Source organism: Synechocystis sp. FACHB-908, assembly GCF_014698595.1.
Taxonomy (GTDB): Bacteria; Cyanobacteriota; Cyanobacteriia; order Cyanobacteriales; family Microcystaceae; genus Synechocystis.
Genome location: NZ_JACJTH010000035.1, coordinates 115,343 through 230,685 on the forward strand (window position 1 = coordinate 115,343; position 115,343 = coordinate 230,685).

The window sequence follows — 115,343 nt, forward strand, 5'->3', positions numbered from 1 at the left end:
GATCTGCTCTGGCGCTCGGGCTGGCAACCCCTCCAGGCCATGGAAAGGGATGAGGAAGATCAGATAGCGCTAAAATAACCTCCGAGTCATTAATCCTCCCCCCATAACCATGTCCCTCCCCGTTCCCTCCACCATTGATGAGGCCATCTCCGAGGCGATCGCCGCCACCCAAAGGGCCTTAGATGATGGCTACCGTCGTATCCAGGTGGAATTGGCGGTGCCAGAAATTGCCCTCCAAGCCCAAGCTATTGCCTTAGAATTTAGCCAATTATTTGCTGATCAAGGATTGGGACTACGGATAATTTTTCCCGATACTGGAGCGGCGGCCCTGGCAAAAAGAGACTGGGGCGAAGTTCCTTTTCAAATTGGAGATTTAGGTAGTCGCTACACCCCCATTGGCCGCAAAATTGCTGAATCTGACCAAGTATTTTTGGTGGTCTCCCCTTCTGCGGTGGAAGTGCAAAGTGTGGAAAAACTCTGTGAATTGGCCGGCGATCGCCCGGTGGTTTTGCTCATTCCCCAACTAGAAGATGTGTCCATTGTGGGCATTGGCTATGCGGCCCGGCAACTGCGACAACGGTTTTTGAGCACCCTGTTTAGCGCTTACTATTTCCGTCCCCTAGATGGGGCAGTAGTGTTACGCTCCCACCCTTCCAGGTGGCAAGTATTGCTAGAAAAGGGGGAAGAATACGAACTTTTAACGGAATTGCCTGAAAAGCCAGCGGGGGAAGCCCTGGAAAGACTATTGATAGAAGGCACTAATGCCAATCCCCAGGCGGCCAGCTCGGAAGGTGCCAGCTCTAGTCCTAAACGAGGAGGCATCATGGCCAATTTAAACCGTTTTCTCAAAGCTCTCAGCCAATAGTTCGGCTAGAAGTTCACCCCAACGATTTAAACTATATGGGGTTGACCATTAATGATTAAAAAAATCCAAAATTTTAAGTAGAGTTGGTTCGTGTTAGACCTCAAGCAAATTCGTGAAAATCCCACCGCTATTCAAAATCGCCTCAATCAAAGAGGGGGCGGGGCAAGTTATGATCTCGAACCCATTTTGGCGATCGCCGCTGAGCAAAAAGCCAAGGAAAGCGAACGAACTGTACTGCAAAGTCGTAGCAATGAAATCGGCAAATTAATTGGCCAAAAAATTGGTCAGGGAGCCGATCCTAAAGGGGAAGAAATTCAAACTTTACGGGAAGAAGGTAATAGTTTAAAAATCCAGTTAGCAGATTTAGAACCCCAGGAAAAAGATCTTAAAGAGCAGTTGCAAAAGCTGTTACTAGAACTGCCCAATTTGCCTTGTGAAACCACTCCCATAGGAGCGAGTGAAGCTGATAACATCGAAGTAAAACGTTGGGGAGATCAATACTTAAAAGCAGAAACAGTAGGAATTTTACCCCATTGGGAAATCGGTGAAAAATTAGGCATTATTGACAGTGAGCGGGGAGTTAAAGTAGCCCAGAGTCGTTTTATTTCCCTCATGAAAGCTGGAGCTGCCTTGGAAAGGGCTCTGATTAACTTTATGCTGGAACGTCACATTGGCGTGGGCTACCAGGAGATTATGCCTCCCATTTTAGTTAACAGCGATTCCCTGCTGGGCACAGGGCAATTACCCAAATTTGCTGAGGAAAGTTTTCAATGTCGGGGGGATGACCTCTGGCTTATTCCCACCGCCGAAGTGCCAGTGACTAACCTTTATCGAGACGAAGTTTTAGACTTAGAACAACTCCCCATTAAACATTGTGCTTACACTCCCTGTTTTCGGCGGGAAGCTGGTAGTTACGGCCGGGATACCAAAGGGTTGATTCGTTTACATCAGTTCAATAAAGTCGAATTAGTTAAATTAGTTAAACCAGAGGAATCCGCCGCTGAACACCAAGCCCTAGTTGCGGATGCAGAAGCTATTCTCCAAGCCCTAGAATTACCCTATCGAGTGGTGGAATTATGTACCGGTGATTTAGGTTTTGGAGCGGCTAAATGCTACGACTTGGAAGTTTGGTTACCATCGGCTAACACCTACCGGGAAATTTCCAGTTGTTCTAACTTCCACGATTTCCAAGCCCGTCGGGCCAACATTCGCTACAAGGAAAAGGGCAAAAAAGGCACCCAATTTGTTCACACTCTCAACGGTTCCGGTTTGGCGATCGGGCGCACCATGGCGGCAATTTTAGAAAATTATTACGAACCCAGCAGCGGTCAGGTTAAAGTTCCCGTCGTCCTGCAGGATTTCCTCAAACGGGATTATCTTTAAACCCATCACTGCATCAAATCGTTACTTTGCCCAAACAAAAACGGTGGTTTATCAACGGATAACCCACCGCCAACAAACTTTCACTAATAATGAACTAAATGGACTGACTCGATGGCTATTCTAGTTTGGAGTTCAATCAAAAAAAGAGATTAGTCATTGTTATGGTTAGTTAATGCTTTTGAGTAAGTAAGGTATTTTACACTCAGCTCAAATAGTAATTAACAAAATAGCCTAGTTTTGTTCGTTGCTGTCAGCTTGATAGGGACGAATGTTAACAATAGTTCCCCCCAGACGGGAAATGCGGCGCATCTCATCATTCATACGGGCATAGGGAACTTTGATAAACACACTACCGCTGCGACGAATATCGTGGGCACTGTTTTCATTGGCATCGGTCTGGCGGAGTCCACTGACTTCATAGACAAAGACACGGTTAGCCGCCTGGGTATTGGAATAGCCCACCAAAGAAGATTGACCTAACATGGCGATTCTAAAAACTCCTGAACACTAAAGTTTTAATTTGCTAATTAGCAAAATCATCTACAAAGACAAAAAGAGAAGCGACCCCAAGTTATTCCCCAAAGGGAAAATAAAGTCAAGCCACTTCTCCTCCTGAACTAAACAGAAATCTAGCTCAAGCTAGCCGGGGTAATACTAGCAACCTTACCCCCCAAACGATTGATTTGTTGTAAGGTCTGGTTGAGTTGTTCAAAGGGAACAATTACCGCCTTATTGCTCCGACGCACTTTGGGATAACCGGGCGCAGAAATGGCTGTAATTTCCACCCGGAACAGCTTACTTGCTTGACCAAAGGGAACCGTACCACCCAACGCTTTTGCTGGGGTATTGCCGGCCCGAGAAGGACGATAGGCCCAACCAGCATTACTGCCACTGGGGCCCACGATCGCCGAAACAGTATTTTGTCCCAACTCCGTTGCCAGACGACTAGAACTGCGCTCTAACTGGGAACGGTCACTGTTAGCATAACCACGGTAAAGACGGAACATGCGGGTAAATCCCACAGTGCGATCGCCTACCTGATTATTAAAACGATAATAGGGAACAATATTTTCCCCAAAGTTCTCTTGGTATTCGACCGAATCAATGTAAGAATCGATATCCGCATCAAAACCCTGATTTTCATAGAGATCGAGATGGAAAATCACCTCATCTTCACTGAAAGGAGCACGACCCAACAGATGTTTGTAGTTGAGTTCAATGACCCGGGTTTGGAAGTTGTTATAAAGGAATTTCTTCTTATAAAGTTCCGACTTGGCCACGGTACGGACAAATTCCCGCACACTAATAGAACCATTGGTCAAAAGAGACTCGGCACCCTTGAGGCGCTCAGAATCCATAATGTAATCGTTGCCTAAAACCTGACGATATACAGCCCGAATCACCATTTTGGCATCATCAAGGCTAAAGTCAGGGCGTAACTCCACAGGACGGGACTCATTATAGGGAGCCACCCCCAATCTGGAGGCTGCGGTTGTAATTGCCACTAAATAATCTCCTTTTACTAACTAGGTTGACAAAAAATCCTGATTCTAGGCAAGGGAAATCATTGTGACCGTATCTCCTTGGCGATTGATTTGTTGCAACTTGGCAGACAAATTATCGTAGGAAACTAGATACTCCGCTTTACCACGGCGCACTCGGGTGCCACGACCGGGGGCCGCCCCTTGAATCACTTGCAAACGATACATTTGGTTACGACTACCCGCCGAAGTTCCCCGCAAACTCTCGGCCGTAGAACCGGCATACACCGGAGAAGCTGTATTGCGAGCCAACTCCCGCGTCAATCGAGAACGGGAACCATTTCCCTGGGAACGATCACTGGTAGCGTAGCCCCGATACACCTGGAAAGAACGGCTGAAACCAACGGTTTTTTGATTCCGCTGGGTAGCAAAGCCGCGGAAATAAGGTACAACCCAATCTCCAAAGTTTTCCGTGTATTCTACGGAGTCAATATAGGAATTGATCTCCGCTTCATAGCCCCCCTGGTGATAAAGATCGGTGTGGAAAGCAATTTCCGACTGATCGTAGGGAGCCCGTCCCAGTAAATGCTTATAATTAAGCTCGATAAAACGATTTTGTGGGTTGGAATGGAAAAACTTCTGCCGGTACACTTCCGACAGAGCCACAGCCCGAACAAAATCCCTTACCGAAATCTCCCTGCCCCGGAGCAAAGATTCTGCACTGGTCAGTCGTTCCTGGGACATGAGATGATCGTTGCCCAAAACTTGACGGTAAACCGCCAGGATAACGGCATCCACCTCTTCCTCTGTACTCCGGGAACGAAGCTCGAGGGGAATAGCCTCATCCACGGCCACAATGCCCAGACGCTGGGCCGAAACTAAACTAGTCATTTTGTTCTCCTAGATAAGTGTCAATAAATACGACAAGACCTGGAAAAGCGGAATATTGTCAACCAGTTGTTAACACTTTCCCACCCTTCCAGGCCAGCTAGAATTAAAAACTGACTAGCTCAGAGCATTGATGGCGTAATCGAGGTAGGAATTAGCTTCGTCACGGGCATCGCCACTCAAGCCGTGGTTAGCTTTGATGTATTTCAGAGCTTCAACATACCAGCTGGGGGAGAGGTCAAAGGTGCGGTTGATTTCATCAATACCGGCGATCAAGTACTCATCCAAAGGACCGGTACCACCAGCAACTAAGCAGTAGGTAACGATGCGGAGGTAGTAGCCGATGTCCCGGGCACACTTGTCTTTACCCCGTTGATCCGCAGCAAAGTTGTTGCCTTGGGTTTGGGTGGTGTAGGGGAATTTGTTATAAACGGCTTGGGCAGCACCATTTACCAAGCTCTGGGCATTGTCGGTCAGAGCTTTAGCGGCTTGCAAACCAGCATTAGCTTGACGTAGACGACCGAAAGCAATTTGCAATTCGGTGCTGCTCAGAAAGCGACCTTGAGAGTCAGCGGTGGAAACGGCTTCAGTTAAAGGGGTTTTCATTGTTCTGGTATCTCCCGTTAGAATGTGAAAATTTTCCTAGATATGTCAGCTTTAAGCTGGATTTTCTCGGGTATGGAACCTGAGTAAAGTTGGTTTTTAAAATAACCAGACTAGGCTACGGCAGCAGCGGCGCGGTCGAAGTAACCAGCGATTTCAGCAACGATAGCACTGCAATCACCACGGGTGATGCCATTGGGATCGTTAACGATGTCCAGGGCAGCTTCTTTCATTTTTTGAACGCCAGCAGCTACGGAAGCACCGGGAACACCCAGGGCAACGTAGGTTTCACGGAGACCGTTCAAGCAACGATCTTCTAGAACGGAAGCGTCGCCGGTGAAGGTTGCGTAGGTAACATAGCGGAGGATGATTTCCATGTCACGCAAACAAGCAGCCATACGACGGCTGGTGTAGGCGTTTCCACCGGGTTGGATTAATTGGGGCTGTTCGGCGAACAAAGCACGAGCAGCGTTGGAAACGATAGCGGAAGCATTACCGGTGATGCGGTTAACAGAATCAATCCGTTTGTTGCCTTCAGCAACGGTAGCGCTCAAAGCATCTAACTGAGAACCAGAGAGGTACTCGCCGCGAGCATCAGCTTGGGAAACAACCCGAGTGAATACGTCGAACATTGAATTAATCTCCTACTTGACTTTATGAGTTGGGATTTTCTTAAACACAATTCCCCCGGATAAACTGAGGGAGTCCAAAGTAATGACCCTAGAGTTATTGTTACTGATCTCCATTAACTTTCGTTAACTACCCGGGGATTTATGAGAGATATTACCTAAATAAATCCAGGGAGAAACACGGAGGCAGCGACAAGGGCCACCGGGATGCTCAAACAGCTCAGCGCCTAGGCTTGAATGCTTTTGCAATCCCACAGTTAACTTTATACAACGGTGATGGGACTTATGTCTGTTACATCTTGTTAATTTTATTCCTGCTTTTTTGTTAAGTAATGTTGCAGGGGATTCTCAGATTGTCCTGGATTGGGAAGGGAAGACAACCAGTTTCGTTCAGCTTATGTTTTAGGGCTAAAATTATGCAATTGATGTTCGGTGCGAACTTTTCTCGTTTTTTTAGTTTCCAGTGGGGTAGGGAAGACTGTTGCCTAGGGAACCACAGCCTACTTTCCTTTTTGAGCTTTTTATCCCACCATTTTGATATTCAGGGACTCTTCTCTACAGGTGGGTATAGATTTGTTAAGTTTATTTTATAACGAAGTCGGGATCGTCTTTGATTTGCCTTGCTAATGGGCTAAATAACTTCATCAGGAGCCATAAACCTTCTCTTCATGGGATTTAGCCCAAGCAACGTCCCTGTGGTTTGTCTGTGATCTAAATCACCTGGTTAATGTGATAGTTTCTCTGGTGGAAAGACTGGCCATGGCAAAGACTGGATGTAGTTAGTGACATTCAAGTCTTTTTTTAGTCATGTTTGATTGTACTGTTGATTGTTTTAGTCTACCCGATGATCTGGCCCTCAAGCGGAAAATTACCGACCTGGAAAAATTATTAAATTGTGCATCCAATAAGCCGGTGGTTGACCACGAAACTAGGGCTGAAATTGTTCACTCCGTGGCCAGCCGCATGGGAAGAGTGGCCTATGTCCGTCGCCTATCGATGGGACGGGTCAGGCAAAAGCGTGGTTGAGGCGTTTACTTGGACGGAGAACTCCCTTTTTTTCCACTTGACTGGTCAATATTTGGCTAAACACTTCCATGTTAGCGGGGACTGACATTCCTTTTCCCTTTCCCTAACCTGGATGTAGTGGGGCAAGATTTTCCCACAACCAATATCCGCAATCAGGTGAGGAAATTAGGATGTTTAATAGTTTTTCGTTCCCTAAGCTGCATTGGCAAGCCCGCCGCTCCACAGCTTTATTGACTACCGTTCTCTTGATGGGAGGGTTGGTTGGTAGTTTTACTAATCCGGTGGAAGCTCGTCCCCGTCCCAACCGTGGCAATGCCGCCCAAAATTCTAACCGATGGAATAACAATAATGCCTATCCCGGCGCTCCTCGGTCTAGCTATAACATAGGTCAACTCTACAATGTGGAAGTGCCGGCCCAAACGATGATTCCTGTGGCGGTTGACCAAGGACAAATCACATTGAGAAGGGGAGAAACCAGGGCGGCCAGTCTCCGCACCACTACGGCCCTCCGTCAATCCGATGGTGTTACGATTATTCCTGCTGGCAGTGAAATTATTGGTCAGTTTCGCCCGATCGCCAATGGTAATGCGATGCAATTTGTGGCCCAACAATTGGTGCTCAATAATGGCGAATATTTACCGATTAATGCCCGTTCCCGTGAGCTTGTCGGTTTTCAAACGGTCAATAAGGGGGCGAGTGCTTCCGATGTGATTATGGGGACTTTGGCTGGGGCCGGCACGGCAACAATCATTTCCGGTACCACCGGCGATCGCCGTATTACACCTCTGGAAGTGCTTGGGGGAGCCGCGGCGGGGGCCTTGGCCGGTTGGGGTCTGCCCACCGCAGGGATTGTTGGCGGTGGCTCGGAAGAATTGTTAACCGTTTCCAGCCGAGATTTGACCCTAATGTTGCAATCTCCCCTCCGCATCGGTAATGGCCAAGGACAAACGGTGCCCACTAATAACAATAGTAACTGGCGTAATGCTAGTTGGTAGATAGTGGATAGCGCCAAACCAGATAACCTCGTATGGATTGTCACTTTTGAAATATAAAGTGACTTTTTTGTCAATGAAATTTAAAATTTCTTAAAATTAATTGGGTAAACAGTAACATTTGTGACGGTCTACTCCGGTTAAATCCCCTAACGTAGCTTCTAATTCATTCACTAGGAATAAATACTCATGAGTGTTTTCCCCGCAGAAACCTGTCCCGTGTGTGGCGTCACCATTGAAAATGGCTCCAAGGTGGTTTTTTCCTCTGGGCCGGCGGGAACGAGGGCCCGGCTCTGGGCCAGGGTCTGCAATTTTGCCCGTAACACCAGTTGCATCAATCAAGATGAAGCGGCGATCGGTAATGTTTCCAGCCGGGATTATTACGACTAGTATTTTTATGTCTAGACTGTTTTTGCTCGACTAAATTAAGTCAAATTTTGCCCAGTTTTCCCATGTTTATGTCTGGCTTTGGCCAAAGGGGAGCTGGGCTCTCGCTTGAATATTAATCTTGCTTATTGTTGGGGCTGTGGTAAATCCGACTAGGCATGGGCTTCAGTTATCCACTAGGGCAGAAGGATTTAATGGAAGCGGTGTGAGTGTGGGCAATTTAAATTTTGGCGATCGCCTCACAATCCTGAAACCTCCTTGTTAAAGGATGGTTTAACCTGGGACAATTTCGCCTCAATTTTAGGTTTAAGCCGGTCTAACTCCTGCTTAAGTAACCGTTTAGTCACCTGGGGTTTACCACCGGGCATGGATTGACTAGTTTGGGCCCACTCCTTGAGCAACTTACACTGATTGGGGGCAACGGTAGCGGTCAACATATGCTGACAGCGAGTGGGATTTTCCAACGCAAAAAACAGCAACCAATAGGTACCGGATTCCCCCAACATCTGGGCAAAACTCTGACCCGACCTAGTCTTTAAATCCAAATAACAGGGCAACCAGCGGGGACCATATTCCCGATGGTAGAGCACCGTAATCCACAGCACCATGGGATGGGGAGAAGTCATCAGTAAAAATTGGTTGTAGCGGATGCTGGACATCCGGGTGAGGATATCCTCTTGATTCAACATCACCCACAAACTAGCCAATTTTCCTTCAGCGGCGTTGAGCACATAGGGAAAAACAATTTTCTGTTTTGGTTTATCGGAGGGCCACTCTAACTGCTTACAGAGTTCACTCACCAGCGGCAACCGCGTTTCTGGGACGATTCCCGGGCCCCGCTGGGCCACCACCGTTGCTTCCATATCCGTGTTGAGTAAATGGGGAGCAATCTGGGTTTTCTCGGTGTCGGAAATGGGGGGAGCTTTGATTTCCGCTTCAATGGCATCGATCGCCCGGATAATCACATCCACCGATTGGGGACGACCTTTGGGGCTTTTGGCCAGGCAGTTCATCACCAAGGCTTCGAGGGAAGCGGGGATTTTATAACGGGCGGAAAAGGGATGGGGCTTAGTGTGATGATGGGCTTCATACCAACCCCCAAAGGAAGAATTGTCTGGGAACAGGGGCATTTCCCCCGTTAGCATTTCGTACATCATCACCCCCAGACTGTAAATGTCCGAACGGCTATCTAACTCTTTGCCCTCCATTTGCTCTGGGGAACAATAGGCAAGGGTACCCATAAAAGCTTGGGTTTTCGACTCCTCTGCTGCTTGTACTAATTTGGCGATACCAAAATCGAGAATTTTAACCAGTTCCCCCAGGGCGGGGTCTTCCACCAACAGTACGTTGCTGGGCTTGATATCCCGGTGGACAACGGGGCAGGCTTCCCCTTGGTAAATAATTCCTTTATGGGCACAATCCAAGCCAAAGCAAATTTGCCTAGCTATTTTTAAAAAGCGCTCTACTTTGAGGGGACGGTATTTAATCACGTCACTAATGTTTTCCCCTTGGAGGTATTCCATCACGTAGAAGGGAATTTCCTTTTCGTCCAGGCCGTAATCCCGCACCCGCACAATGTGGATACTTTTTTCCCCCAGTAGGGCCGAAATAGTGGCTTCCCGTTCAAACCGTTCCTTCATGCGGGGATTGAGCAAGGCTTGGGAAAGGAATTTGACTGCGACGGTGACTCCCCCAAGGAGCTTATCTTCCGCTCGGTAGACTTGACCCATAGCTCCACTACCCACCAACTCAACCAGTTGATAGCGATTGGCCAATAGACGGCGGTGACGGGAGTCAGGGGTCATAGCGCAAATATCTCAGCGACGAGCGGTGACGTTAATTTTTTGAGCAACAAGCAATCAATATCGATCCCTAGCCTCAACCCTGTCTTTCCAGGGTGGCTTCCATTGTACTGGTCAAGGAGTGGCCGGTGAGCATCCCACTAGCTAAATAATAACGACGATCATTGAAGCGGTAAAAGGTTTCAAAGCCACTCTGCCGTTGGCGATCGCCTAGGACCCAATAGCGCTGAACAATGGCATGGTTAGAGAGCCAGCCTTCCCCTTCTACTCTCCCTAGTTGACTGTGTTGCAAAACGTAGGTGTATTGGGACTCTCCGCCATTGAGACGCCCCCGATACTGACAGGATATATCTTGGTGACTACTACCAGGAAAACTAAACTTGGTCACCATGGTAAACCAATCTTCCTGATTCCAAGCTATCAGGGCACCTCCCTTGATTTCCAGGGGAGATTGATTGCGCTCCTGCCAAAAGCCCTCTAGATGCCATCGGCCTGGCTCCAATAGGAAAGTGTGGGCCAAAGTGTTTTTCTCCGGTTCCGTGCAATTCCATTGTCCCTAATTCTGGCAGTGAGCTCAGGAAATATCACAAAAAATCCACACCACAATTGCCACTATTTAGTTTAGTGATGGGGAGTCTAGTCAAAAAACAGTAAAAACAATGACATTGTTGTTCTAGAACAGTAGTCAAAGTTACAATATAAGGACATTTTATTGGATTCTAAGTTTTTATAGGACTACGTGGGGAATGGTAAATTCAGCAGTTCGCTCCCTGGCCATTGTGGGGGGAGTGCATGGTAATGAAAGGACGGGGGTGGAGGTGGTGCGTCGCTGGCAACAGAAAGATTTTGCTCGATATTTTCCGGCATTGAAGTGTCACTATTTCTTGGCTAATCCCCGGGCGATCGCCGCCAATCGTAGATATATTAACCAGGACTTAAACCGTTGTTTTCGGCCCCAGGACCGCAAAAACCCCTATCTAATGGGCTATGAGCAGTTGCGGGCTCGGCAGTTGGCCCATCAAATTTCCCTGGCGGGGATTGATTTCATTGTGGATTTGCACACCACCACTGCGGCCATGGGCACAACTTTGATTTTAAACTGCCCCCATCCCCTGCTCCTCAACCTAGCGGCTTATCTCAGCGCCCAGGATGAGGAAATTCGAGTGTTGCAGTATTCTCCCCAAAAGGATTTACCCTACATTCGTGGCCTGTGTGAATTAGGCTTAACCATCGAACTAGGCCCCGTCCCCCAGGGGGTCTATGACCCAACGGCGATCGCCAAAACCCAACGGACCTTGGCCCGAATTCTAGCCTATCTCCAGGCCTCGACCTCCGGTAATGTTCCAGCGGCGGATAACTGCACTGTTTATCAGCAGATAGACACTATTGATTATCCCAGGGATGAACAAGGACAGATTGTGGCGGAAATTGCGCCCCACATCCGGGATTACCAGGCGATTAAACCAGGCACACCATTGTTTTACCATCGCCGGGGTAATGTTACGCCTTACCAGGGAGCTGCGACGGTTTACCCCGTATTTATTGGTGAAGCGGCCTATGTGGAAAAGGGCATTGCCATGGCGTTAACCCAGCGCAAAACCATTGCCATTTGACGGACTGATGATCATTGATCATGCAATCACCGGGTTGATAAGGTCGACAAAATAGAAAGAAATCTTCCGGGCGATCGATAAAGTGGGGAATTTGAGCTAACCTTTGATGGCACTATGTGGAGGTCAATCACTGGATAGCCATGGCGGATTGTTTTTTTGTCACTGGGGGCACGGGCTTTGTCGGGGCTAATTTGGTCCGCCATCTGTTGGAGCAGGGTTATCAGGTGCGGGCGTTGGTGCGGGCTTCCAGCCGTCCCGATAATTTGCAAAATTTACCCATAGATTGGGTCGTGGGAGATTTGAATGATGGGGATCTTCACCAACAAATGCAAGGCTGTCAGGGTCTCTTCCATGTGGCGGCCCACTATTCCCTTTGGCAAAAAGACCGGGAAGCTCTTTACCGCAGTAATGTTTTAGGCACGAGAAATATCCTGGCCTGTGCCCAAAAAGCAGGCATTGAACGCACTGTCTACACCAGTTCCGTGGCGGCGATCGGCGTTAAAGGGGACGGTCAAAGGGCGGACGAAAGTTATCAAAGTCCAGTGGAAAAGTTAATTGGAGCCTATAAACAGTCCAAATATTGGGCGGAACAGGAGGCATTGACAGCGGCCCAGCAAGGCCAAGACATTGTCATTGTTAATCCCAGCACTCCCATTGGCCCCTGGGATATTAAACCTACTCCCACGGGAGAAATAATTCTGCGCTTTCTGCGGCGACAAATGCCAGCCTACGTTAACACTGGCTTGAATTTAATCGATGTGCGGGATGTGGCGGCGGGGCATCTCCTGGCTTGGCAACGGGGAAAAACTGCTCTGACCAGAGGCGATCGCTATATTTTGGGCCATGAAAATATCAGTCTTCAAGGGATTTTGGCCCATCTATCTACCATTACGGGGTTACCCGCCCCGAAAAATACGGTTCCCCTTTGGTTACCCTTGACCTTTGCCTGGGTGGAAGAAAAAGTTCTGGCTCCCCTGGGGCGATCGCCTTCGGTGCCCATGGATGGGGTTAAAATGTCCGCCCAGGAGATGTATTACGATGCTAGTAAAGCGGTGCAGGAATTGGGGCTACCCCAGTCCTCTATCAAACAGGCTTTGGCAGATGCGGTGCATTGGTTCCAAAACCATGGCTACGTTAAGACCCAATAATTCTAAGAACGTGTTTGGAAAGTTTTATTCTGCCCCCCAAATCCCCCAATACTGGGGGACTTTCACTCAGTTTCCCCCCAAATTTTGGGGGCCAGGGGGGCTTTTAAAACAGGCTCTAAGTCCCTTGTCGTTGCACTGGAACGGAGAAGATTTTCCTGTAGTTCCAGATGATGCGTCGCTATCATCCCATCTGAATTCAACCCATACTTGATTCCAATTTTTATCATTTTCCATGACTATTCAACTAACTGTACCCACCATTGCCTGTGAAGCCTGTGCCGAAGCTGTGACCAAAGCCGTGCAAAATGAGGATGCCCAAGCAACGGTGCAAGTGGATTTAACCAGCAAAAAAGTCACCATCACCAGTGCTCTGGGGGAAGAACAACTACGAACGGCGATCGCCTCGGCGGGCCATGAAGTTGAGTGAAGTGTAACAGAGGTCGAGACAGTGACGATTTTTCGTTCCGGCTGTTCTGGTTTGCATTTATAGCCTAACCCTCTACAATCGAGGGAGTATTTTGCAACCCGTATGTGTGTGTGAGGCTCTGAACAATGCAGTCCCAATCGAGGATAAAAGACCTGAAACGTAAGCCTGGTCAAGGTGCCAATCTCTACAATCTGTCTTTGGGCGGGCTGATCATTATCGGTGGTTTGGTTTGGTCTTTACCCGGTAGCACCACTGGCAATTTGGAAATTGAACAATCTGCCCCCGCTCCCGTCACCCCAGCCGCTCCCCCAGCTCCGGTGAAAGCTACGGCCCCCGTGCCAGTCCAATCGACTCCGGACTCCAAGCCAGCAGCGCCTAGATTACCTGCTCCCACTATTGCACCCATTTCTAGCCAGCCAGCCCAAATACGCCAGGGTTTGCAAAAAAATAGTTACATTGATGCGGCTCCCCAGGGTACAGCGGCGGCCCCCAATCTGCCCACCCGGACAGAAGTGGAGTTCGTTCCCCGTTCTGGGCAACAGGCTCCCCTCAATACCCGTTATCCCGCCGCCAATCGCAGTGCTAACCGTGCCCCCGTGGCCCGTCAGCAATCTAGTCCGGTTAATCCCCCCAAGGCGATCACCCCCCGTCGGCAGAGCATCAATGCCCGTAATGCGGCTCCCGGTAACAATTCTGTTTCTCCCCTCAATCCTCTAAATATTCAGCCTAAAATCAGTTCCCTGGCGATCGGGCAACCAGTGGGGTCCAATCAGGTTTTCAGCCTTGATCCTATGGCCAATCGGGGTATTCAAATCGCCCTAGCTCCTTTACCGGAATACAGTAGGGCCACGGGTTTGTACTCTACCCAAGGTCAGCCCAACCAAGGGACTGATCTGATGTTCCCCGTTGCCGGCGTTAACCCCATTACCTCCGCCTTTGGTTGGCGAATTCACCCCATCAGTGGCCAAGGGCGTATGCACAATGGCACCGACATCGGCGCTCCCATGGGCACTCCTGTACTGGCCGCCTATGACGGAATAGTAGCAGCGGCCCAATGGTCCGGCGGCTATGGCTTAATGGTTACCCTACGCCACTTAGATGGAACCCAGGAATCTCGTTATGCTCACCTATCAGAAGCTTTTGTAGAAAGTGGACAACAGGTGACTCAGGGTGAAGTGATCGGTCGAGTTGGTAGCACAGGCTTCTCCACTGGGCCTCATTTGCACTTTGAATGGCGACACCTAACCAATGATGGTTGGGTTGCAGTGGATGCAGGCCCCCATTTGGAAGCCGCTTTGGCTAATTTGATGGCGGCCCAAAAATATGCCCAATCCCAAGCTGACTCCCAGCCCCAAAGTTAAACGACGGATATCTATAATTAAACAACCGATGGATTTCCCATTGTTTCAATTCCCTGAGTGCATCCAACTCGGGGATTTTTTATTTGACTATGGCAACAGCCTAGACAATTCCAACAAAATGTAATCAATGTCAATTTCCCCTACCTAAGTCGACAGAAAAAACTCCGTCGGTCATCTCGTCTTAGTTTACATTGGGGTAATTGTTCAATCACGACTAGCCAACACTCTGGCTTTGGGGTAACAGTGGTTCCAACCGGGCTCGGAAACCCAATTCCTGGAGGGATGCCACCGCAGTACCGTAATCATTCACCCAGTAGTTTTCTCCAAAACGAATGAAGTGTTTGGTTGGTCCTTCATTAATGCAAGCCACCACCGGTATTTTCATCTGTTCTTTTTGGGGGGCATGGCTTTGCAAAATTTGTTTTAGTCGGGCCTGAGTGCTGGTGTTGGCAATCTCCTGGGGAGTGAGGTCCAGCATAACCATTTTCACTTCTTCCACTGGTTCTAAATCTTCCACAATTAACTGGTATTGATCATCCCGACGGTCAACTTTGCCCCAAATCATTTGTTGACTACCTTCTATTAACACATCCTGCAAACGCTCATAGTTGGAAGGAAACACCACCGCTTCCGATTGGCCCGACATATCTTCCAAGGTTAAAAACGCCATGGGTTGACCATTTTTTTTGGTGATAATCTTTTTCACTGCTACTAAAATTGCCACTGCACTAACTTTCTGGCGGACTTTGTACTGGTCTAAATCCACCAGGTTAATGGGAGATAATAGGCGGGCAGAACGTTGTACTGATTTGAGGGGATGTTCCGAGACGTAAAAGCCCAAATGTTCCTTTTCCAGTTGTAGTTTTTCTTGCAGGGAAAATTCCGCCACTGGGGGTGCCGAAGGTTCCTGTTCAAAACCGTTATTAGCGGCTTCTTTAGCTTTAATGGATTCCCCTGCAGTTAGACTGTCAAAGATATTTAATTGCCCGGTTTCTTTCTCCTTAGCCCGCTTTTGGGCCCAGGCAATGACCAATTCTAAATCATGTAAAAGTTGGTTGCGATTAGACTGCACTCCATCGAAGGCCCCAGCCATGATTAATGTTTCGATCGCCCGACGGTTAACGACTCGTAGATCCACTTGGGTGCAGAAATCTGCTAGGGATTTAAAGCGTTTTTCTTCAGAATTATCTCGGGCGGTAATAATTTGCTCGATCGCCCCTTCGCCCAAATTTCTTACAGCGGAAAGTCCGAATAGGATAGCTTCCCCCAGAGGGGTAAAATGGCGCTGGGAACGATTGATATCGGGTGGTTCAACGGTTATGCCCATTTTTTGGCAGTTTTCCCGATATTTTTCTACCTTTTCCTGGCTGTCACTACTGGCGGTGAGTAGGGCCGCCATATATTCCACTGGATAGTTAGCCTTCAGATAAGCCGTTTGGTAGGTAACGTAAGCGTAGGCAGTGGAATGGGATTTGTTAAAACAATTGGCGGCGATCGCCCCATTGGCTAGCAGAAAATTATGGTCTTGGGGAAGACCAATATCAAATATTCTTTGCACTCCGAGGGAACGACGACCGATAACTTTAACCATAACAACAGGGATTATTGTGAAGCCTTGAGGGATTTTTTGATGCTGATTAATTAAATTAGAAACTATCCATGGTAGGCAAATCTAAAGATAAGTTTAAACCTTCTTTTCGAGTACGAAGATCATAATAAACTAATGCTTTGATCGCTTGCCAAAAAGGCACAATTAAAACACTGACAATTATTCCCAACGGAATATCAATTACAGAGCCCCAGGTCGGTTCAATATCAAGAATAATGGTGGTAAGGGAACCAATATTAGTGAACATAGAAAGGGGCAGAGTAATTAAAAAGGCTAGGAAGAAAATTAACTGTAAACTCAACACGTAACCCTTGGTTAAAGACCAACTACGACTGATGGCATTGAGGGGACTCAGGGTCGGTTCTAACGCTAAACACACATCCACCAAAGCTAAACGGGCGAAAATCCAAATGTAAACGTAAAGGGAAACCAAAGTCCAAACAATGGTTAGTAATCCTGACAATAAAATGGTCACTACGTCGGGGTTGTCCCCCATGAAAATAAAGGTGAAAAGACCAATAATAATGCCGTAACCTAGGAGAATTGGAATAAAAAAGAGGAAAAACACTAGGGATGCGAGTAGACTAACCCAGAGAAAGCGCCAAAATCTGGGCATCAACTGGATTTTGGCCGCCGCCACCGTTTCCGGTTGTTCCCCCACTTCAAAGAACACTAGCCGGGCCAATACCCCCTGGGTCGCCAATAATTTCCCCAGACAATAACCCCAGGGCACTAATAAAACGGCGATCGCCAAAACTATTATGCCTCCCACGGCGATCGGCTCCATTACCGCCGCTAGCCCAGCTATGGCTAACATCACTAACCCGGTTATGGCAAAGGGAATTAAAAGCCAAAGGTAGGATTGCCCTGCCAGCCAGAGATAGGATTTGAAATGGTCGCGGTAAACCCTGAGGCCGCCGGAAACTACATCACCGACGCTGAGCTTAATTAGGCCACCGGGGGAAGGTTGGTTAGACATAGGGGAAGGCAAAATACAGGGAGTTCTTGCTTGGATTCTACCCCGATCGCCTAAAAAGTCTGAAAAATCCGGCCAAAAATGCTGTCAATTTAGTCCAAATTTAAATATCCCCCTCTAAACAATAGGATTCGTAGAGATTGAGATACTCCATGGCGTTTTGCACTGCTTGGGGGCGTAAATTACGCTTTTCCGGAGGAAAATTGGCCAACACATTGGCCGGTTCTAGATAAAGGGCACACCAAGAAATACCAAACCAGGCTTGCCCCGTCACCAGGGAGCGGACAAATTGCACTGTGAAATTCTCCGGCAGGGCGTAGGCCGCCTTAGACATTAGTTGCACTGGGGTTGATCGCCAAAGGTCATTGCCACCCTGGGTACTGAGGGGGCCAAGAGTTTGATAATCGTCCAGGGCCAGGAGGTAACCGACAATGAATAATTCTTCCGGGGTCAAATCCCCCAAATCCATATGGGTAGGGGGTTTGTCATTTTTTCTGGCCAGGGCCACGAGGAACTGTTCGGCGTTGTTGCTGCCGTCAATATTCCAGCCCAAGGCATTAATCACTGCGGCCTTTTCCCCCAAGGGGCGATCGCCAAGGAGAAAATCTACAATGAGGGGAGACATAATCCGATACTGCTGGGCCCATTCCACGGCGGCAATGTCGGAGTAAGCTCCAGCTAAATCCGTGGAAGTCAGGGGACTATCGGCCCGGCTGGCCAGGGGGTCTAAAGCTAGAATGGAGAGCCCCGCCAGACCCAAGCTGGTAATCCAGGAGGCAACCTTTTTTGGCAATAAATGCGTCTGCATAGAAATACCTGATTCTGATTTCACCACTGTATCGGTCTAAAATTGGACTGCTTTTGCCCTAATTTGCCATGGCTACCCGTTCCCGCAAAGCCCCTTCTGCCCCTAAAAAAAGTCAAACTAACCTTTCCCAGGGTGGCAACAGCCAAAAGGTAGCCCTCAAAAAAGGCTCCAGGGTGGCCAAAATTCGTCTGCAGGAATCGGGCAAAAATTCCCAATCCCGGCGGGTATTTCCCCTCCTTGGCGATCGTTATTTTCTCGGCCGCAGTTCCAGTTGTGATATTCAACTGCAAAATCCCCTCGTGAGTCAGACCCATTGTTCCCTGCGGCGGGACCCTGACCATCCTAACCAGTTTTTTATTCGAGATGAAGGCTCTAGCAACGGCATTTATCTGCAACGTCGCCGCCTAAAAAGCTATCGTCTGCAGCATGGTGATGAAATTACCCTGGGGCCACCGGAATTGGTGGATGTGCCCAAACTTGTTTATTTCAACCCGCCGCCATTGTGGTTAAAGGGAATGCGCACTTTTTTTTCCACTGGTATTCTGTTTTTTCTCATCATCACCGGGGCGATCGCCTGGCAATGGAGCAAAATTCCCGTTAAACCCATGCCCAGTGGCGTGACGGGGCCAGTTAAGGTTTATGCCGGGGACGGGGTGACGGAAATCAATCCGGTTAAGCAAGAAATTCACCGGGAATTTGATAATTTAAGTGATTTTTCGCCCTATTTACCCCAAGCGGTCATTGCTTCGGAAGATACTCGCTTTTACTGGCATTTTGGCGTTGATCCCTACGGTTTGGGCCGAGCGATTTACATTAACCTCCAGGACAGGGATGTGAAACAGGGAGCCAGCACCCTTACTCAACAGTTGGCCCGCAGTTTGTTCAGTGAAGTAGGGCGGGAAAATACGGCGGGGCGTAAAATTCGGGAAATGTTTGTCGCCCTCAAGTTGGAAGCGGTGTATAGCAAAGACGACATTTTAAAAGCCTATTTGAATCGAGTTTACCTAGGGGCTGGTAATTACGGCTTTGAAGATGCGGCCCAGTTTTATTTCGACAAATCTGCCCAGGATTTGGATGTGGGGGAAGCGGCCACCCTAGTGGCAATGTTGCCAGCTCCCAATCTTTACAACCCCGTGCAGGATTATCAAACCTCCGTACAATTGCGGAATCGGGTTATTGAGCGCATGGCCATGTTGGGCATGATTGACGAACAGGAAGCCAACCGGGCTAGGCGATCGCGCATTCAGGTCAGTCCCAAGGCTACCCAAACCCTTTCCCAACGGCAGGCTCCCTACTTTTACGGTTACATTTTTGGCGAATTAAACCATTTACTAGGCGAAGATGTGGCCAAAGAAGGCAATTTTGTCGTGGAAACTAGCCTTAACTTAAAAATGCAGGCCCTAGCGGAAAAAAGCTTACAAAAATTCCTCACCACGGAGGGAAAAAAGTATGCGGTTTCCCAGGGGGCAGTGGTTACCCTGGACAGTCGTACCGGGGCAGTTTTGGCCATGGTGGGGGGCAAAAGTTACCGGGAAAGTCAATTTAATCGGGCGAGCCAAGCCCAACGGCAACCAGGCTCAACGTTCAAGCTTTTTGCCTACACAGCGGCGATCGCCAAGGGAGTGAGCACTAATCAGGCTTTTGAGTGTGGCCCTTTCACCTGGCAGGGTCAAAACTACAAGCCCTGTGAACGGAGCGGGGCAGCCCCGGCCATTACCTTTGCGGAAGGTTTTGCCCAATCGGAAAATGTGGTGGCCCTACGGGTGGCCCAAACGGTGGGCTTAGACGAAATTATTGCCCTGGCTAAGGATTTTGGCGTTAACTCTTCCCTGGTGAAAGAACCAGGTTTGGTGCTGGGGCAGAGTGAAGCTAGGGTGCTGGAGATGACCGGAGCCTACGGGGCGATCGCCAATGGAGGTGTTTGGAACCGGCCCCACGGCATTGTTAACATCCGGGATGGGGGGGATTGTCCCGATCCAGAGCAACTAAAAAGCTGTCGGGAAGTTTATCAGGTCAGCCAGGATGGCCGGGGACAAAAACAGGTGGTTTCTCCGGCGATCGCCGCCACCATGACCCAACTTTTACAAGCCGCTGTGACCAATGGCACAGGCAAAGCTGCGGACATTGGCTACGGAACCGCGGGCAAAACCGGCACCACGGATAAAGCAGTGGATTTATGGTTTATTGGCTTTCTGCCCCAAAAAAATCTGGTCACCGGCATTTGGTTAGGCAATGACGACAGTAGTCCCACCCAAGGCAGTAGTGGTCTGGCCGCTACCCTTTGGGGTCAATATATGCGACAAATTGCTTCCTTGTAGTTAACTGGGTTGATCAAAAAGCTTGTTTAAAAAGTCATGGTCCGCCCCCTAAATCGACCCACTAAAGCTCCGGCTCTGGCAAGTTTGGGGGAATTTGAACACTGTTCCCCCCAGAGTTGGGGGGCTAGGGGGGCTTTTAAAACACGTTCTAAACCTTGGCCAGGATGAAAACATTGCCTTCATTACCACGGCTGATGCGTAAATCTTCGTCTAAATAGGTGATTTCTAGCCAAGCGGCATTGTCCCGACCGGGCAAATTAAAATCCGCTGGCAGAAAGCGTTTGCCCGTGGAAATTTGTTGGATGAATTTTAAAGGAGATTGATAATTGAGGATTTTTTGTAGGCCGAGAATGGAACGCTCAAATTTGACTTCAATGCGTTTGTCGGAAACAGGGATAAAGGAAGCCACCACGGACACTAAACTTTCCAAGAAAGGGATGCCTTCAATTTCCGCCAAATTTACCACCCTTGACCCCGCCACGTCTATGTACTGATAAATTTGCCCTAATTGCAAAAGGGGAAGGCGATTCAAGCCCAAAATACTTTGGCTGCTGGTGTAGAGGAGTCGCCAATTACCATCCAGCAAATTTTTCTCCTGGAGTGGTTTGGGATGGGGATTATAGTCTTCCAATTTTTCCACCGCAGAAAGGATGGCCACCCGGTCCCGATCTGATGCCAATAGCCCCCGGTTTTTGCCGGCGATCGCCTCTAGGAGATTGGTTTTAAAATCCATATTGGCATCCATACTATTGGGCACGCTAAATCCGTTAAAAATTTTATTGGGTAGTTACACCAATTATCCCATGTTGGCCGGGACTGGCGATCGGGATTCCCAGAGCATAAAGAACCTAGGCTGATTGCAACCAATTGAGGGTTTCAGGAAAACGGGGAATGGACTGAATTAATTTTTTGGTGTAAGCGCTCTGGGGATTTTCGATAATTTCCTGGGCCGTATTGATGGGTTCCGCCAGTTGCCCCCGGTTCATCACCATAATGCGATCGCCCATGAAACGAACAACGCTCAAATCATGGGAAATAAAAATATAGGTCAGTTGTAAATCCCGTTGTAATTCCTTCAGCAGATTTAATACCTGGGCTTGCACCGACACATCCAGGGCAGAAACGGACTCGTCACAAATGATAAAACGGGGATTGAGCGCCAAGGCCCGAGCAATGCAAATCCGTTGCCGTTGGCCCCCAGACAATTCGTGGGGATAGCGGTTAAACCATTGGGGACTAATACCCACCCGTTCCAACAGTTCCGCCACCCGTTGCCGTTGCTGCTTAGTGGATTGTTTAGGCTCGTGAATAATCAGTGGCTCTTGGATGGCCCGACCAATGGTCATGCGGGGATTAAGGGAATTGTAGGGATTTTGGAAAATAATTTGCATTTCCCGCCGTAAACGTCGCCATTGTTGGGATTTTTCCGGTAAAGCAGCCACATTTTGTCCATCAAAGATAATTCGACCCGTTTGAATGGGAGTTAAGCGCAATAAAGCCCGAGCTAAGGTGGATTTACCGCAACCGGATTCCCCCACTAACCCCAGGGTTTCCCCCGGATAAACCTGGAAGGAAACATCATTAACTGCTTTGAAAACGGATTTTTTCCCAAATAGTCCCCCCTGCCCGTAACTAACGGTTAGGTTTTGCACTTCCAGCAGAGGGGGTTTGGCTTGCAATTGAGCCAGGCGATCGCTTTCCTGGGCCGGAGTAATAACTTGATAACTGGGAGGCGGACCATCAGCATTGAGAAAATCCCCCACCGTGGGCAAATGGTCTAACTGTATTTCCAAGCGAGGACGACAGGCCAATAAACCTTTGGTGTAGGGATGTTGAGGACTATGCAAAATCTGTTCCTTTAGCCCCTGCTCAACAATTTCCCCCCGGTACATCACCGCCACCCGGTCCGCAATTTCGTTAATCACCCCCAAATCATGGGAAATAAAAATTAGGGACATTTCCTGATGTTGTTTGCACAAATCCCGCAGGAGCCGCAAAATTTCCGCCTGCACTGTCACATCCAAAGCAGTGGTTGGTTCATCGGCAATGAGTAGTCGGGGATTGGCGGAAATGGCCATGGCAATCATCACCCGTTGCAGTTGGCCGCCGGATAGTTCATGGGGATAACGTTTGAGAAAACTTTGTTTCCGCTGTTGGATATAACTAGCTAAATTTTGGGTTACTTTGCCCCTAGGCTGGGCCTGTTCTTGGGCTAAAAATTCTTCTTCCAGCACTTCATCTTTGGGCAATACCCTCACTTCCTGCAAAAGGGCGATCGCCTGGTTTTGAGCTTCTTCCTGGGTAACGTTTTGGTGGAGGCGAATTGCTTCAATAATTTGAAAGCCAATGGTATAAACCGGATTAAGGGAACTCATTGGCTCCTGGAAAATCATGGCAATTTTGCCGCCCCGGTACTGACGCTTGTCCCCCTCTGGCAGAGCAACTAGGTTGACAGGGGAACTCTGGGCCTGGGCAAAAAAATCAATTTCACTGCTAGGTTCCACCCAGCCTGGCTTGGGCACCAACCCCATAATGCCCAGGGAAGTGACGGATTTACCGGAACCAGATTCCCCCACAATGCCGAGGATTTCCCCCCGCTCTAACTCAAAATCAACCCCTTTGACGGCCAACAATTTTTCCCTGGTATCAGCATCGGGGAAAGCAATTTCCAGTTGACGCACAGCCAAAATCAGGTCATTCATAGATGTTTGGAGACGGGGAAAGTCGCTAACGGCAGGTGGTGACAGTTCTTTTGCAGGGACATCATCAAAACAGACAAAATGTGTCCTAAGATTCGCCACTCAAACTCTAGCAAACAGAGCCGCAAAAACCACGGTAGCGTCAATTTCCCCTTACCTCCATCGACATACCTTAACCTTTAATCGGACTCCACCGGGACAAAATCCAAATGGTTAAATAGGGTGGTGACAAAGCTAAACAGTAAAAATGGCAACGAAAGCACCAAGACCAGACCCACTGTGGCTAGGGCATAGACCGGCCGGGTACTACTGGCCAGGGCCAAGGCGGATGCGAGGGAAAGGAAAATTACAATTAGCCAGACAATGATTTGGCCATAAATATCCCCAAAGGATAGGGTACAGACCATGCGATATTTGGGTAAGTCTCTTTCCATCATTGAAAAATCCTCTGTTGTGTATGGGGAAACGTCAACCCCTGCCAGGGCTAATAACATTGACCAATGGTCAAAGCGGCAATTGGCCAAAATTCTAAAGGATATTTCCGTTAATGATGTTAAGTTTTGAGACAGGGTTAATTGGGGATTAAATTTTGTCCCTGCCCCAAAGCCCAAAACCATTGTTGTTATTATGCTGGGAGTCCATGCGGCGATCGCCAAAGGTTTGTCCTAGAGTTCTTGAATCTTAAAAATTTCTCCATTCTCCATTTCCATGAAACGACGAAAATTTATTCGTACCGCTGGAGCCGGGTTGCTGGCCGTTGCTGGAGTCCAAATTGGCGATCGACTCAGACCAGCCACCGCCCAAGCTAGCTCTGGTTTACAGGTGGAGTGGTTGGGCCATAGCGCTTTCCTCTTTTCGGCTAACGGTTTCCGGATCTTGGCTAATCCTTTCCGGGCCATCGGTTGCACTAAGGGATTTCGTTTGCCCAAGGTGCAGGCAGATTTAGTCCTCATTAGCTCCCAACTGTGGGATGAAGGGGCAGCGGAGAATTTACCGGGAAACCCGAGAATTTTGTTTGAACCGGGCAGTTACGACATTGGCGGCATCCAATTCCAGGGCATCAGTGCGCCCCACGATCGCCTGGGAGGAAGAAGATTTGGCCAAAATGTGGTCTGGCGTTGGAGTCAGGGAGGAATTCGGATAGTACATATGGGGGGAGCCGCTTCTCCCATCACCGAAGAACAAAAAATCCTTTTGGGCAGCCCCGACCTAGCCCTAATTCCCGTGGGGGGCGGGCCCAAAAATTACGACGCCGCCGAAGCCAAGGCCGCCATGGCCATACTCAATCCCCGCATGGTAGTGCCCACCCAATACGCCACCCCCGCCGCTGACCGGGGCAACTGTGACCTCCAGACCCTGCAACCGTTTTTGGATTTGGTGGAAGGCATGAATGTCCAACGCATCAATGGCAATAGCCTTTCCCTCCGGGCCAATAATCTCCCGGCGGAAGGGACCCTAATCCGCATCTTCAGTGAACAAGGATTGTTGGTTTAGGGAGCTTTGGTAAACCTTCAAAGAAGGAGCTCGGACTTTTTAGCAGACTTTCTAAGAGCCTGTTTTAAAAGCCCCCCTGACCCCCCAAATTTTGGGGGAAACTGAGTGAAAGTCCCCCATATTGCCGGAGCTTTAGTGGGTCGATTTAGGGGGCGGAATAAAACTTTCCAAACACGTTCTAAAGGGAACTTTGGGCCGCTTTTCGTTGCTCCGCTAGATAAGTAAATACGGACTTATCGCCAATATCTGGGTCAAGGGGTTGCATTACCTTTCTGGCCACAAAGATGAGAAATAGAACGCTGGCTGAGACCAGTCCCCCTTTGGCCACGGTCAACGGCAATATTCCGGCCAAATGTCCCAACAGTAACAACGGAATAATGGCGGTTAGAAATTTAGTTTCCAAACGATTAAAACAAAATGCTTCCTTGAAGAAAATTCCCGTCAGGGCGGCAAAAGTAAAGCCGATCCCAAGAATGGTCCAGGGTTGATCATAGACTGTAGTCACTAGAATCCCTGGGTAGGCAAAACTGAAATAGAGGGCCGCCGTGGTACCGATCGCCCAAAAAATTTGCAAAGTGCGGTGGAGCACCGCTAGGTAAATGTGAATGGTCCAGAGACTCAACCCCAAACCCCCGGTCATCAGCCAAAAACAAGCCGTGGCTAGGTGAAAGTTAACTGCCAAAGGCTGAAAAGGTTGGGCTAAAGCTAGGGCCACCCCCAAACTAAATCCCCCGGCCGCCAAAGCTAGCCCCGTGCGGTAGAGAATTACTTCCCGGCGATCGTGGTCATTGACGGTGAAGGGGCCAAATTGCCCTTGGTAGGTGGGGTTAACAGAGGTACTTTCTCGCATAATCGTTGCTCCAGAATCAGCACAGTTCAGACCATTTTCAGCCATGGATAACCATTAATCCTAATTATCCCAGGCCTCCCCCTCCATCAGGGGATTTTATGGCGATCGCCATTGCTATTGGTACCAAAACAAGGATAGAATCTATGCAATCTAAAACTTAAATTACATAACTAAAGGTAAATGATTGCCAAACTATTATTCGGGCCTGATTGGTCTGGGTTTGTGCTGGTCTAAACGAATAAATAAGGAGGAGCGGGCCATGGTCGCCCTAGAGGCTTGTATTTTTGTGACTGTGATCATCGGCTTTTTAGGTCTGATTTATAAATCTAATGTGTTTATGAAAATCATTGCCATGGACGTGATGGGCACTGGAGTCATTGCCTACTATTGCCTGATCGCTTCCCGCACTGGCTTTCTTACTCCTATTGTCACTAGCCAGGAATCCACCATTCCCTATGCCGATCCCGTTCCCCAAGCAGTTATCCTCACAGCCATTGTGATTGGTCTATCGATTCAGGCGTTGATGTTGGTGGCCACCATGAAACTGGCCCGGGAAAATCCCACCCTAGAAGTAAAGGCGATTGAAAAACAGTACTGGCCATGACCCTATTTGCAGTTTCAGCGGAATTTAATGCGGCGCCCTGGGCCACGGTGGTCATTTGCTTGGCTTTGATGGCGGGCTTCACTGGCTATTTATTGCCTGCCACCATTCGTTTTTTGACTTTGGCCGTCTGTTTTGGCACTGGATTTTTAGCCTATTTGGGATTTTCTTTGCCGGAAGCCCAGTCTTGGTATTTGTTAGACAGTTTTGGCGTTGTTTTTCAACTGGATGCCCTATCGGGTTATTTCCTCTTGACCAATGCCCTGGTGACTTTGGCGGTGTTGGTCTATTGCTGGAATACCGGCCGCTCAGCCTTTTTTTATGCCCAACTGATCATTCTCCACGCTAGCCTTAATTCCGCTTTTCTTTGTGCGGATTTTATGAGTCTTTATGTGGCCCTGGAAGTGGTGGCGATCGCCGCTTTTTGCCTGATGACCTATCCTAGGGAACCCCGAATTATTTGGCTGGGACTGCGCTATCTACTGCTGAGCAACACTGCCATGTTGTTTTATTTAATCGGGGTAGCACTGGTTTATAAAACTAATCAATCCTTTGCTTTTAGCGGTTTAACCCAAGCTCCCCCAGAGGCGATCGCCCTGATATTTTTGGGATTGTTGACCAAAGGGGGCATTTTTTTGGCGGGACTGTGGTTGCCCCAAACCCATGGGGAAGCGGCCACACCAGTTTCGGCCATGCTATCAGGGGCAGTGGTTAAAGCAGGAGCTTTGCCCCTATTGCGCTGTGCTTTATTGTCCGATCAACTACTATTATTAGTACAAATTTTGGGGGTAGCCACGGCGTTATTTGGAGTGGTCTATGCCATGCTGGCCAAGGACAGTAAGCGAATGTTAGCATTTCACACCGTTTCCCAAATGGGCTTTGTGTTGGCGGCCCCCATTGCTGGCGGTTTTTATGCTCTCAGCCACGGTTTAGTGAAATCTAGCCTCTTCCTGTTGGCGGGGAATTTGCCCAGTCGGGACTTCAAAGTTCTGAAGAAAACTCCCATTGCCGCTGGTTTTTGGGTTCCCCTGCTTCTGGCCAGTTCTTCCATTGCCGGTTTTCCCCTACTGGCGGGCTTTGAAGCGAAAACCCTGACCCTCAAAGGATTGCCCCCCTGGTTGGCGATCGCCTTAAACATTGCCGCGGTGGGTACAGCCATTTCCTTTTCCAAATTCGTTTTCCTGAAACCAACCTTTGTCGGTAAAACCTATCCCCTGGGCTTAGGCCTAGCGTTGGTGGTGTTACTCGGCGGTTTGGCCGTGGGTAATGTGGTTTACTGGCAAGCCTTTACCCCCAGTAATTTAATCAAAGCTACCCTGACCTGCGTGGTGGGGGCAGGACTATATTGGGTCGTGGTCAAAAGGCTAACCCTAAAACTGCCCGATGAAGGAGAACAGGTTGACCATCTGCTCGGCATGATGAGCATCAGTTTAACCATTCTCTTTGCCTGGATTTTAGTATGACTACTTTTGCCACTACTACAACTCAGACTCTGGGGTTTAGCCATCCCATTGGGCAAAGAACGATGGCATTTGATAACCTGGGGAGATTAATCAAACTGAGGGAGGTGGGTAATGTTAGGGCCAGAAGCCTGTATTTTCGCAGCCGTAATGATTGGTTTTTTAGGCTTAATTTATAAGCGTAATTTACTGATGAAAATAGTGGCTATGGATGTAATTAGCACCGGAGTAATTGCCTATTATTGTCTCGTTGCTGCCCGCACCGGAATCACTACCCCCATTGTGGGAGCGGAAGTTTCCTCTGACCCCATACAATACGCCGATCCCTTGCCCCAGGCAGTCATTCTCACAGCCATTGTTATTGGCTTCTCTACCCAAATTTTAATGTTGGTCATTGCCATGAAGTTAGCCAAGGAAAACCCCACTTTAGAAATTGCCGCCATCGAAAGGGAATATTGGTCTTAATCGAAGTTAATTTATTGTTTAACATCAGGCTTTTAAACCCATTTTTTCCATGAATTTTCCCACGGCGATCGCCCCTAACAATTTATTAATTGCCATCGTCGCCCTCCTGGTCTTGGCACTGATGGGAGCCTTTGGGGGCTATCTGTTTCGTCCCCTGGTGCGGCCCTCGGCCCTACTGATGACCCTGGGCACCATTCTCTTGGCAGCGGTGGGTTTTGCCCTCCCCAATGCCCAGCAATGGCAGTTAATGGATAGGTTTGGCATTCTCTTGCAGTTGGACAATTTAGGGAGTTACTTTCTGCTTACCAATGGTTTAGTTACCCTAGCGGTGTTACTTTACTGTTGGGCTTCCCCAAGGACAACCTTTTTTTATGTCCAATTAATGGTACTCCACGTTAGTCTCAATGCTGCTTTTTTATCTACGGATTTAATCAGTTTATACGTCTGTTTAGAGGTGGTGGGTTTATCTTCCTTTTTATTAATTATTTACCCCCGCCAGGCCGCCAGCAGTTGGATTGGGTTGCGTTATTTGTTTGTTACCAACACGGCCTTGTTGTTTTATTTAATCGGGGTGATGTTGGTTTATCAGGCCACTAACTCCCTGGATTTCCAAGGTTTAGCCACTGCCCCCTACGAGGCGATCGCCCTTATTTTTTTAGGACTGTTAATTAAGGGGGAAATTTTTCTTTCTGGGTTATGGTCACCCCAAACCAGTAGCATTGCCAGTGCTCCTGTGGCGGCCCTGTTGTCGGGCATTGTGGTTAAAGCGGGAATTTTACCCCTGTTGCGCTTTGCTTCCCTGTCGGAAAGATTGGCCATGATGGTGTGGGGTCTGGCCATTGCCACCGCTCTGTTGGGCATGGGCTTGGGCATGTTTGCCAGGGATAGTCGGCGCATTTTGGCCTACAGCACCATTTCCCAAATGGGTTTTATTTTGGTAGCCCCGGCGGTGGGGGGATTGTATGCGTTGACCCATGGCTTAGCTAAGGCTTGCCTATTTTTGTTGGTGGGCAGTCTGCCGGAACGAGATTTGGATAAACTCCAGGCCCAACCTATTTCCTACAAATTATGGTTGCCCATGGTATTGGCCAGTTCCTCTATCATTGGCTTACCCATCCTGGCGGGCTTTGAAGCTAAAACCCTGACCCTGGAGACCCTCAGCCTCAATGAACTGCCCTGGACGGGAATTTTAATGAACTTGGCGGGGGTGGGCACAGCAATTATTTTGGCCAAATTTATTTTCCTCATCCCTAGCTTTGACAAGAATGTTGACCTGGACAAATCCCCCTGGGGCCTGTTTTTAGCGGTGCTTCTTCTGCTGGGGGCTTTAACCTTGGGCAATGTCATTTATCCCGAAGCTTTTTCCATGGAGAACGGCATCAAAGCCACCGCTAGTTTTCTGCTGGGTTCAGCCATTTACTGGTGGGGTTTGCGGAAAATTCCTTGGCAACCACCTGATTGGGGGGAACGCTTGGATCATCTGATCGGCACCATGGCCATAATGTTGATGTTACTTTTCAGCTCGGTATTAATATGACTGGACTCCTTGATATTGGTTTACGGCTGGGCATTTGGTTTTTGTTAACGGGCAATCTCCGTCCGGGCAATATTCTCATCGGCCTGATCGTGGCCCTGTTAATTCCCCGTCGACCCATACCTCCCTATGTTTTGCGGGATGGGCTGAGGGTATTTAAGGAAATTCTGCTGGCCATTCCCCAGGCTTACATCGAAGCTTGGCAAATGATTCTCCAGCCCCACACCAGAACGTGGGTTGAACGGCAGGAATTTTCCCCCCAACGAACTAGGGGGCTAATTTTTCTGGATATTTTCCTAATTACCTTTACCCCCAAAACCCTGGTGCTGAAATACCACGAAGAGGGATGGTACGAAATTCATTATCTTGGCCCCAAGAAGGAAGAAAAATGACTGTTCTACTCTGGACTATGTTACTGGCGGTGTTTATTCCGCTCTTGGCCACCCTGCAACGGGGCAATATTTGGGTGAAAATGCTCTCCTTTGCCAGTGTTGCCACTAAAACATCAATCATCATTTTGGTGGTGTCGGTGTTGCGGGACGATTGGATGATTGGCATGGTGGGGGTTTTAATTCTCAGTGCCGGTAATGCGGCTTTGATGCTTTTGGCCCAATTAATTCGCCGGATGGAGGCCCTATGATCACCACCATCATTAACTGGCTGACTAACGGTTTTCTGGCCATGGGCATTCTTTTTTGGCTCTTTGGTACTTTTCCCCTACTTCAAAGTCGGCGATCGGTCATTACTAAACTCCATCTGCTAACGGTGTCGGACACCCTCGGCTCCATGGCGATCGTGGTGGGGCTATTTCTGAAACTGCCCCGGGAATGGCCCCTCCTGCTCTTAGCTATCATTTGTCTTTGTCTATGGAATACCATTCTGGGTTACGTGTTGGCCTACTGTGCCACCGGGGAGAAGCGCACTAATGTTTAATTTGGCAGACCAAACGGAAATTTTAGCTTTTACCCCCCTATTGCCTTTTTGCGCTTTGTTGGTGGTAATTCAAGGCAATCCCTACCAGGCCTTGGTAATGCGGGGGATTTTGGGGGCGGTGGCGGCCCTGATTTATACACTGTTGGGAGCAGCGGATGTGGCCTTGACAGAGGCGTTGGTGGGAACCATGTTATCCGTTACCCTGTTTGCAGTGGCGGTGCGGTCTTCCCTGGTGCTGCGTTTAGGGGTCATTGCTCCCCCCGATGGTGATGACGGCAAAAAATTGATTGCCCCAGAAGATGAACAGGCTATTACCCAGGCGATCGCCCCTTACCATTTGCGGTTAGAAATTATTGCCTATGAAGATTTAGCCAGTTTGACGGAAGCTTGGCAAACCCGGGCTATCCATTGTTGGTATGAAGCCGATGTGGCCATTTTAAATACCCCCGTGGTGCGGTTGCAGGAAATTCTCGCTCCGGCCCTAGTGTCCCAGGCGATCGCCGTTAAATTTGTGCCTGCTAGTACCAGTCCTGTTCCCCCTCTATACTCCCCGGAGGTTGCCCAATGAAAATTGTTTACCTAATTGCGGCCCTATTGTTCTACGCCAAAATGTTGTTCATCACGGGCAATGCTGTAGAACCATTAGAAGAAGTGGCGGTGGTGGAGAATTTGCTAGAGCAAACGGGAGCGCCCAATGTGGTGTCGGGGATTATTTTCCGCAATCGTTTGTACGACACCATGCTGGAGGTGGTGGTGTTTACCATTGCCATTATGGGGGTGCGCTTTTTGATGGCGGAGGAAAAGCCGGCCGCTATGGTCTATCAAGTGAGCGATGCTCCGTCGGTGGTGCTGGCCCGATTGGGGGCCATGATTGCCCTGCTGATTGGCATAGAATTGGCCATCCGGGGTCACCTTAGTCCGGGGGGAGGCTTTGCGGCCGGGGTAGCGGGGGGAACCGCCATTGGTCTAGTGGCCATTATTTCTTCGCCGGAATGGTTGCATCAACTGTACGAAAAATGGCAAGCCGCCAAGGTAGAAAAGTTATCGGTGTTGATTTTCCTCGTTCTGGCCGCCCTGAGTTTGCTGGGCATTAATTTTCCCTTGGATAATGCGGGCTGGATTCCTCTGTTGAACATGGTGGTGGCCCTAAAAGTGGCGATCGGTTCCTGGGGAGCGATTTTGGTCTTTATCCGCTATCGGGGGTTATTGTGAGTTGAGATGCGTTGGTCTGGGGTTAGCTAACCGCAAATTTCCCCACTGGAAAGTGTTTGAAAAGTGCAAGGCTAGGTATTTCTCTAAATCTCCTCACTAAGGCTCCGGTTTAAAAAGGGAGACTTTGGTAACATTTCCTCCCTTCCCAAGGGGGGCTAGGGGGGATTAAACGGCCAAAACTCGACTTTTGAAACACGCTCTAACAATGGTGTTGTAATCAAATTTTTTCCCCGTTTTCGGTAAGGCCATGGTTCCCACTCTCCGCTTTTATATTTGTCTAATGCTCATTGGCGGTGGAGCTATGGTGGTAGCTCAAGTTGATACGGTTCCTAGGGCAGTGGGGGCCTTGGTTTTAGCAGATTTACTACTGTTGCTGCTGACTGCCATTGACTATGTTCGAGGCAAAAAGCAAAAAATAACAGTGCAACGGCAACCTCTGGGACCCCTTTCCATTGGTCGGGAAAACCCTGTCACCATCACACTGGAAAATTCTGGCCCCACGGCGATCGCTAAAATCAAGGATGATTATCCCGCCCCATTTCTGGCCATGGACGAGTTAAAGACAGCCCAAATTTTACCCCAGGGAAGCACCCAGTTAAGTTACCAAGTGCAACCCCGTCAGCGGGGGGAATACGTTTGGGGCAAGGTGAATGTGCGGCAACTATGTCCCTGGCAACTGACTTGGCAACAATGGACGGTAGGGGAGGGAGAAACGGTGACGGTCCACCCAGATTTAATCGGCCTAAAATCCTTGACCATCCGCCTGGCCCAAGCTACCACGGGCAACCTAAGACAAATGCGGAAGCTCGGTTTAGGTACGGAATTTCGGGAACTACGGGATTATCAGGCGGGGGACGATTTACGGTACTTAGATTGGAAAGCTAGTGCTCGCCGGGGCATTCCCCTCATGCGGGTGTTGGAACCAGAACGGGAACAGACGGTGATTATTTTGCTGGATCGAGGCCGGCTGATGACCGCTTGGGTGCAAGGATTACAGCGATTTGATTGGGGGTTGAATACCAGTTTAGCCTTGGCGGTGGCGGCCCTCCATCGTGGCGATCGCCTAGGGATAGGGGTCTTTGACCGGGAAGTGGTCAGTTGGTTACCCCCGGAGCGGGGTTTGCAGTATTTACCCAAATTATTAAAAACCCTGAGTCCCCTCCAACCCGTGTTGCGGGAACCGGATTATAGCGCGGCGATCGGTAAACTGGTGCAACAACAAACCCGACGGGCCCTAGTGGTATGCATCACCGATTTAATCGATCCCACTGCTTCGCAGGAATTGCTCACTGCCCTCACCCAGCTAGCGCCCCGTTATCTACCCTTTTGTGTCACTTTGCGGGATCCCCAGGTGGATCAATTAGCCCATGCTCCGGCCACTACTGTTAGTGGTGCCTATCAACAAGCAGTGGCCATTAACCTTTTGCAACAGCGGCAATTGGCCCTGGTAAAGCTGAAGCAAAAAGGAGTTTTAGTGTTGGATGCTCCGGCGGACAAAGTCAGTGAACAATTGGTGGATCGTTACCTACAACTCAAAGCCCGCACTCTGCTCTAGACCTTCAAAGTATGTTTACCAGATTCGGAATCAAGGAAGGTTAGGGGAGATTAACCAGTCGTACAAGGGCAACTGCTGAGGTTTGGCCTCGGCAACTTGACCGCTCCAGCGGACTTTTCGACCCATGGGGAATTAACCAAAATCAGATCGAAGTGGGATTGCCACTAACTAGTTGCTGCAGCAAGTCCAAGTTGAGAATTTCAATGGTGGCCCCCTGGCGCAAAATCAGGCCTTTTTTTTCCAATTTACCCAATGTTCGGGTGACAGTTTCCCTCGTAACTCCACTGAGCATAGCTGTTTCCCGATGGGGCAAATTCGGTATTAATACCCTATGCTTTTTGGTGCTTATTGTTTTTTTCCCATGTCCCACTAGTTCCAGCAAAATATGGGCTACTTTTGTCACGCTATCTGATTCCCTGAGGCGGAAATATTGGTTGAGTCTTCTAAGACGTTTAGATGCAAAAATCGCTACCTGAATACCGGCTTGGGGATCTTCCCTGAGCAAGTTTAGAAAATCTTGGGTGGGAATACTCCAGATCTTGGCTGGAGTCAGAGTGACCGCCTCCTTAGGATTCCAGTCTTCTTCCACTGCGGCGATCGCCCCTACAATCTCATCCGGGCCATAAATAGTATAGATACTATTTTTTGAAGATTCACCAATAGCACATACTTTGATCCAACCTTCAGCGATAAAGTAAATCGACCCGCCGTAATAGTTATCAAATAAAATTGATTGACTGCAGGGATAATTACGAAAACTCAAATAATTTATGTTTGCGATCAACAAATCTTTCGATATAGACCGAAAAAAAGAAATCTCACTGGCCAACTGTTTAAGTTGTTTTGTTGACGGCTTTTGTGGTGCCATGACAATATATCCAAACAATAACTAAATTCTCCCCTAGACCCTCTCAAACCCCAGTTTCAGGGAAAATTATAGAAACAAGTAAACTGTTTTGGTGTTTATTGTCACAGGTTTTGGTGAGCTGGCTAACAATCATTTGTTGTAAATTAACTTATCATCTAGGTGATGTTAGTTGTCACCCATCCTATGACAATATGTGTTTAATTTGACTAGCAATAGTCCAGAGATGTTCTCTAAAACTTCGTTTTTAGGCCCATACTTCACCTTCCTACAATCCCCCTCCCCCCCATCTATTCCCTGTGACTTGAACCCCTTTGTTTGCCTTTAAGAGAAATTTAAAATCCCTTTATTTGAGCTTTAAGCACTTAGCTATTAACCTGAAATTTGACCCAGAAAAACCAATAAAAGACTTCCCCACGGTCTTTGCTGACTTCCCAAAAACCCCAATCGACCATGTACAAGTCTCCATTTTTCAAGCTCCGCTCAATTCTGCTTTTGGCTAGGAACGACCAAAGGACTGCCCCTGTTTCTGGATACACCCTCATGGAGTTGGTAGTAGTCGTGGTGGTGATTGGCATTCTGTCTGGGATTGTGGTCAACGCTAAGCCATGGTACGAAAATCCGCTCAAGAATAGCCAAGACCGCCTGCAGAGCGTCATCAAGACCGCTAGAACTAGGGCAGTAAATAGTACGTCCACCTATCGCATCACTGCTAATCCCAACAATCCTAGTCAAGCAATCCAGGTGCAAAGGATCCGAAGCGGTAGTTGCCAGGCCAATGCCACTCTGCGGGAAGCCTCCCTAGCGACCGATACCACCATTGCCTTGAATGATGTGAGTGGATTTGCCATTGGCGATCGCCTCAAGGTGGGGGGGACAGAAGCGGATGCGCTCTCGGTTAATTTTGGCAATAGCACCATAACCCTTGGGGCTCCGGTGGGGGAGAAAGCAGTGGGGACAAAGGTGGAAACTGTGAAAAATTGGAAGAATGACAGTGCCTTTCTGGACGAAGATCTCAATGTCAACAAGAAAGTCTCCCAAAACAACGCAGATATCCGCATGGTGGGGAAATTTGACAATGCGGCGGAGGAAAATTGGTCTATTTGCATTAACAGCCGTGGTCTAGTCAGCCTGTTTGATGCCGACGGTATGATGACCAGCAATCTTGATTTGGTTTTAACCAATCCCCGCACCAATGAAGAAGCCAAGGTGGTAATTTTCCCCGGTGGGGCGATGAATGCGACGGCGATCGCCATGGGCTCCGGCTCCGGTGGCGGCGGTGCAGGTTCTGAAAGTCCCACCAGTAGTGAAAGTCCCACAGGGGGAGGCGGTACTGGTGGTGAAGGCTCTGAAATTAGCGGCGGCGAAACTGAAACTAGCGGAGGTGAAACTGGCACTAGTGAAAAATGCAATAACGGCGTAGGTAATGGCCCCGAAGGTTGTTCTCCCAACGACAAGGATAACGATGAATGTCCTACCGGAGCTCCAGGTGCTCCTTGCCGAGCCGAGAAAGAAGCAAAAGAGAAAGCCGAGAAAGAAGCAAAAGAAAAAGAAGAGAAGGAGAAAGACAGCAAAGAAAATGAGGGTAAAAAATAGTTTCCTACATTCTCAACCAAACATTTTTTAGTTACAGGATCTCAGTTCATGTCAGCAAAACAACTATGGAAAATTTTCAATCCTAGACCGATGAAGGGTGGATTTACCCTGACGGAAAATCTGGTTTCTCTTATTGTCCTGAGCATTACCTTAACGGCAATGTTGCCTGCTTTTATGAACTTTGGCCTACAGAACGCAAAAAACCGCCAACTCACCGGTGCCACATCCGTAGCGAATAGCGTGATGAATGACCTCCGTAGTCAAAGCATGACTGAGTTGGACGCCCAGTTAGGCAAAACAGTATTAACCAATCTGCCTGAACAAAACGGGAATAAATACCAAGCTGACCAATATATTTGCACGAGAAGCAGTATTTTGAATCCTGATAATCCCAACGGGACTTGTTCCACAACGGTGGGAGAAAACGATTTTGCCCGCCAAATTTTAATTGAAGTTAAAGCCCCCCATAATCCCAATGAAACCATCTATCGTGTACAAACTGTTTTTTCTCGTCTCCGCTCCTAAATTCAAGCAAAAAAATAACCGTGGTGTGAGCCTGATTGAACTAATTGTTGGGGTAATTATCGGCGGCATTTTAATTCAGCTAGCTTATTTTGCCTTCTCCGTAAATCGTGAAATGTATTTAAAAGACGCGGCTAAAAATGACACCAATCAAAATCTAAAAACGGTATTTGAAATAGTGGGCCCCACCATAACCCAAGCGGGGGAAGGTATTGGCACAGATCCCAACTTTCCAGTTATTTCTATTCAACCTTTTCCCACTGGTTCGACTAATTCAGAAATCGTTGTCCGTCAGTTAAAAATAGCCACCAGATTGAGGGTTTGTGAAGATGTAACCGCTGGTGCCCAGACAGAAATTACTGTCTTGCGATCCACTGATGACAGTACTAAAACCCCTGAAATTCCTCCCGCTGGTTGTGCTCCTGTAGATGGCAATGGAGACAATTATCCTGATGATTTGGCCCAGTGGAAAAGCTATCGAGAGAGCAATGGCGGCAACCTACGGGTTTATATCTACAACGGCAATGGGCAAGGAGAATTTCTTAACTATGCCAGTGAAGCAATTTATGACGCAGGGGGAAGTGCCATCGCAGGGACTCCAACCTCAGGGCAGGTAGCTTCGGCTGCCATTGGAGTTACGGGAAACCTTACTAATAATTACACTGCCGGCGGATCAACCCAATTGCTAATTCTAGAAGAACGGGGCTATCGCCTCAATGGAACTACTCTGCAAGCAACTATTGATGGGGTTTCCATTGATGTTATTGACAACGTCGGTCAGTTTACTGTTACCGCCACAGTCATACAAAACAATACTCCTTCCGATTGCACTAGACTTCTTCCCCAAACTAGCACTTTTACCTGCGCCCCTGCCCTAACTACAACCTACAATTGGTCCCAAATTAATGGTATTAACGTTACCAGTCGTCCCGGCATTGGCGAAAATACTCCTGGCTTATCCGCCAGCAATGTTAGCCAGATTAATGGTAAATCCCAAACTCAGACTTTTTATCCACGGAATTTGATTAACTTCTAGAGCAATATAGCCTAATTTTTTGTCTATTCTATCTTCTTATAACTCTGCTTACAGCTATTTTTACTCACTAAAGTCATGAAAAATAAAGCGATTGGTAATCTTCGTCTGACTCTATTTTTATTCTCTAGAAATCCTAAGAGTAACCCTAGGGGTTATATGCTCTTTTTGGTCGTATCTCTACTAATTACCCTCTCCGGTTTGTTGGTAGCCTATGCTATTTTAGCCAAGCTTCATACCCTATCGTCTAAAGGAACTGCCATAGGAAGTAGTGGTTTCTACGGTGCAGAAGGAGCCCTGAATATGCGGGTAGAAGAATTACGGGAAGTTTTTCTGAGTGATAGAAATCCTAGCGGCACCAGTCCTAGCTCTTTAGACCAATGCCTACAGCAGTCTAACTTGGGGACCGGGGATTTCCGTTGCAAGGTGGCGAGTTTTGCTTCCCCCGATGACGCTACAGCCAATATTCTGGCTTACAGCTATGTGGTACCAGAAAACAATGGCGTGGCTACCCAGGGCACAGTGCCCCCAGGGGATACTTTTCAGGGATTGAATATGCTGGAAAGTCGCTATGCCATCAGTGCAGTTAGCGCTAAAGAAGGTGCTAGCCCTGACGAAGTAATTGCCATGACCGAAATGGTGGTAAAAAGTAGGCAAATTCCCATGTTTCAGTTTGCCGCTTTCTACGCCAACGATTTAGAAATTTTGCCTGGTGCCCGCATGGACTTAGAAGGTCCGGTTCACACTAATGGCGATCTTTTTCTGGGGGCTAACAACAATGCACCCAACGGTCTGACAATTACAGGGCAAGTCACAGTTGGTAATCAGCTTTTTAATCATCGTAAAAATGATAATTCTACTTATCCTGATGGCCGGGTACGAATTGCTAATGGAGCAGGAACTTTGATTAATTTGTTGTCTGGAGGGACTGGAGGCACTACCCAAACAACAGCGGCCATGAATCCGGCTAATGTTAATGCCAGTTGGGGAAGCCAAGTACAACTGGGGGTAGAGGCATTGTCCATTCCCACCATTAGTACCTTGGGGGTTGGGGGTAACTATGCTCAACAAGCTGATATCAACTTTGTTTATGCTCCAGAGAAAACTGGTGTTAATGTTCCTGGTATTGGCACGACCATAATTCCGTTTGATGTCACAGCTACTAAACGCGATGCGCTTGGCGCTGGAACTTCTACAACGCTGACCAATGCTCAATTGGCCAGTTTACGTCAGCCCGTTTTGGCAACAGGGGCAGCAGTAACAGCAGGAGTTTGTACTCGTGTTGGTTCAAGTCTGACTCCAGCTCAAATTGCGACTCTACCAACTGGTCTATCAGATACACTCCGTATAGCAATTCTCTCTCAAACTATCCCAGTTCCTTTTTCCGCTACCAATGTTCGTTTTTCTGATATTGATCCTCTCAACTTAAATGCCAACACTACTGCATTAACAGGGATAAGAAATATTCTCTTCGGGACTTTGAATACTGCTCAACAAACTTTGATACTGCCTTTGACTCCCAATCAAATTGCTGATTTAGCTGGTGGTTGTTTTATCAGTGCCCCCATTCAGTATAGGGATCCTGCCGCCACTGGTTACACCGCTACTGGACTAAGCTTTGTGAATAACCGCGAGCGTGACGGAGGTAATCCGAGAACCATGCGCCTGCTTCAAATAAATTTAGAAAGTTTGACCGTTTGGAATTTTCAGGGATGGTATCTTGATAATGCTGGTACAGGCTTAATTTCTGCCAATCAACTATTATTTACCACGGCCACAGCAGATAATGCCGCTCCTCTGAATTCTTTCCAAAACTTAGGTTTAGCGGCTTCCGACACCAGTAGTAATGGTTTAGTTTTTCATGCCACTGTTAGTGCCAGTGCTACCCCAAACCCCAACACCAATGCTAGTCCCTACGGATTTGTGTTGGTTGGGGGCAGGCAATTGCCAGGATTGGCAGAAACTACAAATAACTTTGATCCCACAGGTTTAACCTTTGTCAGTGATCAGGCAGTCTATGTGGTGGGAAATTACAACACTGTCAATTGGCAACCAGCAAGTGTACTGGCTGATTCGTTAAATGTTCTTTCACGTTTACGACTTAATAATGATTTCCAGCTCAATAAAGCTTCTCTTACGACGGCCCCAGTCTCGGAGGATACAACAGTTAACACGGCATTTTTGGCTGGTACAGATATAACTAACTCAACTCTGACTCCCGGCTACAATGGTGGGCTAGAAAACTATCCCCGTTTCCACGAAAATTGGGGTGGGAGAACCCTGACCTACAGAGGATCTTTTGTTAGTACAGGATTACCCGAGCGGGTTACGGGGCGATGGAGCAATCAGGTATATGGTGCACCCAATCGAGATTGGCGCTATGATACCCGATTCAATAATGCCAAGAATTTACCGCCCCTGTCTCCCCGGTTTGTATTTCTGAAACAAGAGGGCTTCTCCCGTAATTTTGACCAGTAAAACTTGTATATTTATCTCCCGTAACTAGTCCAGGAGACCACTATTTCAATGGCTACATTTGAGCATTTTTTTGGCGTCTGAAAATGGCTACTAATCGGCCCTAGAGAGAGAATTTGGGGATGGGTCACTTTTTGGGGGAAATACATCACCCTAAACTTCTCAAACATACCCTTGGGCAGAAAAAGGACTTCCGCTGTACTGTGTTAGATGGTGCCTCAGCCTAGAATCATCGTTTTTTGTCTTTGCCGACTCTGTGACTAAACCCATTGCCCCCCTCCTCAGCCTTTTAAATTACAGCCGGGTCCACCGTGCCAAAATTTACTGGGCGGTAACCTGCTCATTGCTGAACAAAATTTTTGATCTGGCTCCCCCGGCCCTAATTGGTTTAGCCGTGGATGTGGTGATCAAACAGCAGGATTCTTTCCTGTCCCGTTGGGGCATTGTTTCCGTACAAAGCCAACTGTTGGTGCTGACGGTGGCTTCGGCGGTTATTTGGGCCCTGGAATCAATTTTTGAGTATGCCTACGAGCGGCTTTGGCGTAACCTCGCCCAGGATATCCAACACGATCTGCGCCTGGATGCCTATGCCCATTTGCAACAGCTAGACCTGGCCTATTTCGAGGAAAGGAGTACGGGGCGGCTGATGGCCATTCTCAACGATGACATCAACCAGTTGGAGCGGTTTTTGGATGTGGGGGCCAACGAAATTTTGCAGGTGCTGACCACAGTGGTGGTGATTGGTGGAGCATTTTTTGTCATTACCCCGGACATTGCTTGGATGGCGGTGGTGCCCATGCCCTTTGTGCTGTTGGGGTCGATCTATTTTCAGTCTTTGCTCACTTCCCGTTATGCCCTAGTGCGGGAAAAGGTCAGTAATTTGAACAGCCGTTTGTCCAATAACCTCAGCGGCATTATGACCATCAAAAGTTTTGCCACCGAAGCGGAAGAGGTGGAACGGCTCCGGCAAGACAGTGATGCCTATCGGGACAGTAATCAACGGGCGATCGCCTTGAGTGCGGCCTTTGTGCCTTTAATTCGGGTGATTATTTTTGCCGGTTTTTCCACCATTCTCTACTTCGGTGGTTTGGATGCGGTGCGGGGTAATTTGGCGGTGGGCAGTTACAGTATGTTGGTCTTTTTAACCCAACGACTACTCTGGCCGCTGACGGGTTTGGGCAAAACTCTGGATTTATATCAACGGGCCATGGCTTCCACCCAGCGGGTGATGCAACTTTTAGCAACTCCTATTCAAGCTCATCCGGGGGAATTAAGCCTCCATCCTAGCCAGGTGCAAGGGGAATTAGTTTTCCAAAATATTAGCTTTGCCTATCCCCATCGTTCAGCGGTGTTGAAAAATGTTTCCCTAAGGGTACCGGCGGGGCAAACCATCGGCATTGTGGGGGCAACGGGGTCGGGAAAAAGCACTCTGGTCAAACTATTACTGCGACTGTACGAATGGGATAGCGGTGACATTCTCCTAGACGGGGTGGATCTGAAGAAATATTTCCTGGGGGATTTACGGCGCAGTGTCGGTTTAGTAAGCCAGGACGTGTTTTTATTCCACGGTACGGTGCGGGAGAATATTGCCTACGGCAGTGCTGACGCCACTTTGGCCCAAATTGAACGGGCGGCCAACCTAGCGGAGGCAGAGGAATTCATCAACCAGTTACCCCAGGGCTACGACACCATTATTGGCGAACGGGGACAAAAACTTTCCGGTGGTCAACGGCAACGGTTGGCGATCGCCAGGGCTATTTTAAAAAATCCTCCCATTCTGATTTTGGATGAAGCCACGTCAGCGGTGGACAACGAAACAGAGGCGGCCATTGTCCGTTCCCTGGAAAAAATCACCAAAAATCGCACCACCATTACCATTGCCCATCGCCTTTCCACTGTGCGCTATGCCGATCAAATTTACGTGCTGGAAAACGGCATGGTACAAGAAATGGGCAGCCACGAAAGCCTACTGGCTCACCAAGGACTATATGCCAAACTGTGGCGGGTGCAAACGGGGCTAAGGAGTGGGGTTAGTTAGCTCCAGTCCGGAGATAATCGGATTTTTGAAATCCTTACCCTTACCCAATGGGACTAATCGATCCAGATGCGCTCTTCCCAATCCTTTTCTGCAGTGGATTTAGCGCCATCTGCCAAAACCGAAGCTAGGTCGAAATCCTCCCGGTTGGAATTGGTGGTAGAACTGCTACTACCTTGGGTTGACTTGGTTTTACCTGTGCGTATCTTCCCGTTACCAGAATTACTGGCAAAGGGATTAAGGATAATACGTCCACCATTATCGTTTGCACGGGAGGGGGTGACTCGGTCCCGAGAAGGGGTGTTGACGGGGGCGCGGCGATCGCCCATTCCCTTGGTTTCGTAGCCTGTTTCCGTTTGTAGGCGAGTATCCCGGACAAAAGCGATGTTGCTCTGGGTATTTCGACCTTGAAAAGCAGAAGTGGTTATTGCTTCTGGCATCAAATGTTCGAGGAAATAATCAAGGGTCTTTTGTTTTACCCAACCCTTGAGCACCGCCACTGAACCAAATCTAACCCCCAATTTGCGCTGTTCTTCCAGGATTAAATTAACCTGATCCTCTTGGAGTAAATAGGCCTGCTGTAGGTAATAACCCAGGGGACGGCGATCGCGGGTTTTGACCATCCGGGGCCAGGATTCGGCAAAAAAGTCCACTGTTTCTTGGTGTAACCAGCCCCGCACCACTAAAATTTCGCCAATGGGCAGAGGGGAATATTGTTGGTCCTGGAGAGCAACCTGTATCTGGGCCTCGGTAATGAGGTCAGCTTCCCTTAAAATTTCGCCTAGCAATCGGGAACAGGGGGATTGAGCCATGACAGTGAATTCACAAAAAAGATTAGCCTAAAGTAAAGAGATACTGGCAGGTTGGGGACGCACATACGGAAAAAACAGTTCCTACCAGCCCCCTAGACCCCAAAATCCAGCAAAATCATCGCTTGCAACGTCAAAAAAACAGATATATTGACTAGAGCCGATAGCTGTCATAATAAACGATCCTTTTACCGATTGTCATTACCAAAAAAATTAAAGTTTAGCCATACCCTAAGGACAGAATTTTTTCAGACGCAGAGCGTTGGTCACCACGGAAACGGAACTAAAGGCCATGGCGGCCCCAGCCAGGATGGGATTGAGCAGTAAACCGAAGAGGGGATAGAACAGCCCAGCAGCTACGGGAATGCCGATCACGTTGTAAATAAACGCAAAGAAGAGATTTTGTCTAATATTACCCATGGTGGCCCGGCTCAGCTTGATAGCGGTCAAAATTCCCTGTAAATCTCCAGCAATCAGAGTAATATCACTGGCGGCGATCGCCACATCGGTGCCAGTACCAATGGCTATGCCCACATCGGCCTGGGCCAGGGCGGGAGCATCGTTAATGCCATCCCCCACCATGGCGACGATATTTCCCTTCTGTTGCAACTGTTCCACCTGTTGGGCTTTATCGCCGGGGCGCACTTGGGCTAACACATGGCGAATACCCACTGTGTCGGCAATGGCTTGGGCGGTGGCTTGGTTGTCTCCAGTGAGCATATAAACGGATAAACCCAGTTTTTTCAGAGCCTGTACTACCTGGGGAGAGGATGGTTTGATGGCATCGGCGATCGCCAATAGAGCTTTAACTTCCGTGTCCACTGCCAGCCAAATAACGGTTTTTTGTTCCTTTTCCCATTGCTGGGCCTGACTTTGCCATGGTTGATGCTCCGTACCAGTTACCCCCAAATCGGTTAACCAATTGGACGTTCCTAATCGTATCCATTGCCCCTGCCATTGTCCTGCCACCCCACAACCGGCGATCGCCTGGAAATTGTCTATCTCTAGCAAACTAACCTGTTGGGATTGACCATAATTAACCACCGCTTCCGCTAGGGGATGTTCGGAATATTGCTCCACACTGGCCGCCCATTGGATTAACTGTAAACTTTCCTCCGTGGAAGTGGGGGACAGAGTAAAAAAGTTGGTCACACTGGGTTTGCCCTGGGTTAACGTGCCAGTTTTATCCAGCACAATAGCAGTTAATTTTTCCGCCATTTCCAGGCTGCTAGCTTCTTTGATTAGCACGCCATACTCCGCCCCTTTACCCGTGCCCACCATCACAGACGTAGGCGTGGCCAAGCCCAACGCACAGGGACAGGCGATGATCAGCACTTCCACCAAGGTCAACACCGCCAGGGTAATATTGCCCGTGGTCAGCCACCAAATACAAAAAGCGGCGATCGCCACCACAATTACTGTGGGGACAAACCAGTGGGTGATGCGGTCAACAAAGTGCTGGATGGGAGCTTTAGAAGCTTGGGCTTGCTGTACCAGTTGGATAATTTGGGCGAGCACGGAATCCTGGCCCAACTTGCTGACTTGAATGTCTAAACTGCCGCTTTTATTCAACGTGGCCCCAATCACTTCCGTCCCAACGGTTTTATCTACCGGAAAACTTTCCCCCGTCACCAACGATTCATCCACAGTGGAATTTCCCGCCACCACCACGCCATCCACCGGAATTTTTTCCCCCGGCCGCACCCGCACCACATCGTTAATTGCCAACTCGGCGATCGCCACTGTTTCCCAGTGTTCCCCCCGTTTAACGAGTGCTGTTTGGGGTTGTAGCCCCATTAATTTACGGATCGCTGCTGAAGTTTCCCGCCGGGCCCGCTGTTCCAACGACCGCCCCAACAGAATCAGGGTGATCACCACCGCCGCCGCTTCAAAATAAACGTGGGCTGCTAACCCTTGGCTAGTTAACCATTGGGGAAAGAGGGTAATGGCTACGGAGTAAAAATACGCCGCACTGGTGCCCAAGGCTACAAGGGTATCCATGGTGGCACTGCGGGTTCTAACGGATTTCCAAGCTCCCCGATAAAACTCCGCTCCAGACCAAAACTGCACCGGCGTAGCCAATAACCATTGCAACCAGGGATCATGGAAAATATGGGGAAAATGGGGAATATTTACCCCCAGCATCATGGGCAAGGAGCCAAAAAAGAGCACAGCGCTGATTACTAACCCCGTTACCAATTTGGCCGAAAACACGGGTTTCCTATCCTCGGTTTGCTGGGAAGATAAAACCTGTTGTTTAAGCACCCTAGCGTGGTAACCCGCTCGCTCCACCGCATCTGTGAGGATTTGGGGGGTCGTTTCCCCGTGATAACTGACCACCGCCTGCTCCAGGGCAAAATTCACCTGGCAAGACTGCACCCCCGGCACTTTGGCGATCGCCCGTTCAATGCTGGAAGCACAGGCCGCACAGCGCATTCCCTCTAGTTGCAGATTGATGGTTTGGGCCATGGTTAATCGGTAATACTCAGTACAAAGAAAAGCTTACCTTCAATTTTAGCCACCGCCCATTGGCAAGCTCAGGAATAGCTCCGGGCCCCGCCTTGGTATAATTGCCTAGCTAAAGACGGACGATGTCAGCAGTGGAACTCTTTGGCAGTGACCAAATTTTTAATTTTTTAATTTACTGAGATAAGTACATGAAAACTGCATGGGTATTCCCCGGCCAAGGTTCCCAAGCTGTGGGCATGGGGGTAGATCTGCTCTCAACGGCGATCGCCAAGGAAAAATATCAGCAAGCCGAAGAAATTCTTGGCTGGTCAGTGGTGGAAAAATGCCAAGGGGATGAAGCTAGCCTGGCCCTGACCCAAAATACCCAACCCTGTTTGTACGTTATTGAAGCAATTTTGGCTGATTTGCTCAGGGATAAAGGTTTTCAGCCCGATTACGTAGCCGGTCATAGTCTGGGGGAATATTCCGCCCTCTACGCCGCTGGGGTATTTGATTTTGCCACGGGTTTGCAACTGGTTAAACAACGGTCAGAGGTGATGGCCAGCGCTTCCGGGGGCATGATGGCCGCCCTGATGAAGTTCGATCAAACCCAGTTACAGCAAGCCCTGACGGATAATACAGAGGTTGTATTAGCTAACGATAACAGCCCCGAACAGGTAGTAATTTCCGGTACTGTGGCCGGTGTAGAAGCAATTTTAGCCAACGTCAAGGCACGCCGAGCCGTGCCTCTGAAGGTTTCCGGTGCTTTCCACTCCAGCTTTATGGCCCAACCTTCCCAATCCTTCGCCCAAACCCTGACAGCTTGCCATTTCAACGACGCCACTGTGCCCGTACTCTCCAACGTTGATCCTAGCCCTACCCAAAACGGCGATCGCCTGAAAGAAAAACTAATTCAACAAATGACCGGTTCCGTGCGCTGGCGGGAAACCATGGTTAACCTAGGAGAAATTGGGGCAACGGATTATTGGGAAGTGGGCCCAGGCAAAGTACTGACTGGTCTATGTAAACGAACTTGCCCTGATCTGAACCTGAAAAATATTGGCCAATTAGACGACTTGAATTCCCTGTAGGGTGACGGAAAAGTCTGGATTTATCCCCTAAATTCCCCAATACTGGGAGGCTTTGGAATTAGATTCTGCCCATAATCAAAGGATCACAGGGACTTCTCAACCATGATCCTATGGTTCCCCTTCTCCCGTCTAGGCTTGCTAACATTGACCTTCTGGGAGTTTGTTCCCACCCCAAATTCCTCTAAGATGAACAGAGCAAGCAAGAATTTTGACGGGTTGGCAGCATCCAACAAGTCTGCCACAGCTGTTTTTCACCCCATTTTCTCGAAGGAGAGTCTATCGTGTCTGCCCACAAGATTCTAGTCATCGATGACAGCAAAGTTATCCGTATGCGAGTTAAGGATATGTTGCCCCAGGGAAATTTCGAGGTGATTGAAGCCAAGGACGGCCTCGAAGGTTTTAATCTGATCCAGAGTGAGCGGCCCAACCTGATTATGTTGGACTTTCTCCTGCCCAAAATGAGTGGCTGGGAAGTGTTTCAATCGGTGCAGGAACGCCCCGAACTCAAGGCTATTCCCTTGGTGTTGATGTCCGGTCGGAAGGAAGAAGTGCTCGAAAAAATTCCCGAACCCTTCGAGTATTTTGCTTTTGTGGAAAAACCATTTGAGCAACGGGAATTGGTGGCCGCCATCAAAGAGGCCATGATCAAAGCTAAAAAACACGCTCCTGTGGCCGCCGTTGCCAGTGGCGCTGCCCCAGCCGGAGATTTGGCCGCTGAAGTGCAACAACTCAAACAACAGGTAGCCCAAATGCACGGCGAAATTGACCTGTTGAAAAAACAGTTGGGGCAATTAGTAACTTTCATCAAGCAACGGCTTTCCTAGGCTATGCTATTGGGCCTGTTGACCGTTAGACTTGGGGTGAAACCTTTGTGTTGAGAAGTTGAGAGTATGACTATGGCATCCCCTACACCAGAGTTAGCCAACCCCACCATGGATGAAATGACCCCTGCTAGTCATCACGATGTAGTGGAAACGGTTATTTCCGGCATGGCCCAGGAAAATAGCGCCTTTGTGCAAGATAACGACCAGGGCAGCATCTGGAAATTTGCCTATGGCAGTGTGGAAGTGCTAGTACAGCTTACCGGAGAAGGGGAAAATGATCTGTTTCGGGTCTGGGCCGAGGTAATGCCCTTACCAACAGATCCAGGCCAATTATTGGCGGAAGTGATGCAATTAAATTGGTCAGATACCTTTGAAGCCTGTTTTGCTCTACGGGAAAATCATTTAGTGGCTCTCCATCAGCGCACTGTGGCGGATCTTTCCCCCAGCGAAATTTCCCGGGCCATTACCCTCGTTGCTACCCTGGCCGATGACCATGACGATCGCCTGAAGGAAAAATACGGCGCTTAGAGCGTGTTTGAAAAGTTGAGTTTTGGCTGCTTAATCCCCCCTAGCCCCCCTTGGAAAGGAGGGAACTGCCGCTAAAGTCAAGTATTAACCAACTAAAAATCTTCTTCCAGAGCCGCAAACAGAGCGCTAAGGATCTGGTTGGAGTATAAAATTCCCTCCGGATCAGTGAAGCAAAACCTCTGCACCGTTTCCGTTGTGGTCTGGTTCGGGGCTAGCATTTGGTTATCCTCGCCATAAAATTCCAGCCAACGGCGATCGCCAAAGGAAGTTAGGGTAGCAAGGATTTTTGCCTTTTCTGTCTGATTAACCGAAGGCAGTTGGGCCCACGTTACCCCAGCGGTCAGCCTTAGTCCTAACATCAAGCTTTCTAACAAATTTTCCAACGGAGAAACCCTTTCCCCCGGAATGGGACAGCCTTGATTGAGCCAAGATTCTAGCCATTGGTAATAGCCATTTCTCGTACGGGGCCGGCCAAAACGCTTACCGTCAATGTAACTGGTGGCCCCCATGCCTAAACCGTAGTAGGGCAAATTACGCCAATAGATTTGGTTATGGCGACATTGGTGGCCGGGGCGGCCATAGTTGGAAATTTCGTAATGGTGGAAACCGGCTTGGGTTAATACTTCTTGGCCATGGCGATAAAAATCAGCACTGCGTTCGGGGGGAGGTACAGCCAATTTCCCCCGCTGTTCCCATTTGTCGAAAACGGTTTGGGGTTCCAACACTAAGTCATAGCAGGAAATATGCTTAGGCCCTGCGGCTAGAGCCAAGGTTAGGGAACTGTGCCAATCTGCTGCCGTTTGCTCCGGTAGCCCCGTAATCAAATCCAAGCTCCAATTTTCAATATTCTCCTTGGCGATCGCCGTGAGGGCTTGATCGATGTCCCGGCGACGGTGGTGGCGGCCACAAAGGGCCAGTAAATTGTCTTGGAAAGCCTGTACGCCCAAGCTAAAGCGGTTAATGCCCAAATTTTTATAGCCTTGCAATTGAACTTGGTCAAAGGTGCCAGGATCAATTTCAATGCTTATCTCAGCGTCCGGGGCAATGCCCAGATATTGATCAACCGCCAGCAAAATTTTTTCCAAACCGGTGATCGGCAATAAAGAAGGGGTGCCTCCACCAAAAAAAACTGTTTGTAAAGGCTGGCCTTGGTGTTGTTGCCCCGCAATTTCTCTGCATACTGCTTCCACATATTCCCCCACCCAACCGTCCAGGGTTAAAGACTGGAAACCCGTCACAGCAATAGGAAAATCACAATAAAAACAGCGTTGGCGACAAAAGGGAATGTGAATGTAGGCGGCAGTGGGCATTAAATATGTACCTGTATTCACTGGCGATAAAGTTGCCTTTGTTGAATGTAGCTTTGCACCGGATCTGGAATTAGATCGTCGTCTCGAATTTGCCGGTAAATGCTGGAGGAAATGGGGGGAGTGATGGCTTGATCGTCGCCTTGGTTAACTAATTGGTAGTGCCCTCCTAACTGGGCCAATTTATCCAAATCAGCTTGATTAATGCCGTAGCCCGGCCGGGGAAAAATCACCAATTGGACAGCGGGCAATAATTCTTTTACTGCGTACCATTGAGAAATTTGCCGAATTAAATCTGCCCCCACCACCAAGGCATAATCCGGTTCCAGCCCCCATCTTTGTTGGGCCCGTTGCAGGCTAATTAAACTGCGGCGATCGCTCAAATCTTCCCAAATTTGCACTGTGGCGTAATCCTTCTGTACATCCTCCACCAACAGCTTCAACATTGCTTGGCGATCGCCCAGGCTGGCCCAGTGTCCTGTTTCGGGATTGGGGCCTTGCTTAAAAGGATTGTCGGCGGCCCACACCGCTACTTGGTCAAAATGTTGAGCTAACCAAATGAGGATGGCCCGGTGGGCTAGGGTGGGGGGATCGGCGCTGGTGCCAAAAAGGGCTATTTTCACGAAGGGGTTTGAATTTATATTACTTTCGTCTCCGAACAATTAATTTTTCACTTCCGTTAGCTCAATTACCCGCTCATCGTAATCCTTGACCAAAAAATTCAACGGCTTGCGACTGCGTACTTTATAGCGGAGACGGCGAGATTGCACCCGCAGAAAAATTTGCTCCAAACAATCGTGGTCAAAACAGACATGGCGTTGGCGATTGTTACTGCCAAAGCTAGCCCCACCAATGATGTGCAGTTGGGTATTTTTTTTCAACTGATACCAAAGCCCGTCCTGGGCACTGTAGCGATTCTCGGGGGGAATTTGGGGGTTAGCCGCCATGGAAAATGAGTCCCAACCCGCAGTACCTAGGGTTTGTTCATAGTTGTAGTAATAATGCAGAGGCACGTCCGCCACGGCTAGCTCCAGCAAACCTTCATAAAATGCTTTGGCGATCGCCAGGTCCGACACCATCACTGTGTACACCTTGGGGGCACTGGTGAGAAATAACCACATAGCCAAGGCATAGGCCCCCAACAGCATCACCATAATGCCTTGGGTGGAAAACAAGCTGTCAATGGGAATCAAGGCGGCGAAATGCAGGGGCATGGTTAGGAAACTGGGGGATAGAACCCGAAATAATCAGCGAAAATTGTATTGTTAGGATCATTAGGCTTTGCCACCGCTGGAGCCAGCAAACACCGTCCAACTAGCATTGCCCTTGGGATACATTCTACCAAGAGCTATCCCGGCGTTCCAAACTTCCCTCCGATAACCTATGGACCAGTTGGATCAATTGAGTGATTATTTTCCCCCTCCCCTCCCGGTGGGCCAAACCCTTTTTGATTGGGGCAAACGCACCTATGTGATGGGAATTTTGAATACTACGCCGGACAGTTTTAGTGATGGGGGCGAATTTAACTCTCTACCAACGGCCATCCACCAGGCTAAAACCATGGTGCAGGGGGGAGCACACATTATTGACATTGGCGGCCAGTCCACCCGACCGGGGGCAGAAACTGTTAGCTTGAAGGAAGAATTAGAGCGCACTATTCCGATTATCCAAGCTCTCCGGCAAGAATTAGACATTCCCATTTCCATCGATACCACCAGGGCGGAAGTGGCACGACAAGCTCTCCAAGCCGGAGCGGATATGGTCAACGATATTTCCGGAGCTACCTTTGAACCAGAAATTTTGGCGGTCGCCGCCCAGCACAAGGCTCCGATTATTTTGATGCACATACGGGGTAACCCCCAAACTATGCAAAATTTGACGGATTATGGGGATTTAATCGGGGAAATGAGGCAGTTTTTCAGCGCCCAAGTAGATCTAGCCCGCCATTACGGCGTATTGCCCGAACAGATTATCCTTGACCCAGGCATTGGCTTTGCTAAAACCGCTGAGCAAAATATTACCCTACTGCGCCAGTTACCGGAGCTAAAAAGACTTGGTTTTCCCCTATTGGTGGGGCCATCCCGGAAAAGTTTCATTGGCAAAATTCTTGACCAACCTGATCCGAAGGAAAGAGTTTGGGGTACTGGGGCGACCTGCTGTCGGGCGATCGCCGGGGGAGCAGATATAGTCAGAGTCCATGATGTGGAAGCCATGGCCCAGATATGTAAGGTTGCAGATGCCCTATGGCGATGAGTAAGCCTAACTTAAGGAAGTTAATGGAAAATCTGGGGCAAAAACTCCAGCGTTGGGCCCTAGAGGAATGGTCGGGCTTAATTCTGGTGATGGTCCCCATCGCTCTATTGTTCTGTTGGGGGCTAGACTTCCATAACCTACGGCGGGGAGAGGAAACAAATTTAGTTGAATCAGCCCATTATTGGCGGGCAACACTACAAAATTACGGCTTTACTCCAACTAGCTTGTTTGAGAACCTAGGGCGATCGCCATTGCCCATTTGGTTAATTAGTCTTAGTCAAATGATTTTTGGCCATGAATTATGGGGCGATCGTTTACTGGGAGCTTTGCTCAATGGGGCCAGTTTGCCGTTGTTATATTGGCTGGGCAAAGAACTGTACAGCCGCAGTTTGCCCGCCTTCCTCACTTTAGTAGTTTATGGCACTGCCCCCACTGTGGTTTATTGGGCCAGGGTAGCTAGCATTAACAGTTTTGTCTTACCGTTAACCATTGCCTGTCTAGCTAGTGCACTGTTTTGCCGTCGGGATTTAAGGGGAGGCTTACCCTTGGGTCTGACCCTCAGTGCCCTGGCATTAACAAATTTGCCTACTTCCATCGTACTATTTGCCACTAGTCTAGTTTTTCTCCATTGGGATACACCCCGTTTAAAATCTTCACCCCTATTTGGGTTTGGTCTAGTTTTAGGTTTACTACCGGCGATCTCCTGGTGGCTGGGCTATGGTTTCTTGCTCCATGGAGAAATTGTGGACTCGATAATGGTCATTGGTGGCTCTCCCTGGCCCCTAAAGTTAAGGGGCTGGCTCTGGCTACTGGCAAGTTCCCCCGGTCTAATTTTTGCTCTGAATACTTTTCCCCGGGCCCAACAAGCATTGCCCTGGAGTTGGGCCCGTTTCCTGCTTTGCCAAGGGGGAGTGTACGGTATGTTAGTCATCATTTCTCCCTGGGCCAGCACTTCCTTGGTGATGCCCCTGTTAGTAGTTTTGGCATTGGCAGCAGGATTGACCTTAGCTGAAATACGCCGAGGAGCTAGTACTTTGGTTTATACTCCCTGGTGGCGTCGATTTTTCCTGACCCTAGCCGGTTTGACTGCCTTGGGGGCCATAGCTATTCATTTCTCCTATGGCAGGAGCAATTTAGCCAGTTGGACTGCCCGGGATGGTGTAATCACCATATTGGTACTAGTTTTATTGTCTTTAACCTTGGTGATGACTTCCCTGTTGTTAGACCGTCAGCAACCGGAGTTTATCAATGTGCTTTTTTGGGGACTATTCGTCTGCCTGTTTTTGGTTATCTATACCCCCTTAAGCTATCTGCCCCCTAGGTCTTTGCCTGATGTGATAGTTTCTACGGTTTCCACCACTAACCAATTGCCGGCGGAATTATAACGACCTCCTAAGGTAATTTTTTTGCCATTGGCGTGGTTGATTAATTGCTCCGCCACTTCCGGTCGTTCCGTAATCACTTTGAGAATTTTGCCCGATTGTTGGCAGATTAACTGATAGGTTTGGTGTTCACTTTTTTGCAGCTCGCCGGTGTAAACAGATTGACTTTTAGATAAGGGCAATTGAGCCAGATTAACATCCACGGGACAATGGCCTGAGGGGGGATACTGATCAGGATTGTCCAAATAATATTGTTGCCATTGCCGCCATTCGGGGTGGTCGGGAACTAAATTAAATAGGGGAATAACCGCCGCTGGGGCCCGGCGATCGCCAATCAGGGCTTCCTGCACATCCCGCACGTCTAAGTCCTGGGGGTCACAATTTTTTTCCACACTTAAAGCCGCTATCATTCCCACTGCTTGCCCTGTGTTCATAACTAGGGGTTGTAAACGGGTGCTGCCATTGGCCATGTGACTGACGGAAATATTTTTTTCACAGGGTAAATAGCCCCGCGCTGTCGGAGATAAAAGAGCTGGAAAAGGAATGGTAAAGGGGGTTCCCGTCCATCTTCCGCCCCAAATTAAGGATTTGGGAGTAAGAGGAAATTCATAGCCAGGATAGTGGTGATCGTTGGCATAATTTCCCACCCCAATGCTAGTAACTTTTTGGTTATAAATTGGCAGGGATGCTACCTGACCCTGGGGTAAAATATCCCTTTCTGTAATAACTTGCTGACCTTTTAAGCGCCTACTTTCCCGATAGTAGGGATGGAGAGCAAAGGCGGTGGAAATATCTCCAGTTTGTGGAAAAATTCCTGTGGCTAATTCTAAGTTTTCTGAATGATGCTTTTGGAGGTAATAGGCGTAGGCATAGCTATATTGATAAGCTTCCTTTAAATAGGTTTGCTTTTCCTTTTCACCGCCCAATAAACGGTTTAAATCTTTGCCATAATCATTGCCGGCGATCGGCCAATTAATCATATAATGCTCGCCGGGTAATTGGCCATAGGTTAAAAAATCTTTTTCTCCATAGTTCTGCCAAGTATGGGTAAAATCTTGGGCTACATCAATAGTAGGTTCAGCAATGATATTTGTTTGATTATTAGTTGTTTTTCGTAGCAAAAATACCCAAGTGGGGGACTGTATTGGATACTCTTCTGTCATCTCATTGGGAGCAATCGGACAACTGGGTTCATCAAATTTATCCTGCCAATCCCAACCCCAACGGTGGCCAATATCTCCCAGGGCTAGTAAATCCCCCAACTCTGTGCCATCCAGAATTACCCTAGCTCGAATTTCATAGTCTGGAAATCTCACCCCCACCAGGCGATCGCCATTTTTTACCACTTCCATGGGGCATTGATTGGCAATCCAAGTTAAATTAGGCAACTCTGCCGCCCAATCAGCGAAGATTTTGGACCCTAGACGGGGATCAAAAGTAAATAAACTCACCCAGCTATGGTCTAAACCCCCGGGTTGTTGGACCGTCAAAGTCCTTAAAAACTCTCCCCATAGCCCCGTTTGCCAAGCGGCCAATTCATTGCCGTCGGGAGCAGACACTCCAGCGGAAGTTAACATACCTCCCAACCAGGGCCCTTCGCTAACAAGGATGGTTTTTACTCCTCGTCGGGCCGCCTGGATCGCCGCCGCCGTGCCCCCAGTGCCACCTCCCACCACCAAAATATCTGTGGTCAATCGGGCAATAGATTTTGTTGCAATGGCCATAATGTTTCTGGGAAATCACAGACTATTTAAAAATTGTTTTGCCGTCAAAATAGGAATATTTTAATACGTTTCTAGGACGAGTAAATCAGTGTCACCACTGATAATAGCATCAGCCTGGGAGGCGATCGCCGTGGCCAAAACCATGGCATCTTTAGGATCCCGAGGATCCCGCAGTTCGGGAACTTCTAGGGGATGGATAGGATAAATAGTAGAAATTTCGCCCATCGCAAGTAGAATTTCTTCTGTCGTTAAAGACAGTAATGCGAGCCTTTTTTGCAGCTTTTGGTAACTTAGAACTTTCTCCACTTCCTGCAAAATTTCTACGGAAGTACAGGTCAAAATTTCTTTTTTACGAGCTAATTTTATGAGATTACCTGGTAACCCTTGCCATAACCACCCGGAAAGCCAAAGGTTTGTATCTAGGACGACCTTCATAATGCCGATTCGCTCTCAAGGCGATTTTCACGACGCACTTCTCGCACTAATTCGCAAATTTCTTCCATGATTTCATCGGTAAGTTCCTCACCATTACGCCGTAAACTATGCTCCCACTTTTCCCAATCAAAAGCAGGAACTCGTTTTAGCTCAATTTTGTCTTCGTGAACTGTAATCTTGTAGCTTTCACCAGGAACTAGTTTGGCTTTAATTTCCGGGGGAAGATCTAGGGTCTGTTCTGCAGTAACAGTAGCGGTGAGAACTTGCTCGATGGTGCTCATGGTCTGGAAGGAAAAGCAAAGATTGCCACTACCATCATAGGTTACCCAGCCCAGACAAAAGTTTAATGCTTGACCTGCCAGAACTACAATGGCTTTTGGTAAATGTTGACCGAGTGCCCAAATTCCTCTGCCATTAGAGCAATGTCAATGCACCCGGCCATGGTTTGTTTGCGAAAAATCTCAGAAATTTTCGCTACCCCTTACCATTTTACTTTTTCAAATCCTTAGCCATCTGGCGGAACATGTCCAAACTATTGTCGTTGGAACGGCGATCGTTGTTGGCCGGGGTAGAGTTGGCCTGGGATGGGGCGGAATCCATTTTGGTACTGGGGGCCGGTTGACCATTAGCCTGGATTTTTTTCACCTCCATGGCAGAAATCTCCTTGACCACTTCCCCTCCCTGGGAGTTGAGAGTTTTAGGAAAACTCCGTTTAATTTTGATGGGAGTCCGCATGTATTCGGCATTGCCCAAGCTTTTGGCATCGTCGCTTTCAAGAAAAAATGCCTCTTTTTTTTCTGGCTGAGGACTGGGGTTGGCTTCAATATCTTCGACGTACTGTGCCTTTTTACCAAATAAGCCAAATAATCCGGCCATTGATCGTTGCTCCTGGGATAATTGTTAAAATTTATTGCGAATTGTTAAATTTTAACAACTTTTGACCAGGCGACAATGGCCTTTACCTTAGTCTGCGTTGGTTTGCAGGTTTTGGCCCTAGGCAACAACTAGAAAATTACCGCCCCTCCCTCATCATCATCGCCATCTTCCATGGCATCCCAATCCATGGTGTCTTGTTCCTCCCGCTCGTCCCCATCTTCGTCATCATCATCAAAATCCATATTGGCGGAGTCTTTGGGGGCATTATTAACCGCTCCAAGGTCAATTTGTTGACGGTAATAGTCCACACTGCGCACCTGTACGTCCACCTCATTGCCTAAGCGGTAAGAAGTACGACTTTTACGACCCACTAGGGCGCATTGGCGACTGCGGAACTCGTACCAGTCATCTTTGAGGGAACTAACATGGACGAGGCCTTCAGCCAGCAGGTCGAAAATTTGCACGAAGAAGCCATAGGACTGGACTCCAGTGATTAAGCCCCGGAAGATTTCCCCGGTGCGGGCTTTCATTTTTTCAGCTTTTTTCAGCCCCAATAGATCTTTTTCGGCATCTTCGGCAGTTTGTTCCCGGTCATTGAGTCCCAACACCAACTGGTGCAAATCCCCTTCAATGGTTTCTTGGAGGTTGGGGGGCAACACATTCCAGCTAATTTGGTTACGGCAGGTGTGGGCATTGAGCTCTACCCCGGTTTTCATTTGTTTGGTCCGGCGATCGCGCCCCTCTGTTAAGACGAGTTTCAGCAATCGTTGTATTACTAAATCCCCATACCGTTGGGCCGGAGAAACACAGTGGGTATAACCGGAATCATAGGCAAGGGCAAAGTGGGGAGCGGGATGGCTAAAATACTTTTCGATTTTGAGAGTATTAGCCAGCAAATGGTTCAACACCGCTTTAGCTGGCAGGGATTCAAATGCTTGGCTGAGGTGATGGTAATGCTGGGGAATAATGTCCCCTTCTAGGTCAATTTTTACGCCTAAATCGAGGTTTTCCGCTAATTTAACAATGTCCGTTAGATCTTCAGCTTCCGGTGCGACCTGGCCACAGTAGAGACCAGGTATGCCCAGGGCTTGCAGTTGGAGAGCTACTTCTCGCTGCAACACCACCATCAATTCTGCTAACAAACTACGAATGGGCAGGGTTTCTTGGGTCATGATCACCCCCAAACGACCCTCATCCAGGCGGGGGGAAGCGGTTTCTGTTTGGAGGTTAAAACTCCCCCGCTGTAGCCGTTGGGATTTAATCAGGGGGCAAATTTGGAAAAATAATTCCTGGAGCAGGCCGCCGTAGGGTTTCAACTCGCCACTTACGGATTCAATGTCCGCCAAGGCTGTTTGCACTTCGCTGAAGTCTAGTTGGTGATCGACTTTGACCACACTGCTGTGGTATTCAAACCCTGTTACTTCCCCCCGGTCATCCACTGTGAGAAAGAAGGATAGGGCCAGACGATCTTCGTCGGGAATGAGAGAACAGCGCCCGATCAAACCTTCGGGGAACAGGGGGCAAATCTGTTCTTCTAGGTACACGGTGGTGCCCCGTTTACGGGCTAACTGGTCCAACAGACTATCTTCGGCAATGTAGTGGGCAATGTCGGTGATGTGAATGCCTACTTGCCATTGGTTTGCTTGGCTTTCTAAGCTCAGGGCCACCTCTTGCCAGGGTAACGTTTCCCCCCGGGGACCATCGCCAAAGGTAACTAACTGGAGCTTGCGATAATCCTGCCTTTTTTTCAGTTCCCCTGGTTCAATCACTTTGGGCAAACTTTGCAGAGCTTCGATGGCTTCGGGAGTCCAACCTAGGGGCAAATCATGTTTACAGGAAACGATATCGGTGTCGGCGGCGGCTTCAGCGTCACTGCCTAACACTTTAGTAACTTCGCCTAGGGGCGGGTGCTGGGCAATGGGATAACGGAGAACGGAAACATGAACGAGATGATCTACCGCTTCTCCGAGGTTTTGCTCCTTATCCTGAAGTTCCAGCTCAAATAGCAGGCGGTCATCTAGCGGCACAGCCCGGTAATTATCTTCGCTTTTTTTCACCTGCGCTAACAGGGAAGGATTGGCTCGGTCGAGAATGAGATGGACTGCTCCTTCGGGGGACTTGCGGCGGGTACCGTCCTTAATCACTTTGACCAAAACCCGATCGCCGTTCCAGGCATTGCTGAGATTCCCTTCCCGGACGTAAATATCGGTGGCATCTTCATCGTCTTGGATGGCAAAACAAAAACCCTTACTGGAACAACGCAGCCGGGCTTCCACCACATCTTCCCTGGTCACCCGCTTATATTTACCCCTTTCTTTGACTAGTACCCCCATTTTTTCCAGGGCATCGAGGGCAATCTGTAGGGCTTCTATGGCCTCAGGACTCTCACAACCTAGTTTTTTTTCGAGAAACTTACCCGCTACTAATTTGTCGTCAACAAAATAGGACAAAAGTGTGGCGATCGAATAATCCATGAAACTGAATCCTGAGGTGGGCTTACGGGGTGAAGGGAAGCGTTAGAATTGTCGAGGTTTGCCATTGACCATGAAGTTTGTAATGGAAATCCGCCCTCAGTAAAGTACTGAACTATGTCAACTGCAGGTGTACAGATGTTTTGGCGCGGTGTTCCCCCTCCACCAATCCCTGGAAAGTGGGTGAGCCATGGCAGAGGGCAAATAAACTAGTATTAAAGGCAATGCACCAATGGAAGCAAATCCGACGGTGACAATCCATAACAACCCTTGATTGTATCAAAGAGAACGTCACCTTTGTGGTTAGGGTCCGTGGGCAAAGTTCTAATCTGCGCCCTCAATGGGAACTTTGATCTCTTTTTTCCCTAAACTTGGGGAGAGAGACAGGGAAAAAAGTTTATTAGTGTGAATTTTCCAAGTGTGGATATTGTAAACCCTGACCATGGCGGCGTAGAAAAGCTTTGGCTAGAGAGAGAGCGAAGTCCTGGTCACACTACATTACCGGACAAACTTTCCTAGGCGATCGCCTTTTGCCCCGGCCGGACAGCCGTTAAAACCATGCACTCCATGGGTCAAGGTAGAATGGGCCAGGATAAGTAATCCATTGAACTAACGCGATCTTCGTAATTCTCGATAACTTTTTTACCCATCAAACCACCGCCTTGCCCCCTTGCCCCATAAGTCATGAGTGAAGTTTCTCTGCGTCCCGCCAAAATTAGTACTGTATTGCCGGGGTCCCTGGGGGAAGAAATGGGCTTTGAGCCGGGGGATGCCATTGTGCGTATTAATGGTCAGGCACCGAGAGATTTGATTGATTATCAATTTCTCTGCGCTGACGATTATTTGGAATTGGACGTATTGGACAGTCAGGGAGAATTACATGAACTGGCGGTAGAAAAGGAATTCGATCAGGATTTGGGACTGGGGTTTGAAACGGCCCTATTCGACGGGCTGATCCAGTGCAATAACCGTTGTCCCTTTTGTTTCATCGACCAACAACCGCCGGGGAAACGGGAGAGTTTGTATTACAAAGATGATGACTATCGCCTGAGTTTTCTCTACGGCAGTTATCTCACTTTGACTAATTTGAGTGCCAAGGAATGGCAACGCATAGAACAGTTAAGGCTTTCTCCCCTCTACGTTTCCATCCATGCCACGGAAGCATCGGTGCGGGAAAGATTGTTAAAAAATCATCGGGCCGGTCAGATTCTTGACCAGTTGGCTTGGTTCCAAGCTAGAAGATTACAGATCCACGCCCAGGTGGTGGTTTGTCCTGGTGTTAATGATGGTAAGCACTTAGAGCAAACTTTGAGGGACTTAGCCCAGTTTCACCAAGGGGAAACCCCAGCGGTGATTTCAGTGGCGGTGGTGCCGGTGGGTCTAACCCGTTTTCGTCCCCAGGAAGATGAGTTAAGCCCCGTTGGTCAAGCTAAAGCCACGGAGGTAATTGCCCAGGTTCAAGCTTTGCAAAAGGAATTTGCCCAGCAACTAGGTGGTAACTTTGTTTGGTTGGCCGATGAATGGTTTCTCATTGCCCGTCAACCTTTGCCACCGGAAAGCCATTACGAAGACTATCCCCAAATTGGCAACGGGGTAGGGTCTATCCGTCAATTCATTAAGGAGTTTCAACAACAAGCTGCGGAATTTCTCCCCCCGGCGATCGCCGAAGCCAAGACGTTGACCTGGGTAGTGGGCAATGCTGTAGAACAAGCGTTTGAGCTACTGGTGGAACAGTTAAATCAGGTAAAGGGTTTAACAGTTAATTTAGCGCCCTTAAACAGTGACTATTGGGGTCAGGAAATTACGGTGACGGGACTATTGACGGGGCAGGATTTAATCGCTAAATTGGCAGGCAGAGATTTAGGGGATGGTATTCTATTGCCTGCTCTGATGTTGAAACATGATGATACTCGCTTCTTGGATGACCTCCGGGTGGCCGATGTGGCTCAAAAGTTGGGCACAACCATTTACCCTGTGGCTGATGTGGCCAGTTTGTTGGAACATTGTGTTCAGCCCATGGCTGTCTCCCGCCATTGCTAAAAAACCCCGTTAATTTTTCTTACCCATGGGGAAGTTTGCTGGTTCAATAGGCCGAGTTGTAGTCGGCAGTCTATCTTGAGAACAATTGTTTTTACATGACAGATAGTGGGCTAAGAATAACTTTGCTCAAACCATTTGGTAAAACTGCTCAATGGACGAGCCGATTTTCACCCCGGCTTTAAACGTCATGCACCAATCTCTGATTTACTGGTTTATTCATCTATCAATTCCATAGGCTTTTTGCTTCATCGCTCCAACTAACTTTTCTGGGATGTCCTCCATGCCCCCCGTGCCTAGCTTACCGTCCACCGATGCCGTTATTCCCCCCGGCAATTTTGTTGAACCTCCCACTTCTCCGGTGGTCATTCTCAAGGAGTTGGTGGCTAAGTTGTACCGGGAACAAAATAAAGTGCAGGATCTGTTGGGGGCCATGGGCTACGCCCTGCGGAGTTTACATAATCTGAATCAGTTTCTGGAATTGACCCCTCTGATGGCCACCAGGGTCACCGATGCCGATGGCAGTGCTTTAGTTCTAATGAGAGAGGGGGAAATATCTATCTTTGAACAAATCCATGGCCACAAAAATAGTCTTAAGGGCACCATTAAAGGCGCTTTGCAGAAGGCCCGCCAGGTTAACCTCACATTGGATTCTTCCACTGTCCTGAGTTATTTTGACCGTCAATTGCGCCAAGAATTACCGGCGATCGCCTGTTATAACACCCCCATTTTGAGTCACCAAGAGGAAGTGGGCCGCTTATATATCTTTAGTCAAGATCGTAACTATAGCTGGACTCCCACCCGTCGTAAGTTACTACAGCTAATTTCTGATCAAACCGCTGTGGCGATCGCCAATAGTGATTTAAACCAAAAGTTGAGATCCAGAGAAAGTCAGGATCGGGAATTGGAAATTGCTTCAGAAATTCAAAATCAACTATTGCCCCGTTGTTGTCCCCAAATTAATGGTTTGGACATTGCTGCCCAGTGTAAAACCGCCAGTCGGGTAGGTGGGGATTACTACGATTTCATTCCTGCCAACTATGACCAACTGCGCCAGGGGGATTGGTTATGTCGTAACACAAGCCATTTGGGGGTGCCCTGGAGTATTGTCATCGGCGATGTCATGGGTAAAGGAGTACCGGCGGGTCTAATTATGACCATGACTAGGGGGATGCTGCGGGCAGAAGTGCTGAACCGCCATAGTCCAGCCCAAATTCTTAACCACCTCAACCGGGTAATGTATGCCGACCTGGAAAATTCCCATCGCTTTGTCACCTTGTTTTATTCTGAATATAACCCCGAAACGAGCATACTTTCCTATAGCAACGCCGCCCATAACCCTCCCCTATTGTGGCGGGCCGGCAGTGACAGCCCCCAATGTTTAATTCCCCTGGATACGGAAGGAGCTTTAATCGGCTTGGAGTCGGATTCCAATTACCGGGATGCCCAGATTCAGCTTGTTCCCGGGGACGTGGTTCTGTACTATACCGATGGTCTGACCGATGCGGGCAATGCCAAAGGCGATCGATTCGACGACAAAAATCTCCGCATTGCTTTCCAACGGGCCTGTGAAACCGCCCAAACTGCCCAGGGTATCCTTACGGAAATTTTCACTTCGGTGGAAGCATTTGTGGGCTCAGACAATAGTCATCAAACCGATAAAATCCCCGCCCGAGACGATATGACATTGGTCGTTCTGCGGGTAAAATCGACGGAGTGAGCCTTACTGTTTGGGAGTCAGCGTCTATGTGGCAGTTTACAGAAGTAATTTCAATCTTTGTACCATCTGACTGGCTGGGACACAGTTATATCCACTGGCAAATGTCTCAAATAATTTCTTTTCCTTGGCTGACGGACAGTATGGTTTTTGCTCAGAATATCAGTGCGATTAAATCCATTGATATCCTCGCTGACTTCCAAAATGCCTGGAATAATTTTATCCAGTCTGGGCAAATTTGGGCTTTGATTATTGGTTTTGTGCTTGGTTGGGGCATACGGGGTTTCACTGGTGGTTAATATTTTTCCCCTCTCAAACTAACTACTCCGCCATCATTTGCTAACTATCACAACGAAATCCCCCCATCCCAATGACAAAAAAAACCTGGAGCGATCGTTTTGAAGGCACATTGCACCCCGCCATTGCCCTGTTTAATGCCAGCATTGGTTTTGACATTGAACTAATCGAATATGACCTGGATGGCTCGATCGCCCATGGCAAAATGTTGGCCAAGACGGGCATTATCAGCCCAGGGGAAGCAGAACAGCTAGTGCAGGGCTTGGAGCAAATTCGCCAGGAATACCGAGCCGGTAATTTCAATCCAGGGGTAGACCAGGAAGACGTTCACTTTGCTGTGGAACGCCGATTAACAGAATTGGTGGGGGATGTGGGCAAAAAACTCCACACTGCCCGTTCCCGCAATGACCAAGTAGGAACCGATGTTCGTCTTTACCTGCGTGCCCAAATTGATGACATCCGCCAACGGTTAAGGGATTTTCAAGCAGTGTTGCTCCAACTGGCGGAAACCAATGTGGAAACCTTAATTCCCGGCTACACCCACCTACAACGGGCCCAACCGGTCAGTTTGGCTCACCATCTACTGGCCTATTTCCAGATGGCCCAACGGGATTGGCAACGGTTAGGGGAAATTCGAGCTAGAACTAACGTTTCTCCCCTCGGTTCTGGGGCTTTAGCAGGAACAACTTTTCCCATCGATCGCCATTACAGTGCCGAATTGTTGGGGTTTGCAGGGGTTTACGCCAACAGCTTAGATGGGGTGAGCGATCGGGATTTTGCCATTGAATTTCTCAACGCCGCCAGTTTGATCATGGTGCACCTCAGTCGGCTGAGCGAAGAAATGATCCTCTGGGCTTCCCAGGAATTTAGCTTTATCAGTTTGACCGATAGCTGTGCCACAGGATCAAGCATTATGCCCCAAAAGAAAAATCCAGACGTACCAGAGTTAATTCGGGGTAAAGCCGGGCGGGTGATGGGTCATCTGCAAGGAATGCTAGTACTGATGAAAGGTTTGCCCCTGGCCTATAACAAGGATTTGCAGGAAGACAAGGAAGCCCTGTTTGATGCAGTAAAAACGGTGCAAGTGAGCCTGGAAGCCATGACCATTTTGCTTGATGAAGGTATTGTTTTTCGTCAAGAACGGTTAGCGGAGGCGGTGGCGGAAGATTTTTCCAATGCGACGGATGTGGCGGATTACTTGGCGGCTAAGGGAGTCCCCTTCCGGGAAGCTTATAATCTGGTGGGCAAGGTGGTTAAAACCAGTTTGGCGGCAGGGAAATTGCTCAAGGATTTAACCCTGGCGGAATGGCAAGCGCTCCATCCCGCTTTTGAAGAGGATATTTACCAAGCTATTACCCCCCAGCAAGTGGTGGCGGCACGCAATAGTTACGGGGGCACGGGCTTTGAACAGGTGAAAATGGCGATCGCCAATGCCAAAGCTGAATTAAGCCAGACTTAAATTGGTGTGGAGATATGCCCAGGTTTTCATTAAGTTACTGCTCCGTCGTCCCCTATCAGCAGTGACGGTAATTCCGGTTCTATCAGATAGTTCCATAGTCCTAGTCAAACGACGGGATACAGGGCAATGGAGTTTACCAGGGGGGCTGATCGACTGGGGGGAAACAGTGGCAATAACGGCCGCCCGAGAGTTACAGGAAGAAACTGGTTTACGGTTGATAAAAATAGATCGCCTGCTTGGGGTCTATTCCAGTCCCGACAGAGATCCCCGCATGCACTCCGTCACCATTTCCCTGGTGGTTAAAGCGCAAGGTGATTTGCTCATTGGCGATCGCCAGGAAATATCCGAAGTAAAAGCTTTTGCGGTGGAAGATTTACCGTTAGGAGCATTAAGCCATGACCACGATCAACAACTACAGGATTTTTTACGGGGGGAAACAATCATTGCTTGATTCCCTGCATTTCTTATTGAGCAAATATTTTGTATAAATCAGCTAAGTTTTCGACAAGGTCTTTGATACCCATCCCCTATGTTCAATGGTCGGGGAACTGGTCCAAATTGGCGATCGTCTCTCATCCGATTTCCCTAAGTACACCAACTGCTCAATATCTGAAGCTTTAAAATCAGGTTTTTATAAAGTGGCGATCGTTTGCTCAATCTACTTTTGTAAATCCTGTTCATAAAGAGTTTTAGCCATTATAACTACCTTCTATATCAGGGCAATTCAATCCCAGTTGCTTTAGCATAGCGTTTAGTGTTCCAGTTTTTAGTTCATCACTAGGATTTCGCACAATGGTCAGGCGATCGCTTCTACACTGGGATTACGCACAGTCGCATATTTAACATCAAAGATAATTTAAATGGGCTAAAATAGCAAAATTATCAAACATTAGGTAAGCTATGATTGAAGATAATCAGTCCCACAATGAAAATATTAAAGAATATCTTAATTACTATAAAAAATTAGATTCTCCTGGTTTCGCCATTCTTTTAAAAGGTGAATGGGGATGTGGAAAAACCCATTTTATCAAGAATTATTTTCAATTGGAAGACAAAGAAAATAATGAAAGTTTTAATTTTAAAAAGAAATATTTTTCATTAAAAAACAATCAGCATAAGGAAAATTCAAAAGCAATATATATTAGTTTGTATGGAATTAAGGATATAGAATCTATTGATATTCTCATTATACAAAAACTTATACCCATCTTGGCAGATAGGAAAATTCAATTAACTGGCTCTGTTATAAATATTCTTTTAAAATCTTCATTGAAAATTGATTTAAAAGACTTAAAAAATACTAAAATTTTAAATGAGTTTACAAATCTAGATAATAAAATTCTAATCCTTGATGATTTAGAAAGGTGTAAAATTGACATCAATGATCTACTTGGTTATATTAATTTTTTTGTTGAGCATCAAGCACTCAAAGTTATTCTTATTGCTGATGAAGATAAAATTGAGGGAAACATAATTCAGTCTTATGAAACAAAGACATTTGACAAAATCAAAGAAAAGGTTATAGGTAAGAGATTTACTGTCAACACATCCTTTAATAAAGCTTTTGAACAATTTTTAAACTTAGTTTGTAAAGATGAACAAGAGAAAACATATTTATCTAAAAAACGAGACTTTATTAAAGAGCTATTTGAAACTAGTGACTCTAATAATTTAAGGACATTGAAATCAATAATTTATGATTTTGATCGTATTTATTCTTATTTACCTGAAAAAGCCTTAAATAATATTGATTTTCTTGATGATCTATTAAAGTCTCTGACCATTCTATCTATAGAAACTAAACTAGGTAATCTCCCAGAAGACCAGATAAAAATATTAAGCGATATATATGGTGAATATTCTTCAAATATTGCTTCAAATTACACAAAAATAAGTGAAAAAGTAAAAGAAAACTATAAATATGAACATTTTTTTACGTTTTGTCATCGATTACAATACAAATATGTTTTCAGTTTTGAATATTTTTTGCCTAATTATTTATGGTGGGGAGAATTTTTTGAACATGGCATAATTGACAAGCAAGCTTTGTATCATACATTCATCAACAGTAAGTATTATGTTAGTCAAGACTCTGAATTATGGCTTAAGCTTTATCACTATGATCGAATTGAATCCGATGAAATATTTGATGAATTAATAAATATTGCTATTGAGAAAATCAAAAATAGGGATCAATTTGAACATATTGGAATTTTTCTACATGTCATTTCTCTCTTAATATTTTTCTCTAAAGAAGAGTTAATTTCAGAAGATATAAGTATGCTAATTCAAATGGCAAAGGATTATATTCAACATTTTTCAATCACGAATGAAACTCGATTTTGGCAGGAAGTTCTAGAAATATCCAATTTTTCTTCAGAAACATATTTTGTACAATATAAAGAACTTGCGTTTACTAGTGACAATGACTCATATTTCGAAGAAATCAAGTTAACTATTGCAAGAAAAATGCGTTCTATTTATAATAATAACTATCTAAAGAAAATTAATCAAATTTTAGATACTAATCCTTTGAATCATTACCCACACATGAATCTTGCCGAATTAATCTATCGAAAAAATGACGAAATTGAATATTTTCTCCCTAAAGAAGAGTTTCTAAATAAAATTGACGTCAAAAAATCAACTGATTATTTTTTAAAGATAAGCTCTTTTCAACAAGGTCATATTCTTTATTCAATTTTTAATTATTTTCAGTTGCTATATCACCATAATGAACACAAATCATGTATTGGCTATGAGGCTTGTTTTATCTGTGAATTTTTAATTGTAGTTGAGTATAGAAGCATTGAGGCAATTCAAGAGAACAACAGGTTAAATAATCATAAAATCCAAAAAAATTTAAATAAATATTTAACTGTTAAAACAACTCAGGCTTTAGGCGCATTTATTGTATATATTATTGATTATTATATTTCTCTTATTAGGCAATACAAGAAATATATTGCTTATTCTCCTGCTATTGTTAATAAAATAAATAAACTCATAGGAATAATGTTTTTTAATCAAAAACCTGATAGCTTTTAATTACTACTAGCAAGCATCAACGTCAGGCGATGAATTTGACCTAACTGCATATTAACCCCACTCACTTGCTCAAACAAATATGCTAAATTACGGGGTTGTAGCTGGGTGCCATCATTGCGGCAAGTTCCCATGTAATCAACAGTAACTCCTTCTGATGTCATTGCAAGGATAGATAAATCAAGCAACTGTTCCCGTAAATTAAGGGTGACTTTTTTGCCCCGTTTGGTTGTTTTTTCCCACAATATTTCTTCTTGAGCAAGAATTTCTTCCGTCCAGGTTTGCCATTGGGTTAATGTCACCGGTTCTTCAGTAATTAATTGCACTTGGTAACGGGCTTGGGCCAATAATTGCGTCACCGCTGGGGATTTGGGATCCACTTCTTCCACTTGGTAAACAGGTAAATCTACTGGTAAAACGGCGGCTAAGCGTTGGCGAAATTCCCCTGGGTCGAGCATTTCTGTGAGGTCAAAATCGACTATTTCCCCGCTACTACTGGAGCCCAAAGGTAAGGCATTGGCAATGGAAATACGGGGTCCAGGATGGAATCCTCCGGTGAAGGCAATGGGCAAACCTGTGCGACGCATAGCTCGATCAAATAGTCGCACTAGGTCGAGATGACTCACCAAAGCCATGGAATTTTGCTTGCCAAACCAGACTCTTAGGCGCTGTACCCGGTTAGTGTTGGGTTTAAAGTCCCCATCAAAAACTGGAATAGAGGGCACCGGAGCAATAATATTGTGACCAAAATCCACCCCACACACGCCGCAATGGGAGCAACCGTCAAAGGAACAGTCGGGAACGGTGGCCGCTTCTAGGGCGTTAAATAAGTCATTTTTGAGCCAAGTTTTATCAATGCCGGTATCGAGGTGGTCCCAGGGTAGGGGAGCATCATAGACATTTTCATCGGGGGTATCCCCATGGAAAATATTCCATTCTCCGTCTTCTACAAGGCGATATTTCCAGGTTAAATCCGCTTCGTCGATCGCCTGGGCCCAGGCCCCATAGGCTTTGTCCAAACTTTCCCACCAGGCATCCATTCCTGCTCCCAATTCCCAGGCACGACGTACCACTTGCCCCAAACGGCGATCGCCTCGACCGACAAAGTCTTCCATGGCGGAAATGCGGACATCGGTATAATTCACTTTCACTCCTCGCACCCCTTTAAAAGCCTGTCGCAGTAAATCCTGTTTGCGGCGGAACTCACTGGTAGAAACAGAATGCCATTGAAAAGGGGTATGGGGTTTGGGGGTGAAATTGGAAATGGTCAGATTAAAATTTAAAGCTCGACGCTGGGGTAAACGACATTCTTGGCGCAACCATTGCACCGTTTCCACAATACCTAGAACGTCCACATCGGTTTCCCCCGGCAAGCCAATCATGAAATAAAGTTTGACCTTATCCCAACCCTGTTCCACCGCGGTTTTAATTCCCCGCAATAATTCTTCGTTGGTCAACCCCTTGTTAATCACATCCCGCAACCTTTGGGTGCCTGCCTCTGGAGCAAAAGTTAAACTTCCCTGTCTAGTGCCGCCAAGAATGTTGGCAATATTTTCATCAAAACGATCCACCCTTTGGCTGGGCAAAGTGAGGGCAATATTTTCATTTTTGAGGCGATTTCTGATTTCCAATCCCACCGCTGGTAAAGCTAAATAATCGGAACAACTGAGGGAAAGCAAAGAAAATTCGTTATAACCCGTTTGTCGAATACCTGTTTCAATGGCATCAATCACTGCTTCCGGCTCCACATCCCTGGCCGGACGGGTCAACATTCCCGGTTGGCAAAAACGACAGCCCCTAGTACAGCCCCGACGAATTTCCACCGTCAGGCGATCGTGAACAGTTTCAATCAAAGGTACCAAGCCAATGGAGTAAGCAGGGATGGGGGTGGCCACCCGGCGCATAATGCGTTTGGGCACATCGTCCCGATTAGGATGTACGGAACCATCATTGGCCATGTCATAAAAGCGGGGCACATAAACCCCTGGCACTTGGGCTAAATCAAGTAATAAATTTTCTTTGCTTAATCCCTGAAGTTTCCCTTCTTCTAGTACCAAGCCAATTTCTGGTAACAATTCTTCCCCGTCCCCCAGGGCAATGAAATCGAAAAAGTCGGCATAGGGTTCGGGATTAGAAGTGGCAGTTTGTCCCCCGGCAAAAATCAGTGGATAATCCCCCTCTTTTCTTTCCTGCCAAGTGAGGGGAATATGGGCCAATTCCAACATTTCCAAAATATTAGTGGCTCCCAATTCGTAGCTCAAACTAAAGCCTAAAATGTCGAATTCTGGTAAGTAACGACGGGATTCCAAGGAGAATAAGGGCGTATTTGTTTCTCGCAGTTTTGTTGCCAAGTCGGCGGCGGGGAGATAGGTGCGATCGCACAATTGCCTGGGTTGGGCATTGATGATGTTGTAGAGCAAAATATGCCCCAGGTTGGAGGCTCCCAGCTCATAAACTTCGGGATAGGTCAATACCCAGCGCACCGTAGCACTTTTCCATTCCTTGTGCACTGTCCCCAATTCGTTGCCTAGATACCGGGCGGGCTTATGGATCTCGGCATTAATCAGGGTTTCTACGGGCACTGGCATGGTTTTCACTTTGGCGTTGGGCAGTTACCCATTATCGCACGGAGCTTTGGGGGAATAGTCTGCTACCAGTTTTGAGAACCAGGATTAGGGAGGGATTAGCAACAGAAAACATTCGTTGCTGCAGGGGTAGAAATCCCCTTTATCAGCGAAGACAATGATTGCCATAGAACAAATTTATCATAAAAACAGGCACAGAAGGAGACGGCAAGATTGTTAAAGAACTCTGAAGAATTTGGCTGGAGCTTGACCCCGCTCTGGAGAATTGCTTTACCCTGTAGGGGATTGTAATTTTTGTTGTTTTCCGAGAGATAGAGGTTTGCTGTGAAAATTCCCGGTAGTGTCATAACCCTTCTCATCGGCGTTGTGATCACAGTTGTTAGTTTATGGTACGGACAGAATCATGGTCTGATGCCCGTGGCTGCCTCCGCCGATGCAGAAAAGGTGGATGGCATTTTTAACTACATGATGACCATTGCCACAGGATTATTCCTCTTGGTAGAAGGAGTTTTGGTTTATTGCCTGATCCGCTTTCGCCGACGCAAAGACGACCAAACCGATGGTCCACCCATAGAAGGTAACGTGCCCCTGGAAATTCTCTGGACTGCCATCCCTACGGTGATTGTTTTTACCTTGGCGGTGTATAGCTTTGAGGTGTACAACAACCTGGGCGGTTTGGATCCAACCATTTCTAGGGATAATGCCGGTCAGCAGATGGCCCATAACCACATGGGACATATGGGGAGCATGGGGAATATGGTGGCTATGGCTGGGGACGGAGATGTTGCCCTGGGCATTGGTTTAGATAGCGAAGAACAAGGAGTCAACCCCCTGATGGTAGATGTGAAGGGAATTCAGTATGCGTGGATTTTCACCTATCCCGAAACGGGGATTATTTCCGGCGAACTGCACGCCCCCATCGATCGCCCGGTGCAATTGAACATGGAAGCCGGGGATGTGATCCATGCCTTTTGGATTCCCCAATTACGGTTAAAGCAGGATGTGATTCCGGGGCGGGGCAGTACCTTGGTGTTTAATGCCAGCACCCCTGGGCAGTATCCGGTTATCTGTGCTGAGTTGTGTGGTGCTTACCATGGGGGCATGAAATCGGTCTTCTACGCCCATACCCCCGAAGAGTATGACGACTGGGTGGCGGCCAATGCTCCGGCTCCAACGGAATCCATGGCAATGACATTGCCCAAAGCGACCACCGCCATGACCCCCAACGAATATTTAGCCCCCTATGCGAAAGAAATGGGAGTACAAACTGAAGCTTTAGCCCAATTAAAAGATCAAACCTCTCCGGTTGGAGATCTACTCTGATTTGGTTGGAACACCTAACCTTGAGTCGTACTGGTCAGTTTTGCTTTAAAACCCTGTAAATTTTGACAAATTTGGTAGAAAACTTTTTATGACTATTGCCGCTGAGAATCTAACGGCTAATCATCCCCGCCGCAAATGGACGGATTACTTTACCTTTTGCGTTGACCATAAGGTGATTGGCATCCAATATCTAGTTACGTCTTTCCTCTTCTTTTTCATTGGCGGTTCCTTTGCGGAAGCCATGCGGACGGAATTAGCCACTCCATCCCCGGATTTTGTCCAGCCGGAAATGTATAACCAACTGATGACCCTCCACGGCACGATTATGATCTTTCTGTGGATTGTGCCGGCAGGGGCGGCCTTTGCCAACTATCTCATTCCCCTCATGGTGGGCACAGAGGATATGGCTTTTCCTCGCCTCAATGCCGTTGCTTTTTGGCTAACTCCACCGGGGGGCATTTTGCTTATTTCCAGCTTTTTTGTGGGGGCACCCCAGGCAGGCTGGACTTCCTATCCACCTTTGAGTTTGCTGAGTGGTAAATGGGGAGAAGAACTGTGGATTTTGAGTTTGCTGTTGGTGGGGACCTCCTCCATTCTGGGGGCGATTAATTTTGTTACCACCATTTTGAAGATGCGTATCAAGGACATGGATTTGCACAGTATGCCCCTGTTTTGCTGGGCTATGCTGGCCACCTCTTCTTTGATTTTGCTTTCCACCCCAGTGTTAGCATCCGCTCTGATTCTGCTTTCCTTTGACCTGATTGCCGGCACTAGCTTCTTTAACCCAGTGGGGGGGGGAGACCCGGTGGTTTACCAGCATTTATTCTGGTTTTACTCCCATCCGGCGGTGTACATCATGATTTTGCCCTTTTTTGGCGTAATCTCTGAGGTCATTCCTGTCCACGCCCGCAAACCCATCTTTGGCTACCGGGCGATCGCCTATTCGAGTTTGGCCATTAGCTTTCTGGGCTTGATTGTCTGGGCCCACCATATGTTCACCAGCGGTACCCCCGGTTGGTTACGGATGTTCTTCATGGCTACCACCATGTTGATTGCTGTGCCCACGGGGATCAAAATTTTCAGTTGGTGCGGTACCCTCTGGGGCGGCAAAATTCAACTCAACTCCGCCATGTTGTTTGCCTTTGGTTTCCTATCTAGCTTCATGATTGGTGGGCTAACCGGGGTAATGGTGGCGTCTGTTCCGTTCGATATCCATGTCCACGACACCTATTTTGTGGTGGGACACTTCCATTACGTGCTCTTTGGTGGCAGCGCCTTTGCTTTATTTTCTGGGGTTTACCACTGGTTCCCGAAAATGACTGGCCGCATGGTCAATGAGCCCCTGGGTCGTCTTCACTTCATCCTCACTTTTATCGGCATGAATTTAACCTTTATGCCCATGCATGAGTTGGGGTTAATGGGAATGAACCGCCGCATTGCCCTCTACGACGTTGAATTTCAACCCCTAAACGTTTTGAGCACCATTGGAGCCTACGTTTTAGCCGCTTCCACCATTCCTTTTGTCATCAACGTTTTTTGGAGTTTGTTTAAGGGGGAAAAGGCGGCCCGGAATCCTTGGCGAGCTCTGACCCTAGAATGGCAAACGGCCTCTCCTCCTATTATTGAAAACTTTGAAGAAGAACCAGTGCTCTGGTGTGGTCCCTACGATTTTGGTATTGACACGGAGTTAATGGATGACGAAGAAACAGTCCAAACCCTAATTGCCGATGCGGCAGGAAGTTAGTTTCTTTAACTTTCTGTGCTTAGGGGGATGGCTAGCTTAATGACCTAATGACCTCCCCCATGGGCCCGACCGCCAGAGATTTTTGGCAAAATTCTAGAAATTCAGCAACGATCCAGCGATTAATTGTCAGTCCTATGCAAACCACTGCCCTTAGCTCCGATTTAAACAGTACCTATACCCCAGGGGAAGCCCACGGCCACCATGGTCACCCCGATCTACGAATGTTTGGAGTTGTCCTGTTCCTGGTGGCGGAAAGTGCCATTTTTTTGGGTCTGTTCACCGCCTATCTGATTTATCGCAGTGTGATGCCTGCCTGGCCTCCTGAGGGCACACCAGAGTTAGAATTACTCCTGCCAGGGGTCAACAGTATTATTCTGATTTCCAGTAGCTTTGTCATGCACAAAGGTCAAGCCGCCATTCGTAATAATGACAATGCCGGGTTGCAAAAATGGTTTGGCATTACTGCCGCCATGGGTATTATCTTTTTAGCTGGTCAGATGTATGAATATTTCCACCTGGAAATGGGGCTAACTACCAATTTATTTGCCAGTTGCTTTTATGTGCTCACGGGCTTTCACGGGCTCCATGTTACTTTTGGATTGCTATTAATCCTTTCTGTGCTCTGGCGATCACGGCAACCGGGCCATTACTCCCGCACATCCCATTTCGGGGTAGAAGCGGCGGAATTGTACTGGCATTTCGTCGATGTGGTCTGGATTGTTTTGTTTATTTTGGTTTACTTACTGTGATGGAAAGACCTTGGGCGTTAGGGCAAACCTACCTTGTGATGGGTTAATTTCGTGGGATGATAGAGAGTCGGGTTGGCATTCCCTAGTCCTTCCATTGCCCAACTGAATAGCCCAAACCCCTAAGTAATCAAAAGAGTTCTTGACCATTACCATGAGTTTACTGGAAATCACCGACGCTGAATTTGAGCAGGAAACCCAAGGGCAAACTAAGCCTGTGTTGGTTTATTTTTGGGCTTCCTGGTGTGGCCCTTGTCGGTTGATGGCCCCTGCTATCCAGGCGATCGCCAAGGATTATGGTGATAAGCTCAAAGTGCTCAAGTTGGAAGTGGATCCCAACCCTGCCGCCGTAGCCCAATGCAAAGTGGAAGGGGTACCAGCGCTGCGTTTGTTCAAAAATAATGAGCTAGTGATGACCCACGAAGGGGCGATCGCCAAACCCAAATTACTGGAGTTACTGAAAGAGGAATTGGATTTTATTTAAGACGGTGCTGATTGCCGAAAGCATTCCCTAAACTGACCAGAGCTATTTGTTTATAATCCTTTCTCTCTAACCATGGCCGCCGCAATTAAACCTTTTTACTTCGACATTAGCGACGACGAAATTGAATTTTTTCTGGATGAGGCCAGGCAAATCCTCAAATCCGGCACTTTGATTTTGGGAAACCACACCCAGGAGTTTGAACGGGGCTTTGCGGAATTTGTTGGTACCAAAAACGCTATTTCGGTTAATAGCGGCACCTCTGGGCTGGAAATTCTCTTGCGGTTGAAGCAGGCGGAAAATACCACTGTTCTTGTGCCCACCAACACAAATTTTGCCACCGTTGCTTCTGTGTTGCGGGTAAACAGTGATGTGCAATATTTGGACATGGACCCCAAAACCTTTGCCCCTTCCCTAGCCATGGTTAAGGAAGCGGTCGAAGGCAAAAGTTACCCCAAACCTTTGTCCGGTGTTTTTTGGGTGCATATCGGCGGCGTAATTTCCCCCGAATTCCCCGCAGTGGTGGATTATTGCCATGGCAAAGGCCTCTACGTTTGGGAAGATACGGCCCACGCCCACGGCAGTCAACTCCAAGGTAAACAGGCGGGCAACTTAGCTGATGGCGCTTCCTTTTCCTTTTTCCCCACCAAAGTAATGACCACCTTTGAAGGCGGCATGGTCACCCTCAATGATGACGAAGAAGATACCATTGCCCGTTCATTGCGAAACCAGGGAAAACGGGGCATGAATTTTGGTGGTCTGCATACGGACTTTGGCAACAGCACCCGCATGACGGAAATCCACGCTTTGTTGGGACAAATTCACCTGGCCAAGTTAGAGAGAATGTTGGCCACCAGACAAAAGGCCTACGAACTAATCACAACCCCCCTCAGGGAAGCGGGCATTGAGTTTGTTTCCACTGACCACATGGACAGGGCCAGTCAATACAAACTGATGGTGTTGTTACCGGAAGGCAAAACCCCGGCCCAAATGAAAGAAGCTCTGGCGGCAGAGGAAATTTATTTGGGAGGGACAGTGTACGAAATTCCCTGCCATTTACAACCGGTGTTTAAAGATGTTTGTCCTGGGCAATCTTTTCCCAATGCAGAAACCTGGTGTCCCCGTCACATTTGTCCCCCTTTAACCTCCGGTACTACTCCAGAGGAAGCGACCCGGGTCGGGGAAGCGTTAGTTCGCCATTTGCAGTCCTAGATTTCTTATTCAGGAATATTCTGCCCCAATTTTAGCTAGCGATCGCCTCCGTTTCTTCCGTTTCCCTACCCCTCAATAGGCTAGAAATTTCATCGCTATATTTAAAAAACTCTGGTTCCCGCTTAATTTTATAGGTCCGATTTTTCGGAGTTTCTTCATCCCCCGGCAGATTAATGGTTAATTCCCGCTGAATAGTGCCGGGACGGGAACTCAACACATAAACCCGTTGGGCCAGAAATACGGCTTCCTCCACGTCATGGGTAATCATCAAAATGCTACATTGCAGTCTTTGCCAAATATCAATCAGATATTCATGCATCCTTTCCTTGGTTTGAATATCTAAAGCGCCAAAGGGTTCATCCATTAATAAGACTTTTGGATGGCAAGCCAAAGACCTGGCGATCGCCACCCGTTGTTTCATGCCACCGGACAATTCCCTGGGATAAGCTTCAGAAAAATTAATTAGCCCCACCACGTCCAGATAATAACTAGCGGTGTCAAAGCGTTCCTTTTGGGAGCAACCTTGGAGTTTGAGACCAAATTCTACATTTTGCCGCACAGTCATCCAGGGAAAAAGACTGTAATGTTGGAAAACCATACCCCGGTCAGCCCCTGGTCCCGTCACCCTTTGTCCATCCACATTAATGGTGCCGGAAGTCGGAGTATCCAAACCAGCAATTAACCTCAAAAGGGTCGATTTTCCGGAACCAGAAGCCCCCACTGCACACACAAATTCCCCGGTTTCAATGTGCATATTGATGTTTTTTAGAGCTACCACTGACCCCCGTTTGCCGACAAACACCCGATTTAAATCAGTTATTTCTAGATGCATGGTTTTTATTATTTACAATTAATTTAATAGTTTTGTAATGATGGAAAAAATCTGACTTATTGTTCCAAAGACCATTTACAAGTGAATCTGAGGATGAGGCGAAATGATAAATCCAACGCAAAGCCAATTAATCCCAAAACAATTAAGCAAGCAAAAATCTCATCGGTTTTCAAAAATTTCTGAGCTAGCAAAATACGCTTCCCTAAGCCATTGTCTGCCGCCACCAATTCCGCCACCACTACCAAGTTCCAAGCCGCCGCCATGTTGATCCGAAAGGCGTCAAGAATATTGGGAATAATGTAGGGGGTGATGACCTTAAACAAAATCTGTTTCCTTAATCCCCCTAGGGTATAGGTAACTTCAATTAATTCCTTGGGAATAAATTTGACCGCATCCATAATCATCAGGGTATTAAAAAATATTGTCCCAATGAAAATTAAGGCAATTTTTGAAGCCTCATCAATGCCGAGGTAAATAATTAATAATGGAATAAAGGCTGGGGCTGGCATGTAACGCACCACACCAATAATTGGCTCTGTTAGGCTACGTATGCTGGGAAATGTCCCCATTAAAATCCCCAAGGGAATAGCCACCAATCCCCCTAAAAAAAATCCCCCCACTACTCGCCCAAAACTAGTCAGGGAATCCTGGATTAGAAATCCATCCTTAAATAGCTTTATCAAGGCTTGAATTACCGACTGGGGCGAAGGCAGAAAAACATCACTCACAGTGGGTAAAGATGAAAGCAGTGCCCACAATACCAAAGGAATAATGATCGATAAGGACATTAACGACCATTTGAGAGATTCGGGTATTTCCCCACCAATGCGCCAAAAAACTGTGGGCTTGAGGGATTCTTTAGAGGGATAATCTGATAATTTATCCTGGGCAATAGTCATAGTATTAGGGAAATTGATTGGCTAACAGAGTGAGCAAATTGTCACAAAGAAAAATCAAAATCCCTCCGATTACTGGTTGGAGATGAGAACTCGAAGTAAAAACTAAGCCTTACCAGCTAAGGTTTTCACAAACTGAGCATCGAGAATCTTGGTCAGGTCAGGGGCTTTTTCAATAAAGCCGACTTTAGTCATAAAATCTGCCATTTTTTGGGCAGCAAAGGGCATGTGCACCATACTATCTCCAGGGCTAAAAGCTTCTAAATTTTCCTCTAGAGTTAAAAAGCGAGTGCCATCCTTAAATAGTTGTAGTTCTTCTTGGCTCACCCCCGCCCGTTTAGCCATAATTTCATCGGATTTTTCGGGATTTTCCTCCATGAATTTACGAATATCAAACCAGGTGTTAACTAATGCTTGTACTTGCTCTGGTTTTTCCTGAATTAATTTTTCTGTCACGACTAAAAGGTCAGGAATAGCTCCGGGAAATTCGGCGGAAGTAACTAACTCTTTAGAGCCTTCCCGTTTCAGAGCTGTTAACCAAAATGGAGGAAACGCCCCTACTGCGTCCACTTGTCCCGCTGCAAAGGCCGCCGCCGCCGCCCCTGTTTCCAAAGGCTTGATTACCACATCATCCCGGCTCATGCCTTCCCTTTCCAGAGCTAAACTGAGCAGAAAATCATCCACTACCCCTTCTTCGATCGCCACGGTTTTACCCTTGAGATCCTGAACAGTATTGATGTCGGCGGTAACAATAATTTTGTCATTGCCAGCGGAGTTATCATTCACTAGTACTGCCACTTCTCCGTTAACTGCCTCCCCAGCAAAGGAAATGGTGTCGTTTAAAGTTTGACTATTGCCATCCAACTGCCCGGCGGCTAAGGCTTGCATGGATTCCAGATAACCGTCAAACCACTTCATTTCCACATTGACACCGTTTTTGGCAAATAGGCCTTCTTCCTCGGCGATCGCCCAGGGCCACCAACCCGCCCAGTTGCTATAACCAATGACAATGGGAGGTCCTTCGGGAACCGGAGCAGAGGTTTGGGATTGCTCTGGGGTTTGGGCACAACTAACTGTTAACAGTAAGGTGCTACAAAAAATCAGAATTAAGGAAATTAAACTACGTCTGGGCATCGATTTTTCTCCGCTAGTTGTTAATAACATATAAAACTAAATTGAAAAGTTTTACTGTGTTGATTTTGACTTTTTAAAAATTTCTAGATAGAAACTATCATCGGTACTTTAACTTGACTCTTAACCCAACTAAACCAAGTATCCAAACCCTCTCCGGTTTTAGCCGATACTGGAATAATGGTCACATGGGGGTTCATGGAACGGACGTTAGCGGCTAATTTTTCTAGATCAATATCTAAATGGGGAATGAGATCAGTTTTAGTAATTAGTAAACAATCTGCTTCCTGGAACATAACTGGATATTTTAGGGGTTTGTCTTCCCCTTCGGTGACACTGAGTAGTGCGACTTTACTATGTTCCCCCACTTCAAATTCCGCTGGGCAAACTAGATTGCCCACATTTTCCACCAGCACCAAATCAAATTCTTTAGGATTGTAATCTTCCTGTAAACGATGAATTCCCCCTGCCACCATTTTGGCATCTAAATGACAGGAACGACCGGTGTTAATGGCGATTACAGGGCTACCATATTGCCGCAGGCGATCGGCGTCTAATTCCGTGGTCATATCCCCTTCGATAACCGCCATTTTTAACTCACTTTGGAGGGCGGCCAAGGTTTTTTCGAGCAGAACAGTTTTACCGGCTCCGGGGCTACTCATTAGGTTTAAACAGGTAATACCCCATTCATCAAAATGTGCTCGATTATGGTCGGCACCTGCCTGGTTTGCGTGGAGCAAATTTAGACCGATCGCCGTGTCAATGGATTGGTGCATAGTTTCTTGGCAGTAACAGTGGACAAGTTAATAAAAAATTTAGTCTCGGTGGGTTAGGGCTTAAGCCGGAGTGCACTGATGATGTTCAATGCGGTCAATTTTTAGCTCCCGCCCGGAACGGATGTCATCCATCGGAGATCGGCAGGTGGGACAGGAATATTGCAAACCAATTTCGGGACTATATTCCGTTTGGCAAGTATGGCAGTAGGCAACCAAAGGCACATCTTTGATTACCAATTCCGCCCCATTTAAAAAGGTTTGCTTGGTTTGCACTTCAAAAGCAAATTGCAAACTCACTGGTTCCACACAGGTAAACTGACCCACTAGGAGGTGAATCTTGGTGATTTGGGGTTTTTCAACTTGTTGATCAAACCAATCCTGAATAGTCATAATCAGGGCTTTGGTCATGTCTGTTTCATGCATTTTTACCTCTCCCAAAGGCGATCGCCGATTATTTCAGAGCCATCAATTTGGCAATAATTAGTCAAGTTAAAGTTACTATTGCCAGGGCTCATCCACTGCCATGTTCGCTTCAGCATGGATATAGGCCGGTTTTTCCGTGCGGGGTAATTGGCCAGAAACCACTAAATGGGCCATGGTGTCGCAAATTACCCTGGTGGCCATCAACGAAGTCATGTCGCTGATGTCGTAGGGAGGGGAAACTTCCACCACTTCCATGCCGCAAACGTTAGTTTCCCGAATAATGCGTTTAAGTAAATACAGAGCTTCTCGGGGTAGTAAACCACCGGGTTCTGGCCAACCGGTGCCGGGGACAAAACCTGCATCAATGCAGTCAATGTCAAAACTAATCCAAACGCAATCGGTGCCATCGGTGGCCCGGGCAATGGCAAAGTCCGCCGCCGCATCCAAACTCATTTCGGTAATATCAGTGACGGTCAAAATGTTGGTGGCCCGTTCCCGACAAACTTTGACCCCCTGGCGGGGTACTTGCCAACCACCAATGCCTAATTGCACTAGGTTTTTAGCTGGAGCGTTGGCCATGTTGGTGGCGTGGAACCAGGGACAAGTGTGCATCCGTTCGTCTAAGTCCGTTTCCTGGGTGTCCACATGGCGATCGAAATGGATAATGCCGACTTTTTTATCCCCCAAATGACGACAGATGCCCCGCACCGTAGGAAAACCAATGGAATGATCACCCCCCAGAATTATCGGAAACGCTCCGGAACTGAAAATGTGGGCAATACCTTTGGAAATTTGGTCAAAGGATTTCTCATTGTTGGCGGGAATGGTGAAAATATCCCCCACGTCACAGAGACTAATTTGCTCCCGTAAATCCACCCCCATTTCAAAGTTGTAGGGAGTGTACAAAGCAGAAATACGACGAATCCCCTGGGGGCCAAAACGGGTACCTGGTCGATAGGTGGTGCCAGAATCATGGGGCACTCCGACGATCGCCACATCATATTTCCCGACTTCCCGCACATCTTCCAGATATGGAGCCTTCATGAAGGTGTTAATGCCCGCATAGTGGGGCAATTCTCCCCGGGAAAAGGTGGGGATGGAGCGGTCTTTAATGCTGGCGGCGGCTTCTAAACCATAGGTTAGCCCTTGGTCAACCTCCTGCTGCCAACCGGTCAGGGGTAGCCGAGTTTCTTTGATTAAGGCTTCTTCAGCTTCAGAAGGGGGACGAAACGGGGTGGCATCGCTCATAGGTAGTTACTAGCTAAACAACAAAATCTGCCCAGGAGTTATTAATGACAACACCTAAGCACTGGTCATTAAAGTCTCCCGGGCTTTTGTCCCGCCGTGTAGCTAGTGGCAAAAATCTTTACAAAGCCTAGCCTGTTTCTCTCGGACCAGCCATTCCCCACATCACCAGGAATCGGAACCCTAGAAACAATATCCCCTACCCTAGCTAGGGATGATTAAGTTAACTGTGTTCTGTGCTACTTTTTATCGGCGATCGCCAAACTAAAGTTTAAAACCTGACATCAATTAGCTTTTTTTCCCTATCCAGGGATTGAGCATAGCTTTGCGATATCCTGAGTATGCACATGGGAAAAGGTCACAGGTCTCGCACCATTGGTGTGATTACTAATTGATCTAACTATTCAGGAACGCAACTCAATCAACAATTGCCCAGCCAATGCAACAAGCGGCCATCCCAGCCAATGAACAGCAGCGCTTAGCCCATCTACAGAATCTTAAAATTCTTGATACGCCAAGCGATGAAAAGTTCAACCGCATTACTAGGCTATTATGTCGGGTGCTGGATATGCCCGTAGCTGCCATTTCTTTGGTTGATGAAAATCGTCAATGGTTTAAATCCATTCGGGGCTTAGACTTAACCGAAACTCCCCGCTGTGTCTCCTTCTGCGCCCATACAATTCTGGAGGACCGCACCCTAGTTATTTCCGATACCCTATCTGACCTCCGTTTTGCCGACAATCCCCTTGTCCTCGAGGCCCCCCACGTCCGATTTTATGCTGGTCACCCCCTGAAAATACTCGATAATATCCATGTGGGCACTCTCTGTGTTTATGACACTAAGCCCAGGGAAATATCCGACGACGATGTTCAGTTTTTAGAAGACCTTGCAATCACCGTGGCTAATGAGCTAAAGGCTCACATGTTCAAGAGATTTTTTACGGTTTAGGTAAAGTTTCAGTAAAGTAAAAATTCAGCCACAGCAAAGTCAGGAAATGTAGGGATGGAAGCTAAATTACCGCAAAATGAGGAGCAACGCCTGGCAGTTTTGAGGCAACTCAATATTTTGGATACTCCCATTGAAGAAAGATTTGAGCGTATTACCCGTATGGTCTGCCGGTCCCTCAAAGTGCCCATTGCCGCCATATCAATAGTTGATGAATCACGCCAGTGGTTTAAATCTATTCAAGGGTTAAATGCTTCCGAAACCCCCCGTGAAATTGCCTTTTGCGCCCACGCCATCCTCAGGGATGAATTACTGTTGGTCGAGGATGCTACCCAGGATGAACGCTTTGCTGACAATCCCTTGGTAACCGACGAGCCTTTCATCCGATTTTATGCCGGTTATCCCCTTAATTTGGGTCAAGATATCCATGTGGGAACCCTCTGCGCCATTGATCGGGTGCCCCGGGAATTGTCGGCGGAAGAACAGGAAATTCTCTACGACCTCTCCAAAATGGTGGAGTCTGAACTGGCGGCGATCGCCCTATCGGAGGCTCAAATACAGCTAATTCAAGAACTGGATGAACTTGAAAGGGTGGCCATGGTCGATAGCTTAACAAGACTCTGGAACCGTTTGGGCATTGAAACTCTTCTAAAACGGGAATGGGAGTACGCTACCCGCAAAAATTCTCCTATTTCCATTGTCATGATTGATTTTGACAACTTTAAACAAATCAACGATCAACACGGTCATTTAGTCGGAGACGAGGTTCTGCAGGGTAGTGCCCGTTTAATCATTTCAGTTCTTCGTTCCTACGATATTTTGGGCAGATGGGGAGGAGATGAGTTCATGCTTATTCTGCCTGGTTCTGGTCGGGAGCAGACCGCTGTGCTCCTAGAAAGAATTCAAGCCACCATTGCCCAAAACCCAGTACCCACATCTGCGGGACCCATGGCAATCAGCTTGAGTATGGGGGGAGTCAGTGTATTTACCAACCAGGGTGAAGCACTCCAGTATTGGGTAGAACAGGCAGATAATCAGTTGATGAAAGTCAAACGTCTTGGTAAGGGCAATTTTCAACTGGCAGAATAATGGCGATCGTAAAAACTTTTTAAGGTGAGGTAGACTTACCCTTTTGGTGATTGGCTCCACTCCACTTCTTCAAGCAAACATGGTGGGTCATAGATTACCGAAAAGATGAACAATCTCTACCATCAAATCAATTGGATTTACTTAAGCTTGATGTATTAGAATTTTTTCACCAGGATGAGCTAGAAGATGTGAAGTAAAGACAATGGTAGTCATTCAAGTCATTATGATCATAGGAATTTAAATTTCCGTAACTCCTCCGCTCCTAACAATAAAGGAGGACAGGAAAGAAGCAGAGCAAACTGCCAATTTGTCAGTGGAGTGGTAGTGAAAATAGCTTGGAGAGAAGGAAAATACATTAAAGACAAAATTAACATCCATTCCGTGGCAATGCCAATCCAAATTAAGGGATTACTAAACCAGCCTAACTTGAAGGCAGAAGTGCGTTCTGAGCGGCAAGCAAAAACATTTCCATCTTGACAGGCCACAATCACTGCTAGGGTCATGGTGGTGGCCTGGGCATAGATAGCCATTAAAATTGGATCTGCTGTGTGATGGAGAATACTTGTCGTAACGGCTTGTAACTCAGCTAATCCGTAACCGTAACTTCCCCAAACTAAGAAAAATCCGGCCATGCCCAAACCCGCTTCAATTATGCCTAGAAAGCAGTAAGCTCTTAACAATAAAGCACGATCTAATAGGGCTTGATTTTTTTGGCGGGGAGGCAATTTCATCGTTCCGACTTCAGCTTTTTCTATACCCAAGGCTAAGGCCGGAACCATGTCCGTTCCTAAGTCAATGGCTAGAATTTGCATAATTAGTAATGCGGGGGGAATGTTGAGGAAAATCATTGCTAAAAATGGTACTAACTCCGCTACATTGGAAGCCAAAATGTAAGTTATAAACTTGCGGATGTTTTGATAAACTGTGCGGCCTTCTTCCACTGCGCTGACAATGGTGGCAAAATTATCGTCGGTAAGCACAATATCCGCCGCTTCCCTGGCCACATCGGTCCCGTTTAAGCCCATGGCAATGCCAATGTTGGCCGCCCGCAATGCCGGAGCATCATTGACCCCATCCCCCGTTACCGCCACAATCTGCCCCAAGCCCTGATAAGCTTGCACTAAGCGTAGTTTTTGTTCCGGGGCCATGCGGGCAAAGATAAGACCAGAACGATATTTTAAAATCTGTCGCAGTTGGGCATCGGACAAATGGGTTAGCCCATCCCCAGTCACTACCCGTACTTTTTCCTTGACTAGACCAATACTTCTGGCGATCGCCTCTGCGGTGAGGCCATAGTCCCCAGTGACCATGGTGATAGCAATACCGGCCCCATGACAACGGGCGATCGCCTCAGGCACTTCTGGCCGAGGAGGATCAAACATGGCCACTAAACCCACGAAAATTAATTGTTGCTCTAGGGTTTGGGGTGATGCTTCTAGTAAATTTTCATGGTCGGCCCGAACCGCCAAGCCCAATACTCGAAAACCTTCCTTGGCGTAGTGATCATTGGCCTCCGTAATTATTTGGCGATCGCCGGAGGTTAGTTCGGTCACCTGTCCGGCTTTTAAAATGGATTGACAACAGCGCAACACCTCCAGGGGAGCACCTTTGGTAAAAGCCAAATTTTCCCATGGCAAATCATTTCTGCCGGAAGTAAGGAAAGGCAAATTTTCCCCAGCCTTTTGCCAATCCAAAACCACCGTCATCATCCGTCGTCGGGAATCAAAGGGCACTTCCCTGCGCCGGGGATAATCTTGCTGGAGTTGTTCTAAATCAAAATCTGCCTTCAGAGCGGCCACCAATAATGCCGCTTCCGTGGGGTCTCCCATTTCTTGCCAACGGCTGGAACCGGAAGGATGAATCAAATGGGCATTGGAACAAAGAGCGGAACCAATGAGCAGTAATTTAACCTGTTGCTTTTCATCTTTACCTGGGGGAAAGGTAATTTTGCCCGTGCTGGGATCATAGCCTTCCCCTGGCACCGTTAAGGTTTGGCCATGGTTCGTTGCCGGAATCCAAAGAGAACGAACGGTCATTTCATTTTTAGTTAAAGTTCCCGTTTTATCTGTACAAATAACTGTAGTGGCACTGAGGGTTTCCACCGCCGATAATCGCCGCACCAAAGCATTACGTTTGGCCATCCGTTGTACCCCCATGGCCAGGGATAAAGTCACCGTGGGCAACAAACCTTCTGGCACTAGGGCAACAATAATGCCAATGGCAAAAATGAAACTTTCCTTTAATTCCAGATGGGTCACCAGGGACGCCAACACAAACACCAAAACTCCCATGCCAACGGCAATCAGGGTAATTACCCGCACAATCTGGCTAATTTGGACTTCCAGGGTGCTGGGTTCCCGCTTAACATTGGTGGTGAGATGGGCCATATGGCCAAATTCCGTTTCCGCTCCGGTGGCATAGACAACCCCTACTCCCCGCCCCGTGGCAATGGTGGAACCGGCTAGGACTAAATTGCGAATTTCCTGGGCTTTAACCGGGTCTTGCAGTGCCCTTTCCCCCCCATGGACTAAAACTTGACCGCCCCGTTTAGGCACAACTTCTCGAATTTGGGCCGATTCGGCAAAACGAGCTACGGGTAAGGATTCCCCCGTCATCACCGACACATCAACGTATAAACTATCCGCTGAAACTAAGCGCAAATCCGCCGATACCCGATCGCCTTCTTCCAATTGCACCACATCCCCCCGCACTAATTCCCTAGCCAGAACAGACTGTAAAGTGCCGTCCCGATAAACTTTTACCTGGGCTGGGAGAACTTTCTTGAGGGTCGCCAGGGCTTTTTCGGCCCGAAATTCCTGACTAAAACTAAATAAACCATTAATCCAAATCACCGCCCAAATGGCCCAGCCCAACTGCGGCGTACCGGAAACAAAAGCCAGAATGCCCGCCACCCAGAGCAATAACGCCATGAAATGGGTCATCTGATCAACAAAACGCAACCATAAAGGTCGTTGTACCGGTTCCGCCAGCTCGTTCAGTCCATAGCGTTGCAATCTTCGGGCCGCTTCCTCGCCGGATAAACCTTGGGGACTCGTCTCCAACCTTTCGTAAACCGCTTCTGGGGCAATAGACCAAACCGTGGTGGAGGAATTCATCGGTGCAACAAAGATGGTTTTCCATCCCATTAGGTATGATTCCCAATCTTACAAAGATTCAAACTTAACTGTTGTCGCCTAAAAAGTTGTCTCTAATTTATGGCAATGGCCCAATGCGGGATAGGAGCGATCGCCTTTGTAAATGAAGACTGATCAATTCGTCTGCGCCCAAGCTACCGATAATCAGGGCGGCAAACAATGATCCCATTCTATTGGCCGGGGTGGATAACACCAGAATGGCGATCGCCAGGGCGAGGAAAAATAGACCAAAAAAAGATCTGATTACCAACTCCTGTTTTGATCTGGTAACTTGTTGGCCGGCGTTTTTTTTCATTGGCGCAATTCCCCCGTAAAATCAGCCCTAGGTGATAACAAAATTGACTAATTTACCCGGTACGACAATTACCTTTTTAATCGTTTTCCCTTCCAAATAACGTTGGGCTAAATCAGAATTACGGGCCAATTCTTCCAACTGGGTTTTATCCGCACTGGCGGGAACAGTGATAGTTCCCCGAGTTTTGCCTAGCACTTGAATGACCAACGTAATTTCATCTAATACTAGGGCAGTGGGATCCACCTGCAACCAAGCCTGTTGGTGAATGGAGTCAGTACGACCCAAACGATGCCACAATTCCTCCGTCAAGTGGGGCGCAAAGGGAGCAAGGAGTAACAGCAGGGTTTCAATGCCTTCTTGGTAAACGGGAAAAGAAATCAAATCCGTCGCCGCAATTAGGGCATTACTGAGTTTCATCATTTCGGAAATAGCGGTGTTGAACTGGTAATCGTCGTTCAAATCCTCCGCCACTTCTTTGATTGCCCCATGGATAGCCCGCCGTAAATCTTTCTCCGCTTTAGTTAAAGGCTCGTTGGTCACTAAGGTTTCGGGGCGCACCGCGAAGCGGATCCCTGCGGGATCGCCAATGTAATCGGTTACTAAGCGCCAAACCCGATTGAGAAAGCGGAATTGACCTTCCACGTCCGCATCGTCCCATTCTAAATCCTTCTCTGGAGGGGCTTTGAAAAGGATAAACATCCGGGCGGTGTCGGCACCATATTTAGCCAACACTTCTTGGGGATCCACACCGTTAAATTTGGATTTAGACATTTTTTCGTAGAAAACCTGTAGCGGTTCCCCACTGTCGGGGTCCTTTGGATCCTTGGGATCAATTACCTGTTGTCCCGTTTGCAAATCCTTGGCCGGCACATATTTGCCCGTGGTGGGATTTTTGTAGGTAATACCCTGCACCATGCCCTGGGTTAACAATTTTTGGAACGGTTCTTTGACGGGAATTAACTGGCGATCGGCCAAAACTTTGGTGAAAAAGCGGGAATAAAGCAAATGTAAAATGGCGTGTTCAATGCCCCCCACATACTGGTCTACCGGCAACCAGTGGGCAACTTTTTCCCCATCAAAGGGCAACTCAGTGTTTTGGGCATCGGCATAACGCAGAAAATACCAGGAAGAATCAATGAACGTATCCATGGTGTCCGTTTCCCGCCGGGCTGGTTTTCCACAACTGGGACAGGGCACGTTAATCCAATCCTCTAATTTCGCTAGGGGAGAAGGGCCACGACCGGAAAATTCCACATTATCTGGCAACTCCACCGGCAAATCCTTGGTCGGTACGGGCACTGCTCCACAGTCATCGCAATGAATGATGGGAATGGGACAGCCCCAATATCGTTGTCGAGAAATCAACCAATCCCGCAGACGATATTGCACTTTGGCCCGACCATAATCATTATCTTCAGCGAATTTAATAATGGCCTGTTTTGCTTTGGGGGAAGCCATACCGGTGAATTGAGCTGAATTAACCATCACCCCCGCTTCGGTATAGGCCACCGTCAAATTCACATCACTGTTATCGGCATCGTCGGGAATAATCACCACTTGCATGGGCAAATTATTATCCTGGGCAAATTTGAAATCCCGTTGATCGTGGGCGGGAACCCCCATCACTGCGCCGGTGCCGTATTCGTATAGAACATAATCGGCAATCAAAATGGGAATTTCTTCTCCGTTGAAGGGATTGATAGCAATGCCACCGGTTTTAACACCACGCTTGGGTTTATCCTCCGCTGTCCGTTCAATTTCACTCTCTTTGGCCACCATGGCGACAAACTCATCCACTGTGCCCTGTTGTTCTGCTGTGGTAACCACCTTGGTTAAAGGATGTTCTGGGGCTAAAACCACGTAGGTAACGCCGTAAACCGTGTCCGGGCGGGTGGTGAAAACAGCAATTTTTTCCTGACTATCCTTGATGGGAAATTCCAAATAAGCCCCCACGGATTTGCCAATCCAATGGGACTGCATCAGTTTGACCCGTTCTGGCCAGCCCGTTAATTGCTCTAAATCATTCAGTAAAGCTTCGGCGTAGTCGGTGATTTTTAAGAACCATTGCCGCAATAATTTACGCTCCACCATGGCCCCCGATCGCCAGGAGCGGCCTTCACTATCGACCTGCTCATTGGCCAGAACTGTTTGATCAATGGGGTCCCAATTAACGGTGGCTTCTTTTTGGTAGGCCAAACCAGCTTGGAAAAATTCCAAAAACAACCATTGGGTCCAACGGTAATAATCGGGGGCACAGGTGGCCACTTCCCGTTCCCAATCGATGGAAAGCCCCAACTGTTGCAACTGGGCTCGCATCTGGGCAATATTTTTTTCTGTCCACTGCTTGGGGGGAATACCCCGCTCAATGGCTGCATTTTCCGCCGGTAAACCAAAGGCATCCCAACCCATAGGATGCAACACCTGGTAACCCTGCATCCGTTTTAACCGAGCAATGACATCGGTGATGGTGTAGTTGCGCACATGGCCCATGTGGAGGTTCCCGGAAGGATAGGGAAACATGGACAGGGCATAAAATTTAGGCAGATCAGAGGCGATCGGTGTTTTGTCCAACCCCCATTCAGCCCAGCGTTGTTGCCATTTTTGCTCGATTTCACCAGCGTTGTATGGGGATGCCACGACGACCAAGATCTCCTAAGCCCAGTTGATTACAGGCTTGTTAGTATACCATTCTGACTTGGGCCCAAGGTTGTCTGTTAACCATCCTAGACCAGTGACCACGTAGAGATTGAAATTTGCGATTATGGAAACTATTCAATTCAACATACGCCAGACAATTATTGTCGCAATTTTAGTGCTTTACATTGGTAAATATCTCACTAAAAAAATTAAGTTTTTGCAGAGTTTTAATATTCCCGATGCCGTTTCCGGTGGAGTGCTAGCTTCCCTGTTTTTTGGTCTCATCTACGGTATTTTTCGCACAGAAGTAGCTTTCAATTTTCCGATTAGGGATGCTTTTTTAATTATTTTCTTTACCTGCATTGGTCTATCTTCCAAGTTAAAAGTCCTACTCCAGGGCGGCAAACCCCTATTGATTCTTTTAGCAACAGCGGTGAGTTTTTTAGTAATTCAAAATTTTGTCGGGGTGGGTATGGCTTCCCTATTGGGGCAGGCGTTACCAGTGGGTTTACTCTCCGGGTCCATTTCCCTGAGTGGTGGCCATGGCACGGCGATCGCCTGGTCTCCGGTTTTTTATGATAACCACGGCATCCGTAATGCTTCGGAAATTGCCATAGCCTGTGCCACTTTTGGGCTGGTGTTCGGGGGCATTGTGGGAGGCCCCATCGCCAAATTTTTAATTATCCGCAATAAGTTAGAACCGGATTGTGACACTAAAGATTTGACCATTGGCATCCGGCGAGATCAGGACAATGTGCAAATTGATTACAACACCATGCTCCACACCATTTTAGTCATTGGCGTTACCATCGGTCTTGGCTATGAAATTAACGATCTGGTTGCTAAGTTGGGGTTAATGTTGCCGGCCTTTGTTTCCTGTTTACTGGCGGGGATCGTGCTCACCAACACCATTCCCCTCGCTTTTAAAAAATTCCCTTGGCCGGCGGAAACCCCTTCCCTCGCCCTGATTTCCGACGTTAGTTTGGGACTATTCCTGGCCATTTCCCTGATGAGCCTGCAACTCTGGACCTTAGCCGACATTGGCGGAGTGATCGCCCTGATCCTCCTGGTCCAATTCATGGCCACAGTGCTCTACAGCATTGCTGTTGTTTTTCCCCTCATGGGGCGTGACTACAACGCAGCGGTAGTTTGCTCCGGTTATTCCGGTTTAACCCTGGGGGCCACCCCCACGGCGATCGCCAATATGACCGCAGTGACGGAAAAATTCGGCGCCGCTCCCCAGGCTTTCATCGTTGTACCCTTGGTGGGGGCCTTCTTCATCGACATTGCCAATGCCTTTGTGATCCAGCAATTTCTCAATTTTCTTGGCTAGATCTATTGTGAAAAAAAGAGGGATGAGGCGCATTATTAACGGACAGCAACAGCCACCCCAACCCGCAGGCTAGAGTGGACTCAGTTGCCAAAACATGACATGATTCCGTTGGAGCTGAGCTCCTTGGACAGGAATGGAAGCGAAAACAGACCACTTCTTCCCCCAGTTCAGGTAGAGTTTTTCCCCAGAACCTAATCTGGAGTCAACTTGCTAAGAGAGACCAGCCCGGACAAAACCAATACTATTGCCTAGAAACCGCTCAGTTAACGAGTTCCAGCGCCTACAGGAGTTTTGGTGCTAGGGGTGGGTAGTTGATACTCCCGCAGACTGGGGAATAGAAAATGATTCTCTTCCACATACTGGGCCCCAAACAGTCCCTTCTCGGCCCAAAAATATCGATCAGTAGTGTGCTCATTTCGTTTTACAATGAGCAAGGCCGGGGGCTGAATTTCGTTAGCTTGGATGTAGCGACGAGCGGCCGTGACAGGCTTATCCTCGCCGCTTTCAATATTAAACTGAGGAACAAGCTCCAAAATCTTACGACCTTCTTGACGACGACGACTCTTCCGTTTGCGTTTACGTGCCAACCCAGTTACCTCCTATTTCAGCTATATGCTGTAATGATAGTTACAAAAGCCGTGCCGATTATATCCGGTCTAATTCTAAATATCAAGCCCCTCAAGCCCTTGCGGCGCTAAGGGGATCGCTGATTCTAAACACCATTTAGGTAGGGTTTCACCCCCTAAAACTGCCCCCTAGGGCCATAAGTAGACCAATTCAAATCTTAATATTTCTTAACATTTCTGGGGTCTAGCCCCACCACAAGCCCCATGGCCGGTTCCATCTCATCAATGTATTCCCCCAGTGCTGGGTTAATTTCCCTTTGTCAGTCACAGGTTCGGCTTTTGCAACAGGGATTGCGGGTGGACTGGTGCGGCGTTTATCTAAATCAAGAAGAAACGGAACAGGGATTGGTGCCGCTGGTGGTTTCCCATGGTTCAACGCTGGTTGAGTCAGAAAGTTATGGGTTAATAAGTCTACCACAAGGAGAGGTGTCTCCCCCGATGGACGATTTTTCTTTGCCGGCAGTTCCCGTGGGGGTAGGCCAGTTAAGTCGTCGTAGTCGTTTGGAACCTCCTCCCTTCGATGCAGATAAGCGCTTGGTTTTACCTTTGGTTTATGGGGAGGAAATGGTGGGGCTGTTGGTAATTCACCGCAGTCAGGGCCAGTGGCATGGGGAGGAAATGATGCAGTTGGAGGCGATCGCCAAATCCTTAGCGGTGGCCTGCCTATTGGACCAACAACAGGATTGGTATCGCCAGGCTTGGGAGGAACAAAATCAACAATACCAGTGGGAGCGACAACATTGGGCTGACCTCTTGCACCAACTCCGCAATCCCCTCACTGCCCTAAAAACTTTTAGTAAGCTACTGCTCAAACGTTGGCACGGGGACAACAAAAGTCAACAGGTGGTGGAAGGCATTGTCCGCCAAGGGGAACACCTCCAGGAATTGTTACAAAGCTTTGAAGCAAGTCAATCCCAAGGCCCCGAAGCCGTGCCCCTGTTGTCAAGTTCCCCAGTGACCACAATTCAGGTTTTGCCCCCGGCGGACCGGGTGGAAACTATGCCTCTGGCCAATTTTTCCCTAGGGGAGGTTTTGCCTCCCATTTTGCTGGCCCATCAGGCGATCGCCGCCGAGAGAAATATCACTTTAACAGCCCAAATTGCTTTGATTGATACCGTGGTGATGGCTAACCGTTTAGCTTTGCGGGAAGTGGTTAATAATCTTTTGGACAATGGGATTAAATACACTCCCAATGGTGGCCTCGTAGAAGTTAGTCTTGCCTTAGAAAAAGTGTCATCTTCCGGAATGGATTGGGCCACATTGGCGATCGCCGACACGGGTTATGGCATTCCCCCGGAGGATCAACAGAAAATTTTTGAGCGTAATTATCGTGGTGTTCAGGGCCGAGGCTCCATTAATGGCACTGGTTTGGGTTTGGCGATCGTGGCGGATTTGGTAGCCCAGATGGGGGGCAAAATCACCGTCACTAGCCCCAACGGTTTATCTCGCGACCCAGACCAACCAGGCTCAACTTTTACCCTCTGGTTACGCTCTGGAGAACAAGTGTAATCAGGATTAACAGTTAAATTGGCCCAAAGATTTCCGAGAGTTTCAGATAGATAACGATATGGCGGTGATGGTTATTTCACAAGTACGGTGGGCAAACATGGGGATGAAAATACGGTCACCAAATATGTGCAAAAACAAGGAAAGGACTATTTGCGGCTACATCAAAACTTTCAACTAAGTCTCTTCTAAATTCTTTCGATACCCCGATGCTTGCGGCGGGGTTATTCATTCCCGATGCGAATCCCTTACGAAAAAGCAATTGAGAATCTTGACCTGCTGGCCAATCTGCGTATATTCGATCCAATCGTGATCGGAACGCCGCCGCTTGGAATTGATGTGTCCAACAGCGATATCGACATTGCTTGTTATTGTGACGATCTTGACCGATTCGCAGGATTCGCAACGCGTCAGTTTGAATCTCAAGATGGCTTTCAAATTCGACACGGAACTTTTCAAAATCATGAATCCATCATTGTTCAGTTCAATGCGTTTGAATGGGACGTTGAGATTTTCTGCCAGCCAATTCCGACAAACAAACAGTGGGGCGTACGGCATTTTCGGGTTGAACAGCGGTTGCTGGCTTTGTCTCCTAGTCTAAAATCAACCGTGACGGAATTGAAACGTTCTGGCTTGAAAACCGAACCTGCGTTCGCCAAAGCTCTTGGATTGGCTGGTGAGCCTTACGTGGCAATCCTTGGGCTCGAGCAAACCGACGACCGTGAATTGTTGGCATTAACTGCTACTTGCAAGTCTCTCGCCGCCTCCACAACTTCACCGTTGGGCGATCGCCTTAAACCCTAGGGGGATAGATGGGTTAGATTTGTGAAAGTAGAATGGCCTTTTGCCTTGCTCAACCATTGCCTAAGTCCTGGCGAGCTGGGAAATGGTCGCTTGCTTTTAAGACTTATGTAACCTTGTTAGACCAAAGGTAAATCGGGTTTCCCGTTACGAAATCTCTCCATTTGAACATATTAGTCAGTTTCCCTGTCAATCATTTCTTTCTCCATGACCCCGTCCCCTGCTGCTCCCCCGTCTGATAATGATTGGCGCTTGTTATTGCGTCTGCTTCCTTACGTCAAGCGCTATCCCAAGGAACTGGCGGCGGCGTTAGTTTTACTGATTCCTGTGGCTTTTTCTGGAGCAGTGCAACCCCTAATCATTGGGCAAGCAGTTTCCCTGTTGCGGGAGGAACCAGCCTGGGGCTTTTTGGATGCCATGCCATTGGATAGGGCCTTACATACCCTAGTGATTATCTTGGCAGTCACCATTGTCATTCGGTTGCTATTTTTGGGGTTACAGGGCTTTATTGTGCAAAAAATGGGGCAGGAAATTACCGCCGATGTGCGTCAGGATTTATTTGAACATGTCACTTCTTTGTCGGTAAACTTCTTTCACCGTACCCCTGTGGGCCGTTTGGTAACCCGTATCACCAGTGACGTGGAGGCATTAGGGGAAGTATTTGCCAGTGGGGCGATCGGTGTGGTCAGTGACATTGTCTCCATTCTGGCTATCATCGTGACTATTTTTTGGGTGCAATGGCAGTTGGCCCTGCTACTGGTGGGGATGTTGGTGCCGGTGACTGTGTTGATTATTTATTTCCAGCAACAATATCGCAAAGCTAACTACCAAGCTCGGGAAGAGTTATCCCGCCTTAATTCCCAGCTTCAGGAAAATGTGGCCGGTATCAATGTGGTGCAATTATTCCGTCGGGAAGAGTTAAACAGTCGTTCCTTTCGTCGCGTGAATGAAAAATATCGTCGGGCAGTGGATAAAACTATTTTCCATGACTCTGCTGTGTCGGCCACCTTGGAATGGATCAGTTTAGTGGCGATCGCCGGGGTGCTGGGTTTGGGGGGCTGGCTAATTTTGCGGGATAATCTGGAATTTGGGGTGTTGGCGGCGTTTATTCTGTACGGACAACGGCTATTTAATCCCCTGCGACAGTTTGCGGATAAATTCACCATGTTTCAATCGGGCTTTACGGCGATCGAGCGCATTGGGGAATTAATGGAAGAACCGGTAGAAATCAAAGATCAAGCGGTGATTACCCCCATTGAAATCAATGGTGCTTTGCGGGGTAGCCATGGGGAAATTTGCTTTGAAAATGTTTGGTTTGGCTATAAACCAGACGAGTACGTGCTGAAAAATTTAAACTTCACCATCAAACCCGGGGAAAAAGTCGCCCTAGTGGGGCCAACGGGGGCAGGAAAAAGTTCGATTATTCGTCTACTGTGTCGCCTGCACGATCCCTCCCGGGGTCGCATTTTAGTCGATGGCATTGATATTCGAGAACTGTCCCAACAGCAACTGCGCCGTTTTATTGGCGTCATTCTCCAAGATAGTTTCCTCTTTGCCGGGGACGTGAAACGGAACATTACCCTAGGGGAAGAATACAGCCTGGAAGAAGTGCAACGGGCAGCCCAATTAACCAGCGTCGATCGCCTGATTGAAGAATTACCCCAGGGTTACCACACCCAATTACGGGAACGGGGTAGTAATTTGTCAGGGGGACAAAAACAGTTACTAGCCTTTGCTCGGGTGGCCATTCGGGAACCCTATGTATTGGTGATGGATGAAGCCACTGCTAGCCTAGATGTCCGCACTGAAGCGGATATTCAAGCGGCTTTGTTACATTTGCTCCAGGATCGTACTTCCATCATCATTGCCCATCGCTTATCGACCATTCGCAATGTAGACCGCATTTTCGTGCTCAAACACGGGGAAATTGTGGAAACTGGCAACCATGACCAACTATTAGACCTCAAGGGGCTTTACGCTAGTTTGTACCAGTTACAAATGCTGGGGGGCTAATTATCCTACCGGGAATCTCCCTGGTATCATCATTGGTACATCACTAACTTTGCTGACAGATTTTCTGATAAATTCAGCGCAATTGTCTAATCATTGTCATGGATATGAAATTTTTCATCCTTTGCCGACCATTAATTTCATTTGGCCTGGTCAGTACGATTTCCCTGGCTCTGCCTGCTACGGCCCAAGGCGACCAAAATTCTGGCAATCAGTGGGACGGGCAAATTGATCTGCCCGATCGCCAAATGTTTGCCGTTGTCCCTTTTACAGAACTTCCCCAACGGACATTTTGGCAATGGTCTAATCTCAATACACTTACTAGTCCAAATCAACTCATCCAACAGTTCTACGGCCAACCTTTGTTGCCCCAGCAGTTAGGGGAAGGGAATTTCGGTTGTTTCCGCTCCAAGAGTGCGACGGCCACTGTGGTTGGCGATAATTCCGTCGCTGTTTTGCTCACCCAAATGGGTAGTTGTGATGATTCCGTTAGTGGGCACCAAACCAGGGTAGATTTTATCCCCATTGGCGATCGATGGCAGGTGAATTGGGTCGGGGAAAGGAGCCATTGTCGGGCGCGTTTCTGGGCGGAACCAGGGCAACTCTGTCCATAGCTTTTTTCTGCTTAAAAGAGGGTAAGTGCCGCTGAATATTACTATGAAATTCCTTTTGGTTGCCCAAATTTTGCTGTTTGGACTAACGGGAGAAGCTGTTAAGGGTAGTAATCACATCGGCCATATTGTTGGCCAACATAGCAGGGGTATTGAGCACTAAGCCTGGAAATTCTTGACTGGCCATCAATCCATTGTCGTCGGGACTCAGGCGTTCATATTTTCCATTCACTAGCACAAACCAATCAATTTCCCGGTCGATGGTGCGCCAAACAATGTACTCTTTCACCCCATGGTTTTCGTAAACTCGTTTTTTGCTATGGAGGTCGTAGGAAGCAGTGCTGGCGGCAATCTCCACCACTAACTCCGGGGCACCGCTGATGTAGTCATCTTCATCTATCTGGGCATTCCCCCCTAAGCGAAAAAGAATAGCATCAGGTTGAAGTTCGTTTTCATCGTCTAACCGCACAGTGGCCTCAATACTAACCGCTAGTCCAGTTCTTTGGGCTTGGTAAGTTATTAGCCAACCAATGATTTGACTATGGGGTTGACCATGGTAAGTGTGACGGAGGGGAGAAGCCACGTGGACGATTCCTTCAATTAGCTCAGCTTTTTTGATTCGAGATTCAGCATAAATTCGCTCAAACTCTTGACGATTGAGGTGATCGCCATTTTCAAGAATGGCAACTCGGGTGGGAGAATTGGTGGTGACCATGGGGGAATGCGCCATAATTTCCGTTTTTTCCATCATAGTCACCCTGGTTGAATGCTTAAGTTTGGGGATTGTTATTGATCTGGCTAAACATGGGAGAAAGGTACGCTACCAGGGCACCCAGGCTAAAGCCCATTAAATTGCGGAACAGAGGCAAAAAATCACTGGTGCGGGTGACAACGGGGCCAATACCAAAGGCAATGACCAGAATTCCCCACAGAGGCGACATAATCAACACCCATTGCCACGCAAAGGTCTGATTCGGCGATCGGGGAATGGCCGCAAAGCCAAAAATCAATCCCCCCACAATGGAAGTTACCAAGGTTAAAATCCACTGTTCCCTGGGCAGTCCAGGCACCACATTACAACCACCTTTGAGCAAACAACCTTTAACTGTTTCCAGCGCTTCGGTGATAGCTAGATTTTCGCCATTATCTCGAATGTAGTACATATTGCCGAAACGAGCCTGCATCTCAATCCAAAAGGTGCGGGGCATCAACTCATACACTTCATCCCCGATACTAAAGGCTAATAAATTTCCCCCCCTTGCATCAGCCACCAATAAAATACTTTTGTCGTCTAGGCCCCAAAAAGGAATCACCGCCCGCCCTGGACTCCGGTCGTACTGGGTTAACACCCGCAATTTCCATCCCGTTTCTACTTCAAAACTATTTAGATCGTCGATTAACTGAGCTTCTTGGATTTCCGGTAAAAAGTTGGCGAGATCCACCACGGGAGTTTTTTCCTTCGGCAACAACTCAGGATTATTCACCGCCTGGGCCGGGCTCGCCGGGCCCCACCACAGCATTAAAGATAAACTAGCGGCCAAAAGCCAGACAAAATTTTTGCTGAAACGGGTAGCAGAGGACGGCAAATGGACAGCCATAGAGTTTTTCTTTAAGTTTCTTCACAGTTGTTTACCTTATTTTAAGGTATTGCCTCCGTTAAATTTTCATACCGGCTGATCTTTTCTGGACAAAAAAAAGCCCCCTAACAATCAGGAGAGGGGACAGTGAGGAGTTTTAAGCTTGGGGGCGAGGGACTAGCTCAGGAGAGTTTTAGCTTTGGCCAGCACATTATCAACGCTGAAACCAAATTTCTCGAGGCAAACCCCGCCGGGCGCCGAGGCACCAAATGTTTCAATACTAACTGTATCTCCTTCCGTGCCCACATATTTGTGCCAACCAAAGTTGGTGGCGGCTTCTACGGAAAGGCGTTTGGTGACAGCCTTTGGCAACACTGACTCTTTGTAGGCGGCATCCTGGGTTTCAAACAGTTCCCAGGAAGGCATGGAAACTACCCGGACTTTCTTGCCTTGAGCGGCTAACTTTTCAGCAGCAGCCACACAAAGTTGTACTTCGGAACCCGTACCTATCAAGATTAACTCAGGAACACCTTCAGAATCAACAATGGTATAGGCACCTTTGGCCACGGCATCAATGGAAGTTCCAGGCAAATTGGGTACCGCCTGCCGGGTCAAGGATAACAGGGTGGGGGCATTTTCCTTCGCTTTGGCGATCGCCACTTTGTAGGCACCGGAGGTTTCATTGCCATCGGCGGGACGAATCACAGTCAAGTTGGGAATAGCCCGGAGGGAAGCCAGCACTTCAATGGGTTGGTGGGTGGGACCATCTTCCCCTTGACCAATGGAGTCGTGGGTCATGACCCAAATTACCCCTGCCTCGGAAAGGGCCGAAAGGCGAATGGCGGCCCGCATGTAATCGGTGAAAATTAGGAAGGTAGCACCGAAGGGTAGTAACCCAGAACCGTGGAGAGCAATACCGTTACAGATAGCCCCCATGGCATGTTCCCGTACCCCAAAGTGGACGTTACGGTTTTGATAAGCTCCTTTTTGGAAATCCCCAGAGCAGTGAAGTTCCGTTAGGTTGGAGTGGGTTAAATCCGCCGAACCACCAATTAACTCTGGTAATACGGGGGCCAACGCATTGAGACATTCCTCGGAATATTTCCGGGTGGCCAAACCCTTTTGATCGGGGGTAAAGCTAGCTAGGGTTTTGTCCCAACCTTCCGGTAAAGCACCGCTCAGTTGCCGTTCAAAGGCGGCCGCTTCAGTGGGATATTTGGTTTTGTATTGGGCAAAGGCTTGGTTCCATTCCGCTTCGTAGCTGGCTCCCCGTTCAATGGCTTTGCGAGTGTAGTCCAACACCTCCTGGGGCACTTCAAAGGGAGCATAATCCCAACCCAAGTTTTTGCGGGTGGCGGCCACTTCATCAGTGCCCAAAGCAGCCCCATGGATGCCCGCGGTATCGGATTTATTGGGCGCACCGTAACCAATGATGGTGGTGACTTTGATCATAGAAGGTTTATCGGTTACGGCCTTGGCTTCCTCAATAGCCTTGGCGATCGCCGCCAAATCGGTATTGCCATCTTCGACATGGAGCACGTGCCAACCGTAGGCTTCAAAACGCTTGCTCACATCTTCGGTGAAGGCCACATCGGTGGAACCATCAATGGAAATATGATTGTCATCATAGAGGGCGATTAATTTACCCAAACCCCAATGCCCTGCAATGGAAGCGGCTTCCCCGGAAATACCTTCCATATTGCAACCATCCCCCAGAATCACATAGGTGTAATGGTCCACAATGGTGGCATCAGGCTTGTTGTAGGTGGCAGCCAAATGGGCTTCCGCCAGGGCTAAACCCACACCATTGGCAATGCCTTGACCCAAGGGGCCGGTGGTGACTTCTACTCCAGCAGTGAGAAAATTCTCCGGGTGACCGGGGGTAGAAGATTCCCATTGACGGAACTGTTTAATGTCTTCGATGGTCACACTGTCATAACCCAGCAGATAGAGCAGGGCATACTGCAACATGGAGCCATGGCCGGCGGACAACACAAAGCGGTCCCGATTGAACCACTTGGGGTTCTTGGGATTGAACTTCATGAACTTGTTCCACAGGGTAAAGGCCATAGGAGCGGCTCCCATGGGCAAACCAGGGTGGCCAGATTTGGCCTTTTCAATGGCGTCAACGGCTAAAAAGCGAATGGCATTAATAGAAAGTTCGTCTAAGGACTGGGTAGCAACGACCATAATGTTTGGAAAAATAAACTAGCAATAATTGGGTCAATATCCACCGGGGGGCGGTAATGGTAGGGGCCAAGGCAGGCCAAATTGCTACCATCTTCCCACGGTTCGGGAAATTTTTCGGTGGGCTATTGATATTTTTTGAAAGCTAAGGTGACGTTATGGCCACCAAAACCAAAGGAGTTGGATAGGGCTACATCCACTATTAAAGCCCGACTCTGCCCCGGCACATAATCCAAATCACACTCAGGGTCGGGGTTCTCCAAATTAATGGTGGGGGGTACCTTATCTTCGGCGATCGCCATTACGGTGGCCACCGCTTCGATACCTCCGGAGCCGCCCAACAAGTGACCGGTCATAGACTTAGTAGAACTAACCGCAATATTGTAGGCATGATTTCCCAACGCCTGTTTAATGGCACGGGTTTCCGTCACATCGTTAGCAGGGGTGCTGGTACCATGGGCATTGATGTAACTGACCATTTCCGGTTTCAATCCGCTGTCTTTTAAGGCCCAGGCGATCGCCCTGGTGGCTCCCCGACCATCCGGCACTGGGGCGGTAATGTGATAGGCATCACAGGTCATGGCATAGCCCACCATTTCCCCATAAATTTTTGCTCCCCGGGCCAAGGCGGATTCCAATTCTTCTAGGATCAAAATGCCCGATCCTTCCCCCATCACAAAACCATCCCGGTCCTTATCGAAGGGACGACTGGCATGGAGGGGATCATCATTGCGGAAAGATAAAGCCCGGGCCGAAGCAAAACCTGCATAGCTCAGCGGGGTAATGGCCGCTTCCGTGCCACCGCAAATCATTGCCTTAGCATAGCCATTTTGCACCAAACGAAACGCATCTCCAATGGCATTGGAACCCGCCGCACAGGCCGTCACCGTACAGTTATTGGGACCCTTGGCCCCTAAGTTGATGGCGGTTAACCCAGAGGCCATGTTGGCGATCATCATCGGGATCATAAAAGGACTGCAACGGCTAGGACCCTTATCCAACAGAATGGTTTGTTGATCTTCCAGTACTTTCAAACCACCAATGCCCGTGCCAATCAATACCCCGATTTCATCGGCATTGAGTTCGTTAATCACCAACTTAGCATCGTTAATTGCCTGTTGACTGGCACAAACAGCAAAATGGCAAAACCGGTCCATCCGTTTAGCTTCTTTGCGGTCAAGAAACTGGGTAGCATCAAAATCCTTTACTTCCCCTCCAAAACGGCAGGCTTGGTCACTAGCATCGAAACGGGTAATGGGGCCAATGCCGTTACGACCCTCCATTAAGCCTTGCCAATAGTCTTGGAGAGTATTACCGATGGGGGTGATGGCTCCCAATCCCGTTACAACAACACGTTTCTTTTCCAAATTTGCCATGGTACTTAATAGATAGAATCGGGGAGGGGACTCCCCTGGAGTTCTCCGCAAAGATACAGCGACGGGGCCAGGGCCTAGCCCGAGGGGCAAACTGATAAACCCAAAACCGGCATTGGGGCAGTCCTAAACAGTGGCTTAAACCGTCCGAGAACTCGGCTCCAAAGATCTATGGGGGGAGTCGGGGCTATGGCCGGAATTTATTTACTTTCGATATGCTCAACGGCTTTGCCCACGGTATCAATGGTTTCCGCCACTTCATCGGGAATTTCAATATCAAACTCTTCTTCCAGGGCCATGACCAATTCCACTGTATCGAGGGAATCAGCCCCTAAATCTTCGGCAAAGGTGGCATCGGGGGTCACTTTGTCAGGATCCACTTCCAACTGTTCCACGACGATTTTTTTTACTTTTTCAAAAATTTCCTGATTCATTACAATACCTTTAACTATAAAAGAAGAGTTTTCGTGCTGGGTCAACGGCCGATCGCCAGCAAAACGGGGGACAGCTTGGGGCTGTCGCAGGGCCGCCTGGTTAGCAATGCGCTCAATTGTTCAGCGTTAACCATCTTAACGGAAAGGTATCCCTTGCACTAGATGCTTCCCCTGTCCCTTGGCCAGAAACATTTGTCAAATAGGGGCTTCTATTCTCCCCAGTGGGGCAAGATTTTTTCTATGTAACTCAACCGGGCCAGGGCAAAGAGAATGGCCTGCCAATTTGGTTGCTGGGTATCTCCTAGGCACAGTAATTGTTCCTGGGGGCAACCGATGCGACCAGGGCTAGACGAAAATGTGAGTGAGGGATCGATGGCCAAAACTTCACTTTTTTTCTCGGGCACAACACAAAATTCATAGCCTTGGGAACGTTTACCATCCTCTGGGCCCATCAATCCATAGACATCGATAACCCCTAGAGGAAATTGGATTTTATCCAAATAATTGGGCACCTTTGCTGTCAGTTCTGGGACGTCAGCGGCGATCGCCATGGGAACGGGAACATATCCATAACCTCCACTAAGGCTGAAGCTGGCTATGGTCAAAATTGCTAAAAAAAGGCGATTTACAGTTGATGCCATATTTTTAGATTAAACTTGGTCATTTACTCGGCGTTCTTAATCCGAGACTTCCGTTTTTTCTTCCTGAGGCCGAATCACTTCCAAATACTGGCTTTCCAACAGAAAAGTGCCTCGGTCAAACTTTACTCCCCAATAGCCAGCCGGTCGACGGTCTACCACCATTCCCTCCGCGGCGATCGCCAATAAATCCGGAGGACGGAGCATGGGCATGGGATCAGCGGTTTTCAAATAGGGGGGACGGGCAATTAAACGAACTGGGGCACCGACAAACAAATCAGCCATATTGGTTCAGTTTAAGGTCAGAGAGGGACACTTCCTTTGAGAAAAAGGCAATTTTCCCAGGGGTAAAACATTAAAACAATTTAAACAATTTATTGCTGTCCCAGTAAATAACTCCGTCGTCGGACCGTGAATGGGTAAAAATGGAAACAACAACATCAAACAAAACTCCACATCAGAGGATAACAACATGGAAGGCAACCTGGAAGTCAGACAACATCTCAACCAAGCGTTAAAGCTACAACTTACTGCGATTAACCAATATTTTCTCCATGCTCGCATGTGCAAAAATTGGGGGCTGAACGCACTTAATCAGTACGAATATAAAGTATCCATCAAGGCAATGAAGCAGGCCGATAGCCTGATCGAGCGGGTTTTATTTTTGGAAGGACTCCCCAATCTCCAAAATTTGGAAAAACTTCTCATCGGCGAGACGGTACCGGAAATCCTGGGCAATGATCTGACCATGAACCAAGGCATTAGGGATGGTTTAGTTAACAGCATTGCCTTCTTTGAAACCCAACGGGACTATGTAAGCCGGGATGTGTTGTCGGAAATTCTTGAAGAAACAGAAGAACAAATTGACTGGTTAGAGTCCCAGCAATGGCTTATCAGTAATTCTGGACTGGAAAATTATCTCCAATCCATGATGGGGGAAGAGTAAACCAAGATATGGTTACTACGGATAGAGCACTTCTCCTGTCATAGTGCCTTCTAAGCTATGAACATAGGCTTGGGCCACTGTTGCGGCTGGTAATCCGTTGCCCAGGGGCATTCCTAGTGAGAGCAAGGTTTCGTTGACCCAGGGAGGACTAACAACGTTAATGCGAATTCCTCTCGGGGCTTCCAATGCCGCTGCCCGCACAAAGCCTTCCAACCCAGCATTGGTGAGACTGACAGCACTGCCCCCGGGAATGGGTTTTTGGGACAAAACCCCGGACGTAACAGTAATACAACCATTGTCCGTCAGCGCCTGTAAACCATAGCGGATCAGATTGACCTGTCCCATGAGTTTACTGCCTATGCAAAATTCAAAATCTTGGTCCGTTAGACCGGCCAGGGGCTTCAACCGAGTTTCCCCTGCTGCCGAAACGATAGCGTTTAATACCCCTACCTGTTCAATCAAAGCCTGGATAGACGCTGGATCAGTGAGGTCTACCGAAAAATGACTGCCCTGGCGACTGGCCTGTAACACTTCGTGTTTACCTTGAAGACTGGTGACAATAGCCTTGCCGATGGTACCGGTGGCGCCAATGATCAGGATGCGCATGGAAAAATCTTGTGGGAGATTATTTTTAGTCCAGTCTGGCACTGTACCACTGTCCCCCGCAACCCACAACAATTCACCATGGGGTAAAAACTCATTAAGCTGCCAATAAAAAACTCCCCCTAATCTGGCCGACTAAGGGGAATCGCAAATTCAGGGTTAAGATTTGGACAAAGTCCGTCAACATCCCCAACCCAACTATTTTTTCCAATGCTTTCTAACGTGTTTCATCATCCCCAGGAACCTAGGGGATACCGTTATTTTTTACCGGCAAAAAAAGCCAAGTGGTAAAGATTCCGGCGCCAAGGATGGCACTGAATCTCCTGCACTACGGCTTCCCCTTCCCAGGAAAGATGGGGGATTTTAACTTCAATGGGGGTTTCTTTAACAGTCACACTCCGCAACATGGTGATGGCGGTTTTATGATCCACCACTAGGGAAATGGATTCTGCACCATTGTGTCCATAGAGGGTCGCGGGAATTAAACCTTCCCGACGCAAAGCTCTAGGATTAACTTTTTCGGGACGTTGTTGACATTCAATGGAAAGGGCCATGGTAATACTCGTAAAAATAATAATCAGGGTTAACAAAGGAAAGGCAATTTTGGGCCACATCAAGCTAGCGGATCGCCGTTGGCATAAAGTAAAGCTCGCTTTGGCCCATGGATGGGGTCTTCGACAATAATTGTCTGATCCCGACTGGCCCCTAGGGAAACAATCGCGATCGGCACCTCCATTAATTCTGCCAGGAACTTCAAGTAGTCCAGGGCCTGGGGAGGTAAATCCTCCAGGGTGCGGCATTCTTCCGTGGAACATTGCCAACCGGGAAGGGTTTTATAGATGGGCTGACACCGAGCAAATTCCGCCGCATTACCGGGGAAATGGTCACAGGTTTTGCCGTCTAGTTCATAGGCGACGCAAACTTTGATTTCCGCTAGTTGGTCCAGCACGTCTAATTTGGTGATGGCCAAACAGTCCAGCCCATTAATACGCACAGCGTAGCGGCCAATGACCCCATCAAACCAGCCACAGCGCCGACGCCGACCGGTCGTGGTGCCAAACTCTGCTCCACGGTCACAGAGATGTTGATTTAATTCTCCATCTAGCTCTGTGGGAAAGGGTCCTTCTCCCACTCGGGTGGTATAGGCCTTAGCCACGCCGATAACTCGGTCAATCATGGTGGGGCCAATGCCAGCACCCACACAAGCTCCCCCCGCAATAGGGTTGGAGGAGGTGACGTAGGGGTAGGTGCCATGGTCTAAATCTAGTAGAGTGCCCTGGGCCCCTTCAAAGAGGATATTTTTTCGTTGATGTATGGCGTCGTAAATTTTTAGGGAACTATCCACTACATGAGGCCGCAGGCGATCGGCATAGGTGGTATATTCGGCGATCACCGTTTCTGGGTCTAGGGGAGGCAGGTCGTAGAGTTTATCTAAAACGACATTTTTATATTCGACGGTCCAAAGCAATTTTTTCCGGAGAATTTCGGGGTTCATTAAATCCACCACCCGAATTCCCATGCGCTCTGATTTATCGGCGTAGGTGGGACCAATGCCTCGCCCAGTGGTGCCAATTTTATGCTCTCCCCTTTTCTCCTCCGACGCCTGGTCTAGGAGACGGTGGAAGGGCATGGTCACATGGGCAGTTTGGGAAATATACAGGCGATCGAGGGAAACATCTAATGCTTCCAATTGGTCAAATTCCTGCAATAGGACTTTGGGGTCAATGACTGTCCCCGAGCCGATGATACATTCTGTATCTGGATAGAGAATACCCGAAGGAATTAGGTGGAGCTTAAAAGTCTGATCGTTAACCACAATTGTGTGGCCTGCGTTTACTCCCCCCTGGGGCCGCACCACCACATCCGCTGATCGACTTAATAAGTCGGTGATTTTACCTTTTCCCTCGTCGCCCCACTGAGCGCCGATAACAATAACGTTAGCCAAGAGCTTTTATTATAAGAAAGTTCACACAAACTATCACTATTGCACTTTTGGGATTTGATGTCAACGCCTAGCGCACTTTTTTTCTGGAGCGCCACCCACGATCTCTTGTTGCTATATCGATTCTGAAAATAAATTCTCGGCGTTCCGTGGTCAATTAGCCCCAATGATCGAGAAGGAGATCCAACTGGGAGGTATTGATTAGACCATACTGCCAAAAAATGACTGGTAGATAGGAGGGCATGGCCTCGGTTTGTTTCAGTCCCCAGGCAATTTGCTCCGCTGACAGTGAAAATTCTTTTTTTAATAGTTGAATAAAATTTTGGGACACTACCATGGACTGCTCCTGGGGCAAGAATTAATTTTTGCTGGCAACTCTAGTAACGACGGTCACTATGCTCAACTCTGATGGCGATCGCCTGGGGGGCGACACTGGGCCGGAGTTGTTGGAATAGGGCGAAACCTAGGACTAGGAAAGCGCAGACGGCAATTAACATACAATTCACTTTGTAAACTTATGTTAACAATCCTATAAGTTTCTCTCATAATCTGCAATGGGGTATTTACCGACCTTGGGCAGAGCTTTCCTAGCCAGCAAAAAAACCAGACCGTGAAAACGCCTGGCTGAAAAAGAATCTAAAAAGTCATTAAGTTAAGGTCTAATTTTCCCGAAGGCAGACCATGGGGGAATCCTAGAGAAAATAAGAAGAAGAAATCCGTTTACCTATTTCTTTTTCTTATCTTGTTTGTCTCCGGTGGTTTTTTCCTTCATGCCATACTTACGCATAAAGCGGTCAACACGGCCTTCGGTATCAATAATCTTCTGGGTACCAGTGTAGAAGGGATGGTTGCCAGACCAGATCTCTACGTTGATTTCTGGCTTGGTGGAACCAACGGTCATAATCACCTCTCCGTTACAGGTGACTTTGGCATCGGGATACCAGGTGGGGTGAATATCAGCTTTGGGCATGGTCAGTCCTAATAATTCCAATAGAGGGGTACGGGTAAATCCAAATCTCCAATTAACGCTTGGAGTACTGAGGCGCTTTACGGGCTTTGTGGAGACCGTATTTTTTCCGTTCTTTCGCTCGGGGATCCCGGGTGAGATAGCCTTCCGCTTTCAAGGGTTGACGATTTTCGGGGGAAAGTTGGCACAGGGCCCGGGCCACACCAAGCTTCACAGCATCAGCTTGGCCGGTTAGGCCGCCACCATGGGCATTAACCAAAATATTGTATTCCCCTTCTAAGCCCAGGGTTTCGAGGGGAGCTTTCAAACTTTGGATGTAGTTGGCAATGCGGTTGAAATAAATTTCCCCAGGCTTGCCGTTAACAATCACTTCCCCCTGACCGGGCACTAGACGTACCCTGGCGATCGCCGCTTTACGACGGCCGGTGCCCCAATAGACGACTTTGTTGCTGGAATCGTTAGCTTGCATTAGTTAGCTCCTGCAGGAATGGTATTGATAACAAGGGTTTCTGGCTGTTGGGCCGCGTGGGGATGGCTCGGGCCAGCGTAGACTTTTAGCTTGGTGAACAACTTACGACCGAGGCTATTTTTGGGCAACATTCCCCGCACAGCACTTTCAACAATTCTTTCCGGTAGACGAACTTGGAGTTTTTCAAAGGTCTCTTCCTTCATCCCACCGGGACGGCCAGAATGGCGACGATACAGTTTTTGCTCCCGTTTTCTGCCGGTAACTTCTATTTTTTCCGCATTAATGATAATGACAAAATCACCGGTGTCCATGTGGGGAGTAAAGGTAGGCTTATTTTTGCCCCGCAGAATGGTGGCCACTTCGGTAGCCAGACGGCCGAGGCGTTGACCTTCGGCATCAATGACGTACCATTTGTGGTCTAGGTTGTCGATGGTTGGTAATACAGTTTTGTTCATAGTTTTCAAAAATACCCCCGCTTAATAACGGGACATAATTATTTGCCTTGCTAATTTGGCTTGGCTAGCCTGTGAATTGCCACAGGGGTTGACTATCAAACCAAAGGGAATCAGGCAAGGGAAAATTTTCATAACCGACCCGTAGTAGGCACAAACCTTTGGCCGGGGCAGCATATTTGACCAGATCTCGCCGCTGATTAACCCAAATATCATTGAAGTCAGTCAGACTGCGTTGTCCAGAGCCCACTTCCGCCAGCATGCCCACCAATAAGCGCACCATGCCATAGAGAAAACCATTGGCTTGGATTTCCAAATAGACCATGGGCCCCCGGCGGTAACATTCAACCCCCTGTACTTCCACCCAGGAATGGCGTCGGGCTGACCCCGCTCGGTGGAAGGCCGCTAGGTGATGTTTTCCTAGCAATGGTTCCATGGCAGCTTGTATGGTCTTCTCCTGGAGGGGAAAACGATAGTAATGCCAACTGAACTGATCGGCGAACAGATTAGGCCATTGATCTGTATAGATGCTGTAACGATACCGTCGCCACAGAGCAGAAAAGCGGGCGTGCCAATGGCTATCCACCGCCGCTGACCCCCTAACTATTATGTCTTGGGGCAAATGACCATTAAGAATTTTACTCCAGCGGTGGGGAGGAATCTGTCCCACTGGGTCGTCAAAATGGGCCACCTGGGCCGCTGCATGGACCCCTGCGTCTGTTCTCCCGGCACCATGGAGAGTGACGGGCTGCCCCACCACCTTGGCGATCGCCAACTCCACTTCCTCCTGGATGGAAGAAAAATTAGGTTGACGTTGCCAGCCATGGAAATGGGTGCCCAGATATTGCATTACCAGAGCAACCCTTTGTTTACCAGCAGACGGAGAAGAATGCATCAATACAAGAAGTCTAACTAGACCAATTCAATCACAGCCATTTCCGCATTGTCACCCCGGCGACGTAGGGTTCTAATAATGCGGGTATAGCCCCCATCCCTGTCTTTATAGCGGCTGGGAGCATCCGCAAACAAAGCGTGGACTGTGGGTTTGTCATACATATAGCCTAGGGCCCGGCGACGGGCGGCCAGGGAACCATCCTTAGCTAGGGTAATCATGCGGTCTACCTCAGAACGCACGGCTTTAGCTCTAGCCTTAGTGGTCTTGATTTGTCCGTGGCGGATTAACTCCGTAGTTAAAGCCCTCAGCAGGGCCTTTCTTTGGTCAGCGGGCTTCCCCAACTGAGGCACTCGACATCTGTGTCGCATGGTAACTGAACTCCTAAAAAATTAACAACAGGGGGTTACTCTAAGGCAAGCAGCAGTAATCAAACCCATTGAGCTTGTTAAGCTTTAGCCTTTTCGTGGGGCAGGGTAATACCCAAACGTTTTTGCAGTGCCTCAATCACCTCCTCTGCGGATTTGAGACCAAAATTCTTGATTTCCAGTAGATCTTCCTGGCTATACTCCAGTAGATCTGCCACGGAATTAATCTGGGCTCGCTTCAGACAGTTATAGGCACGGACAGAAAGCTGTAACTCTTCGATGGGAATTTGACTTTCCGGATTGACCTCGTCCTGGTAATCGCTATGGGCCGCCTCCAGCTCATTGAGATCCTTAAGGGGGATAAAAAGATTGGCAATAATGTCAGATGCTTCCGACAACGCCTCCCGAGGCTGAATACTGCCATTAGTCCAAATGTCTAGAATCAACCGGTCCTTTGGACTCATGCCATCGGCCCGAATGTCTTCCACTGTGTAGTTGACCTTAGTCACCGGCATAAATACCGAGTCAATTTGGAGAAAATCTAGAGATGAATTCTCATCCTTGCCCCGCTCGATAACTCGATAACCTACGCCGCGCTCCACTCGGAATTCCATTTCCAGTTTGGCCCCTTCTGCTAGGGTGGCGATGTATTGGTTAGGATCAATAACCTCCACCTCCGAAGGTACCTCAAACTGCGCTGCCGTTACCGTTCCCGGGCCGATCGCCGTCAGACGGCCAATTTGGGGCTGATCGGTGTAGCTTTTGAGCACAAGTTCCTTCATGTTCAGCATAATCTCCAGGACATCCTCCCGGACGCCTAGAATAGTGGCGAACTCATGGTTAACCCCCGCAATACGGATGGCCGTCACCGCGGCCCCGGGTAAGTTGGACAACAATACCCGCCGCAAAGCATTTCCCACCGTCGTTCCCTGGCCCCGGTCCAAGGGTTCAAGGGAAAACTTACTGTACTGCTGTTGATTTTTTCTGGTGCTGGATTCCACACACTCAATTTGAAACTGCGCCACTGACGCGACCTCCCTTATATCTCCGTGTAAATAGCTTGACCGACGCTATCTCAGTCAGAGGAAATTACGATTTGCTCAAAAAAGCTGTTAGCAAAAAATTTAACTGTCCTAGACCCGACGGCGTTTGGGGGGACGACAACCATTGTGGGGGATGGGGGTAACATCCCTGATCAGGGTGATTTCCAAACCAGCCCCTTGGAGGGCCCGGATAGCAGTTTCCCGACCGGCACCGGGGCCACTTACCATTACCTCTAATTGCCGCATACCCTGTTCCATGGCCCGACGGGCCGCAGAATCAGCAGCGGTTTGGGCGGCGTAGGGAGTGCCCTTTTTAGCTCCTTTGAAACCGCTAGAACCAGCGGAAGCCCAGGAAATCACATCGCCCCGAATGTCGGAAATGGTGACAATGGTGTTGTTAAAAGTAGATTGAATGTGGGCCACCCCGCTAGGGACATTCTTTTTTGCCTTTTTGGGCCCAGTTTTTCTGGTAGGACGCGCCATAATGATTGCTTGAAAGCTTCAATAAACAGGACAGGGATGGGGGGAAGATTATTTCTTCGCAGGGGTCTTTTTCTTGCCGGCAACGGTCAAGCGGCGGCCCCGACGGGTACGGGCATTGGTTCTAGTGCGTTGTCCCCGCACTGGTAAACCTTGGCGATGACGACGACCACGGTAGGTGCCGATGTCTCCAAGGCGTTTAATGTTCATGGCCTCCCAACGACGGAGATCCCCTTCGATCTCGTAGTTTTCATCGATGTAGGTTCTTAATTTCAGCGCATCTTCATCACTGAGATCTTTGACTCGGACATCGGGGCTAACCCCGGTGGCGTCCAGAATTTCATGGGAGCGCGACAGACCAATACCGTACAGATAAGTGAGGGCGATTTCCACACGCTTATCCCGAGGCAGGTCAACACCAGCTATGCGTGCCACGTTGATTTTCCTCTAAATAAGTTCAATAAATTTATGGAGTAGGGTTTAAGACAGACCGGAATGGTAATCACTAGGAGAACTGCTAACCTTGACGCTGTTTATGCTTGGGGTTAGCGGAACAGATAACCATCACACGACCGCGCCGACGAATAACGCGGCACTTATCACACATTTTCTTAACGGAAGCTCTAACTTTCATGCCTGATTTTCTTTGGCAACACTGCAAGCTCTTAATTATAACAAGTTATCGTGGCCGTGTCATGGCAAATATTAAATTAACTCTCCCCACTGAGGGGAAGCATTAATTTTTTACCTTTGCCACCGTCAAATTAATAACTACTTTTTATTTTTAAGACGATAGGTTATGCGCCCCTTGGTGAGGTCGTAGGGGGTTAATTCTACTTTGACCCGATCGCCGGGGAGAATTTTGATGTAATTACGACGAATTTTGCCGGAGATGTGGGCCAAAACGTTGAAACCATTGTCAAGATCGACTCTAAACATGGCATTGGGCAATGACTCCATCACCGTGCCTTCCATCTCAATTAAATCTTGTTTAGACAAGCGGTTAATGACCTCCTAAAAATAAAGCGGAATAAAGTATCGAAAAAAGCGCCATCGTCAATCATAACAAATATAGGTTGCTCCATTGGCCAACCTATGCTCGTCTTGACATTTTGCCCCTAAGGTTTAACCAATTTTTCCAGGTTGGTGGCAATGGCTTCTACCGGCTGGTTACCGTCAAGGGAGTAAAGTTTGCCCTGTTCTTGGTAATAGGCCATGAGGGGAGCAGTTTGCTCTGTGTAAACCAACAGCCGATTGCGAATGGTGGTTTCGTTATCGTCCGCCCGCCCCCGGGCCAACAGGCGTTCTACAATTACTTCGTCGGGAACTTTTAAGTTAATGACCCAATGGGTACGGTGACCAATATTAACCAACAACTCATCGAGAAAAATTGCTTGGTTGACGTTACGGGGAAAGCCATCTAGAATCCAGCCAGCCTTAGCATCTTTATGGCCCAAGCGCTCTTCAATTAACCCAAGAATTAACTGATCGGGCACCAATTCTCCCTTGTCCATGTAACCTTTGGCCTGGTTACCCAACTCCGTGCCATCGGCGATCGCCTGACGTAGCATATCTCCAGTGGAAATATGGGGAATGCCCAAGGTCTCCGCCAATCCCACCGCCTGGGTACCTTTACCAGAGCCGGGGGCCCCCAGAAAAATTAAACCTTTAGCCATAGCCATAATCCGTAAAAACTCCAAAAATTAATCAAAAAAAGACGGTCAAGGAAGCAGCTTTGTAAGCTTTCCCTAACCGCAGTGTTTAATAAGACTGATTGATGCAACTCTGCCCGTAAAAATAGGGGCGATTAGGGTTGTTTAATCATTCCTTCATAGCGTTGGGAAATAACATAGGTCTGGATCTGCTTCGCCGTGTCAATGGCAACCCCCACCAAAATGAGCAGGGATGTGGCTCCCAAACCTTGGAAAGTAGTTACTCCAGTGGCCTGTTCTACAAAAATAGGCAGGGTGGCCACAAAGCTGAGGAAAATTGCCCCCAGAAAAGTCAGACGATTGAGCACACCTTCCAGATATTGTTCTGTTTTTTTGCCGGGACGAATACCGGGAATGCTAGAACCCATCTTTTTCAGATTTTTCGACACGTCCTCAGGGTTGACGATCAGACTGGCGTAAAAATAACTGAAGAAGAAAATCATTACGGAATAAACCACGGTATAGACCCAGGTACCGGGGCGTAAAGCGTTGGAAATTTGGACGAAAATTTCCCCAAACCCCCCTAAGCCTTCATTACCAGTGGCAAAACCGGCCAGGGAAGAGGGCAAAATTAGCACTGCCGAAGCAAAAATAATCGGCATTACCCCCCCTTGGTTCAAACGTAGGGGTAAATAGCTGGTGCGCTCTCGATAAAGCTTCTTACCTACCTGGCGACGGGCAGAAATAATCGGAATCCGACGGGTGCCTTCCTGTACAAAGACAATGCCCACGATCATGACGAGGAAAACTAGCATCAACAACACCACCGCTGTGATGGACTGTCTGCCCCCCGATTGGGCATATTCGATGGTTTGACCTAAAGTCTGAGGCAAGGTGGCCACAATGTTGACAAAAATCAACAGGGAAGCTCCGTTACCAATGCCCCTTTCTGTGATCAACTCTGAAATCCACATCACAAACATCGAGCCAGCGGTGATCGCTAAAACCGTTTGAAAAATAAATAGGGGGCCATAGTTGTTGGCGTAGGGACGAAGTAAGCCGACGGTCAAACCTAAACCTTGGATAATGCACCAGCCAAAGGCAATATAACGGCTATATTGGGAAATTTTCCGCCGCCCTGCCTCCCCTTCATTTTTCTGCAAATCTTCCAGGGCCGGAATGGCCGCCGTCAGCAGTTGCATGATGATGGAAGCGTTAATGTAAGGCAAAATCCCCAGGGCAAAAATGCCCACAGTGGATAATCCACCCCCGGTAAAAATATTTAAAAAACCAATAACGGAGTTATCGTTGATGGCCTGGCTAAAGGCCTGGCGATCAATGTCCGGCACTGGGATAAAAATTCCCACCCGGACCAGAATTAGTAGCCCAATAGTAATAAGCAGCCGACCCCGGAGGCCAGCCGCTTGGGCCATCTGCAGGAAAGTTTCCTGGGCAGAGGGGGCTTTGTCTCGACTTACGACCATTTATTTATACCTGAGTAAAAGTGCGAGGGATGAAGCAAAACAATGAATTAACCTATTATCGCTCTCTCCCAGGCTATGGGGAAGGATTTTGGTTACCATTGTTAGCCCTGCGCCACCACACTGCCACCGGCCGCTTCAATTTTGGCTTGGGCTGCTTTGCTACAGGGAGCATGGACGGTGAGAGCTACGGCTAATTCCCCGTTGCCCAAAACTTTTAGGGGACCGTCATTACTAGTGACAATACCCGCTTCCATCAGGCTTTCTAGGGTGACCACGGTGTTGGGGGCTAGACCGGCCAACTTACCAACGTTAACCACCGTAAAATGCTTGGGATTGTAGAGGGGAAAGTGCTTTAACTTAGGCAGACGACGGTAGAGGGGCATTTGTCCCCCTTCAAAACCAGCTTTGGTACCGGTACCAGAACGGGATTTCTGGCCCCGCATACCAAAACCACAGCTAGCGCCTTGCCCTGCCGCAATACCCCGGCCAACACGGCGACGGCGTTTCTTGGCACCGTCCTTGGGAGAGAGTTCGCTCAAATTCATGGCTAATATTAAAAATTAAGTTCACAGGAGATGGAATTTTCACTTAGTAAAGGCTTGGGGCCTTCAGCTTAGGTGTAAAGATGCTCGACAGAAACTCCCCGTTCTTCTGCTACTTCCGAAAAAGTACGCAGGGTTTCCAAGGCGTTGATGGCAGCCCGGGCATTGTTGAGGGGATTGTTGGAGCCTAGTTGTTTGGCTAGGATATTCTTAACTCCGGCTAGCTCTAGCACAGTACGAACAGCGCCACCGGCAATTACCCCAGTACCAGGGGCAGCGGGGCGAACCACCACTTTGGCTCCTCCAGAAACTCCATTGGTGATATGGGTAATGGAATTGGATTTGGTCAAGGGCACTTCAATTAGTTGTTTTTTGCCATCGGCTACCCCTTTACGGACAGCTCCGATTACGTCCCCAGCTTTACCCACTCCCACGCCAACCTGGCCGGTTTCGTTACCGACCACCACGATCGCCCGGAAGCTGAGTTTTTTTCCGCCTTTGACCACTTTACTGACCCGGCGGATTTGGATAACCCGTTCTTGCCAGTTGGTGTCTTCTTTTTTTTCTCGGCTGGTTTTACGACGCTTTGCCATAGTAATTTCCTTGGATGTTAATGGGTTTGGTTAACGTTGTTAGAAATTGAGACCGGCTTCCCTGGCCGCCTCCGCCAGAGCTTTTACCCGTCCGTGATACAACTTACCACCCCGGTCAAAAACTACTTGGTTAATGCCTTTGGCGATCGCCCGTTGGGCCACCAACTTACCCACTTCCGCCGAAGCTTCCTGGGTGGCGGTGGAACTAAGGGACTTTTTCAGATCTGGATCGAGGGTAGAGGCCGCCGCAAGGGTATGCTGGGCCACATCATCGATGACCTGGGCATAGATGTGGTCATTGGAGCGAAAAACCGCCAAACGGGGCCGTTCGCTGGTACCGGATAAATGGCGACGCAGACGACGGTGACGACGTTGGGTAGCAGATTTACGAGTGCTTTTCATAGTTTATTTCTTCCCTGTCTTACCAGCTTTACGACGGACATATTCACCTTGGTAGCGGATGCCTTTACCCTTGTAGGGTTCTGGGGGCCGCACAGCCCGGATTTTGGCCGCTGTATTACCCAAGAGTTCCTTGTCAATGCCGGAGACAATTACCTGGGTGTTATTTTCAACTTTGACTTCAATGCCCTGGGGCATGGTCATTTCCACCGGCTTACTGTAGCCGACGTTGAGGGTTAACTTATTGCCCTGGGCTTGGGCCCTATAGCCAACCCCTTGGATTTCCAAACGGCGTTCAAAACCCTGGGCCACCCCATCCACCATGTTGGCGACGAGGGTGCGGACTAGGCCGTGGCGTTCCCGGGCAGTGCGGGACTCATCCTGACGGGTGACGGTGATGGTTTCCCCTTCTTGGGCCACAATTACCTTTTCTGGTAACTGTCTTTCCAAGGACCCTTTAGGGCCTTTAACACTCAGGTGACTGCCTTGGATATCTACGCTGACCTTCGCAGGGAGGGGAATGGGGCGTTTTCCGATACGGGACATAGGATTAATTCTGTAAAGTTAAGTTTAATTAGTAATGCAATAGTAGTCTTCGACCGGGACTACCAAATGTAACAAAGGATTTCGCCCCCAATACCTTGGCGACGGGCTTCCCTGTCGGTCATGATGCCGTGGGAAGTGGAAACAATGGCGATACCAATGCCGCCCAACACCCGAGGAATCTTTTTGGAAGGGGAGTAAACCCGCAAACCAGGCTTACTGACCCGTTGGAGGGTATTGATCAAAGGTTGACGAGTTTTGCCCTTGTACTTGAGGGTAAGCACTAACATTTTGTTAATACCTTCGCCGGTTTCAGAGTAGTCCTCAATGAACCCTTCGCTTTTGAGCACTTTGGCAATGCTCAGGGTCATTTTGGTGGTGGGCACCTGGGTAGTGCTATGTCTCACCGCACAGGCATTGCGGATGCGGGTGAGCATGTCGGAAATTGTGTCTGTTGAAGCCATTATTCCTGCTGGTAGATTCTCCTAAGGGATGATGATTCAGGTGGATTGATGGAGACTTATTGCTGACCAATCACCCTGAGCCGCGACTAAATTAACTTCTAAAGGGCATGCCCAGAGCTTTGAGCAATGCACGACCTTCTTCGTCGGTTTGGGCGCTGGTGATGATGGAAACGTCCATACCCCGGATTTGATCGATGGTGTCGTAGTCAATTTCGGGGAAAATTAATTGTTCGCGAATACCTAAGCTGTAGTTACCCCGGCCATCAAAGCTGTTGGGGCTAATACCCCGGAAGTCCCGAATGCGAGGCAGAGCCAAGTTGATTAAGCGATCCAAAAAGGCATACATCCGCTCGGAACGGAGGGTAACCATTACCCCCACCGGCATACCTTCCCGGATTTTAAAACCGGCGATCGCCTTGCGAGCCCTGGTCACCACCGGTTTTTGCCCCGTAATGGTGGCTAATTCAGTCAGGGAAGACTCCAAAGCCTTGGCATTTTGGGAAGCTTCCCCCAGTCCCCGGTTAACTGTCACCTTAGTCAACTT

The 115,343-nt window shown here is 48.1% G+C and carries 116 protein-coding genes and 1 riboswitch (2 of these 117 running past the window's edge); of the genes, 51 read left to right on the forward strand and 65 right to left on the reverse strand.

All coding sequences use genetic code 11. The annotated features are described in order from the left end of the window. The 3 genes from H6G46_RS12475 to serS all read left to right on the forward strand — a co-directional run. Window positions 1-78, forward strand: the final stretch of a protein-coding gene (locus H6G46_RS12475) for a TIGR02450 family Trp-rich protein (protein ID WP_010871854.1). Its footprint begins 186 nt before the window's first position; 78 of the gene's 264 nt are visible here — the last part of the coding sequence; its start codon lies off the left edge, out of view; the stop codon is at window positions 76-78. A gap of 31 nt (window positions 79-109) precedes the next feature. Next, window positions 110-865: a DUF1995 family protein gene (locus H6G46_RS12480; RefSeq protein ID WP_010871855.1), complete on the forward strand. Its 756-nt coding sequence runs from the start codon at window positions 110-112 to the stop codon at window positions 863-865. Window positions 866-955: 90 nt separating this feature from the next. Further along, on the forward strand, window positions 956-2,248 hold the full coding sequence (serS, locus tag H6G46_RS12485) for a serine--tRNA ligase (RefSeq protein ID WP_010871856.1): 1,293 nt from the start codon (window positions 956-958) through the stop codon (window positions 2,246-2,248). Between the two features lie 231 nt (window positions 2,249-2,479). On the opposite strand, the gene H6G46_RS12490 is transcribed toward serS, so the two are convergent. The 5 genes from H6G46_RS12490 to H6G46_RS12510 all read right to left on the reverse strand — a co-directional run bounded on the left by H6G46_RS12490 (window position 2,480) and on the right by H6G46_RS12510 (window position 5,852). Next, window positions 2,480-2,731 carry a phycobilisome linker polypeptide gene (locus H6G46_RS12490; RefSeq protein ID WP_010871857.1) on the reverse strand — a complete coding sequence of 84 codons (252 nt, stop codon included), beginning with the start codon at window positions 2,729-2,731 and terminating at the stop codon, window positions 2,480-2,482. Window positions 2,732-2,877: 146 nt separating this feature from the next. After that, window positions 2,878-3,753, reverse strand: coding sequence for a phycobilisome linker polypeptide (locus H6G46_RS12495; RefSeq protein ID WP_010871858.1), 876 nt, complete (start codon window positions 3,751-3,753; stop codon window positions 2,878-2,880). A gap of 45 nt (window positions 3,754-3,798) precedes the next feature. Further along, the gene (locus H6G46_RS12500) at window positions 3,799-4,620 is read right to left on the reverse strand and encodes a phycobilisome linker polypeptide (protein ID WP_010871859.1); all 822 of its coding nucleotides are present in this window, start codon (window positions 4,618-4,620) and stop codon (window positions 3,799-3,801) included. 114 nt (window positions 4,621-4,734) lie between these two features. Beyond that, a complete protein-coding gene (cpcA, locus tag H6G46_RS12505) occupies window positions 4,735-5,223 on the reverse strand; it encodes a phycocyanin subunit alpha (RefSeq protein WP_010871860.1) in 489 nt (162 codons plus the stop codon). Window positions 5,224-5,333: 110 nt separating this feature from the next. Next, window positions 5,334-5,852, reverse strand: a complete 519-nt coding sequence (locus tag H6G46_RS12510) for a phycocyanin subunit beta (protein ID WP_010871861.1) — start codon at window positions 5,850-5,852, stop codon at window positions 5,334-5,336. A gap of 804 nt (window positions 5,853-6,656) precedes the next feature. Between H6G46_RS12510 and H6G46_RS12515 the strand changes: the two genes are divergently transcribed. From H6G46_RS12515 to H6G46_RS12525, 3 genes are all read left to right on the forward strand, one after another. Next, complete coding sequence (locus tag H6G46_RS12515) at window positions 6,657-6,875, forward strand: hypothetical protein (protein ID WP_010871862.1); 219 nt, start codon at window positions 6,657-6,659, stop codon at window positions 6,873-6,875. 170 nt (window positions 6,876-7,045) lie between these two features. Beyond that, the gene (locus tag H6G46_RS12520; RefSeq protein WP_010871863.1) at window positions 7,046-7,870 is read left to right on the forward strand and encodes a hypothetical protein; all 825 of its coding nucleotides are present in this window, start codon (window positions 7,046-7,048) and stop codon (window positions 7,868-7,870) included. Window positions 7,871-8,056: 186 nt separating this feature from the next. Further along, window positions 8,057-8,257 (forward strand): hypothetical protein, encoded by a 201-nt coding sequence (locus H6G46_RS12525; protein ID WP_020861498.1) that lies wholly within the window; start codon window positions 8,057-8,059, stop codon window positions 8,255-8,257. Window positions 8,258-8,493: 236 nt separating this feature from the next. Here the strand turns inward: H6G46_RS12525 and H6G46_RS12530 are convergent, their stop codons facing one another. Next, a complete protein-coding gene (locus H6G46_RS12530) occupies window positions 8,494-10,059 on the reverse strand; it encodes a serine/threonine-protein kinase (protein ID WP_014407170.1) in 1,566 nt (521 codons plus the stop codon). A gap of 73 nt (window positions 10,060-10,132) precedes the next feature. Beyond that, entirely contained in the window at window positions 10,133-10,576 is a 444-nt protein-coding gene (locus H6G46_RS12535) for a hypothetical protein (RefSeq protein ID WP_020861499.1), read from the reverse strand. A 226-nt stretch (window positions 10,577-10,802) separates the two neighbouring features. Between H6G46_RS12535 and H6G46_RS12540 the strand changes: the two genes are divergently transcribed. The 4 genes from H6G46_RS12540 (at window position 10,803) to H6G46_RS12555 (ending at window position 14,605) form a co-directional block, all read left to right on the forward strand. After that, a complete protein-coding gene (locus H6G46_RS12540) occupies window positions 10,803-11,669 on the forward strand; it encodes an aspartoacylase (RefSeq protein WP_010871867.1) in 867 nt (288 codons plus the stop codon). A gap of 140 nt (window positions 11,670-11,809) precedes the next feature. Further along, window positions 11,810-12,817, forward strand: a complete 1,008-nt coding sequence (gene hpnA / locus H6G46_RS12545; protein WP_014407077.1) for a hopanoid-associated sugar epimerase — start codon at window positions 11,810-11,812, stop codon at window positions 12,815-12,817. Between the two features lie 232 nt (window positions 12,818-13,049). Next, entirely contained in the window at window positions 13,050-13,244 is a 195-nt protein-coding gene (locus tag H6G46_RS12550) for a heavy-metal-associated domain-containing protein (protein WP_010871869.1), read from the forward strand. A gap of 125 nt (window positions 13,245-13,369) precedes the next feature. Next, window positions 13,370-14,605: a M23 family metallopeptidase gene (locus tag H6G46_RS12555; protein WP_010871870.1), complete on the forward strand. Its 1,236-nt coding sequence runs from the start codon at window positions 13,370-13,372 to the stop codon at window positions 14,603-14,605. A 214-nt stretch (window positions 14,606-14,819) separates the two neighbouring features. Here the strand turns inward: H6G46_RS12555 and H6G46_RS12560 are convergent, their stop codons facing one another. From H6G46_RS12560 to H6G46_RS12570, 3 genes are all read right to left on the reverse strand, one after another. Continuing rightward, window positions 14,820-16,196 carry a trans-splicing intein-formed DNA polymerase III subunit alpha C-terminal partner DnaE-C gene (locus tag H6G46_RS12560; RefSeq protein WP_010871871.1) on the reverse strand — a complete coding sequence of 459 codons (1,377 nt, stop codon included), beginning with the start codon at window positions 16,194-16,196 and terminating at the stop codon, window positions 14,820-14,822. Window positions 16,197-16,251: 55 nt separating this feature from the next. Beyond that, window positions 16,252-17,193 carry a hypothetical protein gene (locus tag H6G46_RS12565; RefSeq protein WP_010871872.1) on the reverse strand — a complete coding sequence of 314 codons (942 nt, stop codon included), beginning with the start codon at window positions 17,191-17,193 and terminating at the stop codon, window positions 16,252-16,254. Window positions 17,194-17,293: 100 nt separating this feature from the next. Further along, entirely contained in the window at window positions 17,294-17,998 is a 705-nt protein-coding gene (locus tag H6G46_RS12570) for a hypothetical protein (protein ID WP_020861500.1), read from the reverse strand. A gap of 68 nt (window positions 17,999-18,066) precedes the next feature. Between H6G46_RS12570 and H6G46_RS12575 the strand changes: the two genes are divergently transcribed. Then, window positions 18,067-20,316 (forward strand): PBP1A family penicillin-binding protein, encoded by a 2,250-nt coding sequence (locus tag H6G46_RS12575; RefSeq protein ID WP_010871874.1) that lies wholly within the window; start codon window positions 18,067-18,069, stop codon window positions 20,314-20,316. A 148-nt stretch (window positions 20,317-20,464) separates the two neighbouring features. On the opposite strand, the gene H6G46_RS12580 is transcribed toward H6G46_RS12575, so the two are convergent. The 3 genes from H6G46_RS12580 to H6G46_RS12590 all read right to left on the reverse strand — a co-directional run bounded on the left by H6G46_RS12580 (window position 20,465) and on the right by H6G46_RS12590 (window position 23,449). Beyond that, complete coding sequence (locus H6G46_RS12580) at window positions 20,465-21,073, reverse strand: PAP/fibrillin family protein (RefSeq protein ID WP_010871875.1); 609 nt, start codon at window positions 21,071-21,073, stop codon at window positions 20,465-20,467. 91 nt (window positions 21,074-21,164) lie between these two features. Further along, complete coding sequence (locus tag H6G46_RS12585; RefSeq protein ID WP_010871876.1) at window positions 21,165-23,117, reverse strand: ABC transporter ATP-binding protein; 1,953 nt, start codon at window positions 23,115-23,117, stop codon at window positions 21,165-21,167. Window positions 23,118-23,194: 77 nt separating this feature from the next. Then, window positions 23,195-23,449, reverse strand: a complete 255-nt coding sequence (locus H6G46_RS12590; protein WP_038531201.1) for a hypothetical protein — start codon at window positions 23,447-23,449, stop codon at window positions 23,195-23,197. A 274-nt stretch (window positions 23,450-23,723) separates the two neighbouring features. Here H6G46_RS12590 and H6G46_RS12595 point away from each other — a divergent pair, with 274 nt between their 5' ends. Further along, on the forward strand, window positions 23,724-24,509 hold the full coding sequence (locus H6G46_RS12595; RefSeq protein WP_010871878.1) for an MBL fold metallo-hydrolase: 786 nt from the start codon (window positions 23,724-23,726) through the stop codon (window positions 24,507-24,509). Between the two features lie 178 nt (window positions 24,510-24,687). Here H6G46_RS12595 and H6G46_RS12600 read toward each other — a convergent pair whose 3' ends face one another. Beyond that, a complete protein-coding gene (locus H6G46_RS12600; RefSeq protein WP_010871879.1) occupies window positions 24,688-25,404 on the reverse strand; it encodes a DUF2301 domain-containing membrane protein in 717 nt (238 codons plus the stop codon). Between the two features lie 214 nt (window positions 25,405-25,618). Between H6G46_RS12600 and H6G46_RS12605 the strand changes: the two genes are divergently transcribed. The 10 genes from H6G46_RS12605 to H6G46_RS12650 all read left to right on the forward strand — a co-directional run bounded on the left by H6G46_RS12605 (window position 25,619) and on the right by H6G46_RS12650 (window position 33,119). Then, the gene (locus tag H6G46_RS12605) at window positions 25,619-25,963 is read left to right on the forward strand and encodes an NADH-quinone oxidoreductase subunit K (protein ID WP_010871880.1); all 345 of its coding nucleotides are present in this window, start codon (window positions 25,619-25,621) and stop codon (window positions 25,961-25,963) included. Beyond that, window positions 25,960-27,423: a cation:proton antiporter gene (locus H6G46_RS12610; RefSeq protein WP_010871881.1), complete on the forward strand. Its 1,464-nt coding sequence runs from the start codon at window positions 25,960-25,962 to the stop codon at window positions 27,421-27,423. The genes H6G46_RS12605 and H6G46_RS12610 overlap by 4 nt, the downstream gene beginning before the upstream one ends. Before the next feature lie 111 nt (window positions 27,424-27,534). Continuing rightward, complete coding sequence (locus tag H6G46_RS12615; RefSeq protein WP_010871882.1) at window positions 27,535-27,885, forward strand: cation:proton antiporter subunit C; 351 nt, start codon at window positions 27,535-27,537, stop codon at window positions 27,883-27,885. Between the two features lie 49 nt (window positions 27,886-27,934). Further along, the gene (locus H6G46_RS12620) at window positions 27,935-29,422 is read left to right on the forward strand and encodes a cation:proton antiporter (RefSeq protein WP_010871883.1); all 1,488 of its coding nucleotides are present in this window, start codon (window positions 27,935-27,937) and stop codon (window positions 29,420-29,422) included. Beyond that, complete coding sequence (locus H6G46_RS12625) at window positions 29,419-29,811, forward strand: Na+/H+ antiporter subunit E (protein WP_010871884.1); 393 nt, start codon at window positions 29,419-29,421, stop codon at window positions 29,809-29,811. Before H6G46_RS12620 ends, H6G46_RS12625 begins: the two co-directional genes overlap by 4 nt. Beyond that, complete coding sequence (locus tag H6G46_RS12630) at window positions 29,766-30,059, forward strand: hypothetical protein (RefSeq protein WP_010871885.1); 294 nt, start codon at window positions 29,766-29,768, stop codon at window positions 30,057-30,059. The genes H6G46_RS12625 and H6G46_RS12630 overlap by 46 nt, the downstream gene beginning before the upstream one ends. Further along, the gene (locus H6G46_RS12635) at window positions 30,056-30,352 is read left to right on the forward strand and encodes a monovalent cation/H(+) antiporter subunit G (protein WP_010871886.1); all 297 of its coding nucleotides are present in this window, start codon (window positions 30,056-30,058) and stop codon (window positions 30,350-30,352) included. The genes H6G46_RS12630 and H6G46_RS12635 overlap by 4 nt, the downstream gene beginning before the upstream one ends. Beyond that, a complete protein-coding gene (locus tag H6G46_RS12640) occupies window positions 30,321-30,920 on the forward strand; it encodes a DUF4040 domain-containing protein (protein ID WP_010871887.1) in 600 nt (199 codons plus the stop codon). The genes H6G46_RS12635 and H6G46_RS12640 overlap by 32 nt, the downstream gene beginning before the upstream one ends. Continuing rightward, entirely contained in the window at window positions 30,917-31,564 is a 648-nt protein-coding gene (locus H6G46_RS12645) for a Na(+)/H(+) antiporter subunit B (RefSeq protein WP_010871888.1), read from the forward strand. Before H6G46_RS12640 ends, H6G46_RS12645 begins: the two co-directional genes overlap by 4 nt. Before the next feature lie 247 nt (window positions 31,565-31,811). Then, entirely contained in the window at window positions 31,812-33,119 is a 1,308-nt protein-coding gene (locus H6G46_RS12650) for a DUF58 domain-containing protein (protein ID WP_010871889.1), read from the forward strand. Window positions 33,120-33,261: 142 nt separating this feature from the next. Here H6G46_RS12650 and H6G46_RS12655 read toward each other — a convergent pair whose 3' ends face one another. Beyond that, a complete protein-coding gene (locus H6G46_RS12655; RefSeq protein WP_223211340.1) occupies window positions 33,262-33,882 on the reverse strand; it encodes a Crp/Fnr family transcriptional regulator in 621 nt (206 codons plus the stop codon). Between the two features lie 555 nt (window positions 33,883-34,437). On the opposite strand from H6G46_RS12655, the gene H6G46_RS12665 reads away from it, so the two are divergent. The 5 genes from H6G46_RS12665 (at window position 34,438) to H6G46_RS12685 (ending at window position 41,648) form a co-directional block, all read left to right on the forward strand. Beyond that, a complete protein-coding gene (locus H6G46_RS12665; protein ID WP_010871891.1) occupies window positions 34,438-35,580 on the forward strand; it encodes a prepilin-type N-terminal cleavage/methylation domain-containing protein in 1,143 nt (380 codons plus the stop codon). A 48-nt stretch (window positions 35,581-35,628) separates the two neighbouring features. Then, window positions 35,629-36,105: a type II secretion system protein gene (locus H6G46_RS12670; RefSeq protein ID WP_010871892.1), complete on the forward strand. Its 477-nt coding sequence runs from the start codon at window positions 35,629-35,631 to the stop codon at window positions 36,103-36,105. Then, on the forward strand, window positions 36,056-37,138 hold the full coding sequence (locus tag H6G46_RS12675; RefSeq protein ID WP_010871893.1) for a prepilin-type N-terminal cleavage/methylation domain-containing protein: 1,083 nt from the start codon (window positions 36,056-36,058) through the stop codon (window positions 37,136-37,138). The genes H6G46_RS12670 and H6G46_RS12675 overlap by 50 nt, the downstream gene beginning before the upstream one ends. Window positions 37,139-37,213: 75 nt before the next feature. After that, on the forward strand, window positions 37,214-39,613 hold the full coding sequence (locus H6G46_RS12680; RefSeq protein WP_010871894.1) for a hypothetical protein: 2,400 nt from the start codon (window positions 37,214-37,216) through the stop codon (window positions 39,611-39,613). Window positions 39,614-39,866: 253 nt separating this feature from the next. Beyond that, complete coding sequence (locus H6G46_RS12685; RefSeq protein ID WP_010871895.1) at window positions 39,867-41,648, forward strand: ABC transporter ATP-binding protein; 1,782 nt, start codon at window positions 39,867-39,869, stop codon at window positions 41,646-41,648. Window positions 41,649-41,701: 53 nt separating this feature from the next. Here H6G46_RS12685 and H6G46_RS12690 read toward each other — a convergent pair whose 3' ends face one another. Continuing rightward, window positions 41,702-42,457: a hypothetical protein gene (locus tag H6G46_RS12690; RefSeq protein ID WP_010871896.1), complete on the reverse strand. Its 756-nt coding sequence runs from the start codon at window positions 42,455-42,457 to the stop codon at window positions 41,702-41,704. Window positions 42,458-42,685: 228 nt separating this feature from the next. Beyond that, complete coding sequence (locus H6G46_RS12695) at window positions 42,686-44,923, reverse strand: heavy metal translocating P-type ATPase (protein ID WP_010871897.1); 2,238 nt, start codon at window positions 44,921-44,923, stop codon at window positions 42,686-42,688. Between the two features lie 188 nt (window positions 44,924-45,111). Here H6G46_RS12695 and fabD point away from each other — a divergent pair, with 188 nt between their 5' ends. The 3 genes from fabD to H6G46_RS12710 all read left to right on the forward strand — a co-directional run bounded on the left by fabD (window position 45,112) and on the right by H6G46_RS12710 (window position 47,345). Further along, the gene (fabD, locus tag H6G46_RS12700) at window positions 45,112-45,993 is read left to right on the forward strand and encodes an ACP S-malonyltransferase (RefSeq protein ID WP_010871898.1); all 882 of its coding nucleotides are present in this window, start codon (window positions 45,112-45,114) and stop codon (window positions 45,991-45,993) included. 281 nt (window positions 45,994-46,274) lie between these two features. Then, window positions 46,275-46,817, forward strand: coding sequence for a response regulator (locus H6G46_RS12705; protein ID WP_010871899.1), 543 nt, complete (start codon window positions 46,275-46,277; stop codon window positions 46,815-46,817). A gap of 72 nt (window positions 46,818-46,889) precedes the next feature. Further along, window positions 46,890-47,345, forward strand: coding sequence for a YbjN domain-containing protein (locus H6G46_RS12710; protein WP_231848049.1), 456 nt, complete (start codon window positions 46,890-46,892; stop codon window positions 47,343-47,345). Window positions 47,346-47,437: 92 nt separating this feature from the next. Here the strand turns inward: H6G46_RS12710 and hemW are convergent, their stop codons facing one another. Genes hemW through H6G46_RS12725 form a run of 3 tightly spaced genes read right to left on the reverse strand, consistent with a single transcriptional unit; the run spans window position 47,438 to window position 49,866 of the window. Continuing rightward, window positions 47,438-48,676, reverse strand: coding sequence for a radical SAM family heme chaperone HemW (gene hemW / locus H6G46_RS12715; protein ID WP_010871901.1), 1,239 nt, complete (start codon window positions 48,674-48,676; stop codon window positions 47,438-47,440). Then, the gene (locus H6G46_RS12720; protein ID WP_010871902.1) at window positions 48,673-49,275 is read right to left on the reverse strand and encodes a nicotinate-nucleotide adenylyltransferase; all 603 of its coding nucleotides are present in this window, start codon (window positions 49,273-49,275) and stop codon (window positions 48,673-48,675) included. The genes hemW and H6G46_RS12720 overlap by 4 nt, the downstream gene beginning before the upstream one ends. Before the next feature lie 39 nt (window positions 49,276-49,314). Beyond that, window positions 49,315-49,866 (reverse strand): hypothetical protein, encoded by a 552-nt coding sequence (locus H6G46_RS12725; protein WP_010871903.1) that lies wholly within the window; start codon window positions 49,864-49,866, stop codon window positions 49,315-49,317. Window positions 49,867-50,035: 169 nt separating this feature from the next. Here H6G46_RS12725 and folP point away from each other — a divergent pair, with 169 nt between their 5' ends. Together folP and H6G46_RS12735 are read left to right on the forward strand one after the other, a co-directional pair. Next, the gene (gene folP / locus H6G46_RS12730; protein ID WP_010871904.1) at window positions 50,036-50,905 is read left to right on the forward strand and encodes a dihydropteroate synthase; all 870 of its coding nucleotides are present in this window, start codon (window positions 50,036-50,038) and stop codon (window positions 50,903-50,905) included. Then, window positions 50,902-52,290 carry a glycosyltransferase family 39 protein gene (locus H6G46_RS12735; protein ID WP_223211341.1) on the forward strand — a complete coding sequence of 463 codons (1,389 nt, stop codon included), beginning with the start codon at window positions 50,902-50,904 and terminating at the stop codon, window positions 52,288-52,290. The genes folP and H6G46_RS12735 overlap by 4 nt, the downstream gene beginning before the upstream one ends. Here H6G46_RS12735 and H6G46_RS12740 read toward each other — a convergent pair. The 5 genes from H6G46_RS12740 to H6G46_RS12760 form a co-directional block, all read right to left on the reverse strand. Then, window positions 52,212-54,011 carry an FAD-dependent oxidoreductase gene (locus H6G46_RS12740; RefSeq protein ID WP_010871906.1) on the reverse strand — a complete coding sequence of 600 codons (1,800 nt, stop codon included), beginning with the start codon at window positions 54,009-54,011 and terminating at the stop codon, window positions 52,212-52,214. The two genes, H6G46_RS12735 and H6G46_RS12740, sit on opposite strands and share 79 nt — an antisense overlap. 60 nt (window positions 54,012-54,071) lie before the next feature. Then, the gene (locus H6G46_RS12745; RefSeq protein WP_010871907.1) at window positions 54,072-54,446 is read right to left on the reverse strand and encodes a putative toxin-antitoxin system toxin component, PIN family; all 375 of its coding nucleotides are present in this window, start codon (window positions 54,444-54,446) and stop codon (window positions 54,072-54,074) included. Beyond that, window positions 54,443-54,727 carry a hypothetical protein gene (locus H6G46_RS12750; protein ID WP_010871908.1) on the reverse strand — a complete coding sequence of 95 codons (285 nt, stop codon included), beginning with the start codon at window positions 54,725-54,727 and terminating at the stop codon, window positions 54,443-54,445. Before H6G46_RS12750 ends, H6G46_RS12745 begins: the two co-directional genes overlap by 4 nt. 208 nt (window positions 54,728-54,935) lie before the next feature. Next, window positions 54,936-55,322, reverse strand: a complete 387-nt coding sequence (locus H6G46_RS12755; protein ID WP_010871909.1) for a hypothetical protein — start codon at window positions 55,320-55,322, stop codon at window positions 54,936-54,938. A 128-nt stretch (window positions 55,323-55,450) separates the two neighbouring features. Continuing rightward, window positions 55,451-57,796: a ribonuclease R family protein gene (locus tag H6G46_RS12760; protein WP_010871910.1), complete on the reverse strand. Its 2,346-nt coding sequence runs from the start codon at window positions 57,794-57,796 to the stop codon at window positions 55,451-55,453. A 681-nt stretch (window positions 57,797-58,477) separates the two neighbouring features. Between H6G46_RS12760 and H6G46_RS12765 the strand changes: the two genes are divergently transcribed. From H6G46_RS12765 to H6G46_RS12790, 6 genes are all read left to right on the forward strand, one after another. Beyond that, window positions 58,478-59,833, forward strand: a complete 1,356-nt coding sequence (locus H6G46_RS12765; RefSeq protein WP_010871911.1) for a TIGR03279 family radical SAM protein — start codon at window positions 58,478-58,480, stop codon at window positions 59,831-59,833. Window positions 59,834-60,104: 271 nt separating this feature from the next. Next, on the forward strand, window positions 60,105-61,550 hold the full coding sequence (locus tag H6G46_RS12770; protein ID WP_231848823.1) for a PP2C family protein-serine/threonine phosphatase: 1,446 nt from the start codon (window positions 60,105-60,107) through the stop codon (window positions 61,548-61,550). A gap of 26 nt (window positions 61,551-61,576) precedes the next feature. Further along, a complete protein-coding gene (locus tag H6G46_RS12775) occupies window positions 61,577-61,846 on the forward strand; it encodes a hypothetical protein (RefSeq protein ID WP_020861516.1) in 270 nt (89 codons plus the stop codon). A 71-nt stretch (window positions 61,847-61,917) separates the two neighbouring features. Continuing rightward, the gene (gene argH / locus H6G46_RS12780) at window positions 61,918-63,303 is read left to right on the forward strand and encodes an argininosuccinate lyase (RefSeq protein ID WP_010871913.1); all 1,386 of its coding nucleotides are present in this window, start codon (window positions 61,918-61,920) and stop codon (window positions 63,301-63,303) included. A 4-nt stretch (window positions 63,304-63,307) separates the two neighbouring features. Further along, entirely contained in the window at window positions 63,308-63,754 is a 447-nt protein-coding gene (locus tag H6G46_RS12785; protein WP_010871914.1) for an NUDIX hydrolase, read from the forward strand. Between the two features lie 449 nt (window positions 63,755-64,203). Further along, window positions 64,204-66,351, forward strand: coding sequence for a KAP family NTPase (locus H6G46_RS12790; RefSeq protein ID WP_010871915.1), 2,148 nt, complete (start codon window positions 64,204-64,206; stop codon window positions 66,349-66,351). On the opposite strand, the gene H6G46_RS12795 is transcribed toward H6G46_RS12790, so the two are convergent. Then, window positions 66,348-68,936 carry a TIGR03960 family B12-binding radical SAM protein gene (locus tag H6G46_RS12795; RefSeq protein WP_020861518.1) on the reverse strand — a complete coding sequence of 863 codons (2,589 nt, stop codon included), beginning with the start codon at window positions 68,934-68,936 and terminating at the stop codon, window positions 66,348-66,350. The genes H6G46_RS12790 and H6G46_RS12795 overlap by 4 nt on opposite strands. A 321-nt stretch (window positions 68,937-69,257) precedes the next feature. Here H6G46_RS12795 and H6G46_RS12800 point away from each other — a divergent pair, with 321 nt between their 5' ends. The 5 genes from H6G46_RS12800 to H6G46_RS12820 all read left to right on the forward strand — a co-directional run bounded on the left by H6G46_RS12800 (window position 69,258) and on the right by H6G46_RS12820 (window position 74,439). Beyond that, on the forward strand, window positions 69,258-70,256 hold the full coding sequence (locus tag H6G46_RS12800) for a cytochrome c oxidase subunit II (protein ID WP_010871917.1): 999 nt from the start codon (window positions 69,258-69,260) through the stop codon (window positions 70,254-70,256). A gap of 88 nt (window positions 70,257-70,344) precedes the next feature. Then, a complete protein-coding gene (gene ctaD, locus H6G46_RS12805; protein ID WP_010871918.1) occupies window positions 70,345-72,000 on the forward strand; it encodes a cytochrome c oxidase subunit I in 1,656 nt (551 codons plus the stop codon). Between the two features lie 47 nt (window positions 72,001-72,047). Then, entirely contained in the window at window positions 72,048-72,749 is a 702-nt protein-coding gene (gene ctaE / locus H6G46_RS12810) for a cytochrome c oxidase subunit CtaE (RefSeq protein WP_010871919.1), read from the forward strand. Between the two features lie 151 nt (window positions 72,750-72,900). After that, window positions 72,901-73,230, forward strand: a complete 330-nt coding sequence (locus H6G46_RS12815; RefSeq protein ID WP_010871920.1) for a thioredoxin family protein — start codon at window positions 72,901-72,903, stop codon at window positions 73,228-73,230. A gap of 72 nt (window positions 73,231-73,302) precedes the next feature. Then, the gene (locus tag H6G46_RS12820; protein ID WP_010871921.1) at window positions 73,303-74,439 is read left to right on the forward strand and encodes a DegT/DnrJ/EryC1/StrS family aminotransferase; all 1,137 of its coding nucleotides are present in this window, start codon (window positions 73,303-73,305) and stop codon (window positions 74,437-74,439) included. Window positions 74,440-74,470: 31 nt separating this feature from the next. Here H6G46_RS12820 and H6G46_RS12825 read toward each other — a convergent pair whose 3' ends face one another. From H6G46_RS12825 to speB, 6 genes are all read right to left on the reverse strand, one after another. Beyond that, window positions 74,471-75,271, reverse strand: a complete 801-nt coding sequence (locus tag H6G46_RS12825; protein ID WP_010871922.1) for an ABC transporter ATP-binding protein — start codon at window positions 75,269-75,271, stop codon at window positions 74,471-74,473. A gap of 56 nt (window positions 75,272-75,327) precedes the next feature. Further along, window positions 75,328-76,170 carry an ABC transporter permease gene (locus H6G46_RS12830; RefSeq protein ID WP_010871923.1) on the reverse strand — a complete coding sequence of 281 codons (843 nt, stop codon included), beginning with the start codon at window positions 76,168-76,170 and terminating at the stop codon, window positions 75,328-75,330. A 102-nt stretch (window positions 76,171-76,272) separates the two neighbouring features. Next, window positions 76,273-77,301: an aliphatic sulfonate ABC transporter substrate-binding protein gene (locus tag H6G46_RS12835; RefSeq protein WP_020861520.1), complete on the reverse strand. Its 1,029-nt coding sequence runs from the start codon at window positions 77,299-77,301 to the stop codon at window positions 76,273-76,275. A gap of 83 nt (window positions 77,302-77,384) precedes the next feature. Then, the gene (gene hypB / locus H6G46_RS12840) at window positions 77,385-78,074 is read right to left on the reverse strand and encodes a hydrogenase nickel incorporation protein HypB (RefSeq protein WP_010871925.1); all 690 of its coding nucleotides are present in this window, start codon (window positions 78,072-78,074) and stop codon (window positions 77,385-77,387) included. A 60-nt stretch (window positions 78,075-78,134) separates the two neighbouring features. Next, complete coding sequence (gene hypA / locus H6G46_RS12845) at window positions 78,135-78,497, reverse strand: hydrogenase maturation nickel metallochaperone HypA (RefSeq protein WP_010871926.1); 363 nt, start codon at window positions 78,495-78,497, stop codon at window positions 78,135-78,137. A gap of 75 nt (window positions 78,498-78,572) precedes the next feature. Further along, complete coding sequence (gene speB / locus H6G46_RS12850) at window positions 78,573-79,745, reverse strand: agmatinase (RefSeq protein ID WP_010871927.1); 1,173 nt, start codon at window positions 79,743-79,745, stop codon at window positions 78,573-78,575. A 73-nt stretch (window positions 79,746-79,818) separates the two neighbouring features. Next, window positions 79,819-79,940: riboswitch (guanidine-I (ykkC/yxkD leader) on the reverse strand. A gap of 241 nt (window positions 79,941-80,181) precedes the next feature. On the opposite strand from speB, the gene H6G46_RS12855 reads away from it, so the two are divergent. Further along, entirely contained in the window at window positions 80,182-80,691 is a 510-nt protein-coding gene (locus H6G46_RS12855; protein ID WP_010871928.1) for a GAF domain-containing protein, read from the forward strand. Between the two features lie 54 nt (window positions 80,692-80,745). Beyond that, a complete protein-coding gene (locus H6G46_RS12860; RefSeq protein ID WP_010871929.1) occupies window positions 80,746-81,777 on the forward strand; it encodes a diguanylate cyclase in 1,032 nt (343 codons plus the stop codon). A gap of 227 nt (window positions 81,778-82,004) precedes the next feature. Here H6G46_RS12860 and H6G46_RS12865 read toward each other — a convergent pair whose 3' ends face one another. From H6G46_RS12865 to leuS, 3 genes are all read right to left on the reverse strand, one after another. Next, complete coding sequence (locus tag H6G46_RS12865) at window positions 82,005-84,893, reverse strand: cation-transporting P-type ATPase (protein ID WP_228670067.1); 2,889 nt, start codon at window positions 84,891-84,893, stop codon at window positions 82,005-82,007. Between the two features lie 97 nt (window positions 84,894-84,990). Beyond that, complete coding sequence (locus tag H6G46_RS12870; RefSeq protein WP_020861521.1) at window positions 84,991-85,227, reverse strand: hypothetical protein; 237 nt, start codon at window positions 85,225-85,227, stop codon at window positions 84,991-84,993. Between the two features lie 27 nt (window positions 85,228-85,254). Beyond that, window positions 85,255-87,864, reverse strand: a complete 2,610-nt coding sequence (gene leuS, locus H6G46_RS12875) for a leucine--tRNA ligase (protein WP_010871931.1) — start codon at window positions 87,862-87,864, stop codon at window positions 85,255-85,257. A 124-nt stretch (window positions 87,865-87,988) separates the two neighbouring features. On the opposite strand from leuS, the gene gltS reads away from it, so the two are divergent. Further along, entirely contained in the window at window positions 87,989-89,197 is a 1,209-nt protein-coding gene (gltS, locus tag H6G46_RS12880) for a sodium/glutamate symporter (protein WP_010871932.1), read from the forward strand. A gap of 263 nt (window positions 89,198-89,460) precedes the next feature. Here the strand turns inward: gltS and H6G46_RS12885 are convergent, their stop codons facing one another. After that, window positions 89,461-89,784: a DUF3155 domain-containing protein gene (locus H6G46_RS12885; RefSeq protein WP_010871933.1), complete on the reverse strand. Its 324-nt coding sequence runs from the start codon at window positions 89,782-89,784 to the stop codon at window positions 89,461-89,463. 243 nt (window positions 89,785-90,027) lie between these two features. Here H6G46_RS12885 and hik2 point away from each other — a divergent pair, with 243 nt between their 5' ends. From hik2 to H6G46_RS12905, 4 genes are all read left to right on the forward strand, one after another. Beyond that, the gene (gene hik2, locus H6G46_RS12890; protein ID WP_010871934.1) at window positions 90,028-91,332 is read left to right on the forward strand and encodes a two-component system sensor histidine kinase Hik2; all 1,305 of its coding nucleotides are present in this window, start codon (window positions 90,028-90,030) and stop codon (window positions 91,330-91,332) included. 234 nt (window positions 91,333-91,566) lie between these two features. Then, a complete protein-coding gene (locus H6G46_RS12895) occupies window positions 91,567-92,133 on the forward strand; it encodes a DUF4269 domain-containing protein (RefSeq protein ID WP_010871935.1) in 567 nt (188 codons plus the stop codon). A gap of 204 nt (window positions 92,134-92,337) precedes the next feature. Beyond that, window positions 92,338-94,143 (forward strand): ABC transporter ATP-binding protein, encoded by a 1,806-nt coding sequence (locus tag H6G46_RS12900; RefSeq protein WP_010871936.1) that lies wholly within the window; start codon window positions 92,338-92,340, stop codon window positions 94,141-94,143. Window positions 94,144-94,241: 98 nt separating this feature from the next. Then, window positions 94,242-94,754: a hypothetical protein gene (locus H6G46_RS12905; protein WP_010871937.1), complete on the forward strand. Its 513-nt coding sequence runs from the start codon at window positions 94,242-94,244 to the stop codon at window positions 94,752-94,754. A gap of 82 nt (window positions 94,755-94,836) precedes the next feature. Here the strand turns inward: H6G46_RS12905 and H6G46_RS12910 are convergent, their stop codons facing one another. The 7 genes from H6G46_RS12910 to sipA form a co-directional block, all read right to left on the reverse strand. Further along, window positions 94,837-95,481, reverse strand: coding sequence for a Uma2 family endonuclease (locus tag H6G46_RS12910; RefSeq protein ID WP_228670068.1), 645 nt, complete (start codon window positions 95,479-95,481; stop codon window positions 94,837-94,839). Window positions 95,482-95,521: 40 nt separating this feature from the next. After that, window positions 95,522-96,349, reverse strand: coding sequence for a TPM domain-containing protein (locus H6G46_RS12915; RefSeq protein WP_010871939.1), 828 nt, complete (start codon window positions 96,347-96,349; stop codon window positions 95,522-95,524). A gap of 156 nt (window positions 96,350-96,505) precedes the next feature. Beyond that, window positions 96,506-98,518, reverse strand: coding sequence for a transketolase (gene tkt, locus H6G46_RS12920; protein WP_010871940.1), 2,013 nt, complete (start codon window positions 98,516-98,518; stop codon window positions 96,506-96,508). A gap of 122 nt (window positions 98,519-98,640) precedes the next feature. Then, complete coding sequence (gene fabF, locus H6G46_RS12925) at window positions 98,641-99,891, reverse strand: beta-ketoacyl-ACP synthase II (protein ID WP_010871941.1); 1,251 nt, start codon at window positions 99,889-99,891, stop codon at window positions 98,641-98,643. A 197-nt stretch (window positions 99,892-100,088) separates the two neighbouring features. Next, window positions 100,089-100,322: an acyl carrier protein gene (acpP, locus tag H6G46_RS12930; RefSeq protein WP_010871942.1), complete on the reverse strand. Its 234-nt coding sequence runs from the start codon at window positions 100,320-100,322 to the stop codon at window positions 100,089-100,091. Between the two features lie 209 nt (window positions 100,323-100,531). After that, on the reverse strand, window positions 100,532-100,963 hold the full coding sequence (locus tag H6G46_RS12935) for a hypothetical protein (RefSeq protein ID WP_010871943.1): 432 nt from the start codon (window positions 100,961-100,963) through the stop codon (window positions 100,532-100,534). Window positions 100,964-100,999: 36 nt separating this feature from the next. Beyond that, complete coding sequence (gene sipA / locus H6G46_RS12940; RefSeq protein WP_010871944.1) at window positions 101,000-101,245, reverse strand: regulatory protein SipA; 246 nt, start codon at window positions 101,243-101,245, stop codon at window positions 101,000-101,002. A 187-nt stretch (window positions 101,246-101,432) separates the two neighbouring features. On the opposite strand from sipA, the gene bfr reads away from it, so the two are divergent. Next, window positions 101,433-101,906: a bacterioferritin gene (gene bfr / locus H6G46_RS12945; RefSeq protein WP_014407079.1), complete on the forward strand. Its 474-nt coding sequence runs from the start codon at window positions 101,433-101,435 to the stop codon at window positions 101,904-101,906. Window positions 101,907-101,921: 15 nt separating this feature from the next. Here the strand turns inward: bfr and H6G46_RS12950 are convergent, their stop codons facing one another. The 22 genes from H6G46_RS12950 to rplE form a co-directional block, all read right to left on the reverse strand. Then, window positions 101,922-102,512, reverse strand: coding sequence for a short chain dehydrogenase (locus H6G46_RS12950; protein WP_041425929.1), 591 nt, complete (start codon window positions 102,510-102,512; stop codon window positions 101,922-101,924). A 254-nt stretch (window positions 102,513-102,766) separates the two neighbouring features. Then, complete coding sequence (gene rplY, locus H6G46_RS12955) at window positions 102,767-103,063, reverse strand: 50S ribosomal protein L25 (protein ID WP_041425930.1); 297 nt, start codon at window positions 103,061-103,063, stop codon at window positions 102,767-102,769. Window positions 103,064-103,122: 59 nt separating this feature from the next. Next, window positions 103,123-104,454 (reverse strand): adenylosuccinate synthase, encoded by a 1,332-nt coding sequence (locus tag H6G46_RS12960; protein WP_010871948.1) that lies wholly within the window; start codon window positions 104,452-104,454, stop codon window positions 103,123-103,125. A gap of 154 nt (window positions 104,455-104,608) precedes the next feature. Then, the gene (locus H6G46_RS12965) at window positions 104,609-104,788 is read right to left on the reverse strand and encodes a DUF2949 domain-containing protein (RefSeq protein WP_010871949.1); all 180 of its coding nucleotides are present in this window, start codon (window positions 104,786-104,788) and stop codon (window positions 104,609-104,611) included. A gap of 387 nt (window positions 104,789-105,175) precedes the next feature. Beyond that, entirely contained in the window at window positions 105,176-105,421 is a 246-nt protein-coding gene (gene rpmE / locus H6G46_RS12970) for a 50S ribosomal protein L31 (protein ID WP_010871950.1), read from the reverse strand. A 52-nt stretch (window positions 105,422-105,473) separates the two neighbouring features. Continuing rightward, on the reverse strand, window positions 105,474-105,887 hold the full coding sequence (gene rpsI, locus H6G46_RS12975) for a 30S ribosomal protein S9 (RefSeq protein WP_010871951.1): 414 nt from the start codon (window positions 105,885-105,887) through the stop codon (window positions 105,474-105,476). Continuing rightward, window positions 105,887-106,342, reverse strand: coding sequence for a 50S ribosomal protein L13 (rplM, locus tag H6G46_RS12980; protein WP_010871952.1), 456 nt, complete (start codon window positions 106,340-106,342; stop codon window positions 105,887-105,889). Before rplM ends, rpsI begins: the two co-directional genes overlap by 1 nt. 64 nt (window positions 106,343-106,406) lie before the next feature. After that, window positions 106,407-107,234 carry a tRNA pseudouridine(38-40) synthase TruA gene (truA, locus tag H6G46_RS12985; protein WP_010871953.1) on the reverse strand — a complete coding sequence of 276 codons (828 nt, stop codon included), beginning with the start codon at window positions 107,232-107,234 and terminating at the stop codon, window positions 106,407-106,409. Window positions 107,235-107,251: 17 nt separating this feature from the next. After that, the gene (rplQ, locus tag H6G46_RS12990; RefSeq protein WP_010871954.1) at window positions 107,252-107,602 is read right to left on the reverse strand and encodes a 50S ribosomal protein L17; all 351 of its coding nucleotides are present in this window, start codon (window positions 107,600-107,602) and stop codon (window positions 107,252-107,254) included. A 77-nt stretch (window positions 107,603-107,679) separates the two neighbouring features. Continuing rightward, window positions 107,680-108,624: a DNA-directed RNA polymerase subunit alpha gene (locus tag H6G46_RS12995; protein WP_010871955.1), complete on the reverse strand. Its 945-nt coding sequence runs from the start codon at window positions 108,622-108,624 to the stop codon at window positions 107,680-107,682. A gap of 108 nt (window positions 108,625-108,732) precedes the next feature. Next, window positions 108,733-109,125 (reverse strand): 30S ribosomal protein S11, encoded by a 393-nt coding sequence (rpsK, locus tag H6G46_RS13000; protein WP_010871956.1) that lies wholly within the window; start codon window positions 109,123-109,125, stop codon window positions 108,733-108,735. Window positions 109,126-109,173: 48 nt separating this feature from the next. Further along, window positions 109,174-109,557, reverse strand: coding sequence for a 30S ribosomal protein S13 (gene rpsM / locus H6G46_RS13005; RefSeq protein WP_010871957.1), 384 nt, complete (start codon window positions 109,555-109,557; stop codon window positions 109,174-109,176). Window positions 109,558-109,639: 82 nt separating this feature from the next. Further along, window positions 109,640-109,756, reverse strand: a complete 117-nt coding sequence (gene rpmJ / locus H6G46_RS13010; protein WP_010871958.1) for a 50S ribosomal protein L36 — start codon at window positions 109,754-109,756, stop codon at window positions 109,640-109,642. A 137-nt stretch (window positions 109,757-109,893) separates the two neighbouring features. Next, complete coding sequence (infA, locus tag H6G46_RS13015) at window positions 109,894-110,121, reverse strand: translation initiation factor IF-1 (RefSeq protein ID WP_010871959.1); 228 nt, start codon at window positions 110,119-110,121, stop codon at window positions 109,894-109,896. Window positions 110,122-110,240: 119 nt separating this feature from the next. Further along, window positions 110,241-110,798: an adenylate kinase gene (locus H6G46_RS13020; RefSeq protein WP_197525960.1), complete on the reverse strand. Its 558-nt coding sequence runs from the start codon at window positions 110,796-110,798 to the stop codon at window positions 110,241-110,243. A 131-nt stretch (window positions 110,799-110,929) separates the two neighbouring features. Beyond that, window positions 110,930-112,258 carry a preprotein translocase subunit SecY gene (secY, locus tag H6G46_RS13025; RefSeq protein WP_010871961.1) on the reverse strand — a complete coding sequence of 443 codons (1,329 nt, stop codon included), beginning with the start codon at window positions 112,256-112,258 and terminating at the stop codon, window positions 110,930-110,932. Between the two features lie 101 nt (window positions 112,259-112,359). Further along, entirely contained in the window at window positions 112,360-112,803 is a 444-nt protein-coding gene (gene rplO, locus H6G46_RS13030) for a 50S ribosomal protein L15 (protein WP_010871962.1), read from the reverse strand. A 68-nt stretch (window positions 112,804-112,871) separates the two neighbouring features. Next, a complete protein-coding gene (rpsE, locus tag H6G46_RS13035) occupies window positions 112,872-113,393 on the reverse strand; it encodes a 30S ribosomal protein S5 (RefSeq protein ID WP_010871963.1) in 522 nt (173 codons plus the stop codon). A gap of 39 nt (window positions 113,394-113,432) precedes the next feature. Beyond that, window positions 113,433-113,795, reverse strand: coding sequence for a 50S ribosomal protein L18 (rplR, locus tag H6G46_RS13040; RefSeq protein ID WP_010871964.1), 363 nt, complete (start codon window positions 113,793-113,795; stop codon window positions 113,433-113,435). A gap of 3 nt (window positions 113,796-113,798) precedes the next feature. Continuing rightward, window positions 113,799-114,338 carry a 50S ribosomal protein L6 gene (rplF, locus tag H6G46_RS13045; RefSeq protein ID WP_010871965.1) on the reverse strand — a complete coding sequence of 180 codons (540 nt, stop codon included), beginning with the start codon at window positions 114,336-114,338 and terminating at the stop codon, window positions 113,799-113,801. A 59-nt stretch (window positions 114,339-114,397) separates the two neighbouring features. Next, the gene (gene rpsH, locus H6G46_RS13050; RefSeq protein WP_010871966.1) at window positions 114,398-114,799 is read right to left on the reverse strand and encodes a 30S ribosomal protein S8; all 402 of its coding nucleotides are present in this window, start codon (window positions 114,797-114,799) and stop codon (window positions 114,398-114,400) included. Between the two features lie 91 nt (window positions 114,800-114,890). Then, on the reverse strand, window positions 114,891-115,343 hold the 3' portion of the coding sequence (gene rplE / locus H6G46_RS13055) for a 50S ribosomal protein L5 (protein ID WP_014407080.1). The gene runs 90 nt beyond the window's last position; the window shows 453 of its 543 coding nt (coding positions 91-543); its start codon lies beyond the right edge, outside the window — the gene reads right to left on this strand; the stop codon is at window positions 114,891-114,893.

Coding starts and splice junctions, on each gene's coding strand:
- H6G46_RS12480 (WP_010871855.1), top strand. CDS start 110: ATGTCCCTCCCCGTTCCCTCCACCATTGATGAGGCCATCTCCGAGGCG.
- H6G46_RS12490 (WP_010871857.1), bottom strand. CDS start 2,731: ATGTTAGGTCAATCTTCTTTGGTGGGCTATTCCAATACCCAGGCGGCT.
- H6G46_RS12500 (WP_010871859.1), bottom strand. CDS start 4,620: ATGACTAGTTTAGTTTCGGCCCAGCGTCTGGGCATTGTGGCCGTGGAT.
- cpcA (WP_010871860.1), bottom strand. CDS start 5,223: ATGAAAACCCCTTTAACTGAAGCCGTTTCCACCGCTGACTCTCAAGGT.
- H6G46_RS12510 (WP_010871861.1), bottom strand. CDS start 5,852: ATGTTCGACGTATTCACTCGGGTTGTTTCCCAAGCTGATGCTCGCGGC.
- H6G46_RS12515 (WP_010871862.1), top strand. CDS start 6,657: ATGTTTGATTGTACTGTTGATTGTTTTAGTCTACCCGATGATCTGGCC.
- H6G46_RS12520 (WP_010871863.1), top strand. CDS start 7,046: ATGTTTAATAGTTTTTCGTTCCCTAAGCTGCATTGGCAAGCCCGCCGC.
- H6G46_RS12525 (WP_020861498.1), top strand. CDS start 8,057: ATGAGTGTTTTCCCCGCAGAAACCTGTCCCGTGTGTGGCGTCACCATT.
- H6G46_RS12530 (WP_014407170.1), bottom strand. CDS start 10,059: ATGACCCCTGACTCCCGTCACCGCCGTCTATTGGCCAATCGCTATCAA.
- H6G46_RS12540 (WP_010871867.1), top strand. CDS start 10,803: ATGGTAAATTCAGCAGTTCGCTCCCTGGCCATTGTGGGGGGAGTGCAT.
- hpnA (WP_014407077.1), top strand. CDS start 11,810: ATGGCGGATTGTTTTTTTGTCACTGGGGGCACGGGCTTTGTCGGGGCT.
- H6G46_RS12550 (WP_010871869.1), top strand. CDS start 13,050: ATGACTATTCAACTAACTGTACCCACCATTGCCTGTGAAGCCTGTGCC.
- H6G46_RS12555 (WP_010871870.1), top strand. CDS start 13,370: ATGCAGTCCCAATCGAGGATAAAAGACCTGAAACGTAAGCCTGGTCAA.
- H6G46_RS12560 (WP_010871871.1), bottom strand. CDS start 16,196: ATGGTTAAAGTTATCGGTCGTCGTTCCCTCGGAGTGCAAAGAATATTT.
- H6G46_RS12565 (WP_010871872.1), bottom strand. CDS start 17,193: ATGTCTAACCAACCTTCCCCCGGTGGCCTAATTAAGCTCAGCGTCGGT.
- H6G46_RS12570 (WP_020861500.1), bottom strand. CDS start 17,998: ATGCAGACGCATTTATTGCCAAAAAAGGTTGCCTCCTGGATTACCAGC.
- H6G46_RS12575 (WP_010871874.1), top strand. CDS start 18,067: ATGGCTACCCGTTCCCGCAAAGCCCCTTCTGCCCCTAAAAAAAGTCAA.
- H6G46_RS12590 (WP_038531201.1), bottom strand. CDS start 23,449: ATGGAAAGAGACTTACCCAAATATCGCATGGTCTGTACCCTATCCTTT.
- H6G46_RS12595 (WP_010871878.1), top strand. CDS start 23,724: ATGAAACGACGAAAATTTATTCGTACCGCTGGAGCCGGGTTGCTGGCC.
- H6G46_RS12600 (WP_010871879.1), bottom strand. CDS start 25,404: ATGGCTGAAAATGGTCTGAACTGTGCTGATTCTGGAGCAACGATTATG.
- H6G46_RS12605 (WP_010871880.1), top strand. CDS start 25,619: ATGGTCGCCCTAGAGGCTTGTATTTTTGTGACTGTGATCATCGGCTTT.
- H6G46_RS12610 (WP_010871881.1), top strand. CDS start 25,960: ATGACCCTATTTGCAGTTTCAGCGGAATTTAATGCGGCGCCCTGGGCC.
- H6G46_RS12615 (WP_010871882.1), top strand. CDS start 27,535: ATGTTAGGGCCAGAAGCCTGTATTTTCGCAGCCGTAATGATTGGTTTT.
- H6G46_RS12620 (WP_010871883.1), top strand. CDS start 27,935: ATGAATTTTCCCACGGCGATCGCCCCTAACAATTTATTAATTGCCATC.
- H6G46_RS12625 (WP_010871884.1), top strand. CDS start 29,419: ATGACTGGACTCCTTGATATTGGTTTACGGCTGGGCATTTGGTTTTTG.
- H6G46_RS12630 (WP_010871885.1), top strand. CDS start 29,766: ATGGTACGAAATTCATTATCTTGGCCCCAAGAAGGAAGAAAAATGACT.
- H6G46_RS12635 (WP_010871886.1), top strand. CDS start 30,056: ATGATCACCACCATCATTAACTGGCTGACTAACGGTTTTCTGGCCATG.
- H6G46_RS12645 (WP_010871888.1), top strand. CDS start 30,917: ATGAAAATTGTTTACCTAATTGCGGCCCTATTGTTCTACGCCAAAATG.
- H6G46_RS12650 (WP_010871889.1), top strand. CDS start 31,812: ATGGTTCCCACTCTCCGCTTTTATATTTGTCTAATGCTCATTGGCGGT.
- H6G46_RS12665 (WP_010871891.1), top strand. CDS start 34,438: ATGTACAAGTCTCCATTTTTCAAGCTCCGCTCAATTCTGCTTTTGGCT.
- H6G46_RS12670 (WP_010871892.1), top strand. CDS start 35,629: ATGTCAGCAAAACAACTATGGAAAATTTTCAATCCTAGACCGATGAAG.
- H6G46_RS12675 (WP_010871893.1), top strand. CDS start 36,056: ATGAAACCATCTATCGTGTACAAACTGTTTTTTCTCGTCTCCGCTCCT.
- H6G46_RS12680 (WP_010871894.1), top strand. CDS start 37,214: ATGAAAAATAAAGCGATTGGTAATCTTCGTCTGACTCTATTTTTATTC.
- H6G46_RS12690 (WP_010871896.1), bottom strand. CDS start 42,457: ATGGCTCAATCCCCCTGTTCCCGATTGCTAGGCGAAATTTTAAGGGAA.
- H6G46_RS12695 (WP_010871897.1), bottom strand. CDS start 44,923: ATGGCCCAAACCATCAATCTGCAACTAGAGGGAATGCGCTGTGCGGCC.
- fabD (WP_010871898.1), top strand. CDS start 45,112: ATGAAAACTGCATGGGTATTCCCCGGCCAAGGTTCCCAAGCTGTGGGC.
- H6G46_RS12710 (WP_231848049.1), top strand. CDS start 46,890: ATGGCATCCCCTACACCAGAGTTAGCCAACCCCACCATGGATGAAATG.
- H6G46_RS12725 (WP_010871903.1), bottom strand. CDS start 49,866: ATGCCCCTGCATTTCGCCGCCTTGATTCCCATTGACAGCTTGTTTTCC.
- folP (WP_010871904.1), top strand. CDS start 50,036: ATGGACCAGTTGGATCAATTGAGTGATTATTTTCCCCCTCCCCTCCCG.
- H6G46_RS12735 (WP_223211341.1), top strand. CDS start 50,902: ATGAGTAAGCCTAACTTAAGGAAGTTAATGGAAAATCTGGGGCAAAAA.
- H6G46_RS12740 (WP_010871906.1), bottom strand. CDS start 54,011: ATGGCCATTGCAACAAAATCTATTGCCCGATTGACCACAGATATTTTG.
- H6G46_RS12745 (WP_010871907.1), bottom strand. CDS start 54,446: ATGAAGGTCGTCCTAGATACAAACCTTTGGCTTTCCGGGTGGTTATGG.
- H6G46_RS12750 (WP_010871908.1), bottom strand. CDS start 54,727: ATGAGCACCATCGAGCAAGTTCTCACCGCTACTGTTACTGCAGAACAG.
- H6G46_RS12755 (WP_010871909.1), bottom strand. CDS start 55,322: ATGGCCGGATTATTTGGCTTATTTGGTAAAAAGGCACAGTACGTCGAA.
- H6G46_RS12760 (WP_010871910.1), bottom strand. CDS start 57,796: ATGGATTATTCGATCGCCACACTTTTGTCCTATTTTGTTGACGACAAA.
- H6G46_RS12765 (WP_010871911.1), top strand. CDS start 58,478: ATGAGTGAAGTTTCTCTGCGTCCCGCCAAAATTAGTACTGTATTGCCG.
- H6G46_RS12770 (WP_231848823.1), top strand. CDS start 60,105: ATGTCCTCCATGCCCCCCGTGCCTAGCTTACCGTCCACCGATGCCGTT.
- H6G46_RS12775 (WP_020861516.1), top strand. CDS start 61,577: ATGTGGCAGTTTACAGAAGTAATTTCAATCTTTGTACCATCTGACTGG.
- argH (WP_010871913.1), top strand. CDS start 61,918: ATGACAAAAAAAACCTGGAGCGATCGTTTTGAAGGCACATTGCACCCC.
- H6G46_RS12790 (WP_010871915.1), top strand. CDS start 64,204: ATGATTGAAGATAATCAGTCCCACAATGAAAATATTAAAGAATATCTT.
- H6G46_RS12795 (WP_020861518.1), bottom strand. CDS start 68,936: ATGCCAGTGCCCGTAGAAACCCTGATTAATGCCGAGATCCATAAGCCC.
- ctaD (WP_010871918.1), top strand. CDS start 70,345: ATGACTATTGCCGCTGAGAATCTAACGGCTAATCATCCCCGCCGCAAA.
- ctaE (WP_010871919.1), top strand. CDS start 72,048: ATGACCTCCCCCATGGGCCCGACCGCCAGAGATTTTTGGCAAAATTCT.
- H6G46_RS12815 (WP_010871920.1), top strand. CDS start 72,901: ATGAGTTTACTGGAAATCACCGACGCTGAATTTGAGCAGGAAACCCAA.
- H6G46_RS12820 (WP_010871921.1), top strand. CDS start 73,303: ATGGCCGCCGCAATTAAACCTTTTTACTTCGACATTAGCGACGACGAA.
- H6G46_RS12825 (WP_010871922.1), bottom strand. CDS start 75,271: ATGCATCTAGAAATAACTGATTTAAATCGGGTGTTTGTCGGCAAACGG.
- H6G46_RS12830 (WP_010871923.1), bottom strand. CDS start 76,170: ATGACTATTGCCCAGGATAAATTATCAGATTATCCCTCTAAAGAATCC.
- H6G46_RS12835 (WP_020861520.1), bottom strand. CDS start 77,301: ATGCCCAGACGTAGTTTAATTTCCTTAATTCTGATTTTTTGTAGCACC.
- hypB (WP_010871925.1), bottom strand. CDS start 78,074: ATGCACCAATCCATTGACACGGCGATCGGTCTAAATTTGCTCCACGCA.
- hypA (WP_010871926.1), bottom strand. CDS start 78,497: ATGCATGAAACAGACATGACCAAAGCCCTGATTATGACTATTCAGGAT.
- speB (WP_010871927.1), bottom strand. CDS start 79,745: ATGAGCGATGCCACCCCGTTTCGTCCCCCTTCTGAAGCTGAAGAAGCC.
- H6G46_RS12855 (WP_010871928.1), top strand. CDS start 80,182: ATGCAACAAGCGGCCATCCCAGCCAATGAACAGCAGCGCTTAGCCCAT.
- H6G46_RS12860 (WP_010871929.1), top strand. CDS start 80,746: ATGGAAGCTAAATTACCGCAAAATGAGGAGCAACGCCTGGCAGTTTTG.
- H6G46_RS12865 (WP_228670067.1), bottom strand. CDS start 84,893: ATGAATTCCTCCACCACGGTTTGGTCTATTGCCCCAGAAGCGGTTTAC.
- H6G46_RS12870 (WP_020861521.1), bottom strand. CDS start 85,227: ATGAAAAAAAACGCCGGCCAACAAGTTACCAGATCAAAACAGGAGTTG.
- gltS (WP_010871932.1), top strand. CDS start 87,989: ATGGAAACTATTCAATTCAACATACGCCAGACAATTATTGTCGCAATT.
- hik2 (WP_010871934.1), top strand. CDS start 90,028: ATGGCCGGTTCCATCTCATCAATGTATTCCCCCAGTGCTGGGTTAATT.
- H6G46_RS12895 (WP_010871935.1), top strand. CDS start 91,567: ATGCGAATCCCTTACGAAAAAGCAATTGAGAATCTTGACCTGCTGGCC.
- H6G46_RS12900 (WP_010871936.1), top strand. CDS start 92,338: ATGACCCCGTCCCCTGCTGCTCCCCCGTCTGATAATGATTGGCGCTTG.
- H6G46_RS12905 (WP_010871937.1), top strand. CDS start 94,242: ATGGATATGAAATTTTTCATCCTTTGCCGACCATTAATTTCATTTGGC.
- H6G46_RS12910 (WP_228670068.1), bottom strand. CDS start 95,481: ATGGCGCATTCCCCCATGGTCACCACCAATTCTCCCACCCGAGTTGCC.
- H6G46_RS12915 (WP_010871939.1), bottom strand. CDS start 96,349: ATGGCTGTCCATTTGCCGTCCTCTGCTACCCGTTTCAGCAAAAATTTT.
- tkt (WP_010871940.1), bottom strand. CDS start 98,518: ATGGTCGTTGCTACCCAGTCCTTAGACGAACTTTCTATTAATGCCATT.
- fabF (WP_010871941.1), bottom strand. CDS start 99,891: ATGGCAAATTTGGAAAAGAAACGTGTTGTTGTAACGGGATTGGGAGCC.
- acpP (WP_010871942.1), bottom strand. CDS start 100,322: ATGAATCAGGAAATTTTTGAAAAAGTAAAAAAAATCGTCGTGGAACAG.
- H6G46_RS12935 (WP_010871943.1), bottom strand. CDS start 100,963: ATGGCATCAACTGTAAATCGCCTTTTTTTAGCAATTTTGACCATAGCC.
- sipA (WP_010871944.1), bottom strand. CDS start 101,245: ATGGCTGATTTGTTTGTCGGTGCCCCAGTTCGTTTAATTGCCCGTCCC.
- bfr (WP_014407079.1), top strand. CDS start 101,433: ATGGAAGGCAACCTGGAAGTCAGACAACATCTCAACCAAGCGTTAAAG.
- H6G46_RS12950 (WP_041425929.1), bottom strand. CDS start 102,512: ATGCGCATCCTGATCATTGGCGCCACCGGTACCATCGGCAAGGCTATT.
- rplY (WP_041425930.1), bottom strand. CDS start 103,063: ATGGCCCTTTCCATTGAATGTCAACAACGTCCCGAAAAAGTTAATCCT.
- H6G46_RS12965 (WP_010871949.1), bottom strand. CDS start 104,788: ATGGTAGTGTCCCAAAATTTTATTCAACTATTAAAAAAAGAATTTTCA.
- rpmE (WP_010871950.1), bottom strand. CDS start 105,421: ATGCCCAAAGCTGATATTCACCCCACCTGGTATCCCGATGCCAAAGTC.
- rpsI (WP_010871951.1), bottom strand. CDS start 105,887: ATGCAAGCTAACGATTCCAGCAACAAAGTCGTCTATTGGGGCACCGGC.
- rplM (WP_010871952.1), bottom strand. CDS start 106,342: ATGAACAAAACTGTATTACCAACCATCGACAACCTAGACCACAAATGG.
- truA (WP_010871953.1), bottom strand. CDS start 107,234: ATGCATTCTTCTCCGTCTGCTGGTAAACAAAGGGTTGCTCTGGTAATG.
- rplQ (WP_010871954.1), bottom strand. CDS start 107,602: ATGCGACACAGATGTCGAGTGCCTCAGTTGGGGAAGCCCGCTGACCAA.
- rpsK (WP_010871956.1), bottom strand. CDS start 109,125: ATGGCGCGTCCTACCAGAAAAACTGGGCCCAAAAAGGCAAAAAAGAAT.
- rpmJ (WP_010871958.1), bottom strand. CDS start 109,756: ATGAAAGTTAGAGCTTCCGTTAAGAAAATGTGTGATAAGTGCCGCGTT.
- H6G46_RS13020 (WP_197525960.1), bottom strand. CDS start 110,798: ATGGCTAAAGGTTTAATTTTTCTGGGGGCCCCCGGCTCTGGTAAAGGT.
- secY (WP_010871961.1), bottom strand. CDS start 112,258: ATGGTCGTAAGTCGAGACAAAGCCCCCTCTGCCCAGGAAACTTTCCTG.
- rplO (WP_010871962.1), bottom strand. CDS start 112,803: ATGAATTTGAGCGAACTCTCTCCCAAGGACGGTGCCAAGAAACGCCGT.
- rpsE (WP_010871963.1), bottom strand. CDS start 113,393: ATGGCAAAGCGTCGTAAAACCAGCCGAGAAAAAAAAGAAGACACCAAC.
- rplR (WP_010871964.1), bottom strand. CDS start 113,795: ATGAAAAGCACTCGTAAATCTGCTACCCAACGTCGTCACCGTCGTCTG.
- rplF (WP_010871965.1), bottom strand. CDS start 114,338: ATGTCCCGTATCGGAAAACGCCCCATTCCCCTCCCTGCGAAGGTCAGC.
- rpsH (WP_010871966.1), bottom strand. CDS start 114,799: ATGGCTTCAACAGACACAATTTCCGACATGCTCACCCGCATCCGCAAT.